The organism is Streptomyces sp. NPDC059248, assembly GCF_042753905.1.
Lineage (GTDB): Bacteria > Actinomycetota > Actinomycetes > Streptomycetales > Streptomycetaceae > Streptomyces.
In genome coordinates this window covers 1-91,650 of sequence record NZ_JBHYZV010000027.1, presented here as the reverse complement: position 1 = coordinate 91,650, position 91,650 = coordinate 1, and the positions used below count along the sequence as shown (strand labels likewise).

The following is a 91,650-nucleotide window of genomic DNA, read 5'->3' as shown; positions in this document are numbered from 1 at the left end:
GCACGCACTCCGAGGAGTGCGTGCCCGGCCTTCGCCCGTCCATCGCTTCCGAACCGCAGCTCAGAAGGGTCAGAAGAGGCGGAGCTTGTCGTCCTCGACACCGCGCATCGCGTTGTAGTCCAGCACCACACAGCCGATGCCGCGGTCCGTCGCCAGCACCCGCGCCTGCGGCTTGATCTCCTGGGCCGCGAACACCCCGCGCACCGGCGCCAGATGCGGATCGCGGTTCAGCAGCTCCAGATAGCGGGTCAGCTGCTCCACACCGTCGATCTCGCCCCGGCGCTTGATCTCCACCGCGACCGTGGCGCCCCCGCCGTCCCGGCAGAGGATGTCCACCGGGCCGATCGCCGTCGGGTACTCACGGCGGATCAGGCTGTAGCCCTCGCCCAGTGTCTCGATCCGGTCGGCGAGGAGTTCCTGCAGATGGGCCTCGACGCCGTCCTTGATGAGACCGGGGTCCACGCCCAGCTCGTGGGAGGAGTCGTGGAGGACCTCCTCCATCGTGATGATCAGTTTTTCGCCCGCTTTGTTGATGACCGTCCAGACGCTGTCGTCGCCCTCCTTGAGTGTGCAGGGCGGGGACATCCAGTTCAGCGGTTTGTACGCCCGGTCGTCTGCGTGGACGGAGACGCTGCCGTCGGCCTTCACAAGGATCAGACGGGGAGCGGAGGGGAGGTGGGCGGTGAGCCTGCCCACGTAGTCCACGGAGCAACGGGCGATGACGAGGCGCATGGTCGGCAACGCTACTCGACGCACGCGGCGCCGCGCGATTCCCCCTGCGTCCGGCCGTCCGCACCTGCTACTGAGCTTGGCTGAGCGCCTTCGGGTCGCCCCACTTGTCCCTGTTCGTTTCTGGCTGGTTGTAGGCCCAATCTTCTGGTGCGGGCGGGACGGCGCACTTACCGTGGATGCAGGAGGTTGCCGGACGTGCACTCTGCGTCGTCATGCGTCATGCCCATGTCGATGTGATCGGGGTCGCCCGGTGCCTTCTTCCCTGCCCGTATGGCCCCCTGGGGATGGGGGGTCACGAGAGGAGAACCCATGTCGCTCGACGTCTCACCGGCGCTGTTGGAACAGGCCGAGCGAGGCGAGGTCGACGAAGCCGCCTTCGTCGACTGCGTCCGGACCTCCCTGCCCTTCGCATGGGAGATGATCAGTTCCCTGGTGGCCCAGCTGAAGGTCGACGGCGGAGAGTTCGCCGACAACCAGACGCCTCCGCCGGACGAGCAGGCACGTGGTCAACTGCTGCGCGCGCTCGCGAGTGACGCGATTCGCGGCGCGCTCCAAAGGCACTTCGGCGTACGTCTCGCGTTCCAGAACTGCCACCGCATCGCGGTGTTCCCGCTGGACCCGTCGGTGGACGAGCGGCTCGCCCGCTTCACCTCGCCGCGGGGACAGCTGCTCAACCAGTCGCCGGAGCTCCGCGACTGCTAGCACTGTGATCGTGGGGCGGCCTCGCATCGCGGGAGATGCGGGGCGTCCGGCCGGGTGGAGAGGGCGGCTCCATGAGCCTCCCGCCGGGGAGTTCCCGGGCGGGAGGCTCGGCGTACCGCGGCGCCGGACCGGGCCGGCGCGCTCAGACCAGCAGGGGGACGACCTCCTCGCCCAGGCGGCGCAGCGTCGCCTCCGTACCGGCGAGATCGCCGGAGCCCTCGGCGAGCAGCGCGAAGCGGGTGATGCCCGTACGCTCCGCGGTCGCGGCCAGCCGGTCGGCGGCCAGCCGGGGCGGGCCCACCGGATGGAGCGAGCACAGCAACTCGGTGTACGCGACCGGATCGCGCATCGTCCGGACCCGGGCGTCGACCGTCCGATGGGCGGCGAGCCCCTGCCGCAGCCAGCCCGGCATGGCCTTCACCAATTGCTCGCGCGCGTCGCGCACCCGGTCGTCGAGCTGGACGACCCCGGCCGACACATGTCCGGCGGCGGCCACCGCGTCGGGGGAGTGCCCGGCCTCCAGGGCGTGCCGCCGCCACAGGGCGACCATCGCGGCCTTCTCCTCGTCGCCGCAGTGCATCCCGAGGAGCATCGGCAGGCCCCGCTCCCCGGCCGTCCGCACCCCGCCGGGGGAGGTGCAGGCGACGACGACCTCCGGGTGCGGCGCCGGGCCGCCGGGCCGCGCGGGGGCCTCCAGCAGCAGCGGGCTCTCCAGCAGATCGGCCGGGCGCGGTACGACGTCGACCGGGCGGAAGCGGTAGCGCTCGCCGTCCGCGCCGACCTCGGGCTCCCGCAGCCAGCGCAGCAGCAGATCGAGCGACTCGGGGAAACCGGACTCGTACGCCCCGATCCCCGATCCGAAGACCTCCAGATCGATCCAGGGCCCGCCCCGGCCGACCCCGAGGGAGAACCGTCCTCCGCTGGTTATGTGCAGCAGGGCGGCCTGCTCGCCGAGCGCGACCGGATGGGCGTTCGGCAGCACGCTCACCGCCGTACCGACACCGATCCGGCGGGTCCGGCCGAGCAGCAGCGCCGCCAGGGTGATCGCCGACGGGCAGACCCCGTACGGCACGAAATGGTGCTCCGCCAGCCAGACGGAGTCCAGCCCCGCCTCCTCGGCGACCTCGGCGGTCCGCACCGCCCGGTGCAGCGCCTCCCCCCGCCCCTGACCCGGGAACTGGGCGGCCAGGACGAACGTACCCACGCGCATGCCTTCTGCCTCCTTGCGGCCGAACCGGCGCTCCCCCTGCCCGCACTAACGCCTGACACGTGCCAAAGGCACGGGCGATGGCGAGAATTATCGGATTGTCCGGCCACCGGTCCGTGCGGAAGCCCGATCCGTCACCCTCCCGGGTGCGCCTACCCGGGGCGTCGGCCCGTAGGCTGGACTCGACGGGAAACCGTCCGCAATCCCCCCGCAATCCCCAGGAACCGTCCCCACTCGCCCTGTGAGGTGCTCTGTGTCCCCCCGCCACAACCGCCCCAAGGGCGGCGACAAGTCCTCCGCCCCGGCCGGTGATCCCGGCGACCGGTACGGCGGATTCGGCCGTACGGAGTCATGGCAGGGGGAGGAGTGGTCGGTCCGGCACGTCGCCGGGGCCTCGTCGGAGGGCAAGCGGTACCGCTGCCCCGGATGCGACCAGGAGATCCCCTCCGCCGTCCCGCATGTGGTGGCCTGGCCCGAGCACGGCGGGGTGGAGGACCGGCGGCACTGGCACAAGGCGTGCTGGAACGCCAAGGACCGCCGCACCAGCAGGGTGCAGCGGTCCCGTAACGCGCCCCGTCATTAGGGCCGGTTCGACGGATCGGACCCGGGGGCCCGTCCCGCAGGTCAGACGTCGCGTGCCGCCAGTGCGGCGTACGCGCCGCCCAGCGCGGCGGCCGTCAGTCCGACGATGATCAGCAGCGGCTCCCAGCCCGCGACGCCGCTCGTCATCAGCCCTTCGTCGTAGACCACCCCGAGCTGACTCGGCACCGAGTACTCGATCAGCCAGGTGCCGAAGCTCTGCAGACTCCCGGCGGTCGCCATGAAGACCGCCATCACCAGCGGCAGCAGTACGACCCCGAACATGACGGTGATCGCGCCCGCCGAGTGCCGGATCAGCACCCCCACGGCCATCGACAGCAGTCCGAGGCAGGCGAGATAGAAGCTGACGCCCAGGGTGGCGCGCAGCCACTGCTCGCCGTTCGGCTCCCCGCCGGCGATCCCCACCTGGACCGCGCCGAGCAGCAGGGTCGTGACGGTCATGGCGGTGAAGACCAGGACGAAGTAGACGATCGCCTTGGCGGTGAGCACCCGGGCCCGGGACGGGCAGGCGGTCATCGTGGTCCGGATCATCCCGGTGTTGTACTCGGAGGTCACCGTCAGCACCCCCAGCGTGATCACACAGATGGTGCTGAGGATGGCGCCGAAGAAGCCGAGCGACAGGACGTCGTTCCGGACGAATTCCGCGTTGTCGTCGGTCGCGTCCACGATCCAGGTGGTGAGGGCGCCGATGCCGAACAGCAGGGCGACCATCACCCCGAGCGTCCACATCGTGGACCGCAGGGTACGGATCTTGGTCCACTCGGAGGCGATGGCGTCCCCGAGCCGGGCCGGGCGGACCGGGATGGGCGAGGTGTACGTGGCGGTGGCGCCCGGCGGCTGGTAGGGCGTGGTCATCGGGCGTCCTCGGGCGTCGTGGTCGGGGGAGCGGGAGGCGCCACCGGCGGGGTCGGCGGAGCCGGTGCTGCCGTCGGGGCCGTCGGGGCGGTGGCGGGGGGCGCGGCGTAGGGATTGGTCCCGGCCGGCGGGGCGTACCACCCGCCCACCGGCATATCGGGGATCTCCGGGGCCGCCCCGAAGGGCAGCTGCTCCCGCAGGCCCGACTTCTCGTCCTGGGTGGAGCGGAAGTCGACGGAGCCCTGCGTCATCCGCATATACGCCTCCTCCAGCGACGCCTGATGCGGCGACAGCTCCCACAGCCGGACGTCGGCACCGTGCGCCAGCTCGCTGATCCGCGGCAGTGGAAGGCCCATCACCCGCAGCGCGCCGTCCGGTTCCGGCATCACCTGCGCCCCGGCCTCCGCGAGCACCCCGGAGAGCTTCTCGCGCTGCGCGGGCTCGTCCTGGGGGGTGCGGACCCGGGCGAACCCCGCCGAGCTGGCCGCGATGAAGTCCCGTACGCCCATATCGGCGAGCAGCCGGCCCCGGCCGATGACGATGAGATGGTCGGCGGTGAGCGCCATCTCGCTCATCAGGTGCGAGGAGACGAAGACGGTACGGCCCTCGGCGGCGAGCGCCTTCATCAGATTGCGGACCCAGAGGATGCCCTCGGGGTCGAGTCCGTTCACCGGCTCGTCGAACAGCAGCACCTTCGGGTCGCCCAGCAGCGCCGCCGCGATACCCAGCCGCTGGCCCATGCCGAGGGAGAAGCCCTTCGACCGGCGCCGGGCCACGTCCTGGAGGCCGACGACCCCGAGGACCTCGTCCACCCGGCGGGCCGGGATCCCGGCGAGCTGGGCCAGGGACAGCAGATGGTTGCGGGCGGTCCGGCCGCCGTGTACGGCCTTGGCGTCGAGCAGTGCGCCGACCTCGCGGGGCGCGTTCACCGCGTCCCGGAAGGGACGGCCCCCGACGGTGACCGTGCCGGACGTCGGGTTGTCCAGGCCCAGGATCATCCTCATCGTGGTGGACTTCCCGGCGCCGTTGGGGCCGAGGAATCCGGTCACGGCGCCGGGCCTGACCTGGAAGGTGAGGTTCTCCACCGCCGTCGTGGTGCCATAGCGTTTGGTCAGGCCGACTGCCTCGATCATGCTCCCGCCCTATCGGCGTCAGAGGTTCCGGGCCGCCGGCTTCTTCGCCGCGTGCCCCCCGTAAGGCTTACGAGGATATCCGCCGAACGGTGGTTCCCCCGAAGGGTTACCGCCGGTGCGCCCGCGGTATACGGATCGTCCCGGCCCCGTCGCCCCCGCGGCGACCGCTACGCGTCCCGCTTCTTGATCACCGCATAGGCGCCGATCAGGGCCGCGATGATCCACAGGACCATGATCCCGAGCCCCTCCCAGGGGCCGTACGGCGCCTTGTCGCTGCCCATGGCGCCCGGCACCACCTGCATGATCTTGGCGCCCGCCTGGTCGGGGAAGAAGCGCGCGACGTCCTTCGCCTTGGGGACCGCGGTGAGGATCTGGGAGACCAGGAAGAAGAACGGCATCAGGATGCCGAGGGAGAGCATCGAACTGCGCAGTATGGCCGCGACGGCCATCGAGAAGAGGGAGATCAGACCCATGTAGAGGCCCGCGCCGAAGACCGCGCGCAGGACGTTCTCCTGGCCCAGGTCCGTGCCGTGCTCGCCGAGCAGGGCCTGGCCCACGAAGAAGGTGACAAAGCTGGTGACCATGCCGACCAGCAGCGCCAGCGCGGCGGCCACCGCGATCTTGCTGAAGAGGAACGTCCCCCGCTGCGGTACCGCGGCCAGTGATGTGCGGATCATGCCGGAGCTGTACTCCGTGCCCACCACCAGGACCCCGAAGACCACCATCGCCAGCTGGCCCAGGACGATCCCGGAGAACCCGGCGAAGACCGGGTCGAAGGTCAGCCGCTGGGCGTCGGGCATGTCGTCGAAGGTGGCGTTGTAGACGGCGCAGAGCGCGGCGCTGACCGCCACCGTGGCGAGGAAGGCCGAGGCGAGCGTCCAGACCGTGGACGACACCGTACGGATCTTGGTCCACTCCGACTGGAGGACCGCGGGTACCGAGGCCATGCGTCAGGCTCCCTTGCCGCGACCGGCGCCGCGATCGTCGCTCCCGCCGGGCGCGGACCACCCGGCGCCCCACGCCCGCTGTCCCGGGCCCGGCTCCCGCGGGTAGCCCTCCGGCTCGGGACCCGGCACCGCCGGGCCCCCGGACGGTGTCCCGTGGGCGTGGTACTCCACGGCGCTCGCCGTCATCTGCATAAACGCTTCCTCCAGCGACGCCTGCTGCTGGCTCAGTTCGTGCAGCGCCACCCCGTGGGCGGCGGCCAGCTCGCCCAGCGCCTCGGTGGTGGCCCCGTCGACCTCCAGCGTCCCGGCCGACTCCACCGCCGTGTACCCGGCGCCGTGGAGGACGTCCCGCAGCCGCTCCTGCTCGGGCGAGCGGAGCCGTACAAAACTGCGCGAGTTCTGCCGGATGAAGTCCGCCATGGAGGTGTCCGCGAGCAGTTTTCCCTGCCCGATCACGATCAAATGATCGGCGGTCAGGGCCATTTCACTCATCAGATGCGAGGAGACGAAGATCGTTCGCCCCTCGGCGGCGAGCGCCTTCATCAGATTGCGGATCCAGTGAATACCCTCGGGGTCGAGTCCGTTCACCGGCTCGTCGAACATGAGGATCTCGGGATCGCCGAGCAGCGCCGAGGCGATACCGAGCCGCTGCCCCATCCCGAGGGAAAACCCTTTCGATTTCTTTCGGGCGACCGGGGTCAGACCCACCACGTCCAGTACCTCGGCGACCCGGGACTCGGGGATCCGGTTGGCCTGGGCGAGACAGAGCAGATTGTTGTACGCGCTCCGCCCGCCGTGCATCGCCTTGGCGTCCAGCAGCGCGCCGATGTACTTCAGCGGCTCCGCGAGATCGCGGTAGTGCCGCCCGTCGATCAGGACCGAGCCCGCCGTCGGATTGTCCAGATCCAGCATCATCCGCATGGTCGTGGACTTGCCCGCCCCGTTGGGCCCCAGAAAGCCGGTGATCATGCCCGGCCGGACCCGGAACGAGAGATGGTCGACGGCGACCTTCGTCCCGAACCGCTTGGTGAGACCCTCTAGCTCGATCATGCAGACACGCTAAGGGCGCGCGAAGCCCCCCGCCACTGGAGTGGCGGGGGGCTTGACGTTTATTTGACCGAACACCTCCACCGAGCACCCGGAGGCGGCGGGGGGCCGCCATGACGGGTGTTACGGAAGGGGCCGCCGGGTCAGCGGGACTGCTGGGCCGGGACGCCCCGGGAGATCGGCTCGTCGTCGACGGGCGCGCCCGCCGCGGCCACCGCGGCACCCGTCAGCGTCGCCAGCATCTCGCGGACGTTCGTCAGCTGGGCGTTGATCGAGTCGCGGCGGTTGGTGAGCGCCGCCAGCTCGCGCTCCGATTCGCTGCGGATCCGGTCGGCCTTGGCATTGGCGTCGGCGACGATGTCCTCGGCCTGGCGCTGCGCGGTCTCCACCGTCTGACGGGCCCGGCGCTCGGCGTCCGTACGCAGCTTCTCGGCCTCCAGGCGCAGCTGCTCCGCCCGGTGCTCGATCTCCGCGAGCCGCTTCTCCGCCTTCGCCTGACGGGACGCCAGATCCCGCTCGGACTGCTCGCGGCGCTTGGCCAGGTTCGTCTCGAAGTCCGCGGCGGCCTGGGCGGCCTTGGCGCGGGTCTCCTCGAAGAGCGCGTCGGCCTCCTCCCGCTTCGACTGCGCGTCCTTCTGCGCGTCCGAACGGAGCTGGCTGGCGTCACCCTTCGCCTTCTCGACGATCCGGACGCCCTCGTCCTCGGCCTTCGACTTGCGGTCGGCGGCGAACGCCTCCGCGTCGTTGCGCACCTGCTGGGCGGCGGACTCGGCCAGCTCACGGTGCTGCTCGGAGGCGCGGCGGGCCTCCTCACGCAGGTCCTTCGCCTCCTCCTCGGCGAGCCGAAGGATCTTCTCGACGCGCGCGCCGAGACCGGCGTACGACGGCTCGGCGTCGCTGACCTGCGCCTGGGCGTTCTGCGTCTCGAGGTGCAACTCCTCGATGCGCTTTTCCAAAGACGTGATCCGCGTCAGCGCGCTATCACGATCGGCGACGAGCTTGGTAATGCGGTCGTCCACCTGACCGCGGTCGTAACCACGCCGCACGAGCTCGAAGCCGAAGGGGGAGGATGTGTCGCTCATGGGGTTCCTGTCGAAAGAGACCGGTGAGGTGATAGGGGGAATCCTAGGGGCCGAAGCGGTGTGTCATCGAGCGGATACGGGTTTGATCTGGAGAATATGCAGTCTTTTGAGTGCCCAGGGCGTGTCTTGTGGACCTTGCCGGGCTCGCGTGCCCTGGTACCGCGCCTCGCCGCGTTGTCGTCAGTCGTCGACGCTCCGCGTGGACTCCTTCCTCCGCCTTGCGATCCACGGCACCAGACCCCGCTCCCTGATCCGGCCTGATCCACAAGACACGCCCTAGGACCGTGAAGACTTGCCGCCGGATCGGGTAACTCCCGCCGAGGCGCCCGCTCTGACGCCCCCTGGGGAACCGCCGTTCTTGGCGTCGCCCGAACCGGCGCCGGGTTTCGGCACCTTGTCGCCGCCGGGCGCCTCGAAGGACTCCAGCGCCTCCAGCACGTCCTGGACCCGGGAGATCTCCGCCTGGATGTCCTCGCGCCGCCGCACCAGGACGTCCAGATCGCGTTTGCCGTCGCCGACCAGCCGGCGGGCCTCCGACTCGGCCTCGGACCTGATCTGCTCCCCCTCGCGGATGAGCCCGGCCTTCTTCGCCTCGGCCTCCTTCAGGAGACCCTCCGCCTTCTTCACGGCCGCGATCCGGACCCGGCTCGCCTCGGACGTCGCCTCCGACAGCAGCTCCTTCGCCTTCTCCGCCGACTCGTTGCGCTGCTCCGTCGCCGCCTTCACCAGATGGTCCACCCGCTCGCCGGCGACCTTCATCTGCTCGGACGTCTCCCGGCGGGCCCGCTCGTGCAACTCCTCGACCTCGGACTCGGCCCTGACCCGCAGCTCGTCCGACCGGTCCCTTATCGCGGTGGCGTCCCGGCGCGCGCCGACGAGCAGCTCGTCCGCGTCCGCCCTGGCCCGCTCCACCAACGAGTTGCCCTCCACGGTCGCGTCGGAGACCAGCCGCTCCGCCTCCTTGCGAGCCGCCCCGACCATCGCGTCGGCCTGCTTCTCGGCCTCCAGCGCCGAACGCAGCGCCTCGTCCTGGGCCTTGTCGACCAGCTGGTCCGCCTGCTCGGCCGCGTCCCTGCGGCGCTTCGCCGCGGCGTCCCTGGCCTCGTCGACGGTACGGTCCGCCACCGTCCGCGCCTCGGAGCGCATCCGCTCCGCCGCCGCGTCCGCGTCCGACTTCGTCTTCTGCGCCTCGGTACGGATCCGCTCCGCGGCCTGCTGCGCCGCGCCCACGGTCTCCGCCGCCTCGGCCCGCATCCGCTCCGCGTCCCCCCGGGCCTCCACCAGCAACTGGTCGGCCTGCGACGCCGCGTCCGCCCGCCGCTTGTCGGCCGTCGCCCGCGCCTCGTCGAGCACCGTCTGCGCCTCGGCGCGGATCCGGTCGCCCTCCGACGCCGCCTCGCCGATCAGCCGGTCCGCCTGCGCCGCCGCCTCCGAACGGATCCGGTTGGCGTCGTCCCGGGCGTCCGCCCGGGTCCGCGCCGCGTCCTGCTCGGCCGTCGCGACCGCGTCGGACGCTTCCGTCCGCATCCGCTGCGCGTACTCCGCGGAGTCCGTGCGCAGCCGCTCCGACTCGGCGATCGCGTCGTTGACCGTCCGCTCCGCCAGCGCGTTCGCCGCGTCCGTCTCCGTCTGGGCGCGCTCCCGCAGCCGGGCCGCGTCCTCGGTGGCGCGCTCCACCGCGGCGTGCGCGTCCGCCCGCAGCCGGTCGGCCTCGTCCTGCGCCTCGGTACGGGTCCGCTCCGCCGCGTGCTCGGCCGCCGACCGCAGCCCCGCGATCTCCTCGTCGGCCTGCTCGTGCAGCCCCGCGACCGCGTCCCTGACCTGCTTGGCGTTCTGCTCGGCCGCCGAGACCGTCTCCGTGGCCCGCCGGTCGGCGTCCTCCGTCAGCGCCTGCGCCTCGGACTGCGCCTCCTCGACCCGCTTGCGCGCCGACGCCAGCAGCTCCTCGCTCTGCTCCCGCGCCCGCTCCCGCTCCCGCTCGGCCTCGTCCCGCGCGGTCCCCAGGGTGTCCTCGGCCTCGCGGCGACGCCGTACGGCCTCCTCCTGGGCCGCGGCGAGGGCCTCCTGCGCCTCGGCGCCCACCCGGTCGGCGGCGGCCGCCGCCTCGGACCGCAGCCGGTCCGAGGTCTCCCGCGCCTCCGTCTTCAGCCGCTCCGCCTCGGCCGCCGCGTCCCCGCGGAGCCGTACCGCGATGTTCTCGCCCTCCGCGCGGGCCGTCGCCGCGTCCGCCGCGGCCTCGTTGCGCAGCCGGTCCGCCTCCCCGTCCGCCTGCTCCTGCAGGTTCCGGATCCGCTCCGCCGTCTCCGCCCGCAGCCGGTCGGTCTCCTCCACGGCCTCACGCCGCAGCCGCTCGCCCTCGGCCCTGGCGTCCGTCAGCGCCGTCTCCGCGGCCCCGATCCGGGCCTCCGCCTCGGCATGCAGCCGGGCCAGCGCCGCGGACGCCTCCTCCTGGCGGGCCGCCGTGGTCCGCTCGGCCTCCTCGCGCAGCGCGTCGGCGGCCTGTTCGGCGGCGGCGCGCATGGCGTCCGCCTGCTCCTCGGTCTCCACCCGCAGCCGCTCGGCCTCCGCGCGGGTGCGCTCCAGCGTCTCCTCGGCCTGGCGGCGCAGGGTCGTCGCCCGCTCGATCGCCTCGGTACGGATCCGCTCGCTCTCGCCGCTCGCGCCCGACCGCAGCTCGTCGGCGTCCGACCGGGCCTTCGTCAGCAGCTCCTCGGCGGTCGACGCCGCCTCCTCGATCTGCTGTACCGCCTCCCGGCGGGCCTCGGTACGGAGCCGCTCGCCCTCGGCGACCGCCTCGGACCGCAGCTGCTCGGCCTCGCCGCGCAGCCGCCGGGCCTCCTCCTGGAGTTCGACCGTCCGGGCGCGGTACTCCTTGGTGTCGTCCTTGGCCGCGCCCTTGATGTCGTCGGCCTGCTCCGCCGCCTCACCGCGCAGCCGCTCGCCCTCGGCCGCCGCCTCCCGGCGGATCCGCTCCGCCTCTTCGGCGGCCTTGCGGGTGGTCTCCCGGGCGTCGTCGGACGCCTTGGTGAGCACCTCCTCGGCATCCCGGGCGGCCTTCGCGATCGCCGCGGCCGCGTCCTCGGCCGCGATCGTCTTCGCCTTCTCCGCGGCCTCCGCCAGCCGCTTCTCGGACTCCGAACGGGCATCGGCCAGTACCTGCTCGGCCTCGGCCTTCGCCGCCTCCGCCTCGGTGGTCGCCTCGGCCACCAGACGGGCGATCTCCGCCTTCGCGGTACGGGTCCGCTGCTCGTTGACCGACTCCGCGGTCGTCTGCTCCCGGGCCGCCGACTCCTTGGCCTCGGCGACCAGTCGCTCCGCGTCGGCACGCGACGCCCGCAGCCGCTCATCGGCCTCCGCGAGCCGCTGCTCGGCGGCCCGGGTCAGCTCAGCCGCCTGCTGCCGCGCCAGCTCCGACTCGGCCGACGTCGACGAACGCAGCCGCTCGGCGTGGCCGGTGGCCTCCTGCGCCTGGGCGGACGCCGTACTCAGCATCCGCTCGGCGTCCCGGCGGGCCCGGTGCAGCAGCGCCTCGGCCTCCGTACGGGTCGCGTCGGCCTCCGCGCCGAGCCGTGAACGGGCCTCGTCCGTCAGCCGCTTGGCCTCCGCCCTGGCCTGCGCCAGGGACTGCTCGGACGCCGCGCGGGACTCGTCCATCAGCCGCCGCGCCTGGGACTCCGTACGGGCTCGCAACTGCTCGGCCCAGGCCACGTTCTCGTTGACGTGCGCCTCGACGGTCTGGCGGCGCTCGGCCAGCTCCTGGTCGAGCCGCTGGCGCCGCTGATTGGCCTCCGTGTGCAGCTCCGCCTGGAGCCTGGCCTGCTGCTCGGCGTGCTCCTGAAGGAGCCGCTGCGCCTGGGCCCTGACGTCCCGCAGTTCGCGCTCGGCGTCCGACCGCATCTGGTCGACCTGGGCCTGGGCGTTCCGCAGCATCTGCTCGGCCTGATAGCCGAGGTCGGGGTTGTCGTAGGCGGGACGGGCCGCCAGACCGCGGCGTGCCTCGTGGAGCTTGGCGCGCAACACCTCGACCTGGTAGCCGAGGTCCTCGGCGTGCTGGACGGCCTTCTCCCGCTCGGTCTTCAGCCGGTCCATCTCGGCTTCGAACCGCGAGAGGACGTCGTCGTCAGCTCGGTGGCTCTCCTGGCGTTCGTAGCCCCGCACTACGCGGTCCCATCCGTCCCCTGGTCGCAACATCTCCCGCACAAACACCGCTCGCCCGGCGAACGGCCCCCGGGGAATGGTGACAGAACAATATGAGAGGACGCGTCGCGGCCCCGACCCGGCCCCGGCCCGGAACAGCCCACTCTACCGGGCCGGGAATCCTTCGGGTCAGTGCTCCGTTGCGGAGGTGACGAGTTCGGTCAGTACGCCGTGGCAGTCCTTGGGGTGCAGGAACGTGATCCGGGAACCCATCGAGCCGCGGCGCGGCTCCTCGTACAGCACCCGGACCCCCTTGCCGCGGATCGCCTCGGCGTCGCCGTCCACGTCGGCCGTGCCGAAGGCGATGTGATGGACTCCCTCGCCGTTCTTGGCCAGCCACTTCCCGACCGGGGAGTCGTCGCGGATGGGCTGGAGGAGCTGGATGTAGGAGGCGCCTCCGTCGGAGGTCTCGTTGATCCTCAGCATGGCCTCCCGTACCCCCTGCTCCTCGTTGACCTCCGAGTGGAAGACCTCGAAGCCGTACGTGGACCGGTAGAACTCGACGGTCGCGTCGAGGTCCGAGCAGGCGATCCCGATGTGATCGATACGCGTCAGCATGGGACCAGTGGAGCGGTTGGCTCCCGGTTGCGCAAGGTGCGCGCCGTCACACGGGGCGCGTCGTGACCCGGGGGCGAACCGGTCAGTACATTTGAAGTAAACCCTCGTTCACTCCTCGGCGTCCGAGCCGGAAGGGATCGTTGCCCATGTCAGGAACGACCGGTAACACCACGGTGATCGTCGCGGGCGCGCGCACGCCCATGGGACGGCTGCTCGGCTCGCTCAAGTCCTTCTCCGGAGCCGACCTCGGAGGCTTCGCGATCAAGGCGGCCCTCGACCGGGCCGGGATCGGCCCCGACCAGGTGCAGTACGTGATCATGGGGCAGGTGCTCCAGGCCGGCGCCGGACAGATCCCGGCCCGCCAGGCCGCGGTCAAGGCCGGCATCCCCATGAGCGTTCCGGCGCTCACGATCAACAAGGTCTGTCTCTCCGGGCTCGACGCGATCGCCCTCGCGGACCAGCTGATCCGCGCGGGCGAGTTCGACATCGTCGTCGCGGGCGGCCAGGAATCCATGACCAACGCGCCCCATCTGCTGCCCAAGTCCCGCCAGGGCTTCAAGTACGGCGCGGTCGAGATGCTCGACGCGATGGCGCACGACGGCCTGACCGACGCCTTCGAGCAGATCGCGATGGGGGAGTCCACCGAGAAGCACAACACCCGCCTCGGGATCGGCCGCCCCGAGCAGGACGCCTTCGCCGCCGCCTCGCACCAGCGGGCCGCCGCCGCGCAGAAGAACGGCCTCTTCGACGCCGAGATCGCCCCGGTGGAGATCCCGCAGCGCAAGGGCGACCCGGTGATCTTCGAGAAGGACGAGGGCATCCGGGCCGAGACCACGGTGGAGAACCTGGCCCGGCTGCGGCCCGCCTTCGCCGCCGACGGCACCATCACCGCGGGCACGGCCTCGCAGATCTCCGACGGCGCGGCCGCCGTGGTCGTGATGAGCCGGGCCAAGGCGGAGGAGCTTGGCCTGTCGTGGCTCGCGGAGATCGGCGCGCACGGCAATGTCGCCGGGCCCGACAACTCCCTCCAGTCCCAGCCCTCCAACGCCATCGAACACGCCGTGGGCAAGGAGGGCATCACCGTCGGCGACCTCGATCTGATCGAGATCAACGAGGCGTTCGCGGCGGTCGCCGTGCAGTCCATGAAGGACCTCGGTGTATCCCCGGAAAAGGTGAACGTCAACGGCGGGGCGATCGCGCTGGGGCATCCGATCGGGATGTCCGGCGCGCGGATCGTCCTCCACCTCGCGCTGGAACTCCGCCGCCGCGGCGGCGGCACGGGGGCGGCGGCGCTGTGCGGCGGCGGCGGCCAGGGCGACGCGCTGATCCTCCGGGTGCCGGGGATCGACGCCGGCGAGTAGTCGCACGGTGCGTGCCAGGGGCGTACGGACCCGGGCGCGCGCCCCCGGTGGCGGTGGTGGAAGTGGCGGACGCGGCGCGGGCCGCGCGGGTGCGGAGGAGCTGGGCCATGGTGGACGTCCCCGATCTGGTCGAACGGGCGCGGGCGGGGCAGCCGCGCGCCGTCGCCCGGCTGATCTCCCTCGTGGAGGGGGCGTCACCCCAGCTGCGGGAGGTGATGGCCGCGCTCGCGCCGCTCACCGGCAACGCGTATGTCGTGGGGCTGACCGGTTCGCCCGGGGTCGGCAAGTCCACCACGACGTCCGCGCTGGTGAGCGCGTACCGCCGAACCGGGCGGCGGGTCGGGGTGCTGGCCGTCGACCCGTCGTCGCCGTTCTCCGGCGGCGCGCTCCTCGGGGATCGGGTCCGGATGTCGGACCACGCCTCCGACCCCGGGGTCTACATCCGCTCCATGGCCACCCGCGGCCATCTCGGGGGGCTCGCCTGGGCCGCGCCGCAGGCCGTACGGGTCCTGGACGCGGCGGGCTGCGACGTGATCCTCGTGGAGACCGTCGGCGTCGGCCAGTCCGAGGTGGAGATCGCCGCGCAGGCCGATACGTCGGTGGTGCTGCTGGCGCCCGGGATGGGCGACGGCATCCAGGCCGCGAAGGCGGGAATCCTGGAGATCGGCGACGTGTACGTGGTCAACAAGGCCGACCGGGACGGGGCGGACGCGACCGCGCGCGAGCTGAACCACATGCTCGGCCTCGGCGAGGCCCGCGCGCCGGGGGACTGGCGCCCGCCGATCGTGAAGACCGTGGCGGCGCGCGGCGAGGGCATCGACGAGGTCGTCGCCGCGCTCGACAAGCACCGGGCGTGGCTGGAGGAGCACGGCGTCCTCGCGGAGCGGCGGCTGCGGCGGGCGGCGGGCGAGGTGGAGACCATCGCGGTCACGGCCCTGCGGGCGCGCATCGCGGACCTGCACGGCGACCGCAGGCTGGGCGCGCTCGCGGAGCGCGTGGTCGCCGGCGCCCTCGACCCCTACCGCGCGGCCGACGCCCTCCTGGAGACCCTCACGGAGTGACCCCGCGGGCGGGAAGCCCGGCCCCGTCCGCGGCCGTGACCCGTCCGTGGCTCGCCGTGCCGCAATTCCCCGCGCCCCTGGAGCTTCCTGTTCCCGGCCTTGCGGGGTGACCCAGGAAGTCTCCGGGAGCGACGAGCTTGGTATCCAGGGGCGCGAGGAACTGCGCGAGCAACTCACCACCGTGGGAAGTCGCCTACGGGCCTCACCCGGCTGGATGGAATGCGGATTTCGAGGCGGTGCCTGTACCTGGTTCGCCGGGTGCGACCGCGTCGTGGCTTGTCGCGCAGTACCCCGCGCCCCTGGATGCCCGGATCATCCGGTCATCAGAGGGGCGCGGGCACCCCGGGGAGACCCTTAGCGGAGCCCGAGGCTCGCGGCCTTGGCGGTCGTCGCGTCGACCGCGACCTCGTAGGACTTGCCGTCGGCGCCGCGGACCTCGACCTCCCAGCGGTCGTCGTCGAACTCGACGTCCGTCACCTTGCCGGGGTGGAGCTTCAGCGCCGCGTCCGTGGCCTGCCCCGCGGTGGTCTTCGCGGCCGCGGCAGCCGCCGCGTCGTCCGAGCGGTCGTCGGAACGGTCGTCGTCGCGGCCGTCACGGTCGTCCGCGTCGTCGGAGCGGTCGTCGCGGTCGTCCCGGTCGTCGTCCTTGTCGTCCGTGGAGTCGTCGGCGTCGGCGGCGTCGATCCTGGCCTCGCCCGACTGCGCGTCCACCGTGACCTCGCGCTCCGTACCGTCGGACGTACGGATCTCGATCTCCCAGTCGCCCTTGCCGTCGTCGTCGCGGTCGGCGGACTTCACCGTGCCGGGCACCTTCGCGAGGGCGGCGTCGGACGCCTCGGCCACCGAGATCTTCGCGGCGGGCGGGGTGCCGTCGTCGGAGGAGCCGGACGCGGCGAAGGCCGTGAACGTGCCGCCCGCCATCAGGGCGGCCACGGCGGTGGCGATGACGATCTTGCGCTTCATGGGGTTCCCGTCGGTCGTCTCTGGCTTGACGTCCACCAATGTGGCCGGGTGACCCTGAAGGCTTGCTGAAGCCACCTGAAGCCTTCTTCAGCTCGGGTTTGCGACCCTGTGTCCATGCGTTTGCTGATCGTGGAGGACGAGAGGCGCCTCGCGCTCTCCCTCGCCAGGGGACTGACCGCCGAGGGCTATGCCGTCGATGTCGTGCACGACGGTCTGGAGGGACTCCACCGGGCCTCCGACGGCGGCTACGACCTGCTGATCCTCGACATCATGCTGCCGGGGATGAACGGCTACCGGGTCTGCGGCGCCCTGCGCGCCGCCGGGAACGACGTACCGATCCTGATGCTGACCGCCAAGGACGGCGAGTACGACGAGGCCGAGGGGCTCGACACCGGCGCCGACGACTATCTGACCAAGCCGTTCTCCTATGTCGTCCTGACCGCCAGGATCAAGGCCCTGCTGCGCCGCCGGGGCCGCGGCGGCGGGGCGTCCCCGCGGCTCACCGTCGGCGATCTGGTGGTGGAGACCGCGGCCCGCCGCGTCTTCAGCGCCGAGCGGGAGATCGCCCTCACGGCGAAGGAGTTCGCCGTGCTCGAACAGCTCGCGATCCGCGCCGGCGACGTCGTCAGCAAGGCGCAGATCCTCGAACACGTCTGGGACTTCGCCTACGACGGCGACCCGAACATCATCGAGGTCTACATCAGCGCGCTCCGCCGCAAACTGGGCGCCCACTACATCGAGACCGTACGCGGCGCGGGCTACCGGCTGGTGGCGCCGCGATGAGATCCGTACGCGCCAAGACGACCATCGGCGCCACGGCCGTCGTCGCCGTCGCCCTGGTGGCGGCCGGGTTCGCCGTGCTGATGGTCCTCCGGGCCTATCTGACGGACCAGGCCGAACTCCAGGCCGAGGTCACCGCCCGGGAGGTCGCGTCGCGGATCGCGGCCGGCGCCGACGGCGGGCCGATCACCGTCCCCTCGACGGAGGACCGGCCGGTGCAGGTCGTCGACGAGGACGGCAGGACGGTCGCCGTCAGCAAGGACCTGGAGCGGATCTCCGGGACCGGCAGCGCCGATGTGACGCCCGAACCGCGGCCCACCGGCGACGGGACCGGTGACGACAGCGACGAGAACGACCCCGACGACCCCGAACGCGGCCATGTGGCGGGCGGTGAGCCCCGGTTCAGCCGCGGCGACGCGACCGTGGACGGCGACACCGCCGCGTACCGCTTCGCCGCCGTGGAGGCGACCACCGGCGACGGCCGGAGCGTGACCGTGTACGCGGGCGCGCCGCTGACCGTCGAACGGGACGCCGTGGAGTCGGTACGCGAGGCCATGCTGGTCGGCCTCCCGGTGCTCCTGGTCGTGGTCGGCTCCGTGACCTGGCTGGTGACCCGGCGGGCGCTGCGGCCCGTGGAGGACATCAGGACCGAGATGGCGGCGATCACCGCGTCCGAGGATCTGTCCCGGCGGGTGCCGGAGCCCGGCACCCGGGACGAGGTCGCCCGGCTGGCGCGGACCACCAACGAGACCCTCGCGGCGCTGGAGGCGTCCGTGGAGCGGCAGCGGCGGTTCGTCGCCGACGCCTCGCACGAACTCCGCAGTCCCATCGCGTCCCTGCGGACCCAGCTGGAGGTGGGCGAGGCCCACCCCGGGCTGCTGGACGTGCCGGGCGCGGTGGCCGACACCGTACGGCTGCAACAGCTCGCGGCCGATCTGCTGCTGCTCGCCCGGCTCGACGCGGGGGAGCGGCCGGGGCGGTCCCGGCTGGATCTGGCGGCCCTGACGCGGGAGCAGCTGTCGCAGCGCGGCACGGCCGACCGGGTGCCGGTCACGGTGGCCGCCGAGGAGGGTGTGGAGGTGCTGGGCTCGCCCGGCCAGCTCGCCCGGGTGCTGGGCAATCTGCTGGACAACGCGCAGCGGCACGCGGCCGGGGCGGTGACGGTGTCGGTGCGCCGGGAGGGCGCGGACGCGGTGCTCGCCGTCGGGGACGACGGGTCGGGGGTGCCGGCGGACGAGCGGGAGCGGATCTTCGAGCGGTTCGTCCGGCTCGACGACGCGCGGAGCCGGGACGAGGGCGGCGCCGGTCTCGGGCTCGCCATCGCGCGGGACGTGGCCCGGCGGCACGACGGGACGCTGACGGTGGGCGGCTCGCCCGAGGGCGGCGCGCTGTTCGTGCTGCGGCTCCCCGCGGCGTGACGCGCGCGGCGCGGGCAGTCGTACGGAAGACGGCGCGCCCCGGTTCCGTACCACCGGTGGTGTGCGGGGGTACGGAACCGGGGCGCGCCGTCGTCGTCGCTCCGGCCGGTCAGGCCTTGCCGCGGTGGCCGCGCAGATGCTCGGCCACGGGCGTCAGGGACTCCCGCAGATCGGCCAGCGCCTCCGGGGTCATCAGATCGATGAAGTGCCGGCGGACGGACGCCACGTGGTACGGGGCGACCTTCCGCATGGTCTCCATGCCGTGGTCGGTGAGGACCGCGTACAGTCCGCGCCGGTCCGACTCGCAGTTCTCCCGGCGGACCAGTCCCGAGGTCTCCATCCGGGTGATCTGATGGGAGAGCCGGCTCTTGGACTGGAGGGTGGCGGCGGCGAGATCGCTCATCCGCATCCGCAGTTCGGGCGATTCGGAGAGGTTGACCAGGATCTCGTAGTCGTTGTTCGTCAGGCCGAACGGCTGGAGGTCCTTTTCGAGCTGGTGCATCAGCAGTCGGCTGACGTCGAGGTGCGCACGCCAGGTGAGCTGTTCGTCGTCGGTGAGCCAGCGGGTGGCCGTCTCGGTCTCCATAGATGGATTCTACCTAAAAAAGTTGAAAGGCGGACTAGTTTGGGGGGTTCCTGAGGTCCGCGGGGGTGTGACGCGCGACACGCGGGACGCCGGGCGCCCCGTACGTCGTCGGCCGTACCGTGACCAGTCGTGTGACCACCCGTACGACCACCCGTGGGACTGCGCAGTGTACGCAGGGCGCGAGGGGCGCGGACCGCCCCTCGTCACCCGCCGGGGGTCCCCGGTCACAGGCCGAAACGGCGCTGGAGGTCCCCCAGCTGGCCGGGCAGGCGCGGTGTCTGGCCGTGCTGCCCCTGACCCCCACCGTGTCCGCCCGGTACCCCGGCCTGTGCCGGAGGCGCCCCCGTCGCCGTCTCCGGCAGCAGGGTCTCGGTCGACTGGAGCAGTACGGTCCCGGCCCCCACGAACTCGAACTGGTGCTCCTCGCCCGAGGTCCCGCCGATCCCGGTCAGCGCCCGTACGCCGCCCATGACCCCGGTCATATAGCCGTGGTCGTAGTGGTGGCAGGGCGAGGGGCAGTCGGCCCAGCCGACCAGGGCCTGCGGATCCACCCGAAGCGGTGGCTCCATGAAGACCACGGGCCCGTTGGAGGCCGCCACGAACTTCCCCGTCCCGATCAGGGTGAGGAACCCCGGCACGATGGACTGCTTCAGCGCCAGCGACGGCTGGTAGGCCAGCAGATTCCCGGCGCGGATCGTCAGATTGCCCTCGTCGAGGTCGTAGGAGTTGACGTCGAACGCCCGGTCCGCGAGCAGCATCTTCCCGCTGCCCTCGGCCACCACCCAGTCCGCCGCGTGCAGCGGCGAGTGGAAGGAGGTCCGCAGCAGCCGGTCGAGCCGGCCGTGGCCGATGCCGTTGAAGTCGATCCGCCCGTAATAGGCGATCATCTTCCCCTTCTGGAGGAACCACTGGCTCCCCTTCAACTCCACACAGAAGGTGTACGGGTTGACGTTGTCGTCGCCCGGCAGGGTCGTCGGATCATGGACCAGCAGTCCTTCGGGTCCGGTCACAGCTTCTCCTCCGATGCCTGTACGTAGACCGCGCCGCTGCCGCTCAGCTCCAGCTGGAACGCCTCGCCCGAACCGCGGCCGACCATGTCCCGCCAGCCGAGGGCCGTGGAGAGCTGGTTGCGTACGTCGCCGTGGTGGGCCACGTACGCCTGGGGGTCCACATGGACCGGGCGGCCCGGGACGATCGGCAGCTCGATCACCCCGCCGTGCGCCATCACCGCGACCGAGCCCTGGCCGCGCAGGGTCGTGGTGAACAGGCCCTGCCCGGTGACCTGGCCGCGGACCACGCCCATCACACCGCCCTGGGAGCCGAGGAACATCGTCCCCTGCTCCAGCGTGCCGTCGAAGGCGAGCAGCCGGTCCGCCTCCACATAGAGCGTGTCGCCGGTCAGCCCGATCACCTGGATGTGGTGGCCGCCGTGCCCGAAGAGCACCGTGCCGCCGCCCTCGACGGTCATCAGCGGCGTGGCCTCGCCCGCCACCCGGCGGCCGATCATCGAGCCGATACCGCCGGAACCGCCGGTGGTGCTGGGGGTGAAGGAAACGTCACCGCGGTACGCGATCATCGCGCCGCGCTGGCTGAAGAGGCGCTGTCCGGGGACGACGGTCGCCTCGACCATCCTGGAGTTGATCTCGCGGAACGTCATCAGACCTCCCCGCCTATCGTGTTCCGCTCGCTCGGCTGGACGTAGACGAGGCCGTCGCCCTCGAAGCGGATCTGGAACGCCTCACCGCCGCCCTCGCCCATCAGGGTGCGGAAGGTGACCCCGGACTGGAAGTTCTGGCGCAGATCGCCCTGGTGGGCCACGTAGGCGCCCGGGTCGACCGAGAGGGGGTACTGCGGGGTGACCCGGAGCACCACCGCCTGGCCGTCCGACATGATCGCGGCCCGGCCGGTGCCCTCGACGGTGGTGGTGAAGAGGCCGTTGCCGGAGGCGCCGCCGCGCATCCCGGTGAAGCTGGTGCCCGTCCGCAGCCCGCCGTCCACGGCCAGCAGATTGCTGGACTCGACATAGAGCTTGTCCCCGGTGAGGGAGACCAGGTTGATCTCCGACGCGCGGTCGGCGAAGAAGCAGGTGCCCTGCCCCTTCACCTCCATCAGCGTCATCTGCTCGCCGGTGAGGCGGCGGGTCACCATGCCCCGGATGCCCTCGCCGCCGCCGGACAGCTTCTTGAAGGCCATCCGGCCGTCGTACGCGACCATCGACCCGTTCTTCGCCTTGACGGTGTCGTCGGTCAGGTCGACCGCGAGCACCTTGCTCCCCTGGAGCCGGAAGGTTGCCACCAGCCGAAGGTAACCGGGACCGGCGGGGCGGGAACAGGTCCGTGGGCAGGATCACGACGGCCCGAAGGGCACCCCGGACAAAGCTTCGGCAAAACGGCTGTCAGAATGGGGGCTGCGCTTGTGAGCGCGTTCACAAGATCGTCTAACGTCAAAGGTGCACCAGCCGTGGACATCAAGACCGCCTCGTCCCTCCACCGCCTCCGGCTCGTCTCGGCACCGGAGGCCGTCTCCTTCGTCCTGCTGATCATCGCGTCGGTGCTCAAGCGCACGACGGACTTCAACGCGGTGCCCGCCCTCGGCATGATCCACGGCATCCTCTTCATCATCTACGTCCTCTTCTGGGCGGATGCCTGGAACCGGACGAAGTGGGACTTCAAGACCGCCGCCCTGTACTTCGTCCTCTCCGTGCTGCCGCTCGGCGGCTTCGTCGCGGAGCGCAAGCTGAAGCGGGCCGCCGACGACGAGGTGATCGCCTCCCGCGCCCGCCGCGAGGGCACCGTCAACACGGCCTGAGCCGTCCGGACACGGGCCGTCCACCGCGTTCCCGACGCGGCGGGCGGCCCGTTCTCCGTCCCCGGGGGTTCGAAGGGCGAGACGGGCCTCACGCCGCGGCGGTCACTCGATAGGGTCGGGCCGTGTCCAAGCCGCTCAGCCTCTCCTTCGACCCCATCGCCCGCGCCGACGAGCTGTGGCGGCAGCGCTGGGGGCCGGTGCCGTCGATGGCCGCGATCACCTCCATCATGCGGGCCCAGCAGATCCTGCTCGCCGAGGTCGACGCCGTGGTGAAGCCGTACGGACTCACCTTCGCCCGCTACGAGGCGCTGGTGCTGCTCACCTTCTCCAAGGCCGGTGAGCTGCCGATGTCCAAGATCGGGGAGCGGCTGATGGTCCACCCCACCTCCGTCACCAACACGGTCGACCGCCTGGTCAGGTCCGGTCTGGTGGCCAAGCGCCCCAACCCCAACGACGGCCGCGGCACCCTGGCGTCGATCACCGGCAAGGGGCGGGAGGTCGTCGAGGCCGCCACCCGCGATCTGATGGCCATGGACTTCGGTCTCGGCGCCTACGACGCCGAGGAGTGCGCGGAGATCTTCGCCATGCTGAGGCCGCTGCGCGTCGCGGCCGAGGACTTCGACGAGGCGTGATGCCCCGGGCGCTCCCGGGGCCCGGTCCCGCGCCTCCACGCCCCCGGCGCACGCCCGGGGCTGGACACCCCCGGCCGCGAGGTGGTATCCGCGCCCCGTTAGGCTCGGCGCCATGAAACAAACCGTGCTGACCCGCTACCGGGTGATGGCGTACATCACCGCCGTCTGGCTTCTGGTCTTCACCGGCGCCATCGTGCTGAAGTACGGCTTCGAGACCGGCGACACCATGGTGATCTCGCAGATCCACGGTGTCCTCTTCATCGTCTATGTGATCTTCGCCTTCGATCTGGGCTCCAAGGCGAAGTGGCCCTTCGGCAAGCTCCTGTGGGTGCTGGCCGCCGGATGCATCCCCGTGGCCTCCTTCTTCGTCGAGCCGAAGATCAGCCGGGAGACCCAGGCCCTCATCGACGGCACCGCCCCCGAGCCGGCCAGGGCGTAGGGCTCGCCCCCGGAGGTCCGGGGGCCGGATTCACCCGAACGCCGTGCGGATCCCTCGTACGGCGTTCGTCCATCGACATTTACTTGGACGTCCTAGTAAATTGGTGTCATGGACGCTGACGCCATTGACGAGGGCCGCCGGCGCTGGCAGGCCCGCTACGACGCGGCCCGCAAGCGCGACGCGGACTTCACGACGCTCTCGGGCGACCCGGTCGAGCCGGTCTACGGGCCGCGCCCCGGCGACACGTACGAGGGATTCGAGCGCATCGGCTGGCCGGGGGAGTACCCGTACACCCGGGGGCTCCATCCGACCGGTTACCGCGGCCGGACCTGGACCATCCGCCAGTTCGCGGGGTTCGGGAACGCCGAGCAGACGAACGAGCGCTACCGGATGATCCTGGCCGCGGGCGGCGGCGGGCTCTCCGTCGCGTTCGACATGCCGACCCTGATGGGCCGCGACTCCGACGACCCCCGCTCCCTCGGCGAGGTCGGCCACTGCGGTGTCGCCATCGACTCCGCCGCCGATATGGAGGTCCTGTTCCGGGACATCCCCCTCGGCGACGTCACCACCTCGATGACGATCAGCGGCCCCGCCGTCCCCGTCTTCTGTATGTACCTCGTCGCCGCGGAGCGCCAGGGCGTCGACCCGGCCGTCCTGAACGGCACGCTCCAGACGGACATCTTCAAGGAGTACATCGCCCAGAAGGAGTGGCTCTTCGAGCCCGAGCCGCATCTGCGTCTCATCGGGGACCTGATGGAGCACTGCGCGGCCGGCATCCCCGCCTACAAGCCGCTCTCCGTCTCCGGCTACCACATCCGCGAGGCCGGGTCGACGGCCGCGCAGGAGCTGGCGTACACGCTCGCCGACGGCTTCGGCTATGTCGAGCTGGGGCTGAGCCGCGGCCTCGACGTGGACGTCTTCGCGCCCGGACTCTCCTTCTTCTTCGACGCCCATCTCGACTTCTTCGAGGAGATCGCCAAGTTCCGGGCCGCCCGCCGGATCTGGGCCCGCTGGATGCGGGAGGTGTACGGCGCGCGGACCGACAAGGCCCAGTGGCTCCGCTTCCACACCCAGACCGCGGGTGTCTCGCTCACCGCGCAGCAGCCGTACAACAACGTCGTACGGACCGCGGTCGAGGCCCTCTCGGCGGTCCTCGGCGGCACCCAGTCCCTGCACACCAACGCCCTCGACGAGACCCTCGCGCTGCCGAGCGAGCGGGCCGCCGAGATCGCCCTGCGCACCCAGCAGGTGCTGATGGAGGAGACCGGCGTCGCCAATGTCGCCGACCCGCTCGGCGGCTCCTGGTACGTGGAGCAGCTCACCGACCGGATCGAGGCCGACGCGGAGCGGATCTTCGAGCAGATCCGGGAGCGGGGCCGCCGGGCGCACCCGGACGGGGTCCATCCGATCGGACCGATGACCTCGGGGATCCTGCGCGGGATCGAGGACGGCTGGTTCACCGGGGAGATCGCGGAGTCCGCCTTCCGCTACCAGCGGTCGCTGGAGAAGGGGGACAAACGGGTCGTCGGCGTCAATGTCCACGAGGGCTCCGTCACCGGCGATCTGGAGATCCTGCGGGTCAGCCACGAGGTGGAGCGCGAGCAGGTCAGGGTGCTGGCCGAGCGGCGCGGCCGGCGGGACGACGCCCGGGTGCGGTCGTCGCTTGCGGCGATGCTGACGGCGGCCCGGGACGGCTCCAACATGATCGTCCCGATGCTGGACGCGGTCCGCGCGGAGGCGACGCTCGGCGAGATCTGCGGGGTGCTGCGGGACGAGTGGGGGACCTATACGGAGCCGCCGGGCTTCTGAGCCGTACGGCCTCCCTCCGGGCCCGGTCGTCCGGGCCCGGTCGTCCGGGCGTGCTCGTCCGGGCCCGCTCGTTCGCGCCGTTCCGGACCGGCTCCGCGGGGATTTCGCACCGTGCTTTTCACTTGCGCGCGCGAAGGGGGGAGGATGTACCCATGCAGCCTAGGAACATGTCCATGAGCGGCGTCGTCGACCTCGCAGCGGTGAAGGCGGCCAACGAGGCCAAGGCCAAGGCGGAGCAGGCCCGTGCCGAGGCCGCACGCCAGGGCGGCGTCGCGGCCGCCTCCCCCTCCGATCTGGTGATCGACGTCGACGAGGCGGGCTTCGAGCGCGAGATCGTGCAGCGGTCCGCCGAGGTACCGGTCGTCCTCGACTTCTGGGCCGAGTGGTGCCAGCCCTGCAAGCAGCTCGGTCCGCTGCTGGAGCGGCTGGCCGTGGAGTACAACGGCCGTTTCGTCCTCGCCAAGATCGATGTCGACGCCAACCAGACGCTGATGCAGCAGTTCGGCATCCAGGGCATCCCGGCGGTCTTCGCCGTGGTCGCGGGCCAGGCCCTGCCGCTGTTCCAGGGCGCGGCGCCCGAGGAGCAGATCCGGGCCACGCTGGACCAGCTGATCGAGGTCGCCGAGCAGCGGTTCGGGCTGACCGGGATCACCGTGGACCCGGACGCCGACGGCGCGGCCCCGGAGGAGCGGGTCGCGCCGCCGGGACCGTACGACTCCCTGCTGGCGGCGGCCGTCGAGGCGCTGGACGCGGGCGACTTCGCGGGCGCGGTGCGGGCGTACCGGAACGTCCTCTCGGACGATCCGGGCAATACGGAGGCCAAGCTGGGTCTGGCCCAGGCGGATCTGCTGGGCCGGGTCAAGGACCTCGACCCGCAGCGGGTGCGGCAGGACGCGGCGGCCCGCCCCGGCGATGTCGCCGCCCAGGTCGCGGCGGCCGATCTCGATCTGGTCGGGGGGCATGTCGAGGACGCCTTCGGACGGCTGATCGAGACGGTCCGGCGGACCGCGGGTGAGGAGCGGGACACCGCGCGCGTCCGTCTGCTGGAGCTCTTCGAGGTGATCGGGGCGGACGATCCCCGGGTCACCGCGGCCCGTTCCGCGCTGGCGCGCGTCCTGTTCTGAGGTGGTGTCACGACCGGCCGCCGGGCTCTGTCCGGCGGTCGGCGGCCGGTCGGCGGCGGCCGGACGTGACGGTTCGCGGCACGGGTTCGGCGGTGTGATCACGAGGTGTTCGGAAGCGATCAGGCGCGGCGGCGTTTTGCCAAATCTTGGTAAAGCGGGGCCCTGTTACTCGCAGTAAATCAACCACCTCGACCCGGCCCTGTTCGGTGGGCTTTCGGGGAGTATCGCCCCTTCTGGCGTCCGGGGTCGCCGCACCCTGGGTGGTCGTCCGCGGCGCTGTGGCGCGGCGGTGACCGGTACTACATTACTGACCAGTAACCAAGCCCCTTGTGTCCGGGCCTGGAATGCACCACGATCGGCCACGCTCGGTCCACTATCGCACCGGCCCGGTTGCCGCCGTGCCCCCGCGGTTTCTGGGTCCCCACCGGGCCGGCCGGTGACAACGCCGGACGCGGACAGGGGGGTTCCTGTCGTACGACAGGGCCTGTCCGAACCGAGGTCGCACCTGACGTGTCAGGTGCGATCAGTGGTTGTCGCTCGGGGGTGATCGCCGGTGTTCCGGACGCGGTACGCGCCCGGGGCCGCGGGCGCTCTCCTCCCCGAGGACGTAGCACTTCTCCCATCTCCGGGCGGGCGTACGCCGTTCTTGTCCGGGGTGGTACGTCCGAGAAGGAGGAACAGTCATGGAGTCTGTGGCTCGTGGCGGAACCAGATGGAAGCGGTTCGCCATAGTCATGGTGCCGAGTGTGGCCGCGACGGCCGCGATCGGTGTCGGCCTGGCGCAGGGGGCGCTCGCGGCGTCCTTCGCGGTGTCGGGCCAGGAGTTCAAGGTCAGGGCCGGGTATCTCGACGGCAAGGGATTCTCTCAGTACGGGGGCACGGTCGACGCTTACGCGGAGGCCGACGGGGACGAGACGATCAGGCGGCCGGTCATGATCTCGACCTTCAAGTCCGCGACGATCGAGGACATGTGTCAGTCGGTCGTCACCAAGGTGCCGTTCCTGGGGACGTTCACGCTGGAGCTGAAGGCGGGATACGGCGACAAGTCCGTCCGGGCCGAGAACCTCTATCTGGACGTCTCGGAGCTGAAGGGCGACGCCAAGTTCACCAATATCGACATCGGTATCGCCGCCAAGCACACCGATGACGGCGGAGACGTGGGCAAGGGCCCTCAGATCAAGGACGAGATCCAGCCCAACGGGTTCGCCCAGCAGGCGGACGGTGCCGTTCTCACGGGTGTGGAGCAGCGGGCGTGGGCCACCACGGCCGGGACCTTCACGCTCGGCGGTCTGGAGATGAGGATCAAGAAGGGCTCCGGTCCCGGAGTCGAGTGCTTCTAGGCGGACACTCTCCCGGGCGGGCGGTGACACCGGTGCGGCTGTGACCGCCCGCCCGACTCACCACCGGCAACACCAGTTCCAGGGAGCTGTTTTTCCATGAGCGCCGACTCCATGGCCACCGGGCAGAACGAGCACGTCCTTCGCGTCCTCCGGCGGCGGTTCCGTGAGTGGCGATGGCAACGTCCGTTCTGGGCGGGGCTGTTCACCATGCTCGGCGGCGTACCGATCGCCTATATCCCCTATGCGACCTTCAAGCTCGGTCATGTCACCCTCTCCCTGTCGACCACGGCGGGGGCGGCGTCGCTGATCATCGGCGTGCTGCTGGTCACCCTCGGGTTCACGATGTGGTTCCACCACATCGTCCGGGTGTTCGCCGGGATCGCCGCGATCCTGCTGGCGCTGGTCTCCCTCCCGGTCGCCAATATGGGCGGCTTCCTGATGGGCTTCGTCCTCGCCCTGGTGGGTGGCGCGCTCTCGGTCTCCTGGGCGCCGGGTGAACCCGTTCCGCCCCGGGACGCGTCGGCCGAACCCGAGGTCAGAGGCGCCGCGACGGCGCCCGCCCCCGCTGTCCCCGCCGCCCCGGCCGTGTCGGCCGAACCGGCGCTGCCGCCCGTCTCCATGGAGAAGACGGAGGTGCCCCGGGAGACCACCACCACCGAATCCGATGGCGGGAGGAACAGTGCAGGGTGACGACACGCCGCCGGGTACGGCCGGGTCCGACGGCCCCCGCGGCCGCAAGGGTCCCCGGCACGCCGCCCCCCGCAAGTCACTCCTGAGCAAGCTCCAGACGCCGACGGGGAAGGTCATCGCTCTCGCGGCCATGCCGACCGCGGTCCTGATGGGCATGGGTCTCACACCGCGGCTCGCGATAGCCGACGACAAGGCCCCGCCGTTCGCCCCCGGGCCCTGTGTGACCCGCTCCGACGAGCCCCCGGCCGAGCTGAAGGCGTCTCCCGGCCCCTCCGGGACCCCGAAGCCCACGGACACCACGTCGCCCTCGCGCTCCCCGGACCCGGGGCCCGGCGAGTCCGACGAGCCCGCGGGAGCCGGCGAGGGCGACTCCGGCGACGTACAGCGCCCCGATACCGACGCCCCCTCCGACGCCTCCTCCGGTGAGACGACGTCCGCGGCGGAACCGGCCGTCCGGGGCGAGTCCGCGCCGCCGTCCGCGAAGCCGGGCTCCGGGAAGACGTACAACCCGCTGGATCCGCTGGGTCTCGGCGACGCGCTGGAGGATCTGCTCGGTCTCGACCCCGACGACGACGTCCCCGATTCCGACGACGACCGTGACCCCGACTCCGACGACGACGCCGAGAAGACCCCGGTCCCCGCCCCCAAACCGACGGCCACGGAGACCGCGAGGCCGCCCCAGCGGCAGAAGCCCGCGACGGATACCGGGAAGCGGACCGCGAAGAAGCCCGCCGAGGGTACGGAGGACGGCGGCGCGGCGGACCGTACGAAGAAGTCCATCGAGGAGGCCGCCCGCCGGGTCGGCGCCGAGGTGGCGGAGCTGGACGAGGACGCCAAGGGGCTCGGCCCCGGGAAGGACGAGAGCATCCCCGCCGGTGCCGTGCCCCGCTTCCCGTGCCCCGAGGCCGACCCGGAGGCGCTCGCGGCGGCACAGGAGGAGCAGGGCATCCCGGGCCTGCCGGACGACCCGTGGACCCTGCGGAGCACCAAGCTCACCCTCAGAGGGCTCGACTACCACGGCATCGTGCGGGTCCGTACCGGCGGCGGCGAACTCAAGCCCGTCCTGAAGTTCACGGCGTCGAGCCTCGACATCAAGGATCTGCACCAGTCGACGGTGTCGACGATGGGCCGCACGATGCATGTCGCCGCGCGCGCGGACTCCGTCTCGACGATCCGCGACGGCACGGTGACCATGTACACGGAGGAGCTGACGGGCGATCTGTTCGGCATCATCCCGGTCACCTTCAGCCCCGAGACCCCGCCGCCGCTGAACATCCCGTACGCCGTCTTCACGGATGTGACGGTCAGGCAGGCGGGTCAGTTCGGCGGCACACTGACCATTCCCGGTCTGCACAACTACCTCACGGACGGCGAGCCGCCCTCGTAGACTCCTCCCGGTTCCCGGCCAGGAGTCCGGGCGGGGCCGGTACACACCACGGGCGGGCCGTGGGCCACTTCAGGTGTGGTCCACGGTCCGACCCGTCTCGCCGGGGAGTCTCCGTACGAGCACCACATCGCGCACCCAATGGGTGTCGAGCCGGGCGAGTGAGGCGGTGAGCGCGTCGAGGAAGACGGCCCGCCCCCGGAGGTTCTGCACATAGATCAGATGGCCCGATATCTCGTGACCGCCCATCGCGCGCCGCACCCAGACCAGCCCGCGGGTGTCGGGCCCCGGCTCCTCGACGGCCCGGACGACGTCGTGCCAGCCGTCCACCGCCAGCTGCTCGAAGCCGGGGAAGTGCCGGCGGCGCAGCCTGGTCCACCAGCCGGGCGCCTCGTGCCCCGGCTGCCACTGCACGGGGCGCGACGGGAACCCGTCGATCACGGTGTGGACGGCGGCGACGCACCCGCGGGCGTTGATCCTCCGGCTCTGGCCCGTGATCCGCTCGGCCGCCGCCGGCGGCGGCACCGGCTGGAGATCCGCGAACGGGTCGTTCGGGGCCGGATGGAAGGGATGGCCGCCGATCTTGGGGACGACGACGGAGGACGCGAGCATGGGGGTGCGCGGAAAGCCCGGCTGGGCCAGGGTGCGGCAGGCCATCAGCCACGCCGTGTCCGTCTCGCAGACGGGGCGCGGCGCGGCGAGTTCGACGAGTCCGCCGTACGTCCCTTCCAGCCAGGCGGTGGCGCGCCGGGCGGGGTCCGCCGGGTCCGGAACCGACATCATTCTTTCTCTCTCCGACCAGGTCAGTCGACGGCGTCCCAGACCGCGGCGACGGCGCTGATGCGGTCCTTGTACTCGATGGCCTCGCGCCACTCCGGGGGCCAGGACGTGCCGCCGCGCTTGGCTCCGGCGAAGGCGCCGGCCAGGGCGGCGATGGAGTCCGAGTCGCCGGACGAGTGCGAGGCCCGCATGACCACCGAGCGGGGATGGCCGTCGTACTTGTCGACGAGCAGGCAGTACAGGGCCGTGGCCAGCGCTTCCTCGGCAATCCATCCGGCGCCCACGGCCTCGGACGGGTCGCGCTCGATGTCCTTGACCCGCAGCGCGTCGGCCGCCCTGTCGAGGGCGCGCAGAGTCTCGTCCCAGCCGAAGGCGATGAACGCCGCGGGGTCCGCCGCGTCCGCCTTGGCGGCGAGGTCGCCCAGCCAGTCGCCGTGATACGTGGTGCGGTACCGCTGGGCGTACGCGCGAAGCTCGGGGAGCAGATCACCGAGCGGGCACCGGTGGGCGAGGAGCCAGGTGGCGTGCGACGTCAGATCGCTCGCCGCGAGCGCCGTGGGATGGCCGTGGGTGAGCGCGGCCTGCAACTGGGCGATACCCGCGCGCTGCTCGACACCGAGGGCGGGGATCAGCCCGACGGGGGTGACCCGCATATTGGCGCCGCAGCCCTTGGAGCCGATGACGGTGGCGTCCTGCCAGCGCATCCCGCGTTCGAGGTCGGCGCAGGCCCTGAGACACGTCCCCCCGGGGGCGCGGTTGTTGTCGGGGCTGTGCAGCCAGGCGCCGAAGTGCTTCCGGAGGGCCACTTCGACGCTGTACGGGGTGAGGGCGGCGGCGGCCTCGCGCGGACCGTGCCCCTCGCGGGGGGCGCCCGCGGCCTCCACCAGGGCCTCGCCGACCGCCAGCGCCATCTGGGTGTCGTCGGTCACCCGGGCCACATCGCCCGCGGAGAGCGGCAGGCCCATCTCGGTCCAGGGGCCGAACGTGGCCGTGATCTGCTCCATATTGAGGAACTCGGTCGGATAGCCCATGGCGTCGCCGATGGCGAGACCGAAGAGGGAGCTGGCGGCCGCCTTCCTCGTACGATCGGTGTTGAAGTGGCCGGCGAGTTCGCGCATGTCACGGAGGCTCTTCGCCTGGGCGAGGGAGCCCTGCACGAGATGCGTATGCCTCCCGGCAGGCCACCGCTGAATCAGCTCGGTCACGGCTTGTGACGGCGTGAGGCCGCGCTCCTTGCCCGCCCTGAGCCGTTCCCTCCAGTCGGTGCCGAGACTGCTGGCGCGCGAACCCACGGACCTGAAAGGGGTCCACCCGGCGGCGTCGTCCTCGTCGTTGAACCAGACGTAGCCGACGGGCGCGTTCGAGTTGTCGGCCACGGTCACATAGCCCACCGGACCGTTGGTCGAGAACTGGTAACGCGGCGGTCCACCGGTAATGCGTGCGCCCGACCCGTCGTCCTCGAAGATGCGAAGGTTGGTGGTTATCGGGACGAAGCGGGGGCGTCCGGTGTTGTGGTGGCCGGAATTCATGCGCTCTTCCTCTGCTAGTTATTCGGCAGAACAGTGCCGTAGATATGCCACTGCCCGCCGTCCTCGAAGGCGCGCGTCACTTCGTACGAGGTGCCGCGCCCGAGGAGCAGCTCCCGCTCGCTCCCCTTGAAGTAACTCACATTCTCCATCCACATGGCCGGATGCCCTTCGGGTACCCGGAGATGCAGGACGCCCTCCTTTCCGCTGAAAGACGACACCGTGCCGTTGTCGCCGAGCGATGTCGACAGATAACCGGGCTCCGTGATCTTCTCCCCGATGAGATCTTCAACATTCTCGAACTGGAGATAGCGCACATCCTGCCCTCGGACCACCATGACGTCCTCCGGAACCGGTCGGCCCGCCAGCGCCTTGTCGGCGTTCTCAATATTACGGAGGACCTCGGGCCTGCCCATATCGGCATCGCCGCGGAGGTAGCCGTTCATATCCGCGTACATGGAGCCGGAGTAGTCCTTGAGTGCCTGCCGGGCATCGTCCGGCAGTGAGTCGGCGTAATCGTTCCAGTGCTGCCCGCCGAATTGGGCCGCTTCGGTGTCGTTTCCGAGATCGCGTACGCCCCCGCGCAGTTCGGCGGAGGCGATCGCGTGCTTCTGCTCGGTACTGAGTTCGTCGAATGCCTCGTTGGAGAGCTTCTGCGCGTCGGGCGCCAGGTCGTCCGCCCGCCCCGCCACGCCCCCGCCCGTGTCGTCGAGCGATGGGAACTGGTCGTCGAGGAACCGCTCCAGCAGACCGGGGCTCGCGGCGTCCCCGTGCACGCCGGGCGGGCCGAAGCCGTCCCCGTACGACGGGGCGTCGGGCGAGGCGTTCGGGGCGTCCCGGCCCGCCAGCCGTGCGCCGCCCTTGGCGAGCCCCGCCCCCTTCGTGCCGAGGAGTTCGGGCAGCAGGCGCCCGACGAACTCGGTGGGGTTGTCCCTGAACCCGTCGACGGCGGCCTGGACGACCCGGTCGGGGTGGGAGACCGTGGAGACCAGCCCGGCGAGCGTCAGATTGACGTTCTGGTAGTACGCGGCCGGGTTCTTGAGGTTGTAGGGGTCCATCGGATTGAGGCCGCGGGCGAAGTTGAGCAGGCCGGCGGTGCCCTTGACGATGCCGCCGGCCAGCTGGCCGGCCTCGATGGTGAGCGCCTGGTTCACGTCGAGGAAGTTGTTGCCCAGACGGCTCAGCGGCGGTGGCTCGGCCGGGGCGTGGGCCAGGGTCGCGTTGATGGCGGACGCGGTACGGGACGCGGCCTCGTTCCGGATCAGCCGGGCGTCCTCCAGGATGGTCTCGGCCTTCTTGCGGTCGGCCACCCCCGGGTCCACCCACTCGTCCGGCCGAGGGCCGGGGTCCTGGCCCGAGAAGATCTTGGCGTTGTAGGCGTTGACCTTCTCGTTGTGCGCCTTGGCCGACGCCTCGCTCGCCCGGCTGCCCCGGCGGTAGGTGTCGATGGCCTCCTGGGCCTTGTCCTGCGAGCTCTTGACGGTCTCGGCGTAGGAGTCCAGGGCCTTCGCGGCCCGCTCGCAGGCGTCCGCCGCCCGGGCCCACTTCGCCGGGTGGACGTCTGCCTTCTGGTGGAAGGCGTCCGCGGCCTCGCCCCGCCAGCCGGACGAGTCGACCTTCCGCATGCCCTGGCCGACCCGGTCGAACGCGCTGGAGAAGTCCTTGAGGTGCCCGGTGGACTCACGGATCTCGCCCACCTTGCCGTGGACGAGCTGCTTCGGGTCGTCCGTATGGCCGAGACCCTGCTCGCTCGGGGTGGCGCCGAGGCCGGCCGCGACATGGTCGCCCGCGTTGTGGACGAAGTCACCGGCCTCGTCCAACCCGACGTGGTCGAGGGCGTTGCCCAGCTTGTCGCTGCCGTAGTCGACGGCCTCGCCGAGCTTCTCCTTGCCCGAGTCGAGCAGATCCTCCCCGACGCTCAGACCCTTGTTGACCGCGCCTTCGAGATCGCCGAGAAAACCCATCAGCCCTCGCCCCCGCCGGGCCCGCCCTGCGCTTGCCGGGCGGCCTCGGCGCGATCCTCGGGGGAGGGGCCGAAGGTGTCGTTCAGCCACCAGTCGTAGTCGGCGTCCGAGACCCCGAGATCGTCGTGGAGGTTCTGCGGCGTGAGACCGTACATCAGGAAGCGTGAGGTCATCAGATCGCGCCCGGCGTCCTTGTACCCCTGCTCCACGTTGGCCCGGGCCTCCTCCCACGACTCCTTGCTGTAGTCGGCCTCGCCGAACGCACCGGACTTCGCGATATCGCCCCAGCCCTGCCGGACCACCTCGTCCTCGGTGGCGTAGGGGTTGCCGATCATCGCGTTGGTGCCGATCTTCAGAAAGCCCTCCACGTGCTTCTCGGTCTCGTAGTACGTGCCGGCCGACAGTCCGGCCCCCCGGGCGAAGTCGTTGGCCTCGTTGATCAGTGAGCGGACACCCCACTCCCACCGCTCGCAGAACGTGGAGAACTTGTCCGCGACCTCCTCGTGCCCCAGCTCCAGACCGGAGAGCGCGATATCACCGAAGCCGCGCCCGGTCCCGGCCGTGCCGACCATGCCGAGCTCCCTCAACTCGGCCAGAGCGTCGGTGAGCCCCTTCGATATCAGGTCGAGTCCTTGGGCCCGCAGGTCCTCTCCCCCCGGGCCGGAACCCCCGTCGTTGCTCAACCGAGCTCCCCCTCATGGTGATCGGAATCGATCGCCGCCTCGTCCGGCACGATCCCCCGCACGGGCGGGAACACCATGCCGCGCGCACCGTCGGCGCAGTTCAGCGCGATACCGCAGGGCATCCCGGCCGCGGGCACCGCCACATCGAGCAACCGCGCCCCGAGGACGGTCTGGTACGTCCACTCCTCGTGGGAGCGGCCGAGCAGCTCCGCGTACCGTGCGAGCGCGTCCTCGTCGGTGAAGGCCAGGACGAAGCGGATGCCGTTGTGGTCGGCGGTCAACCAGCCCTGCCGGGTCTCCGGGCCCGCACCCTCACCGAGCGGCACCAGCACCGCCGTTCCCCGGAAAGCGGTCAACAACGCCGCGAATTCCCGGCGATGACGGTCCTCCGGCGATTCCCCGGCGGCGGGACTCCCGACCGGCGGGGAGGCGCTCCACTCCCGGGCCGCGCCCTGCCGTTGACCGACGGACGGTTGCCCGCCGGCCGGTTGACCGTGGGCCGGTGCCATGTCCGCATAGGCCGACAGCCGTGACGCCCGCCGGGCCGTGGCGGCCCGCTCGGGGCCCGGCGCTTCGTGCTCCGTCCCGGGCGGCTCGTGCGTCATCGGACCCCCGTTGCTGCTGGCGAACTGAAATCGCCGGTGCGCGGCGCCGGACGAGGCGCCGGTCGGCTCAGGTCCGTCCGGGGCGCGGCGTGTTCACGGCGGCGGCGATTATCCGCGCATCATACTGACGGTCGATCATCACGGGCCAAGCGTGTGGCGGCGTGTCAGGGTCCGGAGAACGGGACGGGGCCCGGTCCACGAGTGGACCGGGCCCCGTCGGGCGTTGCTCGTCAGGCGGTTACGACTTGGAGCCCAGGTGGTGCACCCGGACCATGTTCGTCGTGCCCGGGACACCGGGCGGGGATCCCGCGGTGATGATCATGGTGTCGTTCTCGTTGTAGCGCTGGAGCTTCAGCAGCTCGGCGTCGACGAGGTCGACCATGGCGTCGGTGTTGTCGACGTGGGGGACCACGAAGGACTCGATGCCCCAGCTCAGGGTGAGCTGGTTGCGGGTGGACTCCTCGGTGGTGAAGGCCAGGATCGGCTGGCAGACCCGGTAGCGGGAGAGCCGGCGGGCCGTGTCGCCGGACTGGGTGAAGGCGATCAGGGCCTGGCCGTCGAGGAAGTCCGCGATCTCGCAGGCCGCGCGGGCCACCGAGCCGCCCTGGGTGCGCGGCTTCTTGCCGGGGACCAGGGGCTGGAGGCCCTTGGAGAGCAGCTCCTCCTCGGCGGCGATGACGATGCGGGACATCGTCTTGACCGTCTCCAGGGGGTACGCGCCGACCGAGGACTCCGCGGAGAGCATGACCGCGTCCGCGCCGTCGAGGATGGCGTTGGCGACATCGGACGCCTCGGCGCGGGTCGGCCGGGAGTTGGTGATCATCGACTCCATCATCTGGGTCGCCACGATCACCGGCTTGGCGTTACGGCGGCAGAGCTCGACCAGCCGCTTCTGGACCATCGGGACCTTTTCGAGCGGATACTCGACGGCCAGGTCGCCGCGGGCCACCATGACACCGTCGAACGCCATCACGACATCGAGCATGTTCTCGACGGCCTGCGGCTTCTCCACCTTGGCGATGACGGGGACGCGCCGGCCCACCTCGTCCATCACCTTGTGGACGTCCTTGACGTCGCTCGCGTCCCGGACGAAGGAGAGCGCGACCAGGTCGCAGCCCATCCGCAGGGCGAACTTCAGGTCCTCGACGTCCTTCTCGGAGAGCGCCGGGACGTTCACCGCGGCGCCGGGCAGGTTGATGCCCTTGTGGTCCGAGATGACGCCGCCCTCGACGACGATCGTCTTCACCCGCGAGCCGTCGACCTCGACGACCCGCAGTTCGACATTGCCGTCGTTGATCAGGACCTGGTCGCCCTTGGTGACATCGCCCGGCAGACCCTTGTACGTGGTGCCGCAGATGGTCTTGTCGCCGGGCACGTCCTCGGTGGTGATGGTGAACTCGTCACCCCGCACCAGCTCGACGGGTCCCTCGGCGAAGGTCTCCAGCCGGATCTTCGGGCCCTGGAGGTCGGCCAGTACGCCGATCGCCCGGCCCGTGTCCTCCTGCGCCCGGCGCAGCCGGTCGTACCGGCCCTCGTGGTCGGCGTGGGTCCCGTGGCTCATGTTGAAGCGGGCCACGTTCATACCGGCCTCGATGAGAGCTTTCAGCTGCTCGTACGAGTCGACGGCGGGGCCCAGTGTGCAGACGATTTTGGAACGGCGCATAAGGCGGATCCTATCGGTTTGTTTCGACTCGGAATATTCCGTCTGGCGGAAGATACAAATGGGCGGGTATTCGCTCAGTCGAGTGATTCCGCGGAGACCAGTGCGAACGTCTGCCGGGCGATCTCCAGTTCCTCGTCCGTGGGGACGACCGCCACCGCGACCCGTGCGTACGGCGGCGAGACGATCCGCGCGTGCGGGGAACGCTCCTCGTTGAGACCCGAGTCCAGCGTCAGGCCCAGCTCCTCCAGTCCCGCGATCGCGGCGGCCCGTACGGGTGCCGCGTTCTCGCCGACGCCCGCCGTGAACACCACGGCGTCCACCCGGCCGAGTACCGCGTAATACGCTCCGATGTACTTCTTCAGGCGATGGATGTAGACGTCGAACGCGAGCCGCGCCCGCTCGTCGCCCTCGTCGATCCGGCGGCGGATCTCCCGCATGTCGTTGTCGCCGCAGAGCCCCACCAGGCCGCTCTTCTTGTTGAGCAGGACGTCGATCTCGTCCGTCGACATCCCCGCGACCCGCCGCAGATGGAAGGTGACCGCCGGGTCGACGTCCCCGGACCGGGTACCCATCACCAGACCCTCCAAGGGCGTCAGGCCCATCGAGGTGTCCACACACCGGCCGCCGGCCACCGCGGAGGCCGAAGCGCCGTTGCCCAGGTGCAGCACGATCACATTGACGTCCTCGGGCGCCTTGCCCAGCAGCCGGGCCGTCTCGCGCGAGACATAGGCGTGGGACGTGCCGTGGAAGCCGTACCGCCGGATCCGGTGGGCGTCCGCCGTCTCCACGTCGATGGCGTACCGCGCCGCGGACTCCGGCATCGTGGTGTGGAACGCCGTGTCGAAGACCGCGACCTGCGGGAGATCGGGACGGAGCGCCCGCGCGGTCCTGATCCCGGTGATGTTCGCCGGGTTGTGCAGCGGTGCCACCGGCACCAGCCGCTCGATCTCCGCCAGCACCTCGTCGTCGATCACCGTCGGCTCCGAGAACCGCAGTCCGCCGTGGACCACCCGGTGGCCGATCGCCGCCAGCTCCGGCGAGTCGAGGCCGAGGCCGTCCGCCGCCAGCTCCTCCGCGACCGCCTCCAGCGCCGCCGCGTGGTCCGGGATCGCCCCGGTCCGCTCCCGCAGCCCGGCCCCGCCCCCGGCCAGCGGGGTGTGCACCAGCCGGGACGCCTCCTCGCCGATCCGCTCGACCAGGCCGACCGCGAGCCGGGACGCGTCCCGCATGTCGAGCAGCTGGTACTTCAGCGACGACGAGCCGGAGTTGAGGACGAGGATCCGGGCCGGGCCCGCCGGGTCCGGTGCGGTGGGGGAGGAGGGGGAGGTGGTCACGGGTGGGATGCCTTCTGTCGCCGGGAGGGGTGCTGGACGGGGGACGGGCGGGGTGGTTCTTCAGACGGGAGCGGGGGCGGGGGCGGGCGCCGGTACGGTCCGGTCCTGCGCGGGCTGCGCCTGGATCGCGGTGATCGCCACCGTATTCACGATGTCGCCGACCAGGGCGCCGCGGGACAGGTCGTTCACCGGCTTGCGCAGCCCCTGGAGCACCGGTCCCACGGCGACCGCGCCCGCGGACCGCTGGACGGCCTTGTAGGTGTTGTTGCCGGTGTTCAGGTCCGGGAAGATCAGGACGGTCGCCCGGCCCGCGACCTCGGACTCGGGCAGCTTGGTCGCGGCCACCGACGGCTCGACGGCCGCGTCGTACTGGATGGGACCCTCGATCCGCAGCTCCGGGCTGGTCCTGCGGACCAGCTCGGTCGCCTCCCGCACCTTGTCCACGTCCGCGCCGGAGCCGGATGTGCCGGTGGAGTACGAGAGCATCGCGATCCGCGGCTCGACACCGAACCGGGCGGCGGTCGCGGCGGACTGGACGGCGATGTCCGCGAGCTGCTCGGCGTTCGGGTCCGGGTTGACCGCGCAGTCGCCGTACACCAGCACCTTGTCCGCGAGGAGCATGAAGAAGACCGAGGAGACGATGGCGGCCCCGCCCCCGGGGTCGGTCGGCTTACGGGTCTTGATGATCTCGAAGGCGGGCCGGATGGTGGCCGCCGTGGAGTGCACCGAGCCGGAGACCATGCCGTCGGCGAGCCCCTCCTCGACCATCAGGGTGCCGAAGTAGTTGACGTCGGCCACGACGTCGTACGCCAGCTCCACCGAGACGCCCTTGTGGGCGCGCAGCTCCGCGTACCGCTCGGCGAACGGCTGCCGCAGCTCGGAGGTGTTCGGGTCGATCAGCTGGACCGAGGTCAGGTCGATGCCCAGATCGGCGGCTTTCTTGCGGATCACGTCGGGGTCGCCGAGCAGGGTCAGATCGCAGACGTCCCGGCGGACCAGGACATCGGCGGCGCGCAGGACCCGCTCCTCGGTGCCCTCGGGGAGGACGACCCGGCGGCGGTCGGCCCGCGCCTGCTCCAGCAGCTCGTGCTCGAACATCATCGGGGTCACCCGGCCGCTGCGGGCCACCGCGAGCCGCTCCAGCAGCGTGCCGCTGTCGACATGGCGCTCGAAGAGGCCGAGGGCCGTCTCCGCCTTGCGCGGGGTGGCGCCGCTGAGCTTGCCCTCAAGACGGAACAGCTCGGCCGCGGTGGGGAAGCTGGTGGCGGCGACGGAGATCACCGGGGTGCCCGGGGCCAGCCGGGACGCCAGGGTGAGGACCTCGGCGGTGGGCCGCTCGTCGAGGGTGAGCAGGACGCCCGCGATGGGCGGGGTGCCCGCGGAGTGCGCGGCCAGCGCGCCGACCACCAGATCGGCCCGGTCGCCGGGGGTGACGACCATGCAGCCGGGGGTCAGGGCCGTGAGGAAGTTCGGCAGGGTGGCGCCGCCGAAGACGAAGTCGAGCGCGTCGCGGGCGAGACCGGAGTCGTCGCCCAGCAGGACCGTTCCGCCGAGGGCGTGGGTGATCTGGGCGACCGTCGGCGCGGCGAGGGCGGGCTCGTCGGGGAGGACGTAGCAGGGGACGGGGAGGCGGGCCGCGAGCCGCTCGGCTATGGACTCCCGGTCGGCGGGGGCCACCCGGTTGACCGTGAGGGCGAGGATGTCGCAGCCCAGCGCCTCGTACGCGCGAAAGGCGTTGCGCGCCTCGGCCCGTACCGACTCCGCGGTCTGGCCCCGCCCGCCGACCACCGGGATCACGGAGGCGCCGAACTCGTTGGCCAGCCGCGCGTTGAGCGCCAGCTCGTCGGGGAGCTGGGTGGCGGCGAAGTCGGTACCGAGGACGAGGACGACCTCGTACTCCCTGGCGACCCGGTGGAAGCGGTCCACCAGCCGCGAGACCAGCTCGTCGGTGCCCTGCTCGGCCTGGAGGGCGGACGCCTCGTGGTAGTCGAGGCCGTAGACGGTCGCGGGGTCCTGGGTCAGCCGGTAGCGGGCCCGGAGCAGCTCGAACAGCCGGTCGGGGCCGTCGTGCACCAGGGGCCGGAAGACGCCCACCCGGTCCACCTGGCGGGTCAGCAGCTCCATGACTCCCAGCTCGACGACCTGCCGGCCGTCCCCGCGGTCGATTCCGGTCACGTACACGCTGCGCGTCACGTGTGTTCTCCTGTCCGCCCGTCCGCCAGCTCACGCCACCGTGATGCTCGTGCGACTCGTCAGTTGTGGTGTTCTATGTGTTTTGTACGTTTATGCCCTGGTGGGGGCCGTAAAAGAACCCGCCGGTGAGCGGATTTCCCCCTTGACGATACCTCTGTCGGTGCGCTAAGCGCCTGGCGGGCTCAGGCCCGGAGGGGACAGGCTCGGGCTCGGAGGGACGGGCGCGGGAGCCGAGGGCGGCCGCGGAGGGAAGCGGCAGCGGCGGCCCCCGCGGCGTGGAACAATTGTTTTCCGGCTCAAACGTCCCATTGACGAGCAGGAGACACAGCGCGATGCGAATCGGAGTGCTCACCGCCGGAGGCGACTGCCCCGGACTGAACGCGGTCATCCGGTCGGTCGTGCACCGGGCCATCACCGGGCACGGCGACGAGGTCATCGGTTTCGAGGACGGCTTCAAGGGCCTTCTCGACGGGCACTACCGCCCCCTCGACCTCAACGCGGTCAGCGGCATCCTCGCCCGGGGCGGCACCATCCTCGGCTCGGCCCGGCTGGAGCGCGCGCGGCTGCGCGAGGCGGCCGAGAACTGCGGGGAGATACAGCGGCGGTACGGGATCGACGTCCTCATCCCGATCGGCGGCGAGGGCACCCTCACCGCGTCCCGGATGCTCGCGGAGGCGGGGATGCCGGTCGTCGGCGTACCGAAGACCATCGACAACGACATCTCCGCCACCGACCGCACCTTCGGCTTCGACACGGCCGTGACGGTCGCCACCGAGGCCATCGACCGGCTCAAGACCACCGCGGAGTCGCACCAGCGGGTCATGGTCGTCGAGGTGATGGGGCGGCACGCGGGCTGGATCGCCCTGGAGTCCGGGATGGCGGGCGGCGCCCACGGCATCTGCCTCCCGGAGCGCGCCTTCGAGGTCCAGGACCTGGTCAAGATGGTCGAGGAGCGGTTCGCCCGGGGCAAGAAGTTCGCCGTCGTCTGTGTCGCCGAGGGCGCGCACCCGGCGGAGGGCTCCATGGACTACCGCAAGGGCGAGATCGACCAGTTCGGCCACGAGCGTTTCCTGGGCATCGGCAACCGGCTGGCGGCCGAGCTGGAGCACCGGCTCGGCAAGGAGGCCAAGCCGGTCATCCTCGGGCATGTGCAGCGCGGCGGCGTTCCGACGGCGTACGACCGGGTCCTCGCCACCCGCTTCGGCTGGCACGCGGTCGAGGCCGCGCACCGGGGCGACTTCGGACGGATGACGTCCCTGCGCGGCACGGAGATCGTGATGGCGCCGCTCGCGGACGCGGTGCGGGAGCTGAAGAAGGTGCCCGAGGAGCGTATGAACGAGGCGGAGTCCGTCTTCTAGTCCGGTAGTCCGGATTCTCGTTCGTCTTCCGGTTCATCGTTTTGTTTATGGGCCCGTATGCGTACGGGTGGCACGGGCGCCGGGGGCGCGGTGTCCGCCTGACGAATGGCCTCGGTCGATCCCCGTGTCGTCGGCCGAGGCCATTCGTGTGTTCCCCCGTGTTTCCCCCGTGGCCGTCCGCACCCGCGATCAGTGCCCCTGTCTGCGGTGCGCGGCGGCACTCCCCACTCTCCGCTCGAACGGGCCGCGAGAGCAAGGGAATCGGCTGTCCCGGACATGTCCCGGCCGGACCCGGACAGGGTCCGGGCAGGTCAGCTCCGTACCGGCGGCGTATCGGCCGGTGATGGCCGGGCCCGGCGGCTGTCCTTTGGTAGCGTCCGGCGCGGACCGTGAACCGAGGTCCGGAGGCCGGGGGCGTGGGGGACGGATGCGGGGAACGGGCGGGTTACGTACGGACGAAGGCGGCGCGGGCGGCTGGGGCGGCTCGGGCGGGGAAGCGCCGATACCGCCCGCCGGCCGGGCCCGGCCCCGTACTCGTACCTGGGCCGTTCCGGCACTGGCGCTGATCGCGCTGGTCGCCGCGGGCACCTCCGTCGCCGACGAGCTGACCCGACGGGACCGCGCCGCCGACAACCGCGCCCAGCTAGACCGCGCCTGCCGGGGGCTGCTGCCCGCCGAGCGGCTGCGCCCGTACCTCCCCGACACCTCCCGGGGGCGGCTGACCGAGTACGGCACCCTCGTCGGTACCGACCCCGCGCGGGGGACCCGCGCGCTGTACGAGTGCCGGCTGTCCTGGGGCGGCGGCGGGCCGCGCGGCGCGTACGGAGCGCAGGCCGTGGTGCGCGCGGTCGCCCTCGGGCGGCCGGGGGACGACGGCGGCCCGACCCTGCCGCGCCCGGAGGGGCAGGCGTTCCCGCTGGCGCTGCCGCCCTCCGCGCTCGGCGAGTCCTCCCTCTCCCGGGGCCTGGCCGCCGCCGACCTCGTCGTCACCTGTCCCGCCGGGGTCGTCCGGCACGGCGGCGAACGGACGACCGATCTGCGGATCCGGGTCGACCTGCCGCGCGACCGGTCGACACCCGATCCCGATCCCGATCCCGGCGCCGACGCCGCCCGGGATCTGGCGGACCGCCGGGCGGCGGCCCGTACCGCCGTCGCGGTCGCCGACTGGGTCACCGCGCGCGCCGGCTGCGGCGCTGCGCCGGTCGCCCCCGTCGCGGCCGGGGAACCCACCGCCGGGACGGCCCTCTGCCGCTGGCTCGGCCGGGGCGTACCGGGGCTCGGCGGCGGCCGGCCGGCCGACCCGGTGGCGCCGTACACGACCCGCGTCGGGGCCTGCGGGGCCGGGCGCCCCGGCGGGGACCGGATCGAGGCGGTGAGCGGCTCCGGCGCATGGGGGACCAACGTGTACGAAGACAGCGGCACCGCGTCGCCCGTGCGGCGCGACGACGGCTCCTGGGAGTGGACCGGAGGTTCGCCGTGGGCCGTGGCGCGGGCCTCGTCCCGGTGCGGGGGCGCGCGGGTCTACCACCGGGTCGCCGTCGTCCCGCCGTACGTCGCCCCCGGCGAGGACGGCCGCAGCCGGCTGGCGCGCGCGGACGTCGACCGGCTGGAGGAGACGGCACGGCGCGTACTGGCCCGCTATCTGGCCGCGCCCGACGCCTGGCCGGCGCGGTCCGGGTGCCGGGACACCACGACGCTCCCGGGGGAGTCCGGATGAGCCGCCCCGGTGACGGTGCCGACGTCCGGCCGAGGGGGGAGATCGTCTTCGACGAACCCGTCGACACGCACGCGGCAGCGGCCGGGGCGCCCCGCCGACGTGTGCCCCGTACCGCCGCGGCGGGGGCGCTCGCCCTGTCGCTGGCCGCCGCCGCGTGGTTCGTCTTCGGCGACGGGTCCGAAGGCGACGCCCTCGACCGGGCGTCGGCGTCCGCCTGCGACGGTCTGGCGCCGGTACCGGAGGTCCGGGCCGTCCTCGGCTCAGGACCGCTCGCCGACGACCCCGACCGGGCCGTGTCGGAAGGCACGGACGCCGCGGTCGCCGACGGCGTGCGGTCGGCCCGGCCCCTCACGGTGCGCTGCGTCATCACCCGTACCGGCGGCGGGGACGGCGAGCACCCGGACCGGGAGAGCACGGTGGACATCGGCGTACGGTCCGTACCCGCGTACGGGACCGGGGGAGCGGGCCGGGACGGCCTCCCGTACCCGGGGACCTCCGCCAGGAAACCCGTACCCGTCGGCCACGGCTGGTACGGCTTCCTCGACCACGGCGAAGGCGGCTCGGACGACGCGTCAGCCGCCGTCCTCCTCGACTGCTCACGAGAGCGGCCGGAGGCCGCGCCGGACCTGCTGGTCACCGCCGAGACCACGATCGACGGCAGTGCCACGGACGACCCGGAGGACCGGGTCGGGCTGGCCCGTCTCATCACCGCCGTCGCGGCGGCGGCGACGGAGCGGTACGGCTGCGGCGCGCGGACCGGGGACGTACCGACGACGGCCCCGCTCGCGCCCGTCGACGACGAGGCCGTCCCGCCCGCCGCCGCGCGCGGCGCCTGCGCCGGGATACGGCCGGACTTCCCCGGCGCCCGGCTGCTGGAGAGCGCACCCGGGCTCGCGCCGCGCGCGTACTGCCGGGTGGTCGGGACCCCGGGCGCGGAGGAGTTCGGCGGCTCACCGCCGGACCGGCGCGGCTACCCGCTGGAGGCGTACTACGGGCCGTACGCCCGGGAGGCCCGGCAGGACCTGGAGGACCGGACGGACCCGGAGGACCGGGACGAGCCGGACACCGGGTCCGTGACGGTGAGCGCGTCCTGCGGGCTCGGCGATGAGCCCGCGTTGTACGTACTCCCGCACGGCGCGCGGGACCCGTCCGCCCGCCGCGCGCTCACCACCTTCGCCACCGCTTCGGCCCGCGCCCACGGCTGCGCGGCGCCGGGGCCCCTCCGGGAGGCCGGCGGGAACGGCTGACGGCCCCGGAACGCCGCCCGTGTCCCCCTGACCGGCCGTACCGGCTCCCCGCGCCGGGGCACCCGGTGTCCGCCTACTTCACCTGGTCGTACCGTCCCAGACAGCGGAACGACCCCCGGTCGGCCCGGTACAGGAACGAGGACGCCTCGAACTGGAGCAGTTGGAGGCCGCCCGGCTGGAAGCGGAGTGGTTTCGCCACGCCTTCGTACGAGGAGCGGAAGATCCGCTCGGCCACCTCGCCCGGCGCGACGGACTCCCGTGACCCGAAGGAGTCCAGGGCGGCGGCGACGAGCCCCACCGCGTCGTGGGCCTCGGCGGACCAGCGGGGCGGCGCGGTGCCGTACCGCTCGCGGTAGGCGGCGGTGAACGCCTTCGCGGCCCCGGTGGTGGCCGACCGCGGCTCGGCGTAGGGCGCCTCGAAGACCCAGCCGTCGGCCGCCCTCCCCGCCGCCCGCAGGAACTCCGGCCGCATCGCCGGTTCGACACCGGCGCGGGTGCCGGTGAAACCGGCCGCGGCGAGCGCGCGGGCGCAGGCCGCCGCGCGGGTGGCCGAGGTTCCGGCGAAGACCACGGCCTGCGGCCGGGTGTCCAGCACCCGGTCGACCACGGGCCCGAAGTCGTCCCGGTCGGCTGCCATCACCTCCACGGACACCGTGCCGTCGGGCTGGTTCGGCGGCGACTCGCGCAGATCCCGGCTGAGGACCCTGGCCGCGGCGCCCGACGCGGCGTCCTCGATGACGGCCGTACGACGGCTGTCGGCCACCCGGGTCAGATAGGAGATCACCGGGAAGGAGCGGTACGAGGAGGGCGCCCGGACCGCGCAGAGGGTACGGGGGCCGACGACACCGGTTCCGACCTGGTCCGGGTCCGGCGACACCAGCAGGAACGGCATCGAGCCCTCGGTGTACACCGGCGCGGCGGCGCCCGCGGCGGCGACCGTGCCGGGACCGATGACCGCGCACACCGCCGCGTCCGCGACGAGGCGCCGGGCCGTCGCCGCCGCCCGGCCGGCCTCGCCGCGATCGTCCCGGACCGTCAGCGCCAGCCGGAAGGGCGCGTCGTCGCGGGCGTTGTGCCGGGCGATCGCGATCCGGGCCCCGCGCTCCTGCGCCGTACCGGTACCGCCGCCGGACAGATCCGCCTGTAGCGCGATCGTCCGGGTCGGCACCGGGCGGCCGGTGCCCCGGCCGGGGTCGCGTCGCGACAACAGCGCCGCCGCGGTGGCGCCCGACGCGGCCACGGCCGCCGAACCGCCGATGATCAGCGCCCTCCGCCGGGTGGGGCGCCGCTTCGTGGGCTTCGTGGGCTTCGTGGGCTTCGTGGGCGGCTCCGGCTCCCGCTCCTGGCGCACGGTGGGGAAATCCGCGGGCAGCCGGGGCGGCGGGTCCAGGGCCCGGGCCGAGCGGTCCGCCACCAGACGCACCACCTCCGGAGGCAGCCATCCTTCGCCGTCGCCCGACCCCCCGGCGGCCTCGCAGACCGCCCGGAGTCCGGCCGCGGTGGGCCGCCGCCCGGGTGGCTTCGCCAGGCACCCCGCGATCGCCGCGGCCAGCTCCGGCGGTACCGCTCCGGCCAGCCCGTCGAGGTCCGGCTCCTCGTGGACCGTGCGGTACAGCACCGCGCCGGGGTCGCCCGTTCCGAACGGCCGCCGCCCGGTCGCGGCGTACGCCAGCACGCAGCCGAGCGCGAAGACGTCACCGGGCGCCGCCGTCCCGCCGTCGCGGGCCCGGACCTGTTCGGGCGCGAGAAAGCCGGGCGTACCGATCAGCGCGTCCGGCGCGGTGAGCACCGTCGCCCCCGCGCCCTGGGCGATACCGAAGTCGATCAGCCGGGGGCCGTCCAGGGCGAGCAGGATATTGCCCGGCTTGACGTCCCGGTGGACCAGACCCGCCGTGTGCACCTCCGTGAGCGCCCGCGCCAGCCGGGCGCCGAGCGCGGCGACAGTTCCCCCCGGCAGCGGCCCCAGCGCCGCCACCGCGTCGGCGAGTGAGGGGCCCGGTACGAAAGCGGTGGCAAGCCAGGGCGCGGCGGCCTCGGTGTCGGCCGCCGTCACCGGGACCACCCACGGTCCGCCGAGCCCGCCCGCGAGCCGCGCCTCGCGGCGGAACCGGGCCCGGAACGCCGGATCGGCGGCGTGTTCGGGGCGGATCACCTTCAGGGCGACGGGTGTGCCGTCGGCCGCGCGGGCCAGATAGACTGTGCCCATCCCGCCCGAACCGAGCCGGGCGAGCAGCCGGTGACCGCCGAGCGACTCGGGGTCCCCGGGCCGTAGTCCGCGCATACGTTCTTCCTCGCCTCGCCCGGTCTACTGTTCTCGCCGTTCTCGCCGGCCCGGCTGTTCCCGCCGGTCTTGCCGCTCTTGCCGTTCTCGCCGGTCCTGCCGTTCCGTCGGCCCGCAGTCCCCGCAGTCCCCGCAGTCCCCGCGGTTTCCGCCGTTCCCGCCGGACCGTCAGTTGGGCACCTTCAACGGGCCCACATAGCCGAAACCGCCCCGCTCGACCCGGTAGTGGTGGACGTGCTCGGCCTTCAGAAGGCGGCTTTCGTCATAGGCGAAGGTCTGCGTAAGACCCTTGTACCTGACCCCCGCCAGGGCCCCGCCCAGCTCCCGGCGGCCGGCGCCGTCCTTGAGGGCGGCGATCCGGTCGGCCAGCATCCGGATCGCGTCGTACGTCTCCGCCGCTCCGGTCGCCGGGGCGGAGCCGTAACGCTCGCGGTACGCGGTCGCGAAGCTCCGTACCCGCGCGGCGCCGGGACCGATGTGCGAGGTGATCGCCTGCCAGCCGTCGCCGCGCGCGCCCGCGGCGCGGACGAAGGCCGCCGTCGCCGATGACGCGTCGAGGAACCGGGGCCGGGTGAAACCGCGTTCACCGAGGGCGCGGGCCACCACGGCGGCCCGTTCGGGTGTGCCGGTGTAGTAGAGGGCGTCGATACCCCGGGAGAGCATGTCGCCCAGGACGGCGGCCGGCTCGGCCCGTTCCGGAACCACCCGCACCTTCAGGTCGAGACCGAGATTGCCCGCCGCCCCCTTCGCCAGGAAGGTCAGTTCCCAGCGGGGGAAGCCGCCGGCGCGGTCGATCAGCATGCCGGGGCGGCGGGCGCCCTGCGCGGCGATCGCCATCATCGTCACGTAGGCCGTGTAGGGGCGGATCGGAGCGGCCCGGTAGTACCACTTCGGAACCGCGAGCAGCGATGTGTGGGCCGCGGCGAGCGACAGCTCGGACACCGACACCAGGGGGAGCCGGGCCCGCTCGTACACCTCCACGGCGGCCACGGCCGAGGTGTAGCCGGTCGGTCCGAGTACGGCCAGGACGGCCGGATCGCCCGTCAGCCGCCGGGCGGCGCCCACGGCGCGGGCCGCCTCGCCCTTGTCGTCGACCACGTCGAGGGAGAGCGTGAACGGCTTGTCCGCACGGGCGTTGAACTCGGCCGCGGCCAGCCGGGCGGCGCGTTCCTGCGCGATGCCCTCCGCCTTCTGCGGGCCGCTGAGGTCCGCGTGGACGCCGATGACCCGCCGCGGTTCCGCGCCCGCCCCCGGGCCCTCGTCCCGATCACGGAGCGCCCACCACAGGGCGCCCCCGCCGCCCGCCGCCAGCAGCGCCGTACCCCCGGCGGCCAGGGCGAGGACGCGGCGCCGCCCCGGCGGGTCCCGGCGCTCGGTGTCCCCGCCCACGGCGAGCGTCGAATCGATGCCCGGCAGCGCCAGTACGGCGTCCGCGCGCCGGGCGATCACCGACACCACCCGGTCCGGCAGCCAGTCGATCGTGCCCTCCGGCGCGTCGCCCGTCAGTGCCCCGTCCACCTCGGCGGCCCCGGGCCGGCCCGCCGGGTCCTTGGCGAGACAGCGGCCGAGCAGATCCCGCAGGCCCTCGTCCCGGACGTCCGCCAGATCGGGCGCGTCGTGCACGGTGCGGTACAGCAGCGCGTCCACCGCGCCGGAACCGAACGGGGGGCGCCCGGTGGCCGCGTAGGCGAGCACACAGGCCAACGAGAAGATGTCGGCCGCCGGGCCCACCGTGTCGGCCCGTGCCTGTTCCGGGGCGAGGAACCCCGGTGTGCCCACCACGACCCCGGCCGAGGTCAGTTCGGTCGCTTCGGCGGACGTGGAGCGCGCGATACCGAAGTCGATCAGCCGGGGCCCGTTCATCGCCAGCAGGACATTGCCCGGCTTGACGTCCCGGTGCACCAGCCCCGCCGCGTGCACCTCGGTCAACGCGCGGGCCAGCACCTTGCCCAGCACCCGGACGGCCTCCGGAGGCAGCGGGCCGCATTCCACGACCGCCTCGGCCAGCGACGGGCCCGGGACGAACGCCGTGGCGAGCCACGGCGCCCCGGCTTCCGTATCCGCGTCCAGGACCGGTACCACCCAGGGGCTCCGCACCCGGCGGGCCGTGGCCACCTCACGCCGGAACCGGGCCCGGAAGGAGGGCTCCGCCGCGAAATCGGGCTGGATCACCTTGATCGCGGCCAGGTCGCCGTCGGCGGCGCGCGCGAGATAGACCACGCCCATGCCGCCCGCGCCCAGCCGGCCCAGCAGCCGGTACGCGTCCAGCCGCGAGGGGTCCTCCGGAAGCAGCCGCTCCATCACCTGCCGCCCTTCGACGCCGTCGGCGCGGGCGCGGACGGCGTCGGCGCGGACGCGCCGGGTCCGGACCCGGGGACGCCGTCCTTGGTCCCGGTATCGCGTCCGATCTCCTCACGCGCCCGGAGCTGCATCGTCGGCACGGCCTTGACCATGATCTTCATCAACTCCTCCATGCCGTAACCCCGCCCCCCGCACACCGAAGCCGACGCCACCATCGAGCCGTACGTCACCTGCTGCCACGAATACGGGTACGGCCCGCCGTGCTGGTCGCTGACGCACGTCCCCGTCTCCCCCAACGAGTCCTCGCTGTACAGGTTGGCGCCCTCACCGAGCCTGGCCGGCTGGGACACAAGACCGGTCAGCCGCTCGCCGCCGCGGAGCACCTGCTCGTCGCAGTGGAGGGACTCCTCCACCATCCGGGCCTGCTCCCAGGCGGCGTCAGCGGCCGCACGATGGACGGTGACGGTCGCCGAGAGCCGCACCCGGCCCCGGCCCGCCGCCGGAGGGATCTCGAAATGCCGGGTGAGGGTGGCCAGGACGTCGCCGGGCAGCGGCTCGCGGTTCCAGACACAGTCGCCGCGCAACACCGACCAGGTGCGCGGATCGCTCTCGTACGGTGCGGCCTCGCGCACCTCGGCGGGGAACTCCCCGGGCCCGGCGATCACCCTCGCGATCAGCTTCCGGGCCTCCTCCGGTGTTCCGGGCTGCGCCTCCGGGTCGGCCGGCTTGGGAGCGGGAACGGGCGATACGGCCGGATCCGGCGCGGCGACGACCACATCGCCGCGTGACGGCCGCCCCTCCCGCGCGTCGTCCCCGCCCCCGCCGCCGGTACAGCCCGCGAGCAGCAGTCCGCACAGGGCCAGGGGTCCCCACCCCGGCCGGGCCTTCGCATACGCCACGATCCCCGCCCTTCGTACCGTGTCCGTTCGGCACGCGCCGGTACGTGTCATCCCCTCGACCGCCCCCGTGCGCACCTCTTCGCGCCCATAGCGATGCTCGCGGGACGGCGGCCGGTTCCCGCGTTCCGGCCGGGACCTTCCTGCCCGGAACGCGGTCTACGCGGTTTGGGCGGGGTTCTCGGTGTTCTTGGTGTTCTCGCGGGTCTCGGGGTTCTCGGGGTCTTCGGGGTCTTCGGGGGGCGCGGGTTTCGCGCACTCCGCGATCCGGGCGCGCATCGGGCGGCCGCGCAGGGCCGCGATCGCCTCGTCGACCAGGGCGCTCAGCGGATACGACAGCTCCGCTTCGAGGCGGGCGGCGGCCTCGGCGGTCGCGGCCGACTCACGGGCCAGGACGGGAAGCAGCTCCTCGGCCGCCGGGGTCGGCCGGACGATCCGGCTGCGGGCGTCGGCGCCGGGGGAGAGGGTCGCGAGGCCGTCCTCCGCCATCCGCGCCACCGTCTGGCTCATGGCGGAGTGGGTGACCCCGGTGGCCAGCGCCAGATCCCGGATGGAGCGGGGTCCTTCGGCGGCCAGGACACGGACGACCGGGGTGTAGCGGGGGCGGAACCCCGGCAGACCGAGGTCCGCGTAGACGGCCGCGACATCGCCGTCGAGCAGCTCCAGCAGATGGCGCAGCCGGGTGCCGAGGAGTTCGGGTCCGCGCCGGGGAACGGAAGGAGGGGTGGACACGGGAAGTAATGTAACAGCGCTGTTGTATCTCTGCGAGGGGAGTCACCGCCGTGATCACCGCCCGTGAGCTGTATCCGCCCGTCGAGCCGTACGCGTCCGGCATGCTCGACGTCGGCGACGGCCAGCGCCTCTACTGGGAGGTCTGCGGCAATCCGGACGGCAAACCCGCCGTCGTCGTCCACGGCGGCCCCGGCAGCGGCTGCACCGAACGGATGCGCCGCTACTGCGACCCGGAGCGGTACCGCATCGTCCTCTTCGACCAGCGCGGCTGCGGACGCAGCACCCCGCACGCCGCCGACCCCGGCACCGATCTGCGCCACCACTCCACCGACCGGCTCGTCACCGACATGGAACGGCTCCGGCGGCACCTGGGCATCGACCGCTGGCTGCTGTTCGGCGGCTCCTGGGGCTCGACCCTGATCCTGGCCTACGCCGAGGAGCACCCGGAGCGGGTGTCGGAGATCGTCCTGTCCAGTGTCACCACCACCCGCCGCTCCGAGACCGACTGGCTGTACCGGGGCGTCGGCCGGTTCTTCCCCGAGGAGTGGGACCGCTTCCTCGCGGGCGCCCCCGGCACGCCCCGCGACGGCGATGTGGTCGGCGCCTACGCCCGGCTGATGAACCACCCCGAAGCGGCGGTCCGCGAGAAGGCGGCGAACGACTGGTGCGCCTGGGAGGACGCGGTGGTCTCCGCCGAGCCCGGCCCCCGCCGCAACCCGTACGCCGACCGGCCCGACCGGGCCCGGCTCGGGTTCGTCCGGATCTGCTCCCACTACTTCGCCCACGGCGCCTGGCTTGAGGAGGGCGCCCTGCTGCGCGACGCGCACCGCCTGACCGGGATCCCCGGGGCGCTGACCCATGGACGGCTCGACTTGAGCAGCCCCCTCGACACCGCCTGGGAACTCGTCCGGGCCTGGCCGGACGCCGAACTGACCGTGATCGAGAACGCCGGCCACCTGGGCTCCGCCGCCACCAGAACCCGCCTGCTCGATGCCCTCGACACCTTCGCGGCGCCCTGACGCGCGGGGGGTGCACGACGATCGGCACGCGCGCCACGACCCCAGGGGGCACCGGCGCCAGTCCCGTGGCACGTCGGGGTTCTGGTGACAGCCCGGATTTCGAGGCAGATTGCTGCTTCGCGGGAGTTGTCGAGTCCCGAGAACCCGTGTGGCCGCGCGTCAGTCACGGGTACCGTCCCCAGTGGATGCTGAGAACCAGGAGACCGGTATGGCGCGTTGGAGCGAGTACACAACAGGTCAACGAATCAAGATCCTTCGAGGGAAGACACTTCGTCAGTCCGACCTTGCCGAGCTGACAGGGCTGTCCCTGCCGACGATCCAGCAGGCCGAACAGGACAAGCGCCTCACGTTGCAGACGCTTCTGCGGATCGCCTCGGCCCTGGGGACCGATACAGCAGTAATCCTCGGCCAGCAGGGGCCTCGCCGGGGCATGGAGCAGGACGACCGGGCCACGGTCAGAAGCCTGTCGCAAGCCGTACACGACACATCGGCCGGCCTACTCCCCGACACCGTCACGGCGCCGACGCTCCCCGCCTTGACCAAGACCGCCCGGCACTGCTGGGCGCTGTACTGGGAAGGCAAGTACGTGGCTGTCGGGGCGCTGGCGGGCCCGCTCATCACGGAGGCCGCGGCCTGTGTGCGGGAGCAGTCCGACGGGCAGCAGGCGAAGGCGTGGACAGTCCTGTCGGACGCGTACCGCCTCGCCGCCTATGTGGCGAATCTGATGGGTGCCCGCGATCTTGCCTATGCCGCCATCGGACACGCACAGGCGGCCGCATCCCGCTCCGATGACGGGCTGAGCAGCGCGTTGGTGATGTCGGGGCGGGCGTGGATCTACCTGCGGGATGCCCGGCTCAAGGAGTCGTTGATCCTTGCGGAGAAGGCGGCCACGGACATCGAGCCGCGGTTCTCCCGGGCGACGACTGAGGAGTTGGTCGCGTACGGGTCGCACATCAACTTCGCCGCCGTCGTCGCATCGCGGATCGGGAACGGTGGCTTGGCGGGCGACTACCTCAGCCAGTCCCACGCCGCCGGGGCCCGAATGGGGCGTGAGGCCCAGGCTTACGGCACAGTCTTCGGGCCGGTCACGGCGAGCACTCAAGCGGTGGGGATCAAGGTCGCGCTGGGGCAGGCCGGCGAGGCACTGGGACTGATCGCCGACATCAAGCCGCAGCACGAGGCGTCGCTGTCCGGGGCGGCGCGCAGCCGGTACGCCATGGACAAGGCGATGGCGCAGGCCGACGCGAAGATGTGGGACGCGTCGCTGGACACCCTGGAGCGAGTCCTGCTCGATCACCCGGTCTGGGCTCGTCACCAGGCTCTGCCGTCCGTCATCGTGGAGAAGGTCGGCCGTGCCTCGACGGCTCGGCTACGTCGCGTATCCAAGCTGCTCGCGACCGGTTCGGACGGAAGTGGATTCTCCCCCGCGACGGTGAGGACAGCCCTCTGACCCTACGACGCATACGAGTCCGCGCGGTTTCATCGGCCGGGCTCATACGCCCCGTACGACTGCTGACTTGACGGATCGTCGGCCTCGTACGGGGCTCTTCTTCCGCCCGTGCTGCTATCACGGGACAGTCGCACTATGACCCGAACCGGACAACAGCGGGCCCTCCGAGCCTGCCTTGCCGACGCAGCAGCGGGCATCACGCCGCCCTACGGACGCGACAGGGTCGGCGTCGTCCTCCACTCCGGTACGGAAGGGCGCATAGCCATATCCCGACTGCGTGTCTATGCGCGCGTACGAGACTGGACCGTCACGGCCGAAGCGACGTCGTGGGCCGAGGCGGAACGGCTTGTGGCGTCCAGTGGAGCGCAGGGGATTGTGACCGATCGGCCCTGTACCACGTCCAGTGCCCTGCTGAAGCACTGCTTCGTCGTGGTCGTCGAGCAGGAACCGCACGAGAAAAACGGCAGCTGAGCTGCCCTCGCGCCCTATGGCGCAACGATCGGACGGTCCCCCCGAGTCCGCTTGCCCCTGTCGGGCCGGGACACGAATAGGGACGCCCCGGAGGGCCGCCGTTAACGGCTCGCCGGGGCTCGTCAGAGCAGCTTTCCGAAGGAGCTGATCCGCCGTATGCGTGATGCTATCGCCCACGCGTTCGCCCGAGTAGGGCGCTTACTGCCTCACCGCCGGCCGGGACGGCACACGGCCGCGTACTTCGCGGCCCTGCCCGCCCCCACCGCGCCGCCGTATCCGAGTCCGTGGGCGGGGCCGATGAAGGAGCTGGCGCGGGAGTTCTTCCGTACGCAGCCGGAAGTGCTGGACTGCCTGCTTGCCGAACGTCCGCCCGCTCCTGAACTGGTGCTGCGCCGGGTGTGTGAGCGGGAGACCGCCGTTCCGGTGGAGGTCCAACCCGGGGTCATTACGTGTCCCGAGCACATTCTCAACGTCTATGCGAACCGGGTGGTGGCCCGGTGACCGATATCGGACTCCCCACGTTCCGGGGGCGGGTGGTGCCGTGGATCACGCCGTGGTCCGACGCCCCCAACCTCCCCGAGCCGGTCGTGCTCGCGCCTGGCGGGCGGGGGATCGCCTACGCCGACGAGAGCGTCCACGACCGTACCGACGACGGGGTGCTCCGCGCGCGTGGACGTGGACCGCGCAGTCCCGGCGCCGGGAGCCGGCCGCTGTACGACGTGGTCGACACGCGCCGTCAGCGGCGGGCCGCGGACCGGCTCGTGTGCCAGATCTGCGGACACCGGCCGCCGCCGCACCCGGACGGGCAGGTGTGGCTCCTCGGCGGCGCGGATGAGGTTGCCGACGGGATCCTGACGGTCACCCCGCCCGTCTGCGTGACACCCTGCGCGGTGTTCGCCCTCCGGCAGTGCCCGGCCCTCGCCCGGGGACACCGGATGGTACGGGTCCGCTACCCGAGGCTGTGGGGATACCACGGCGTCCTCTACCAGCCCGACCCCGGGCGTCCCGGCGGGCCGCCGGTCCAGACGACGACCGGCGTACGGCTCCCCTACGACAACCCGTTGCTGCCGTGGCTGCTCGCGGACCTCACAGTCACCCGCCTCACCGGCACCACGCCCGTCGACCTCACCACCGGACTCGAAGCGTCGAGCGGGGGCGCGTCATGCTGATGACCGCCGCATTTCAGCCGGTGAGCAGTGCCCGGTTCCACCTCGCGGCCCTCGGGGACGCTCCGGAGGCGCGTGACGGCTACCCCGGGGACGAGGCCCTCGTGGCGAAGCTGACGGCGAGTGGTGTTCCGGTGAGAGAGATGGCGCGCGCCGACCGGGCCTTCCAGATCCGGGCCGTCACCCACCTCGCAGGCACCACGGGTATCGCGCAGTTCGTGGAGATCGGGCCCGGGCTGCCGCCGCGGTCGACCCCGGCGACCCACGACATCGCCTTCCGCTACCACCGGCGCCGTGCCCGAGTCCTCTACGTCGACCGCGACCCCGAGGTCGTCGCCCACCTCAACACCGCCACGTACTACGGCGACGTGTGGGAATGTGCCAGGACGGTACTCGGCGACCTGGGGCGGCCGGACGAGATCCTCACCGAAGCCGCTGTCCACCTCGACCTTGACCGGCCCGTGGCCCTGGTCATGACAGGCATCGTCGACCAGGTCGCCGATAACGAGCAGCCGCACGCAGCCGTCCAGCGCCTGCTCGGCGCCTTGGCGCCCGGGAGCGCGCTCGTGCTGTCGCACCTCGCCCACGAGCACGACCCGGAGCTGATCCACCGCACCGCGCGCCTCCTGGGCGACGCCGGGATCCCCTCCATCCCGCGTTCCTTCGAGGAGATCGCCGCGTTCTTCACCGGCCTCACCGCGATCGGCCCCGGGCTGGTCCCGGTGAGCCAGTGGGAGCCCGACGGGACCGACGACGGCGCCCCGCACACCACCCACACCTACGGCGGCGTCGGCCACCTCTGACCCGCACCCACCCCACCCACAGCTACCGAAGGAGAGCAGCCGTGCACTCGACCCGCGTCACCGGCGGCTACGCCATCACCCCGCCCCTGCCCCCCGACCTCACCTCCGGTACGCCCTTCCATCCGGACACCCCCGAAGCCCCGCCCTACGGATGCGACCTGATCCTCCGCCTCGATGAGACACACGGCCCGCGCGCCCACGCCACCGCCTCCCGCCTGGAGGCACGCCGCGGCAGCACCTACGCCCTCGACCACCAGGTACAAGAGGTCCTCAACACTTACCCCGGGCGCACCTTCACCGGCCTTCTGATCTGCGAAGGCGACGCCCCCGGAGCCTTGTGGCGGATCACCGTCCGCGACAGCCGGGCGATCGTCCACCACGCCCAGGTCCAGTGGCCGCCCGACGACGCCCCCGCCTACGAGGTGCCGTAACGCGGGGCAACATCCCAGCAGAACCGTCCGCCGAACAGCCGGGGCCGGACATCTCCCCCGCATTCCTGCGGCCCCGGCCCCCTTCACCGACACCGTGACGACAAGACGGCCGCGCCGGGCGGTTCGGCTCCCGGTTACGGGCCGGTTCGGGGCGGTCTCCTGGGGGAGCCGCGTTGATTCCGGCAATGGGGTATGACCACGAAACACGATCGGTAGGGTGACGAAGTGACTACGGTACGAGACGAGAATATTGATGAGGAAGCCGCCTCATTGCGGGCGGTCATGGTGCGTGAGCTGCGTGATCTGGGGGCGATCACCTCTGACTCCGTTGCCGGCGCGGTGGCTGCCGTGCCCCGGCATCTGTTTGCCGTCGGACAGCCGCTGAAGGCCGCGTACGCCGCCAATCAGGCGCTGGTGATCAAGCGGGATGAGGACGGAACGGCTCTCAGCTCGCTGTCGGCCGCGCACATTCAGGCGGTGATGCTGGAGCAGGCCGGGATCGAGCCCGGCATGCGGGTCCTCGAAGTCGGCTCGGGTGGCTACAACGCCGCGCTGATCGCCGAGCTGGTCGGCAAGGAGGGCGCGTCGATCTCGGTGGACATCGACCCGGAGATCGTCGAGCGTGCCCGGAGGTGTCTGGACGCGGCTGGGTACGAGCAGGTCGAGGTGGTGCAGGCGGACGCCGTCGCGGGGGTCCCCGGTCTTGCTCCGTTCGACCGCATCATCGTCACCGCCGGGGCCTGGGACATCCCGTCTGCGTGGCTCGACCAGCTCTCCGAGCGCGGCCGGATCGTTGTCCCGCTCCGGATGCGCGGGCTCACCCGGTCGATCGCGTTCGACCGGGCCGACGGTCCGGAAGCGGAGCTGGTCAGCGACAGCTACCGCCTGTGCGGCTTTGTGCCCATGCAGGGGGCCGGCGCGTACACCGAGCGGCTCATCCACGTCACCGAGGGCCTTGCGCTGCGGGTCGACGATCAGAAGCAGGACTTCGACATCGACGCCCTGGCCGCCGCCGTGCGCTCGCCCCGGCTGGAGGTGTGGTCCGGCGCGGCCTTCGATCTGCCGGACGAGTTGGAGCTGTTCCTGGCGACGAACACGCCGGAGATGGTGATGCTCCACGGCAGCAAGGACCTGGTCGATCAGGGCCTCCTCGCGCTGTCGGTGACGCGCGGCGTCCCGGCGCTGGTCAGCGGAGGGAGCTTCGCCTACCGCACGAAGCGGTCGAACGAGGCGACCGGCGGTTTCGAGAGCGGCGTCCTCGCCCACGGTCCCGATGCCGAACAGGTCGCCGCGCGCTACGCCGAGCTGCTGCGCCGGTGGGCGTCGGACCATCAGCGGCGTGGCGCTGCGCGGATCGCATACCGGCCGATGCCCGTCGGCACGGCTGAACCGTCCCAGGGGGTCGTGGCGAAGCGGCTCGGAGCCCTCGCCTTCTCCTGGTCGTAGGCTCCCCGGCCTCTGTGGCATCCCCTCTTCAAGGCCCTCGTCACCGAAGGACAGCAAAGGGACTGCGGAGAGATCCTGGACGTGTGCGCCCTCGGGGCTGGAAAGCTACCCGACGAGTTACGCGAACTGCTTACGGCGGCGGTGGGCACGAGCGACCGTACGATCCGAAGGACTCCCCCTGCACTCCGCGCTCCGAACAGCCTTCCTGTCCGGCTACGGCCGCCCCTGCTGGAACCCGAAGAGCAGGCTCTGCGCCACTTCATCGTCGTTGCCGCCGTTTCCTGCCTCCACGTTGGTCTCACACATCAAGGCGCGTCGCCCGGACGGGTTCGCGGTGCCCCCGGGGCGCCGTCGCCGACTCCAGGCCACGCACCGGGCCGCGGGCCGAAGGAAACCTGGGGGCGCCCGGCGCGTCCGGCGCCCCCGGCTCCCGGGGTGCCACGCCTCGTTCAGTGGCGGGGGCGGCCCGTGAGCCAGCGGTACTGGAGTTCGGGGCGGCCGATCTGGCCGTACTGGGGGCTGCGGTCCGCCCGGCCCTGGGTGACCAGGTGTTCCAGATAGCGGCGGGCCGTGATGCGGGAGATGCCGACCGCCGCGCCCGCCTCGGCCGCCGTCAGGCCCTCCGGGGTGTCCCGGAGGGTCCGCGTCACCGATTCCAGGGTCGGGCCGCTGAGGCCCTTCGGCAGGGCGCTGCCCTCAGGGGCGCGCAGGGTCGCCAGGGCGCGGTCGACCTCCTCCTGGCCGCTCGCCTCGCCCGCGGCGGCGCGGAACTCCGCGTACCGCCCGAGCCGGTCCCGCAGCGTCGCGAAGGTGAACGGTTTCAGGACGTACTGCACGACCCCGAGGGACACGCCCTCCCGCACGATCGCCAGATCCCGCGCCGACGTCACCGCGATCACATCCGCGGCGTGCCCGGCGGCCCGCAGCGACCGGACGAGCCCGAGGCCGTGCCCGTCGGGCAGATAGAGGTCGAGCAGGAGCAGATCGACCGGGGCGCGCTCCAGGATCCGTACCGCCTGGGAACGGGAGTGGGCCACGCCCGCGACGGAGAAGCCGGCGACCCGGCCCACGTACAGCGCGTGCGCGTCGGCGGCGACCGGATCGTCCTCGACGACCAGGACGCTGATGGTCCGAGCGGGTCCGTTCGCGCTCATCGCTGCTGCACCTCCCCGGCGCCGGTGGGCAGCGGCGATCGTACGTCACGCCCCCGGGACCCGCGGTGGCCGCCGTCACGTACCGGCGCGGCCGGACCGCGCGGCCTCACGCGGGCACCCCGTCCGCCAGCGGCAGCCGTACGGTGAACTCCGCACCGCCGTCGGGACCTGCGCCCACCTCGATCGTGCCGTGCGCGCGGTGGACGGCCTGGCGGACCAGGGCAAGACCGAGGCCGCGCCCGGAGCCGTTCGTGGACCAGCCGCGGCGGAAGATCTCGTCGGCGCACTCCCGGGCGACGCCTGGACCCGTGTCCCGCACCCGCAGCAGCAGCTCGCCCCCGGAGCCCCCGGAGCCGCCTGAGCCGCCTGGACTCCCGGAGCCCCCAGCCCCGGCCTCGGTCGCGGCGGTGTCGCCGTCGGCGCGGACGGTGACCGTGACCCGGGCCCGGCCGGGCCGCCGCCCGGAGACCGCCGCCTCCGACGCCGCGTCCACCGCGTTGTCGACGAGATTGCCCAGCACGGTGACGAGGTCGCGGGCCGGGAGCGACGGCGGCAGCAGCCCGTCGTCGATCCGGCTGTCGTCGGACAGCACCAGCTCCACACCCCGCTCATTGGCCTGGGCCGCCTTGCCGAGCAGCAGGGCGGCCAGTACGGGCTCGCCCACCGCGGCGACGACCCGGTCGGTGAGCGTCTGGGCCAGCTCCAGCTCGGCCGTGGCGAACTCCACCGCCTCCGCCACCCGGCCCAGCTCGATCAGGGAGACCACGGTGTGCAGCCGGTTGGCCGCCTCATGGGCCTGGGAGCGCAGGGCGTGGCTGAAGCCGCGCTCCGAGTCCAGTTCGCCCGAGAGCGCCTGAAGCTCGGTGTGGTCGCGCAGGGTCACCACCGTGCCCCGGTGCTCCCCGCCGACGACGGGGCTGGTATTGACCACGACGACCCGGTCGGCGGTCAGATGCACCTCGTCGACGCGGGGCTCGGAGGCCAGCAGCGCGCCGGTGAGCCCCGGCGGCAGCCCCAGCTCGGTGACCGGCCTGCCGACGGAATCGTCGCCCAGCCCGAGGAGCTCCCGGGCGCCGTCGTTGACCAGGGCGATCCTGCGCCGCCCGTCCAGCATCAGCAGTCCCTCGCGCACCGCGTGCAGGGTCGCCTCGTGGTAGTCGTGCATCCGGCTCAGCTCGGCCGCGTTCATCCCGTGGGTGTGCCGGCGCAGCCTGACGTTGATGACGTACGTGCCCGCCCCGCCCAGGGCCAGCGCGCCGCCCGCCACCACCAGCAGCCCCATGACCTGCTCGCGTACCTGCTCACTGATCCGTTCGATGGTGATCCCGGCGCTGACCAGGGCGACCACTTCGCGCGGTCCGGACCCCGCCGGTTCGCCGGGGGCGGGCGGGGCGAAGACCGGGACGACGGTACGGATGGAGGAGCCCAGCACCCCCACGGTGGTCTCGCTGTAGACCTCGCCCCGCAGCGCCTGCTTCCGGTCGCCGAGATAGGGACGGCCTATCTCCTCCGGCTGGGGGTGGGTCCAGCGGGTGCCGTCCGGCGCCATGATCGTGACGAAGGCGACCCCGGCGTCCCGGCGGACCCGCTCCGCGTACGGCTGGAGGATCGCGCTCGGATCGGCGGACCGGACGGCGGCGGCCACCGAGGGGGAGTCGGCGACGGCCGCGGCGGTCGCCGTCGACTGCCGGCGGGCGGTGTCCTCGGCCTGGGAGCGGTCGACGGCGTAGGCGAAGAGGGCACCGCTCGCGACGATCACCGCGACCAGGAAGACCTGCATCGCGAAGAGCTGTCCCGCCAGGCTGCGGGGGCGGGGTATGCGCATGGCACCAGTGTGCCTTCCGTTTCGTGCGGTTTGACGGCCGGTAAACGATTCGGTCGTGAACGAAATGCACGTAAGGGTGACCCGGGTCACAGGGTGATGGATATTCGCCGAAATCCATACGGGACATGGACCTGGCAATAATTTTTCGAGGAGGACCCCGTGGCTGCGACAGCAGGCCGAAGGGACCGTACGCATTACCTGTACATCGCCGTGATCATCGCGGTGGCGGCGGGTATCGCCGTGGGCTTCGCAGCCCCCGGGGTCGCGGTCGAACTCAAGCCCATCGGTACGGGCTTCGTGAATCTGATCAAGATGATGATCGCGCCGGTCATCTTCTGCACCATCGTGCTGGGCATCGGCTCGGTCCGGCAGGCCGCGAAGGTCGGAGCGGTCGGCGGGCTCGCCCTCGGCTACTTCGTGATCATGTCGACGGTCGCCCTGGCGATCGGTCTGATCGTCGGCAACTTCCTGTCGCCGGGCTCCGGGCTCTCGATCACCGAGGAGGCCAAGGCCGCCGGCGGCAAGGCGGCGGAGGGCGCGGGCGGCGAGTCCACCGCGGAGTTCCTGCTCGGGATCATCCCGAAGACCATGGTCTCCGCCTTCACCGAGGGCGAGGTCCTCCAGGCCCTGCTGATCGCGCTGCTGGCCGGGTTCGCCCTCCAGGCGATGGGCAAGGCGGGCGAGCCGGTGCTCCGCGGTATCGGGCACATCCAGCGGCTGGTCTTCCGCATCCTGGCGATGATCATGTGGGTGGCCCCGATCGGCGCCTTCGGCGCGATCGCCGCCGTGGTCGGCGAGACCGGGATGGACGCCCTGAAGTCCCTCGCGGTCATCATGATCGGTTTCTATGTCACCTGTGCCCTCTTCGTCTTCGTCGTCCTGGGCGCGCTGCTGAAGCTGGTCGCCGGGATGAACCTGTGGTCGCTGATGAAGTACCTGGGCCGGGAGTTCCTGCTCATCGTCTCCACCTCCTCCTCCGAGTCGGCGCTGCCGCGTCTGATCGCGAAGCTGGAGCACATGGGCGTCAGCAAGCCCGTGGTCGGCATCACCGTGCCCACCGGCTACTCCTTCAACCTCGACGGCACCGCCATCTATCTGACGATGGCGTCGCTGTTCATCGCCAACGCCATGGGCGATCCGCTGAGCGCGTCCGAGCAGATCTCCCTGCTGCTCTTCATGATCATCGCCTCGAAGGGCGCGGCCGGTGTCACCGGCGCCGGGCTCGCCACCCTCGCGGGCGGCCTCCAGTCCCACCGCCCCGAACTGGTCGACGGCGTCGGTCTGATCGTCGGTATCGACCGCTTCATGAGTGAGGCGCGGGCGCTGACCAACTTCGCGGGCAACGCGGTGGCGACGATCCTCGTCGGCACCTGGACGAAGGAGATCGACAAGGAACGGGCGGCCGAGGTGCTCGCCGGGCGGATCCCGTTCGACGAGAAGACCCTCCTCGACGACGGCCACGGCGGTCCCGTGGACGAGCCGGAGGCCGCGCTGCCCGAGGCGCGCCTGGAGAAGGGCGTCCCCGAGAAGGTGTGACACCCGAACGGAGGGCCGACGGCCCCGGGCGGTCCGCGCGTACTTCCCCGACGCGCGGGCCGCCCTTCGCCGTGTCCGGAGCGAGTCGCCGTGGGACGTGCGCCGCGGGCCGTGGCGCCGTGGGCCGCGTGCCGTGCGCCATGGCGCCGTGGTCCGCGCGCCCGCCCGTGACGTACCCGCGCCGCCGGCCAGCGCGCCGCCCTCCGGTGATCCTCGACGGGTGCGTACGGGATGAGAGGGTACGAAGGCCAGTCACCCGCAGCAGAACCTGGGGAAAGAGGTCCCGGCATGGCCGTCGTCCACCACACCACCCTCAAGCCGACCAAGGCGGAGCTGCTCACCTCCTGGCTCCCCGGCCGGCCCTGGTATCGCGGCACGGGGACCCCGGAACCGGTCGCGGTCGGCGGCTTCCGGCTGGACGACCCGGCGGGCGAGGTCGGTATCGAGTTCATCGTGCTCACCGACGGCTCCGGCCCCGACCCCGAGGTGTACCTGGTGCCGCTGACCTATCGCGGCGCCCCGCTCGACGGTGCGGAGCACGCGCTCGTGGGCACCCTGGAGCACGGTGTCCTCGGGCGGCGCTGGGTCTACGACGGCTGTCACGACCCGGTCCTGGTGGCCCAGCTGCTGGCGCTGGTCGAGGGCCGGGCCGCGGCCCAGGACCGGAACACCACCGCCACCCCCGACCGGGACGTCACCCGCTCGTACTCCGGCAATGGGACGCTCGCCGAGGCCGCCGCCGTCGCCGTGACCGACGACCAGGAGGGCACCGTACTGACCCTCGGGCGCGAGGCGGCCCTCCGGCTGCACCGGAACCCGCCGCCGGTACCCGGCGATCCCGCGTCCCTCCCCGAGGGCGCGATCGGCGAGGTCTCCGGCTCCTGGGCCCTGCCGGACGGCGTCCGCGCCCGGGGGCTGTTCGCCGTCCTGTACCGGGGATCCACCGCCTGAGCCGACCCGCCGCCCGGACGCCCCCCCCCGGCCCCGGCCCCGGCTCTTGCCCTGACGCGGACGTCAACGTCTACGGTCCCCGTATGCGGATCGGAGAACTCGCGGAACGGGCCGGGACCACTACCCGCGCCCTCCGCTACTACGAGTCGCGGGGACTGCTGCCCGCGCGGCGTACGGAGAACGGCTACCGAAGCTACGACGAGAGCGATCTGCGGCTCATCGACGAGATCAGGACTCTCCAGGACATCGGCTTCGGGCTGGAGGAGACCCGGCCGTTCGTGGAGTGTCTGCGCGCCGGGCACCCGGCGGGCGACGCCTGTCCCGCCTCGATCGCGGTCTACCGGGCCAAGCTCGGCGAACTCGACGCGCTCATCGGCCGGCTGACGGCCGTACGGGCACAGGTGAGCGCCCAGCTGGCGGACGCCGAGGCCGAGGCCGGCGTATCGGCTGAACAGGGGCAGGGGCAGGGGCAGGGGCAGGGGCAGGAGCCCGGGCCGCGGTGCGGCTTCGGATACGGGGAGTGGTGACAGTGACGACGCACACGACGACGGGCACGACGACGGCGACGGTATCCGCGGTGACGGACGCGGACTTCGGCACCGAGGTACTCGGCGCCGACCGGCCCGTCCTGGTGAAGTTCACCGCGGACTGGTGTCCGCCGTGCCGGATGATGGTCCCCGTCCTGGCCGATATCGCCGAGTCCGAGGCGCACCGGCTCAAGGTCGTCGAGCTGGACGTCGACCACAACCCCGGGACCGCGCGGCGCTACGGCGTCCTGTCGGCCCCGACCCTGATGGTCTTCCGGGACGGCGAAGCGGTCCACTCCACCGTGGGCGCCAAGCCCAAGCGGCTGCTGCTGCGCGCCATCTCGGAGGCGCTGGGCTGGGAGAACGACTAGATTCCGCACGGTGGACAACACGGTGGACTATCGGGCGGTCATTCTCAACGGCGGTTCCAGCTCCGGGAAGACGGACATCTCCCACCGCCTCCGGACGATCCTGCCGGACCCGTGGCTCGGTATCGGCACCGACACCTTCGTCGACGCCCTGCCGCCCGCCTTCGACGACGGCGGCGCGGCGGGCGGGCTGGTGGTCGGGCCGGGCGGCGAGGTGACGGTGGGGGAGGAGTTCCGCAGGCTGGAGGCCGCGTGGACCACCGGAGTAGCGGCGATGGTACGGGCCGGGGCCCGGGTCGTCGTCGACGAGGTGTTCCTCGGCGGCGCGGCCTCGCAGCGCCGGTGGTGCGACGCGCTCACCGCGGCGGGCGTCCCCGACGTCCTGTGGGTCGGGGTCCGCTGCGACCCCGAGGTGGCGGCGGGCCGGGAGGCGGCCCGGGGCGACCGGGCCGCCGGAATGGCCGCGTCCCAGGCCGAGTCGGTGCACCGGGGGATCGCGTACGACCTGGTGGTGGACACCACCAGGGCCGAGGCGCTCGACTGCGCGCGGATCATCGCCCGCCGCCTCGGCTGACCCCGCCGCCTCGGCTGAACCGCCGGTCGCCCGGCGGCGGTTCGGCTCGTACGGAGCCTTGCCGCCGGTCCGCCGGTTCGCCGGTTCGCCGGCTCGGGCCGTCGGCACGACGGCGCCCCGGGGCGCCTCCGGTACACCGCCCCCGGAGCCGTACCCCCCCCGTCGCCCCGCGCGCGGCGGTCGTCAGCTGATCAGGACCGCGCAGCCCCGGGCCTCGAGATCGGCGACCAGCCCGTCCTGCGGTATCAGGTCGTTCCAGCGCAGATCGAGCTTCTCCAGCGACGGGAGCCCGGCCACCCATTCCGGCAGCTCCCGCAGCCGGTTGGAGCGCAGATCCAGCTCCCGCAGCTGGGGCAGCCCCGCCAGACACCCGGGCAGCCGGGCCAGTTCGTTCTCCCGCAGCTCGACGCGGCGCAGCCCGGTGAGGCCGGTGAAGGAGTCCGGCAGGGCGGTCAGGGCGTTGCCGCGCAGCCACAGCTCCCGCAGCCGGGGGAGCCGGCCGAGCGCGTCGGGGAGCGCCGCGAGACCGCAGTGCTGGGCCCGCAGCTCCACCAGGGACGTGAGTCCGCCCAGGGTGTCGGGCAGGGCGCCCAGCGGATTCTCGCCGACGTTGAGGTAGCGCAGCGCCGAGAGCCGTCCGATCCCCGGTGGCAGACCGGTCAGCCGGTTGTCGTGGAGATAGAGGAAGCGGCTGAGACCGGTCAGACCGCCGATCTCGTCCGGCACCGACACCAGGGCGTTGTGGCCCAGGTCCAGGGTGCGCAGCCGGGTGAGTCCGCCGACGCGCGGGGACAGCTCGGTCAGCCCGTTGTCGGCCAGGACGAGTACCTCGACTCCGGTCTCGTCCCAGACCGATTCGGGTACCCGGCCGAGCCCCGCACGCCACAGGTTGATCACATGGGTCGTCACGCCCCCGTTGTAGCCGACGCGGTCCGCAGCGCGGCCACCGCCCGGTCCGTATCGGCCGTGATCAGGTCGTGGTTGATGTCCATCGCCGCCACCGATGCCGCCCCGGCCGCGACCACGACCTGGGCCCGCGCGTCGGTGACATTGCCGACCGCCCACACCCCGGGGACGGACGTCCGGCCCGCCGGGTCCGTCGCCACCGCGCCCGTCGCCTCGTCCCGGGCACAGCCGAGCCCGGCCAGCGGACCGTCGGCGGGCACCATCAGCGGGGGGACGAAGACGGCGGTACGTTCCACCACGCGCCCGTCGGCGAGTTCGACACCGGTCAGCCGGTCGTCCGCCACGGCCAGCCGGCGTACCGCGCCCTCCTCGATCTGGATCCCGCGCGCCGTGAGCCGCTCGCGCTCGTCGGCGGTCAGCACCAGGTCATGGGCGAACAGCACCACGTCGGGGGACCACTGGCGGACCATCAGGGCCTGGTGGACGGCCATCGGCCGGGTGCCGAGGACGCCGAGCGGGGCGTCCCGTACCTCGTAGCCGTGGCAGTACGGGCAGTGCAGCACATCCCGGCCCCAGCGCTCCCGGACCCCGGGCAGGGCGGGCAGTTCGTCCCGCAGCCCGGTGGCCACCAGGACCCGGCGGGCGGTCAGCGCCGCGCCGCCCGCGAGCCGGACGACGAAGCCGCCGGAGCCCTCGCCCCAGGTGCCGCCCGAACCCTCGCCCCGGGCGCCGTCGCCCGAGGTCCCGGAACCGCCGTCGCGGGCCGTGATCTCGTCGACCAGGCCGTCGAAGAGTGCCACGCCGTACGCGGCGGCCTCGGCCCGGCCCGTGGCCAGCAGCGCCGCCGGGGGCATCCCGTCCCGGGACAGAAAGCCGTGCATACGGGCGGCCGGGGCGTTGCGCGGCGCACCGGCGTCCACCACCGCGACCCGGCGCCGGGCCCGGCCCAGGACCAGGGCCGCGCTCAGTCCGGCGGCCCCGCCGCCCACCACGACCACCTCGTAGTCGCCGTCGTACCCGCCGGTCGCGGCCCGTTCGTTCGTCGCGCTCATCGCGATCACCTCCGGCCCCAGCGTCACCGGAGCCCGGTCGGAGCGGCAAACCTTCTTGCCGGTTCCGCGAAAACATCGGAGGTATCGGCACCCGCCGGCGCGGTCCCGGCCATGTGGCGCCCGCCGGCGCCCGGTCGCGGGACAGCCGCGCCGTACGGCCCCGTAAAAGAAAAGAAACCCTCCACCGAATGGACAGGCGAGGGCTTTGGCGCGGTATATTGAGGGATTGTCTTCCTGATAAAAAACATCAGGGAAATTCAAGTAACCTCACCATATCGCTCCGGGAGTGGAATTGTCAAGCACGGGGACCGGGAAAGCCACGGCGGGCCGGGAGGAAATCCAGCGCGCGGAAATGCGCCGCGAACAGCGGGTCGTCGACCGGCTCCAGCAGCGCCTGACCGAACTGCGGCGGGAGGCGGTCGACACCCTCGGTGCCACCCTCGGACAGCTCGGCTCCACCTTCCAGGCACGGCTCGAACGCGATGTCGCCGTCGCCGAACAGTCCGGCAGGCTCGCCGCGCTCGACGCCGTCGACTCCGGGCTCTGCTTCGGCCGGATCGACCTCCGCGACGGCGCCGTCCACCACATCGGCCGGATCGGGATCCGCGACGGCGACCACGACCGCACCCCCCTCCTCGTCGACTGGCGCGCCCCCGTCGCCCGCCCCTTCTATCTCGCCACCGGACACACCCCCATGGGCCTGACCCGCCGCCGCCACATCACCACCCGGGGCGCCAGGGTCACCGCCCTCCACGACGAACTCCTCGATCTCACCGACCCCACCCGTACCGGCCATGAGGACCCCGACGCCGACGCCGTGCTGCTCGCCGCGCTCGGCGCCGCCCGCACCGGCCGGATGGCGGACATCGTGCGGACCATCCAGGCCGACCAGGACCGGATCATCCGCGCCCCGCGCCGGGGCGTCCTGGTGGTCGAGGGCGGCCCGGGGACCGGGAAGACCGCCGTCGCCCTGCACCGCGCCGCGTATCTCCTCTACGCGGAGCGCGAGCTGCTGGCCCGCCGGGCCGTTCTGGTCGTCGGCCCCAACCCGGCCTTCCTCGGCTATATCGGCGACGTCCTGCCGTCGCTCGGCGAGACCGGGGTCCTGCTCGCCACCGTGGGTGAGCTGTTCCCCGGTGTCATCGCCACCGGGACGGAATCCGTCCGGGCCGCCGCCGTCAAGGGCCGGACCGCGATGGCGGACGCGTTGGCCCGGGCGGTACGGGACCGGCAGCGGCTGCCGGAGAGCGTGCCCGCGGTCCCCGGCTTCGACCACGAGGCCGAGAACACCGTCCCCGAGCCCGCCCTGCTGATCGACCACGAGCAGTACGGCACGCTGCGGCTGCACCGCGAGATGGCGTACGCGGCCCGGGACCGTGCCCGTGCCACCGGACTCCCGCACAACCCGGCCCGCCCCTACTTCGCCCTCGCGATCGCCGACGCCCTCGCGGGCGAGGTCGCCGACCGGCTCGGCGCCGACCCCTTCGGCGGGCCGAACCTCCTCGGCCCCGACGATCTCGCGCAGATCGGCAAGGACATCGCCACCAGCGACGACGTCCGGGCCGCGGTCGACGAGTTGTGGCCGTCGCTGACCCCCGAGGAGCTGGTCACCGGCTTCCTGGCCGAGCCCGGTGCCTATCTCCCGGCCAAGGACGCGGCGCTGATCCGCAGGACCGGGCCCGCCGAGTGGACCCCGGCCGACGTCCCGCTCCTCGACGAGGCCGCCGAACTGCTCGGCACGGACGACAGCGCCCTGCGGGCGGCGCGGGAGGCCGAGCACCGGGAGCGGATCGCCTACGCCCAGGGCGTCCTCGACGTCCTGGCGGGCTCCGAGAGCTACGAGTTCGAGGACGAGGACTCAGAGGTCCTCGCCGCGCACGACATCGTCGACGCCGAACGGATGGCCGAACGCGCCGAGGAGGCCGACCACCGCAGCGCCGCCGAACGGGCCGCCGCCGACCGCACCTGGGCCTTCGGGCACATCATCGTGGACGAGGCGCAGGAGCTGTCGCCGATGGCGTGGCGGCTGCTGATGCGCCGCTGCCCGGCCCGTTCGATGACCCTCGTCGGCGATCCGGCGCAGACCGCCGACGACTCGGGCGCCGGCTCGTGGCGGGAGATCCTCGCCCCGTACGTCGGTGACCGCTGGACCCACACCCGGCTCGGCGTCAACTACCGCACCCCGGCCGAGATCATGGAGACGGCCGCCGCCGTCCGCAGGGCCGCCTTCCCCGCGGACACCGGCTTCGCGCCGCCGCGTTCGGTCCGCGCCACGGGCGCCCGGCCGTGGTTCGAGCGGGTATCCGACCGGACCGCGGCCGGGCTCGCCGACGCCGTGCGGGCGGCCGTCCGCCGGGAGACCCCGGCGGAGGGGCGGCTCGCCGTCATCGCCCCGCCCGGCCTCGCCGAACGGCTGCGCAACCGCTTCGGGACGACGGACGGGCCGGTGGAGGGGACGACGGACGTGACGGCGGACGGAACCGGACCCGATCTCACCGACCGGGTGGTGTTCCTGGCGCCCCACGAGGCCAAGGGCCTCGAATTCGACACGGTGATCGTGGTGGAGCCGGACCGCTTCGGCGGCAGCGATCTGTACGTGGCCCTGACCCGCGCCACCCAGCGCCTGGGGATCGTCCACACGGGCACCCTCCCGGCCGGCCTCGCACCCGGCGCGGGGGAGGAGACGGTCTGAGCCGTACGGGTACGGGCCCGCCGCGACCGAGGCCGTGTCCTCGCGCGGCGGGCCCGTACCCCGGCCGGACCGTCCGGCGGGTTCAGACCGTACGGACCGGGCGCAGCCACACCGTCGCCAGCGGCGGCAGCGTCAGCACCAGGCTCGACCCCCGGCCGTGCGAGGGCGTCGGATCGGGCCGGACCGGGGTCCGCTCGCCGTCGCCGTTGCCGATGCCCCCGCCGCCGAACCGCTCCGCGTCCGTGTTGAGGACCTCCGCCCAGGCGGGCACCCACTCCGGTACCCCGACCCGGTACTCCTCCCGGACCACCGGTGAGAAGTTGCTGATCGACACCAGCGGTTCCCGGGCCGCGTCGAAGCGGACGAAGGCGAGGACGTTGTCCTCGGCGGCCTCGCAGTCGATCCAGGCGAAGCCCTCCGGCACGCCGTCCCGCTCCCACAGCGCCGGGGTCCGCCCGTACACCGTGTTCAGCTCACGGACCAGCAGCCGGACACCGCGATGGTCCGGCTCCGCCGCGTACGACGGGTCCAGCAGCCACCAGTCGGGGCCGTGCGACTCGGACCACTCCGCCCCCTGGGCGAACTCCTGCCCCATGAAGAGCAGCTGTTTGCCCGGATGGGCCCACATGAAGCCGAGATACGCCCGGTGGTTGGCCCGCCGCTGCCACCAGTCGCCGGGCATCTTGCTCACCAGCGCGCCCTTGCCGTGCACCACCTCGTCGTGGGAGATCGGCAGAACGTAGTTCTCGGTGTACGCGTACACCATCGAGAACGTCATCTCGTGGTGGTGGAACTTCCGGTGCACCGGCTCGCGGACCATGTACTCCAGCGAGTCGTGCATCCACCCCATGTTCCACTTCAGACCGAAGCCGAGGCCGCCGTGGTCGGTGGCGCGGGTCACCCCGTCCCAGGCCGTGGACTCCTCGGCGATCGTCACCACTCCCGGGCAGCGCCGGTAGACGGTGGCGTTCATCTCCTTGAGGAAGGCGACCGCGTCTAGGTCCTCCCGCCCGCCGTGCGCGTTGGGCGACCACTGGCCCTCCTCGCGCGAGTAGTCCAGGTAGAGCATCGAGGCGACCGCGTCCACCCGCAGCCCGTCGATATGGAACTCCTCGCACCAGTAGACCGCGTTGGCGACCAGGAAGTTGCGGACCTCCTTGCGGCCGTAGTCGAATTCGAGGGTGCCCCAGTCCGGGTGCGCGGCCCTGAGCGGGTCCGTGTGCTCGTACAACGGCCGTCCGTCGAACTCCGCCAGCGCCCAGTCGTCCCGCGGGAAGTGCGCCGGCACCCAGTCCATGATCACCCCGATCCCGGCCCGGTGCAGCGCGTCGATCAGGAACTTGAAGTCGTCGGGGGTGCCGAGCCGGGACGTCGGCGCGTAGAAGCCGGTCACCTGATAGCCCCATGAGCCGCCGAAGGGGTGCTCGGCCAGCGGCATCAGCTCGACATGGGTGAAGCCGAGGTCCTTGACGTACGACGGGAGCTGCTCGGCGAGCTGCCGGTAGCTCAGTCCCGGGCGCCAGGAGGGGAGATGGACCTCGTAGACCGAGAACGGCGACTCGTGGGCCGGGCGGTCGGCGCGCCGGGCCAGCCACTCGCCGTCGGTCCACTCGTGCCGGGAGACCGTGACCTTCGACGCGTTGGCGGGCGGCACCTCGGCGTGCCGGGCCATCGGGTCGGCGCGCAGGGTGTGCGTACCGTCCGGGCGCATGATCTCGAACTTGTAGAGCGCGCCCTCGCCGACGCCGGGGACGAACAGCTCCCACACCCCCGAAGCGCCCAGCGACCGCATCGGGAAGCCGCCGCCGTCCCAGTGGTTGAAGCTGCCCGCGATCCGTACCCCGCGCGCGTTCGGCGCCCACAGAGTGAACCGGGTCCCGGTCACCCCCTGGTGGTCCATCGGATGGGCGCCGAGCGCCCGCCACAGCTCCTCGTGCCGGCCCTCGCCGATCAGATGGAGGTCCAGCTCCCCGAGGGACGGCAGCAGCCGGTACGGATCGTCGGTCTCGACCTCGTGGACGCCCCGACCGTCGGGGGTGTCGTAGGTGATCAGCAGCCGGTAGTCGGGGACGGTCCGCATCGGGAGCACCCCGGAGAACAGTCCGTCGCCGTGGTCGGCCAGCTCGGCCCGCAGGCCCTTGGCGACGACGGTGACGGTCCGGGCGTAGGGGCGCAGGACCCGGATCTCGACCCCCTGGCGGCCCAGATGGGCGCCGAGCAGGGCATGCGGGTCGTGGTGGCCGCCGGAGAGCAGCCGGACCCGGTCGTCCTCGGACGGCCCGGGCGCGGCGAGCACTCCGCGCCCACGGTCCGCGCCGCCGCCGGGGCGGGCGGGCGGTGTGCGCGGGGCGCGGCCGGTGTCGTCGTCGGCCGCCGCGGTCCTGGGGCGGGGCGCCGGGCGTCCCGCGGGGCGGGCGGCGGTCCGTGACGGGGGTGCGGCCCCGGCCGGGCGGGCGGCGGCCCGCGACGGGGGTGCGGGCGTCCGGGGCGCGCCGGTGCCGGGGGTCTCCTCGTACGGGGGGCGGGCGGCGGTCACGGGAGGGGCTCTCCTTCGGCGGAAGCGGTCGGTCGGGAGGGGGAGTGCACCGGAGTGCGGCCGCCGGCGGCGGCCAGGCGGTCGATCGCCGCCATGGGGACCGGGAGCCAGTCGGGCCGGTGCCGGGCCTCGTACACCACCTCGTACACGGCCTTGTCGGTCTCGTAGGCGCGCAGCGACGCGGGATCCGCGCGCGGGTCGTGGCCCGACGCCTCGGCGTAGCCCTCGCAGTAGGCGGTCCGGCACCGTTCGGCCCATGCCGGGTTCCACGGGCGGTGGGTCCGGGCCGCGTAGTCGAAGGAGCGGAGTATCCCGGCGATGTCGCGGACCGGGGGCTGCGGGGTGCGGCGCTCGTCGAGGGGGCGGGCGGGCTCGCCCTCGAAGTCGATGACCGACCAGTAGGCGCCCGAGCGGAGGACCTGGCCGAGGTGGAGATCGCCGTGGACCCGCTGGGCCCGCCGCCCGGGGCCGGCCCCGCCGACGGCGGCGAACGCGTCGAAAGCGGTTCTGAGCCGGGGGACGTACGGCAGCAGCCGGGGCACCGCCCGCGCGGCCTCGTCCAGCCTGCGGCTCATCCCGGCCGCCAGCCGCCGGGTCTCGGCCGGGCCCAGGCAGGCCGTGGGCAGTTCCGCGGCGAGCGCCGTGTGCACCTCGGCGGTGACCCGGCCCAGCGCGCGGGCCTCGTCGGTGAAGGGGCGCCCGGCGGCCAGGGCGTCCAGCGCGAGCCGCCAGCCGTCCCGGGAGCCCGGCAGGAACGGCTGGAGCACGCCGAGGGTGGCGGGGACGGGCGCGGCCGACTCGTACCAGGCGACCGGTACCGGGACCCGGTCGCACCCGGCGCGGGCGATCGCCAGCGGCAGCTCCAGATCGGGATGGGGGCCCGGCTCCACCCGGCGCAGCACCTTGAGGATGTAGGCGTCGCCGTAGACCAGGGACGTATTGGACTGCTCGGTGTCGAGGGGGCGGGCCGTCAGACCGCGGGGCAGGGGCGGGGCGCCGTCGGCGCGGGCGAACCGCAGCGGACCGAGGGCCCCGGGGGTGTGCAGGCGTTCGACGACGAGGGCGGCGAGCCGGGGATCGTACAGCGCCTCGTAGACGGTCAGTCCGGCCAGGGGGCCGGCCGACGGGCGGCCGATCAGGGCGGGCGCGAGCTGCGCCGGGAGGGTGTGCCGCACGCCGAGCAGCAGTTGATAGCAGTCCGGTACGGGGTCGGCCGGGCCGTCCGGCTCGTCCTGGTGGACCGTCACCAGCAGATGGAGCAGTCCCGGCCCGCCGCTCCCGGCGCCCGCTCCGGCCACCGGCAGCAGTTCGACCGCCGACACCAGGGAGAAACCGGTGACCGGGCGGCCCTTCCCGGCGAACCAGCGTTGTCGCGGCAGCCAGGAGCGGAGCAGCGGGGCGAGGGAGGGGAGCAGGGGGAGACGGCTGACGGGGGTCCGGATGGCAGCAGCCTCCGACATGGCATCGCGCCCTTTCCCTCTGACTCAAATGTCTCGTATGTCGCGAATATACGAATGTCCAGAGTGTTCCGGATCCTGCCTTCGACTGTCCGGCGGCGCGCGGATATCCGGTTCGTTCGGACGTACGTACCCCTTCGTGCCCCTCCATGGCCTCTGCGGCTTCGGGGGGGTCGGCACACCCTCCCCGCGCGCCGGGGCGCGCGGGGAGGCGGGCGCCGGGCCGGTCAGACGGCCGTCATCGGCACGGGCGCGGGGCTGGTCTCCGGAACGGACCCCGTGCGGAGCCGGAACCAGTAGAAGCCGTGGCCCGACAGCGTCAGCAGATACGGCCACTCGCCGATCGCCGGGAAGCGGACCTGGCCGATCAGCTCCACCGGCCGCCGTCCCGCGAACTCCCGCAGATCCAGCTCCGTGGGCTGGGCGAACCGCGAGAAGTTGTGGACGCAGAGCACCAGGTCGTCCCGGTACTCCCGGGTGAAGGCGAGCACCGCCGGGTTGGACGAGGCCAGTTCGGTGTACGTACCGAGCCCGAACGCCGGGTTCTGCTTACGGATCTCGATCATCCGCCGGGTCCAGTGCAGCAGCGACGAGGGGCTGCTCATCGCCGCCTCGACATTGGTGACCTGGTAGCCGTAGACGGGGTCCATGATGGTCGGCAGATAGAGCCGCCCCGGGTCGCTGGAGGAGAATCCGGCGTTCCGGTCGGGGGTCCACTGCATCGGCGTACGGACCGCGTCCCGGTCGCCGAGCCAGATGTTGTCGCCCATGCCGATCTCGTCGCCGTAGTAGAGGATCGGCGAGCCCGGCAGGGAGAGCAGCAACGCGGTGAACAGCTCGATCTGGTTGCGGTCGTTGTCCAGCAGCGGCGCCAGCCGCCGCCGGATGCCGATGTTCGCCCGCATCCGCGGGTCCTTGGCGTACTCCGCGTACATGTAGTCGCGCTCTTCGTCCGTCACCATTTCGAGGGTCAGCTCGTCGTGGTTGCGCAGGAAGACGCCCCACTGGCAGTTCGCCGGGATCGCCGGGGTCTTGGCGAGGATTTCGGAGACCGGGTAGCGGGACTCGCGGCGGACCGCCATGAAGATCCGCGGCATCACCGGGAAGTGGAACGCCATATGGCATTCGTCGCCGTCGGCCGCGTAGTCGCCGAAGTAGTCGACGACGTCCTCCGGCCACTGGTTGGCCTCGGCGAGGAGCACGGTGTCCGGGTAGTGCGCGTCGATCTCCTTGCGGACCTGCTTGAGGAACTCGTGGGTGCGCGGCAGGTTCTCGCAGTTGGTGCCGTCCTCCTGGTAGAGGTACGGCACCGCGTCCAGCCGGAAGCCGTCGATGCCCAGGTCCAGCCAGAAGCGGAGGGCCGAGACGATCTCCTCCCGCACCGCCGGGTTCTCGTAGTTGAGATCGGGCTGGTGGGAGAAGAACCGGTGCCAGTAGTACTGCTTGCGGACCGGGTCGAAGGTCCAGTTCGAGGACTCGGTGTCGACGAAGATGATTCGCGCGTCGGGGTAGCGCTTGTCGTCGTCGGCCCAGACGTAGTAGTCGCCGTAGGGGCCGTCCGGGTCGGAACGGGACTGCTGGAACCACTCGTGCTGGTCGCTGGTGTGGTTCATGACGAAATCGATGATGACCCGCATGCCCCGCTGGTGCGCGGCGTCCACGAACTCGACGAAGTCCGCCAGATCGCCGAACTCGGGCAGTACGGAGGTGTAGTCGGCGACGTCGTATCCGCCGTCCCGCAGGGGGGACTTGAAGAACGGCGGCAGCCAGAGGCAGTCGACGCCCAGCCACTGGAGGTAGTCGAGCCGCTGTGTCAGGCCCTTCAGGTCGCCGACGCCGTCCCCGTCGCTGTCCTGGAAGGACCGGACGAGGACTTCGTAGAAGACGGCCCGTTTGAACCAGTCGGGGTCGCGGTCCTTCGCGGGGGTGTCCTCGAAGAGGTCGAGGACGGGTTCGTTGACGGTCATGGTGTGGGTGACCCTCCGATCGGCGGGGACGGTCGCAGAGCCACCACGTGCGCGGGTGTGACACCCGGCTCTAGGCGTACGAAGGCGGCTCTGCCCCAGTGATAGGTCTCACCGGTGAGCAGATCGCGCACCGGGGCGGTCTCGTGCCATGCGAGCCCGAGTCGCGGCATGTCCAACGAGACCGTCCCCTCCTGGGTGTGGTGGGGGTCGAGGTTGGCGACGACGAGTACGATGTCCCGCCCCGCCCGTTTCGAGTACGCGATCAGCGCGTCGTTGTCGGTCTCGTGGAAGTGCAGGTCCCGCAGCTGCTGGAGCGCCGGATGACGGCGTCTGATCCGGTTGAGCGCGGTGATCAGGGGGGCGATCGTCCGTCCATCGCGGGCGGCGGACTCCCAGTCCCGGGGGCGGAGTTCGTACTTCTCCGAACGCAGATACTCCTCACTGCCCTCCCGCAGGGCCGTGTTCTCGCACAGCTCGTACCCCGCGTACATCCCCCAGGACGGGGCGAGGGTGGCCGCCAGCACCGCCCGCACCTCGAAGGCGGGCCGGCCGCCGCGCTGAAGGGTCTCGTGGAGGATGTCCGGGGTGTTGACGAAGAGATTCGGCCGCAGATAGGCGGAGGTCTCCCCGGCCAGCTCGGTCAGATACTCCGTCAGCTCGGCTTTGCTGTTCCGCCAGGTGAAGTAGGTGTACGACTGCTGGAAGCCGACCGCCGCCAGGGCCCGCATCATCGCCGGGCGGGTGAACGCCTCGGCCAGGAAGATCACATCCGGGTCGACCCCGCCGACCTCCGCGATGACCTGCTCCCAGAAGTCCACCGGCTTGGTGTGCGGATTGTCCACCCGGAAGATCCGCACCCCCCGCTCCGCCCAGAACCGCAGGATCCGCACGGTCTCCCGGACCAGACCCCGGGGGTCGGCGTCGAAGGCGACCGGATAGATGTCCTGGTACTTCTTGGGCGGATTCTCGGCATGGGCGACGGTGCCGTCGGCGCGGTGCCGGAACCACTCGGGGTGCTCCGTCACCCAGGGATGGTCCGGTGAGCACTGGAGCGCGAAGTCGAGGGCGACCTCCAGCCTCAGGGCCCGCGCGGTCCTGACGAAGTGGTCGAAGTCGGCGAAGGTGCCGAGGCCGGGGTGGAGCGCGTCGTGCCCGCCGTCCGCCGAGCCGATCGCCCACGGCACGCCGACGTCGTACGGTCCGGCCGTCAGGGCGTTGTCCGGGCCCTTGCGGTGGGTGGTGCCGATCGGATGGACCGGCGGCAGATACACCACGTCGAAGCCCATCGCGGCGATCGCGGGCAGCCGCTTCGCCGCGGTGCGGAAGGTGCCGGAGACCGGCGGCTCCCCGGGCTCGACCACGGCGCCCTCGGAGCGGGGGAACAGCTCGTACCAGGAGCCGAAGAGCGCCCGGCGGCGCTCCACCAGCAGCGGCAGCGGACGGGAGAGCGTGACCAGTTCGCGCAGCGGATGGCGGGTGAGCGCCGCCACGGCCTCCGGCGCCCGCGCGGCCGCCAGCCGGGCCCCGGGCTCCCGGGCGGTGTCCCGCAGCGCGTCGGCCACCGCCAGGACGGCCTCCCGGCCGTCGCTCTTCGGTACGCCGCCGGCCGCGCGCTCGTACAGCAGCGCGCCCTCCTCCAGGACCAGCCCGGTGTCGATCCCCGCCGGGACCTTGATCCCGGCCTCCCGCAGCCAGCTCGCCACCGGATCGCCCCACGCCTCCACGGCGTAGCTCCACATCCCCGGTGAGTCCGGGGTCACCGGCGCGCCCCACCGGTCGCTGCCGGGCGCCAGCTCCCGCATCGGGGTCCAGGGCCCCGGATGCCCGCTCGGGTCGCGCAGGACGACATTCGCGGCGACGGCGTCATGGCCCTCCCGGAAGACCGTGGCGGTGACCTCGAAGGTCTCTCCCACCACGGCCTTGGCGGGCCGGTGCCCGCAGTCGACGAGGGGGCGGACGTCCGTGACGGGGATACGACCGATCATGGGCTCACCTGGGTGGCTGGTGGTGCGGGCGGTACGGGACGACGGCAGGGGATATGCCGGAAATACTGCATTTTGTGAAAGGCGTCCGATATTTGTAACCGGTCGGCACCCCCGGGGCGCGGACGGCCCGTACGGATGCCCGGCCGCGTTCACCCGGGGGGCGCAACGCCCGGGGTGGCCGGGGTGGCGGGGGTGGCCGTGGTGGCCGGGGCGCCGGAGGACCGGCGTACGCACGGGAAAGCCCCCCGGGGGTTCCGGGGGGCTCGGGTCGGGCGCGGTCGGGCACGGGTCGTACGGGTACGGGTCGGGCCCGGTCGGGCCGGGGTCGTACGGGATCGGCCCGGGGCGGGGCGAGGCGGTCAGCCGGGGAGGCACTCCCAGCTCGGTTCCTTGGGGAGCGCGTCGGCGTCGCCGGGAACGGGATGGGTGTTACGCGTCATGGGAGTGCTCCGTCTTCGTACTGGTACACGTGGTGCTTGTGGTGCTTGTAGGGGTGGGGGTGGTCTCCACCCAGGTGTGCCAGGGCTGCCGGGCCACCCACTCGTCGGCCCGCGCGGGCTTCAGCGACAGCGCCGCCGACGACACCCCGCCGTCGCCCGCCAGCAGACCGGGCTCCGGGCCCGCCGCCATGTAGTGGTAGACCCCGGAGACTCCCGCCGCCGCCTCCGGGCCGAGCAGATGGGAGAGGCCCTGCTCGAAGACCGTCGGATCCAGGGGCACGTACCGCACCTCGCGGCCGAGCCCGCGGCCGAACGCGGCGGCCAGCTCGGCCCCGGTCAGACCCACCGGGCCGCCGATATCGAAGCGGCGCCCCGCGATCCCGTCCACCGTGAGCGCCGCGAACACGGCCTCCGCCAGATCGCGGTGGGAGAGCCAGGAGATCTCCACGTCCGCGGGCAGCGGATAGGCCAGCACACCCTCGGTCAGCAGCGCCGGGCCGTTCCACGGACTGAAGAGGTTGTCCAGATAGACCGGCGGGCGGACCACGACCAGCTCGACGCCGCTCTGCGCCAGACCCTCGCGGAACACCGTCTCCGCCAGCCGCCGGGTCTCGAAGCCCGCCACATTGGTCGTCCGGTCCGGCACCCGGATGTTCGCGTTGTAGACCAGCCGCCGAACCCCCGACTCACGGGCCGCCCTGGCGATGTTCTGCGCGTACCGCAGCACCTTCTCGGCCTGGTACACCAGCGGCATGACGACCGCCGCGTGCGTCGCGCCCTCGAAGAGCTGCCGGACGTCCTCGAAGCGCCCCAGGTCGCCGCCGCCGAAGGAGACCCCGGGCAGATCCGGGCGGTCCCCCTCCGGTCTGCGGCTCAGGGTCCGCACCCGATGACCGCGCTCGACGAGCAGCCTGGCCGCCGCTCCCCCCTGGAAACCGGTCGCCCCCACGACCGCGACCCGCATCGGAATGTGATCGGACATGTGTCTGAAGAGCCCTTCGATAAGGTTGAGGTCGCTGCCGGGTACGGCTCTTCCAGGCTCGCGGCGGCGGCTTCGGCCGATCAATTAACAAACCGGGTCGGAGGTTGAAGGATCGTCCAATGGACTCTGTTGAGACTGCCCAGACCGAAGGCGACGACCTCCTGAGCGAGCTCATGAGGCCGTTGCGCCTCACCGGGGTGTTCGACAGCCGGTGGAATCTCCGCGGTCCCTGGGCCATCGAGGGCGACGACGAGGAGAGCTGCGCCGTTCTCCACTTCATGGTCGAGGGCGAGTGCTGGATCACCGGCGACGGCCACAGCGCCTTCCGGCTGCACGAGGGCGATCTCGCGGTCTTCCCGACCGGTACCGAGCACCGGCTCTCCGACCACCCCGACCGGCGCGGCGGGGTCGCGCTCGGCAGCATGCTGCCGGAGCGGGAGCCCGGGACGTCCGGCGAGATCAGGATCGAGGGGGAGGGGCCTGCCACCCGGCTGCTCTGCGCCGGACTCCACTACGACGCCTCCGCCGCCAGCGGGCTCTACCAGGCGCTGCCCTGGGCGCTGGTCCTGGACCGCTCGCAGGTCGAGCAGGAGCCGCTGCTGCGGGACACCCTGCGGCTGCTCGCCACCACCGACCGGCCCGTCGGCCCCGGGGACCGGCTGGTCACCCTGCGGACCTTCGAGATGGCGCTGGTCCTGGCGCTCCGCCCACTGCTGCGCGAACTCGCCGACAACCCGGCGACCATGCCCCTGCTGCGGCACCCCGGGATCAGCAAGGCCATGGTGATCATCTCGACCCGGTTCGCCGAGCCGTGGACCATCGAGTCGCTCGCCCGCGAGGTGGGGATGTCCCGGTCCGCCTTCACCGCCGCTTTCCGGGAGCTGGTCGGCGAGGCCCCGGCCCGCCATCTGACCGGGCGGCGGATGCAGGAGGCGGCCCGGCTGCTGGGCGAGACGTCGCTGCCCCAGTCCGCCGTCCCGCACCGGGTCGGCTACCAGAGCGCCGTCGGCTTCCATCTGGCCTTCCGGAAGTGGTACGGGGTCACCCCCGGCGAGTACCGGGCGGGGGCCCGGCCACCGACCCCCGTACGGCTGGCTGGTTCTTAATCACCGCTGGACGGTCTTTCATTGCCCACCCGCCGGAGACAGGGCGAGGCTCGATGCCGGCGGGGGGTGTGTTCCTTTGAGGAGAAACGTTGATCAGGTCTGGTCGGCAGTATCTGGACGCGCTGAACGACGGGCGGGAGATCTGGCTGGACGGCGAGCGCGTGAAGGACGTGACCACGCATCCCGCCTTCCGCGGGACCGCCGCGTCGCTGGCGGGCCTCTACGACCTGGCCCGTGACCCCGCCCACCGCCCGGTGCTCACCAGCGACGGCGTCCACCGCGCCTTCGTCGTCCCGCGCACCCACGCGGACCTGGTCGCCCGCCGCCGGGCGTACAAACTGTGGGCGGAGGCCAGCTACGGCTTCCTGGGACGTACCCCCGACTACATGGCGAGCGGCGCGGCCGGGTTCGCGGCGCTGCCCCGGCTCTTCACCACCGACACCTTCGACGGTGCCGACAACGTTCTCGCCTACCACCGGCGGCTCGCCGACGAGGACCTGTACTGCGCGTTCACCATCACCAACCCCCGCTCCGGGCAGGGCGCCGACGACCTCCTGGTCAAGGCGGTCGAGGAGCGCGACGGGGGCATAGTCGTCCGTGGTGCCAAGACCATCGGATCGGGCGCGGTCTTCGCCGACGAGGTCCTCGTCGGCACGATCGAGCCACTGGCACCGGACGACGTGGAGCACGCGCTCTGCTTCTCCCTCCCCGTCGACACCCCGGGCGTGCGGCTGGTGTCGCGCACCTCGTACGAGGGCCGGGCGCGCGGCGTCTTCGACAATCCGCTCTCCTCCCGCTTCGACGAGAACGACGCGATGCTGATCTGCGACGACGTCTTCGTGCCGTGGGAGCGGGTGCTGACGTACCGCCATGTGGACGCGACCGCCGCGATGTGGTGGCGCACCCCCGCGTATCTGAACTTCGTCCACCAGGCCGCCACCCGCTTCTGGACCAAGCTGGAGTTCCTCACCGGTCTCGCGATCCTGCTGACCCGCTCCAACGGCACCCATGAACTGCCCGCCGTCACCCAGTCGGTCGGCCGGCTGCTCGGCATGGTCGCCCAGGCCAAGGCGTTCGTGCTGGCCGCCGAGGCGTCGTACGAGCAGGTCGACGGCGGCCGGGGCGGGGTCGCGCCGGGCACCGAGATCTCCTGGGCGCAACGGATCATGGCCGGAGAGATCTACCCCCGGGCCGTCCAGGAGATCAAGGGCCTCGCGGGCGGCGCGGTCATCCAGCTCCCGGCTTCGGGGGACGACCTGCTCCATCCCGAGCTGGGGCCGCTGGTGGCGAAGTATCTGAAGGCCCCCGGGAGTACGGCGGAGAACCGGGTGAAGCTGCTGAAGCTGGCGTGGGACGCGCTCGGCTCCGAGTTCGCCTCCCGGCACGAGCAGTACGAACGCTTCTACCACGGGGCGCCGCACGTCTATCTGACGATGCAGACGTTCGCCGGGGGCGCCGACGCGTGCGAACGGCTGGCCCGGTCCTGCTTCGAGGGATACGACCTGACGGACCCGGCCGAGGCGATATCCGGCGACGGGGACGCTTCGGCGGGCGACGGGGCGCGCCCGTGACGGCGCTGCCCGCGAGACCCGCCGACGACACGACGCGCACCGACGACACGACGCGCCCGGAACGGCGGAAGCACCCGGAACGGCGAACACGGCCGCACCTTCCCGGCGTGCCCGGCATTCCCGGTATTCCCGGCGTCTCCGCGGCGCCGGACCGGCCGGATCGGCGGGGCCGGCCGGTCCGACGGCCGCCGACAGAGTGTCGGATGCTCCCGGGGGGTACGGACCACCCCGGGACCCGGAGAGACCCCCGGGGCCCGGGGTGGACGAGGTGACGGAGATACCAGGTTCGGCCGGGCCCGACGGCGGGCCCGACGATGGGCCCGATACGTCGAAGGCCCCGCCGCCCGGGGCCGGGACCCGCGGCGCCGGGGCCGCGCTCGCGCTGCTCGCCTCCACCCAGCTGCTGCTCATCATGGACACCGCCATCATCAATGTGGCGCTGCCGTCCGTCGGCACGGAGCTGGGCTCGGGTTCGGCCGGGCTCTCCTGGGTCGCCAACGCGTTTCTGATCACCTTCGGCGGGCTGCTGCTCCTCGGCGGCCGCGCCGCCGACCTCCTCGGCCACCGGCGGCTCTACCTCGCCGGGCTCGCGGTCCTCGTCGCCGCGTCCGCCGCCGGTGCCGTCGCCGGCGGTACGGGCACCCTCGTCGCCGCGCGCGCCGCCCAGGGCGCCGGGGCCGCGTTCGCCGCCGCCGCGGCCTTCGCCCAACTGCTGACCCTCTTCCCGGCCGGACCCGCCCGCCATCGCGCCCTCGGCATCTTCGCCGCGATGGGCGGGCTCGGCGGGGTCAGCGGAACCGTGCTCGGCGGCGTCCTCACCGACCTGCTGAGCTGGCGCGCCACCTTCTGGCTCAATGTGGCCGTCGGCCTGCTGCTCGCCGCCGGCGCGCTGCGCTGGCTGACGCCCGGCGCCCGCAGACCCGCCCGCGGCTTCGACCCCGGCGGGGCGCTCACCGCCACCGCGGGCCTCGGACTGCTGGCGTACGCCCTGGTCGGCGCCGGTGAGGCGGGCTGGACCGACCCCCGTACGCTCGCCGCAGCCACGGCCGGGCTCGCCCTGCTCGCCGCGTTCGCCGTGATCGAGTCGCGGATCGCGCACCCGCTGGTGCCGCCCGCCGTACTGCGCCGGCCCGTCCTGCGCGGGGCGAACATCCTCTCGGGCCTCGCCCAGATGGCGCTCTTCCCGATGTTCTTCCTCGTCAGCCTCTACCTCCAGGACGTACTCGACCAGTCGCCGCTGGCCGGCGGGCTCGGACTGCTGCCGCTCTCCCTGGTCGTCGTCGCCGTCGCGCCCCGTACCGGCGCGCTGATCGCCCGGATCGGGCTGCACGCCACGATGACCCTCGGCTTCGTCCTGCTGTGCGCGGGACTCGGCTGGCTGGCCCTGGCCCTGCGCTCCGAAGGCACGTTCTTCTCCACGGTGCTGGCCCCCAGCCTCGTCCTCGGAGCGGCCCTGCCGCTGGTCATGGTCACCACCAATGTGGCCGCCACGGCGGACGCGGCCCCCGAGGAGACCGGGCTCGCCTCCGGACTGGTCAACACCGCCCAGCAGTTCGGCTCGGTACTCGGTCTCGCGGTCCTGGTCGCGATCGCCGCGGCGGGCCTCGACGGCGGCTCCGGCGCGTCCGCGCAGACCGAAGGCTTCCGGAATGCGCTCCTCGCGGGCGCGGGGATCGCGGCGCTCGCCGCGCTCCTGTCCGTACGACTGCGCACGGCGGCCGCGGGTACCCAAACCCCTGGGCCCGGAACGCCGTCCGGACCCCCGCCCGCGACCAACGGCCCGGCGCGCGAGGAGCCGCCGACGTCCGCCCTCTCCGCCCCCACCACCGCCGGGACGCGTGCCGGCGGCGACGCGACGGCCGGGAGCGCCGACGCCCCCGCCCCCGCCACCGGTTCGGGCACCGGCACCGGCACCGGCGCTGTCAACACCGGCACCACCGGCACCGCCACCACCGGCACCGCCACCACCGGCACCGCCACCACCGGCACCGCCAGTACCGACACCGCCACCACCGGTGCCGTCACCGGCCCGGAAACCGCACCCGGGGGCCCGACCACCCCCCGGCACGGGTCCTTACCCGGACCCGGAACCGGCCCCGCGGCCGCCCGTCAGGAGCACCGCGGCGCCACGGAGTGAGGGCGCGGGCGCGCGGCGGTAGGCGTGCGGCGCGCCCGGCGCCGTGGGCGGCGGGGGGCCGCCCGAGGCACGACCGTCCCATCCGAACCCGCACCCTTTCTTCTCATCGATGTGTCCGAGGGGGGCCTCCGATGACCTTGCACGACCTCGTCGCACCCGGTCTGGTGCCACGTACCGAGCCGTACTTCCGGATCGCCGAGATCCGGGCGGCCGATCCGCTCGACGCCGACGGGCCGCTCGCCCGCGTTCCCGCGATGAACGCGGCCGCCGACGTCCCCGCGCTCACCGCCACCCTGCGGTCGCTGACGCCGGAGCCCGAAGACGTCGCCCGATACGGCGTCACCGACGCCCTCGCCGCCATGCGCGACCTGGGCATCCTGCTCGGCTCCCTCAAACGGCACGGCGTCCAGCCGGTCGCCGCGGTGCCGCCCGTACTCCCCGTACTCGAACGGCTCGGCCGGATGACCGCCATGGTCCCCCGCGACACGGTGCACCACTACGCGACCTGGAACCCGCCGGGTGAACGGGTCCGCAGCTATACCGGCTCCACCGCCGAACTCGCCCTCCAGGAAGCCGTCCGGATGGTGATACCCGGTCTCGTCTCCGCCCTGGGCCACTGCGCCGACCTGGCCCGGATCGAGCCGTACGACCCCGCGTTCGCCACCGTCCTCGACCGGATAGCCGACGACGTGTCGGCGATGGTGGACTCCATCGACTTCACCGTCGCCCACGTCCCGCCGGTCGTGTTCGCCACCGACATCCGCCCCTACTTCGAGGAGATCGACGTCGACGGCGCCGACTACCTCGGCCCCGCCGCCGCCCAGGTCCCCCTCTGGCTCGTCGATATGTCGCTCTGGCAGTGCGACCGCGGCGACCGCTCCTACGGGACGTTCCTCGCCGAGTCCGTCCGCTACACGCTCCCCGGCTGGCGCGCCCACTACGCGGACCACCGCGGCGGGGTCTCCGCGGTCTCCAAGTTCTCCGCCGCCGTCTGCTGGGAGGCGGCCGACGGCCGGGGCCCCGCCGACCACCTGATGAACTCCGGTTACTCACTCGTACGGGTGCTGCGTATCCTCAAGGCGTTCCGGGCCCGCCACATCACCGTGGCGCGCAAGGCGTACGCGGAGGAAGTGCGGCTGTACGACACGGGCAGCGGCGGCGCCCCCATCGAACTGCTGCGCGCGGTGCTCGATCTCACCCGTGGCAACGAGACCTTCGTCCGCCGTGCCGTCGAACCGGCGCGCGCCGACGGCCGTGCTGAGCACGACACCTGCGGGACGGGCTACGGGTGTGGCGGGAGCGCCGAGCGCGCGGACGGCGGAGAGGCCGGGGAGACGGTGAGGGACCAATGACCCATTTCATGATCGCCGGAGGGGGGATAGCCGGGCTGACGACGGCTCTCGCGCTCCATCGCGCCGGATTCACCGAGGTCACGGTCGTCGAGGCGGCCCGGGAGATCCGCCCGGTCGGCGCCGGGCTCAACATCCTGCCGAACGCTGTACGGGAACTCGACGAACTCGGCCTCCTCGCCGAGCTGTCGCGCCGTGGACTGCCCACCCGCGAACTGCGGTACTACCACGCGCGGGGCGGGCTGATCTCCCGCGACCCGCGCGGAATCGCCGCCGGATACCACTGGCCGCAGCTCTCCATCGCCCGTGGCGCCCTCCAGACCGTTCTCGCGGACGCCGTACGCGAACGGCTCGGCCCGGACGCCGTCGTCCCCGGAGTCCGGGTCGCCGGGATCGAACAGCAGCCGCACGGGCGCCCCCGGGTGCGGGTCCGGCACCGGGACGGGGTCCACCGGGGCAGCGGCTCCCTCGAACCCGACGTCCTCATCGGCGCCGACGGCATCCGCTCCGCGGTCCGCGCCGGGCTCAACCCCGGTGAGGGGGAGCCGCCGTGGAACGGCCTCGTCATCTGGCGCGGGGTGTCGCGGGTGCCCGCTAAGCACGCCAGCACGTTCATGTTCATCGCCGGTGACGACCGGCAGAAGGCCGTGGTCTACCCGATCGCCGAGCCCGACCCCGAGGACGGCACGACCCTGATGAACTGGGCGCTCGCCGTGCCCGGCGACGCGGCGGCCGGACCGGACGCGGGGTCCCCGGGCGCGTACCGCGGCGACTGGGACCGACGGGTCCCGGTCGAGCGGTGCGCCCGGCAGTTCGCGGGCTGGGAGTTCGACGGGGTCGCCGTCGAACGGGTGGTGGGGGCGGCCGAAGAGGCGTACGCGTACCCGATGGTGGACCGGGAGCCGCTGGAGCGCTGGTCCCACGGCCGAACGACCCTCGTCGGGGACGCGGCCCACGCGATGTACCCCGCGGGCTCCAACGGCGCCACCCAGTCGATCGTCGACGCCCGCGCCCTGGCCCGAGCCCTCTCGGTCCACCGCGACCCGACGGAGGCCCTCGCCGCCTACGAGGCCGAACGCCGCCCCGCCATGACGGAGTTGCAGCACGCCAACCGCCACATGGGCCCCGAGATCGTCATCAACCTCGCCCACGAGCGCGCCCCCGACGGCTTCACGGACATCGACGAGGTCATCCCCCCGACGGAACGCGCCGCCATAGCGGCCCGCTACGCGGCCCAGGGCGCCTTCGACCCGACAACGGTGAACCTGGGCTCCCCGTACACCCCGGGCAGACCCCCGGCACTGGGCTGACCCGAGGGCCCCCGGGACCGGGGCGGCGTTCTCCGGACGGGACGGCAGAGCGTCTGCCGGTTCCCGAACGGCGCGTCGATCCGGTCCCGGCCCGACCCTTCGATTACCGGGGGCCTGGAAGGGATGGGCGTGCCTTCGGCCCGCGCCTTCCGGGTCACCCGGTGCGGCGGCCTTCAGTTGCGACGGCGATCGGGTCGTCAAATGGAAGGCATGGGAAACCATCCGGGTCCATGTCCGCGCTACGGACTCCTCGACCGCCCTGGGGCAGATCAACCGTGACAGCACCAGGCGAGGATGTGAGCGCGGAGCGGCGAGGCGTTGGTGGGGCGGAGGAGGAGATTCCACCGAACCAGGCAGACGCCGGGCCGCCTCCGCGCGGCATACCGGCGCAGGGGAGGGCGTCCTGTCAAGGTGGGGGCGTGAAGGCCATCCGTCGGTTCACCGTGCGTCCCGTCCTGCCCGAAAACCTCCGTCCACTCAGCGATCTCGCGCGCAATCTGCGCTGGTCGTGGCATACCGAGACCCGGGAACTCTTCCAGGCCGTCGATCCCGACGGCTGGCGTGCCGCCGGTGGGGATCCCGTACGGCTGCTCGGGTCCGTGTCCGCGGGACGGCTCGCGGAGCTCGCCGGTGACCGGCGCTTTCTGCGTCGGCTGACCGCCGCGGCCGACGATCTCGACGACTATCTGCACGGGCGCCGCTGGTACCAGACCAGCGCCCGCGCCGCCGAGTTCCCGGCCGCCGTCGCCTACTTCTCGCCCGAGTTCGGTGTCACCGCGGCCCTTCCGCAGTACTCCGGCGGGCTCGGGATCCTCGCGGGCGACCATCTCAAGGCCGCCAGCGACCTCGGCGCGCCCCTGATCGGGGTCGGGCTCCTCTACCGGCACGGGTACTTCCGGCAGTCGCTGTCCCGCGAGGGCTGGCAGCAGGAGCACTACCCCGTGCTCGACCCCAACGAGCTGCCCGTCGCCCTGCTGCGGGAGCACGACGGGAGCCCCACGCAGATCGCCGTCGCCCTCCCCGCTGGCCGGTCCCTGCGCGCCCATGTGTGGGTCGCCCGGGTCGGCCGGGTACCGCTGCTGATGCTCGACTCCGACGTAGAGGAGAACGGCCCCGGCGAACGCGACGTCACCGACCGTCTCTACGGCGGCGGCAGCGAGCACCGGCTGCTGCAGGAGATGCTGCTCGGCATCGGCGGCGTCCGCGCCGTCCGGACGTACTGCCGGCTCGGCGGCCACCCCGCGCCCGAGGTCTTCCACACCAACGAGGGCCATGCCGGGTTCCTCGGTCTGGAACGGATCCGCGAACTGGGCGAGGAAGGACTCGGCTTCGACGCGGCGCTGGAAGCCGTCCGCGCGGGCACCGTCTTCACCACCCACACCCCCGTCCCCGCCGGGATCGACCGCTTCGACCGCGAGCTGGTCGCCCGGCACCTCGGCGACCGGGGCGCCCTGCCCGGCGTCCCCGTCGACCGGATCCTGCGGCTGGGCACCGAGACCTACCCCGGCGGCGACCCCCAGGTCTTCAATATGGCCGTCATGGGACTGCGGCTCGCCCAGCGCGCCAACGGCGTCTCCACCCTCCACGGCGCCGTCAGCCGCGGGATGTTCGCCGGTCTCTGGCCCGGCTTCGACGCCGACGAGGTGCCGATCACCTCCGTCACCAACGGCGTCCACGCCCCCACCTGGGTGGCCCCCGAGGTCTTCCGGCTCGGCGCCCGCCGGATCGGCGCCGGACGAGCCGAGGACGCCCTCGCCGCGGGCGGCTCCGATCCGTGGACCGCGATCGGCGACATCCCCGACACCGATATCTGGGAACTCCGCCGCGAACTCCGCGACCAGCTGGTGACGGAGGTACGGCACCGGCTGCGGGCCTCCTGGCGGCAGCGCGGCGCCGGGGCTGCCGAGCTGGGCTGGATCGACGGCGTCCTCGACCCCGACGTCCTCACCATCGGGTTCGCCCGCCGGGTGCCCTCGTACAAACGACTCACCCTGATGCTGCGCGACCGCGAACGGCTGCGGGCCCTCCTGCTGCACCCCGAACGCCCCGTCCAGATCGTCGTCGCGGGCAAGGCCCACCCCGCGGACGACGGCGGGAAACGGCTGGTGCAGGAGCTGGTCAGGTTCGCCGACGACCCGCGGGTACGGCACCGGATCGTCTTCCTCCCCGACTACGGCATGGCGATGGCGCAGAAGCTGTACCCCGGCTGCGACGTCTGGCTCAACAACCCCCTCCGCCCGCTGGAGGCCTGCGGCACCAGCGGGATGAAGTCCGCCCTCAACGGCGGCCTCAACCTCTCCGTGCTCGACGGCTGGTGGGACGAGTGGTACGAGCCCGACTTCGGCTGGGCCATCCCGACCGCCGACGGACCCGCCATGGACGAGGACCGGCGGGACGACCTGGAGGCCACGGCGCTCTACGAGCTGATCGAGAACCGCGTCGCGCCCCGCTTCTACGACCGGGCGCCCGACGGACTGCCCCGCCGCTGGATCGAGATGGTCCGCCGCACCCTGGCCACGCTCGGCCCCAAGGTGCTGGCCGGACGGATGGTCCGGGAGTACGTGGAGCGGCTCTACGCCCCCGCGGCCCACGCCCACCGGGCACTGGACGCCGGTACCGCGGGCGAGCTGGCCGACTGGAAGGCCCGGGTCAGGGGCGGCTGGCCGAAGGTCGCCGTCGACCATGTGGAGGCCGTCGAGCACGCCCCCGCCGGGACCGCCGAACTGGGCGCCGCCCTCGCCCTGCGGGCCCGGGTGGCGCTGGGCGAACTGACCCCGGACGATGTGGAGGTCCAGGCCGTCGCGGGCCGGGTCGACCCGGACGACGCCATCGCCGACGCCCGTCTGTTCCCGCTGAAACCGGCGGGCGGCCCGGACCTGGAGGGCCGGGTCGTCTACGAGGGCGAGCTGCCGCTCGACCGTACGGGCCCCTTCGGCTACACGGTCCGCGTCCTCCCGGCGCACCCCCTGCTCGCGGCATCGGCGGACCTGGGCCTGGTCTGTCTCCCCGGGGGCGTGCCCTCGACGACTTAGTTCGCGTCGGTGTGCCGGAACTCCTCGTTCGGCACATCGGTGACGACGGCTTTGGAGGAGAGCCGGTCCGCCGTGAAGCAGAAGCGGTACGCGGGGGTGTCGCTCAGGATGTCCGCGCGGTGGTACACACAGCCGTCCGTGCCCGGCGGCTCCGGTTCGACCCCCGCGGGTCTGCCGGGCAGCCGGTGGCCGGGGAGGCGGTCCAGCACGTCGGAGCGGGCGTCGCCGACCCGGATCGCGTCGTAGTCGGCGCGGTGCACCGTCGACTGGATCCGGGTGTACTGCTCGAAGCCGAGCATCAGGAGCGCCAGTACGGTGCCGATCGCCGCCGGGACCACGATCGCCTGACGCAGGCCCCGCCGGACCCGCCGCCGGGCGAGATCCAGCTCCCGGGCGGACGTCGGCGCGGGCGCCGCCTCCGGTGCGGGGGCCGGCGCCCCGGCCGTCACGGGCAGCCGGGCGCCGACCGTGAAGCCGCCGCCGTCCGCCGGGCCGTGTGCGAGGGTGCCGCCCGCGAGCCGGACGCGTTCATGGAGGCCGACGAGGCCCGTGCCGCCGCCGGGAGCCGCGGTGGTGGTGGGGTCGGGCGCGGGGCCGTTGGTGACGGTCACCGCCACGGTGTCGCGGTCCCGGACCACCCGTACGGTGATCTCCGCCCCCGGCGCGTGCTTCGCCGCGTTGGTGAGCGCCTCCTGGACGACCCGGTGCACCGCCCGGTCCGTCATCTCCGGCAGCGGCTCCGAGCCCGGGGCGCCGGCCTCGTGGAGGCGTACCGCGAGACCCGAACCACGGGCCCGCTCCACCAGGGCCCGCACCGTCTCGTCGCGGGGCGCCGTCGGCGCGGCCTCCGCGTCCTCCCGCAGCACCCCGACGACCTCCCGCAGCCGCTCCGTGGCGCCGGCCGCCGCGAGCCGCAGCTCCCGGGCCGCCGCGCGCTGGGAGTCGCCGAGCCCCCGGTCGACCTCCAGCGCCGCCGCGCGCAGGGCGATCAGCGACAGATCGTGGCCCAGGGAGTCGTGCATGTCCCCGGCGATCCGGGACCGTTCCCGCAGCCGCGCCCGGTCGGCCGCGGCCCGCTGCTCCCGCTCCAGCCGGTCCGCTAGCCGCCAGCCCGCGCGGATCAGCTCCGCGTACTGCCGTACGTACCGGCCCACCAGCCAGGGCACCACGACAGCCAGCAGCAGCGCCGCGACCAGGACGAACCAGGTCCACAACTCCTCGCCGAGCGCCAGGGTCGCCACCAGGCCCAGCGCCGCGACGGCGGCGACGACGTCGAGCGCGGGGCGCGCCCGGGGCGAGCGGCGGCCCGTCAGATAGGCGAAGACGGCGAGCGCGACGCTGTACTGGGGGGTGATCAGCTGGGTGCTGTGGAGGGCGCTGAGGGCCAGCGCCGTACCGAGGGGGACGAGGGGCAGCCGCCGCCCGACGGCGACCGCGGCGCCCAGCACGGCGACCCCGGCGGCGGTGGCCCACCCCGTGCCCGCCCAGCTCTCCGTCCACGGCCGGACCCAGCCCGCGGTGCCGCCGACGCGCTCTCCGTTGACCAGGAGCGGTGCGGCGACGAGCGCCCAGAGGGCGAGATCGGTGACGGTACGACGACGGGGGCGCATGCCGCCACTCTGCCGTAGCGCGTCCCCGGGGTCCCCGGGGTCCCCGGGGTCCCCGGGGGAAGCGCCCGCGGCTCAGGGCCCTGTCAGGGCCCTGGAACCCCGGGGCCGTCGGCGGGCGGCGCCGCGTCGTGGGACAGGATCGCGAGCTCTACCCGGTTCCGCAGGCCCAGCCGGGCCAGCACGGCGCTGACGTGCGTCTTCACCGTGCCCTCCACGACATGGAGGCGTGCCGCGATCTCGCCGTTGGACATTCCGGCGCCGACCAGGGCGACCACCTGGCTCTCCCGCGGCGTCAGCGGCGCCAGACGGCGGCGGGCCTCGGCGGCGCGGGACATCCTGTCGCCGCCGAGCCGGTCGATGACGCGCCGGGCGACGGCGGGGGAGAGGAACGCCGCGCCGTCGGCGACCGCCCGTACCCCGGTGAGCAGCTCCCGGGGGTCACCCGACTTCAGCAGGAAGCCGCCGGCCCCCGCCGCGAGGGCGCGGGCGATGTACTCGTCCTCGGAGAAGGTGGTCAGGACGATGAGCGCCACGTCCGGCGCGGCCCGGCGCAGCTCCTCCGCCGCGCGGAGGCCGTCGATCCCGGGCATCCGGATGTCGAGGAGCGCCACGTCGGGCCGGTGGCGCAGGGCCGGTTCGACGGCGGTCCTGCCGTCCGCGGCCTCGGCCACGACCTCGATCCCGGGGTCGGCCGCGAGTACGGCCCGTACCCCCGCGCGGATCATCGCCTCGTCGTCGGCGACGAGGACCCGGACGGGCGGAAGGGCGCCCTCCGGGGGCGGGGGGACGGCGGCGGCTTCGGCGTGCGTGCTCACCGTCCCACCCTAGGACGTGCTCACCGTCCCACCCTGGGATGAGGGAAGACGGGCGCGCCCGGGGGTGGGTGGGGGTTCCCCCGCCCGGGGCGCGGCCCGCGGCCCGGGGGGGGGGGGGGGGGCCCGGCCGGCCCCCCGGGCCGGGGGGGGCGGGCACCGGCGGGGGTCGGGGGGGCGGGGGGGGGGGGGGGGGGGCCCGGGGCCCCCCACCGCAGGGGAATCAGCCGACCCCGGCTGGGACCTCGCC

General features: G+C 72.7%; 74 protein-coding genes. 37 read left to right on the top strand and 37 right to left on the bottom strand.

Translation table 11 applies throughout. The annotated features are described in order from the left end of the window. Positions 1 to 69 precede the first annotated feature (69 nt). Complete coding sequence (nucS, locus tag ACFXG1_RS14395; protein ID WP_384723978.1) at positions 70 to 732, bottom strand: endonuclease NucS; 663 nt, start codon at positions 730 to 732, stop codon at positions 70 to 72. A 309-nt stretch (positions 733 to 1,041) separates the two neighbouring features. Here nucS and ACFXG1_RS14390 point away from each other — a divergent pair, with 309 nt between their 5' ends. Beyond that, the gene (locus ACFXG1_RS14390; RefSeq protein WP_384723980.1) at positions 1,042 to 1,434 is read left to right on the top strand and encodes an SCO5389 family protein; all 393 of its coding nucleotides are present in this window, start codon (positions 1,042 to 1,044) and stop codon (positions 1,432 to 1,434) included. Between the two features lie 142 nt (positions 1,435 to 1,576). Here the strand turns inward: ACFXG1_RS14390 and ACFXG1_RS14385 are convergent, their stop codons facing one another. Further along, positions 1,577 to 2,644: an LLM class flavin-dependent oxidoreductase gene (locus ACFXG1_RS14385; protein WP_384724167.1), complete on the bottom strand. Its 1,068-nt coding sequence runs from the start codon at positions 2,642 to 2,644 to the stop codon at positions 1,577 to 1,579. 250 nt (positions 2,645 to 2,894) lie between these two features. Between ACFXG1_RS14385 and ACFXG1_RS14380 the strand changes: the two genes are divergently transcribed. Continuing rightward, complete coding sequence (locus ACFXG1_RS14380) at positions 2,895 to 3,224, top strand: ATP/GTP-binding protein (RefSeq protein ID WP_384742542.1); 330 nt, start codon at positions 2,895 to 2,897, stop codon at positions 3,222 to 3,224. Between the two features lie 41 nt (positions 3,225 to 3,265). Here ACFXG1_RS14380 and ACFXG1_RS14375 read toward each other — a convergent pair whose 3' ends face one another. From ACFXG1_RS14375 to mce, 7 genes are all read right to left on the bottom strand, one after another. Further along, entirely contained in the window at positions 3,266 to 4,096 is an 831-nt protein-coding gene (locus ACFXG1_RS14375; RefSeq protein WP_384719851.1) for an ABC transporter permease, read from the bottom strand. Continuing rightward, positions 4,093 to 5,229 carry an ABC transporter ATP-binding protein gene (locus ACFXG1_RS14370; protein ID WP_384719849.1) on the bottom strand — a complete coding sequence of 379 codons (1,137 nt, stop codon included), beginning with the start codon at positions 5,227 to 5,229 and terminating at the stop codon, positions 4,093 to 4,095. Before ACFXG1_RS14370 ends, ACFXG1_RS14375 begins: the two co-directional genes overlap by 4 nt. Positions 5,230 to 5,396: 167 nt before the next feature. Then, positions 5,397 to 6,176, bottom strand: coding sequence for an ABC transporter permease (locus ACFXG1_RS14365; RefSeq protein WP_384719847.1), 780 nt, complete (start codon positions 6,174 to 6,176; stop codon positions 5,397 to 5,399). A 3-nt stretch (positions 6,177 to 6,179) separates the two neighbouring features. Further along, the gene (locus ACFXG1_RS14360; protein ID WP_384742538.1) at positions 6,180 to 7,226 is read right to left on the bottom strand and encodes an ABC transporter ATP-binding protein; all 1,047 of its coding nucleotides are present in this window, start codon (positions 7,224 to 7,226) and stop codon (positions 6,180 to 6,182) included. Between the two features lie 140 nt (positions 7,227 to 7,366). Continuing rightward, positions 7,367 to 8,305, bottom strand: coding sequence for a cellulose-binding protein (locus tag ACFXG1_RS14355; RefSeq protein WP_384724096.1), 939 nt, complete (start codon positions 8,303 to 8,305; stop codon positions 7,367 to 7,369). Between the two features lie 276 nt (positions 8,306 to 8,581). After that, complete coding sequence (gene scy / locus ACFXG1_RS14350) at positions 8,582 to 12,463, bottom strand: polarized growth protein Scy (protein ID WP_384742535.1); 3,882 nt, start codon at positions 12,461 to 12,463, stop codon at positions 8,582 to 8,584. Positions 12,464 to 12,631: 168 nt separating this feature from the next. Next, entirely contained in the window at positions 12,632 to 13,060 is a 429-nt protein-coding gene (mce, locus tag ACFXG1_RS14345) for a methylmalonyl-CoA epimerase (protein ID WP_384713404.1), read from the bottom strand. A 146-nt stretch (positions 13,061 to 13,206) separates the two neighbouring features. On the opposite strand from mce, the gene ACFXG1_RS14340 reads away from it, so the two are divergent. Both ACFXG1_RS14340 and meaB read left to right on the top strand, forming a co-directional pair. After that, positions 13,207 to 14,421, top strand: a complete 1,215-nt coding sequence (locus ACFXG1_RS14340; RefSeq protein WP_384742530.1) for an acetyl-CoA C-acetyltransferase — start codon at positions 13,207 to 13,209, stop codon at positions 14,419 to 14,421. Positions 14,422 to 14,528: 107 nt separating this feature from the next. Continuing rightward, positions 14,529 to 15,482 (top strand): methylmalonyl Co-A mutase-associated GTPase MeaB, encoded by a 954-nt coding sequence (gene meaB / locus ACFXG1_RS14335; RefSeq protein WP_384713410.1) that lies wholly within the window; start codon positions 14,529 to 14,531, stop codon positions 15,480 to 15,482. Between the two features lie 354 nt (positions 15,483 to 15,836). Here the strand turns inward: meaB and ACFXG1_RS14330 are convergent, their stop codons facing one another. Next, positions 15,837 to 16,445: a PepSY domain-containing protein gene (locus ACFXG1_RS14330; RefSeq protein ID WP_384713412.1), complete on the bottom strand. Its 609-nt coding sequence runs from the start codon at positions 16,443 to 16,445 to the stop codon at positions 15,837 to 15,839. Between the two features lie 114 nt (positions 16,446 to 16,559). Here ACFXG1_RS14330 and ACFXG1_RS14325 point away from each other — a divergent pair, with 114 nt between their 5' ends. Together ACFXG1_RS14325 and ACFXG1_RS14320 are read left to right on the top strand one after the other, a co-directional pair. Then, positions 16,560 to 17,228, top strand: a complete 669-nt coding sequence (locus tag ACFXG1_RS14325) for a response regulator transcription factor (protein WP_384742527.1) — start codon at positions 16,560 to 16,562, stop codon at positions 17,226 to 17,228. Beyond that, the gene (locus tag ACFXG1_RS14320) at positions 17,225 to 18,643 is read left to right on the top strand and encodes a sensor histidine kinase (protein WP_384742524.1); all 1,419 of its coding nucleotides are present in this window, start codon (positions 17,225 to 17,227) and stop codon (positions 18,641 to 18,643) included. Before ACFXG1_RS14325 ends, ACFXG1_RS14320 begins: the two co-directional genes overlap by 4 nt. 109 nt (positions 18,644 to 18,752) lie before the next feature. Here the strand turns inward: ACFXG1_RS14320 and ACFXG1_RS14315 are convergent, their stop codons facing one another. From ACFXG1_RS14315 to ACFXG1_RS14300, 4 genes are all read right to left on the bottom strand, one after another. Beyond that, complete coding sequence (locus ACFXG1_RS14315; RefSeq protein ID WP_384713422.1) at positions 18,753 to 19,229, bottom strand: MarR family winged helix-turn-helix transcriptional regulator; 477 nt, start codon at positions 19,227 to 19,229, stop codon at positions 18,753 to 18,755. Positions 19,230 to 19,453: 224 nt separating this feature from the next. Beyond that, positions 19,454 to 20,239: an AIM24 family protein gene (locus tag ACFXG1_RS14310; protein ID WP_384713425.1), complete on the bottom strand. Its 786-nt coding sequence runs from the start codon at positions 20,237 to 20,239 to the stop codon at positions 19,454 to 19,456. Then, positions 20,236 to 20,886, bottom strand: coding sequence for an AIM24 family protein (locus ACFXG1_RS14305; RefSeq protein WP_384713428.1), 651 nt, complete (start codon positions 20,884 to 20,886; stop codon positions 20,236 to 20,238). The genes ACFXG1_RS14310 and ACFXG1_RS14305 overlap by 4 nt, the downstream gene beginning before the upstream one ends. After that, the gene (locus tag ACFXG1_RS14300; protein WP_384713431.1) at positions 20,886 to 21,524 is read right to left on the bottom strand and encodes an AIM24 family protein; all 639 of its coding nucleotides are present in this window, start codon (positions 21,522 to 21,524) and stop codon (positions 20,886 to 20,888) included. The genes ACFXG1_RS14305 and ACFXG1_RS14300 overlap by 1 nt, the downstream gene beginning before the upstream one ends. Positions 21,525 to 21,689: 165 nt before the next feature. Between ACFXG1_RS14300 and ACFXG1_RS14295 the strand changes: the two genes are divergently transcribed. The 8 genes from ACFXG1_RS14295 to ACFXG1_RS14260 all read left to right on the top strand — a co-directional run bounded on the left by ACFXG1_RS14295 (position 21,690) and on the right by ACFXG1_RS14260 (position 29,458). After that, positions 21,690 to 22,037: a DUF3817 domain-containing protein gene (locus tag ACFXG1_RS14295; protein WP_384713434.1), complete on the top strand. Its 348-nt coding sequence runs from the start codon at positions 21,690 to 21,692 to the stop codon at positions 22,035 to 22,037. Positions 22,038 to 22,159: 122 nt separating this feature from the next. Continuing rightward, on the top strand, positions 22,160 to 22,669 hold the full coding sequence (locus tag ACFXG1_RS14290; protein WP_384742520.1) for a MarR family winged helix-turn-helix transcriptional regulator: 510 nt from the start codon (positions 22,160 to 22,162) through the stop codon (positions 22,667 to 22,669). Between the two features lie 112 nt (positions 22,670 to 22,781). After that, complete coding sequence (locus ACFXG1_RS14285; RefSeq protein ID WP_384718162.1) at positions 22,782 to 23,108, top strand: DUF3817 domain-containing protein; 327 nt, start codon at positions 22,782 to 22,784, stop codon at positions 23,106 to 23,108. Positions 23,109 to 23,216: 108 nt separating this feature from the next. Beyond that, positions 23,217 to 24,917: a methylmalonyl-CoA mutase gene (locus tag ACFXG1_RS14280; protein ID WP_384718160.1), complete on the top strand. Its 1,701-nt coding sequence runs from the start codon at positions 23,217 to 23,219 to the stop codon at positions 24,915 to 24,917. A 152-nt stretch (positions 24,918 to 25,069) separates the two neighbouring features. After that, positions 25,070 to 26,041, top strand: coding sequence for a tetratricopeptide repeat protein (locus ACFXG1_RS14275; RefSeq protein ID WP_384718158.1), 972 nt, complete (start codon positions 25,070 to 25,072; stop codon positions 26,039 to 26,041). A gap of 683 nt (positions 26,042 to 26,724) precedes the next feature. Beyond that, positions 26,725 to 27,381, top strand: a complete 657-nt coding sequence (locus ACFXG1_RS14270) for a DUF6230 family protein (RefSeq protein WP_384718156.1) — start codon at positions 26,725 to 26,727, stop codon at positions 27,379 to 27,381. A gap of 96 nt (positions 27,382 to 27,477) precedes the next feature. Continuing rightward, a complete protein-coding gene (locus ACFXG1_RS14265) occupies positions 27,478 to 28,071 on the top strand; it encodes a DUF6114 domain-containing protein (protein ID WP_384718154.1) in 594 nt (197 codons plus the stop codon). Then, a complete protein-coding gene (locus ACFXG1_RS14260; RefSeq protein WP_384742514.1) occupies positions 28,061 to 29,458 on the top strand; it encodes a hypothetical protein in 1,398 nt (465 codons plus the stop codon). Before ACFXG1_RS14265 ends, ACFXG1_RS14260 begins: the two co-directional genes overlap by 11 nt. 69 nt (positions 29,459 to 29,527) lie before the next feature. Here the strand turns inward: ACFXG1_RS14260 and ACFXG1_RS14255 are convergent, their stop codons facing one another. From ACFXG1_RS14255 to pta, 8 genes are all read right to left on the bottom strand, one after another. Continuing rightward, entirely contained in the window at positions 29,528 to 30,238 is a 711-nt protein-coding gene (locus ACFXG1_RS14255) for a toxin glutamine deamidase domain-containing protein (RefSeq protein ID WP_384742512.1), read from the bottom strand. A gap of 20 nt (positions 30,239 to 30,258) precedes the next feature. After that, positions 30,259 to 31,353, bottom strand: a complete 1,095-nt coding sequence (locus tag ACFXG1_RS14250) for an ADP-ribosylglycohydrolase family protein (RefSeq protein ID WP_384717137.1) — start codon at positions 31,351 to 31,353, stop codon at positions 30,259 to 30,261. Positions 31,354 to 31,778: 425 nt separating this feature from the next. Next, positions 31,779 to 33,725, bottom strand: coding sequence for a putative T7SS-secreted protein (locus ACFXG1_RS14245; protein WP_384717128.1), 1,947 nt, complete (start codon positions 33,723 to 33,725; stop codon positions 31,779 to 31,781). Beyond that, complete coding sequence (locus ACFXG1_RS14240; protein ID WP_384717125.1) at positions 33,725 to 34,408, bottom strand: hypothetical protein; 684 nt, start codon at positions 34,406 to 34,408, stop codon at positions 33,725 to 33,727. The genes ACFXG1_RS14245 and ACFXG1_RS14240 overlap by 1 nt, the downstream gene beginning before the upstream one ends. Then, positions 34,405 to 34,740, bottom strand: coding sequence for an SseB family protein (locus tag ACFXG1_RS14235; protein ID WP_384742509.1), 336 nt, complete (start codon positions 34,738 to 34,740; stop codon positions 34,405 to 34,407). Before ACFXG1_RS14235 ends, ACFXG1_RS14240 begins: the two co-directional genes overlap by 4 nt. Positions 34,741 to 35,251: 511 nt before the next feature. Continuing rightward, positions 35,252 to 36,676, bottom strand: a complete 1,425-nt coding sequence (gene pyk / locus ACFXG1_RS14230; RefSeq protein ID WP_384742506.1) for a pyruvate kinase — start codon at positions 36,674 to 36,676, stop codon at positions 35,252 to 35,254. Positions 36,677 to 36,750: 74 nt separating this feature from the next. Beyond that, positions 36,751 to 38,010, bottom strand: coding sequence for an acetate kinase (locus ACFXG1_RS14225; RefSeq protein ID WP_384715017.1), 1,260 nt, complete (start codon positions 38,008 to 38,010; stop codon positions 36,751 to 36,753). Positions 38,011 to 38,070: 60 nt separating this feature from the next. Continuing rightward, on the bottom strand, positions 38,071 to 40,203 hold the full coding sequence (gene pta, locus ACFXG1_RS14220; protein ID WP_384742503.1) for a phosphate acetyltransferase: 2,133 nt from the start codon (positions 40,201 to 40,203) through the stop codon (positions 38,071 to 38,073). 332 nt (positions 40,204 to 40,535) lie between these two features. On the opposite strand from pta, the gene ACFXG1_RS14215 reads away from it, so the two are divergent. The 3 genes from ACFXG1_RS14215 to ACFXG1_RS14205 all read left to right on the top strand — a co-directional run bounded on the left by ACFXG1_RS14215 (position 40,536) and on the right by ACFXG1_RS14205 (position 44,525). Next, complete coding sequence (locus ACFXG1_RS14215) at positions 40,536 to 41,561, top strand: ATP-dependent 6-phosphofructokinase (RefSeq protein WP_384715012.1); 1,026 nt, start codon at positions 40,536 to 40,538, stop codon at positions 41,559 to 41,561. A gap of 427 nt (positions 41,562 to 41,988) precedes the next feature. Beyond that, entirely contained in the window at positions 41,989 to 43,278 is a 1,290-nt protein-coding gene (locus ACFXG1_RS14210; RefSeq protein ID WP_384742500.1) for a hypothetical protein, read from the top strand. Next, complete coding sequence (locus tag ACFXG1_RS14205) at positions 43,275 to 44,525, top strand: hypothetical protein (RefSeq protein WP_384742497.1); 1,251 nt, start codon at positions 43,275 to 43,277, stop codon at positions 44,523 to 44,525. Before ACFXG1_RS14210 ends, ACFXG1_RS14205 begins: the two co-directional genes overlap by 4 nt. 73 nt (positions 44,526 to 44,598) lie before the next feature. Here ACFXG1_RS14205 and ACFXG1_RS14200 read toward each other — a convergent pair whose 3' ends face one another. From ACFXG1_RS14200 to ACFXG1_RS14185, 4 genes are all read right to left on the bottom strand, one after another. Then, on the bottom strand, positions 44,599 to 46,806 hold the full coding sequence (locus ACFXG1_RS14200; protein WP_384742494.1) for a bifunctional serine/threonine-protein kinase/ABC transporter substrate-binding protein: 2,208 nt from the start codon (positions 46,804 to 46,806) through the stop codon (positions 44,599 to 44,601). Positions 46,807 to 46,974: 168 nt separating this feature from the next. Next, positions 46,975 to 49,107, bottom strand: a complete 2,133-nt coding sequence (locus ACFXG1_RS14195) for a bifunctional serine/threonine-protein kinase/ABC transporter substrate-binding protein (RefSeq protein WP_384742493.1) — start codon at positions 49,105 to 49,107, stop codon at positions 46,975 to 46,977. Beyond that, positions 49,107 to 50,006, bottom strand: a complete 900-nt coding sequence (locus tag ACFXG1_RS14190) for a hypothetical protein (protein ID WP_384710365.1) — start codon at positions 50,004 to 50,006, stop codon at positions 49,107 to 49,109. The genes ACFXG1_RS14195 and ACFXG1_RS14190 overlap by 1 nt, the downstream gene beginning before the upstream one ends. A 156-nt stretch (positions 50,007 to 50,162) precedes the next feature. Continuing rightward, positions 50,163 to 50,735 (bottom strand): MarR family winged helix-turn-helix transcriptional regulator, encoded by a 573-nt coding sequence (locus ACFXG1_RS14185; protein WP_384710362.1) that lies wholly within the window; start codon positions 50,733 to 50,735, stop codon positions 50,163 to 50,165. A 50-nt stretch (positions 50,736 to 50,785) separates the two neighbouring features. Between ACFXG1_RS14185 and pip the strand changes: the two genes are divergently transcribed. From pip to fxlM, 8 genes are all read left to right on the top strand, one after another. Then, a complete protein-coding gene (pip, locus tag ACFXG1_RS14180) occupies positions 50,786 to 51,754 on the top strand; it encodes a prolyl aminopeptidase (protein ID WP_384710359.1) in 969 nt (322 codons plus the stop codon). A gap of 208 nt (positions 51,755 to 51,962) precedes the next feature. Beyond that, on the top strand, positions 51,963 to 53,204 hold the full coding sequence (locus ACFXG1_RS14175; RefSeq protein WP_384710356.1) for a helix-turn-helix domain-containing protein: 1,242 nt from the start codon (positions 51,963 to 51,965) through the stop codon (positions 53,202 to 53,204). A gap of 135 nt (positions 53,205 to 53,339) precedes the next feature. Next, a complete protein-coding gene (locus ACFXG1_RS14170) occupies positions 53,340 to 53,675 on the top strand; it encodes a hypothetical protein (protein ID WP_384710352.1) in 336 nt (111 codons plus the stop codon). A 156-nt stretch (positions 53,676 to 53,831) separates the two neighbouring features. After that, complete coding sequence (locus ACFXG1_RS14165) at positions 53,832 to 54,176, top strand: hypothetical protein (protein ID WP_384710349.1); 345 nt, start codon at positions 53,832 to 53,834, stop codon at positions 54,174 to 54,176. Beyond that, positions 54,173 to 54,844 (top strand): hypothetical protein, encoded by a 672-nt coding sequence (locus tag ACFXG1_RS14160; RefSeq protein WP_384710346.1) that lies wholly within the window; start codon positions 54,173 to 54,175, stop codon positions 54,842 to 54,844. Before ACFXG1_RS14165 ends, ACFXG1_RS14160 begins: the two co-directional genes overlap by 4 nt. Beyond that, positions 54,844 to 55,644, top strand: a complete 801-nt coding sequence (locus ACFXG1_RS14155; protein ID WP_384710343.1) for an SAM-dependent methyltransferase — start codon at positions 54,844 to 54,846, stop codon at positions 55,642 to 55,644. Before ACFXG1_RS14160 ends, ACFXG1_RS14155 begins: the two co-directional genes overlap by 1 nt. A 41-nt stretch (positions 55,645 to 55,685) precedes the next feature. Next, positions 55,686 to 56,075, top strand: a complete 390-nt coding sequence (locus ACFXG1_RS14150) for a DUF6205 family protein (RefSeq protein ID WP_384710340.1) — start codon at positions 55,686 to 55,688, stop codon at positions 56,073 to 56,075. Positions 56,076 to 56,300: 225 nt separating this feature from the next. Continuing rightward, a complete protein-coding gene (gene fxlM, locus ACFXG1_RS14145) occupies positions 56,301 to 57,521 on the top strand; it encodes a methyltransferase, FxLD system (protein WP_384742488.1) in 1,221 nt (406 codons plus the stop codon). A gap of 449 nt (positions 57,522 to 57,970) precedes the next feature. Here fxlM and ACFXG1_RS14140 read toward each other — a convergent pair whose 3' ends face one another. Both ACFXG1_RS14140 and ACFXG1_RS14135 read right to left on the bottom strand, forming a co-directional pair. Then, positions 57,971 to 58,675, bottom strand: a complete 705-nt coding sequence (locus tag ACFXG1_RS14140) for a response regulator (RefSeq protein ID WP_384710334.1) — start codon at positions 58,673 to 58,675, stop codon at positions 57,971 to 57,973. Positions 58,676 to 58,781: 106 nt separating this feature from the next. Then, a complete protein-coding gene (locus tag ACFXG1_RS14135; RefSeq protein ID WP_384742486.1) occupies positions 58,782 to 60,500 on the bottom strand; it encodes an ATP-binding protein in 1,719 nt (572 codons plus the stop codon). A 159-nt stretch (positions 60,501 to 60,659) separates the two neighbouring features. Between ACFXG1_RS14135 and ACFXG1_RS14130 the strand changes: the two genes are divergently transcribed. The 5 genes from ACFXG1_RS14130 to cpt all read left to right on the top strand — a co-directional run bounded on the left by ACFXG1_RS14130 (position 60,660) and on the right by cpt (position 64,456). Then, positions 60,660 to 62,036: a cation:dicarboxylate symporter family transporter gene (locus ACFXG1_RS14130; RefSeq protein WP_384710328.1), complete on the top strand. Its 1,377-nt coding sequence runs from the start codon at positions 60,660 to 60,662 to the stop codon at positions 62,034 to 62,036. A 288-nt stretch (positions 62,037 to 62,324) separates the two neighbouring features. Then, positions 62,325 to 62,987, top strand: coding sequence for a 1,4-alpha-glucan branching protein (locus tag ACFXG1_RS14125; protein ID WP_384710325.1), 663 nt, complete (start codon positions 62,325 to 62,327; stop codon positions 62,985 to 62,987). 83 nt (positions 62,988 to 63,070) lie between these two features. After that, positions 63,071 to 63,514, top strand: a complete 444-nt coding sequence (locus ACFXG1_RS14120; RefSeq protein WP_384710322.1) for a MerR family transcriptional regulator — start codon at positions 63,071 to 63,073, stop codon at positions 63,512 to 63,514. Positions 63,515 to 63,516: 2 nt separating this feature from the next. Beyond that, on the top strand, positions 63,517 to 63,885 hold the full coding sequence (gene trxA, locus ACFXG1_RS14115) for a thioredoxin (RefSeq protein ID WP_384710319.1): 369 nt from the start codon (positions 63,517 to 63,519) through the stop codon (positions 63,883 to 63,885). A gap of 10 nt (positions 63,886 to 63,895) precedes the next feature. Continuing rightward, a complete protein-coding gene (gene cpt / locus ACFXG1_RS14110; RefSeq protein ID WP_384710316.1) occupies positions 63,896 to 64,456 on the top strand; it encodes a chloramphenicol phosphotransferase CPT in 561 nt (186 codons plus the stop codon). A gap of 183 nt (positions 64,457 to 64,639) precedes the next feature. Here the strand turns inward: cpt and ACFXG1_RS14105 are convergent, their stop codons facing one another. Next, the gene (locus ACFXG1_RS14105) at positions 64,640 to 65,350 is read right to left on the bottom strand and encodes a leucine-rich repeat domain-containing protein (protein ID WP_384719444.1); all 711 of its coding nucleotides are present in this window, start codon (positions 65,348 to 65,350) and stop codon (positions 64,640 to 64,642) included. A gap of 11 nt (positions 65,351 to 65,361) precedes the next feature. Continuing rightward, positions 65,362 to 66,414, bottom strand: a complete 1,053-nt coding sequence (locus ACFXG1_RS14100) for an NAD(P)/FAD-dependent oxidoreductase (protein WP_384719440.1) — start codon at positions 66,412 to 66,414, stop codon at positions 65,362 to 65,364. A gap of 352 nt (positions 66,415 to 66,766) precedes the next feature. On the opposite strand from ACFXG1_RS14100, the gene ACFXG1_RS14095 reads away from it, so the two are divergent. Then, complete coding sequence (locus ACFXG1_RS14095; protein WP_384719442.1) at positions 66,767 to 69,106, top strand: HelD family protein; 2,340 nt, start codon at positions 66,767 to 66,769, stop codon at positions 69,104 to 69,106. 82 nt (positions 69,107 to 69,188) lie between these two features. Here ACFXG1_RS14095 and glgB read toward each other — a convergent pair whose 3' ends face one another. The 5 genes from glgB to ACFXG1_RS14070 all read right to left on the bottom strand — a co-directional run bounded on the left by glgB (position 69,189) and on the right by ACFXG1_RS14070 (position 78,473). Continuing rightward, the gene (glgB, locus tag ACFXG1_RS14090) at positions 69,189 to 71,642 is read right to left on the bottom strand and encodes a 1,4-alpha-glucan branching enzyme (protein ID WP_384712208.1); all 2,454 of its coding nucleotides are present in this window, start codon (positions 71,640 to 71,642) and stop codon (positions 69,189 to 69,191) included. Next, the gene (locus tag ACFXG1_RS14085) at positions 71,639 to 73,102 is read right to left on the bottom strand and encodes a maltokinase (protein WP_384712205.1); all 1,464 of its coding nucleotides are present in this window, start codon (positions 73,100 to 73,102) and stop codon (positions 71,639 to 71,641) included. Before ACFXG1_RS14085 ends, glgB begins: the two co-directional genes overlap by 4 nt. A 224-nt stretch (positions 73,103 to 73,326) precedes the next feature. Further along, positions 73,327 to 75,066 (bottom strand): maltose alpha-D-glucosyltransferase, encoded by a 1,740-nt coding sequence (gene treS / locus ACFXG1_RS14080; protein WP_384712202.1) that lies wholly within the window; start codon positions 75,064 to 75,066, stop codon positions 73,327 to 73,329. Further along, positions 75,063 to 77,051 (bottom strand): alpha-1,4-glucan--maltose-1-phosphate maltosyltransferase, encoded by a 1,989-nt coding sequence (locus tag ACFXG1_RS14075; RefSeq protein ID WP_384712199.1) that lies wholly within the window; start codon positions 77,049 to 77,051, stop codon positions 75,063 to 75,065. Before ACFXG1_RS14075 ends, treS begins: the two co-directional genes overlap by 4 nt. A 429-nt stretch (positions 77,052 to 77,480) precedes the next feature. Then, positions 77,481 to 78,473, bottom strand: a complete 993-nt coding sequence (locus ACFXG1_RS14070) for an SDR family oxidoreductase (protein ID WP_384712196.1) — start codon at positions 78,471 to 78,473, stop codon at positions 77,481 to 77,483. A gap of 119 nt (positions 78,474 to 78,592) precedes the next feature. Here ACFXG1_RS14070 and ACFXG1_RS14065 point away from each other — a divergent pair, with 119 nt between their 5' ends. The 6 genes from ACFXG1_RS14065 to glgP all read left to right on the top strand — a co-directional run bounded on the left by ACFXG1_RS14065 (position 78,593) and on the right by glgP (position 88,978). After that, entirely contained in the window at positions 78,593 to 79,579 is a 987-nt protein-coding gene (locus ACFXG1_RS14065; protein ID WP_384712194.1) for an AraC family transcriptional regulator, read from the top strand. Positions 79,580 to 79,668: 89 nt separating this feature from the next. After that, on the top strand, positions 79,669 to 81,150 hold the full coding sequence (locus ACFXG1_RS14060; protein ID WP_384712191.1) for a 4-hydroxyphenylacetate 3-hydroxylase family protein: 1,482 nt from the start codon (positions 79,669 to 79,671) through the stop codon (positions 81,148 to 81,150). 268 nt (positions 81,151 to 81,418) lie between these two features. Continuing rightward, on the top strand, positions 81,419 to 83,287 hold the full coding sequence (locus ACFXG1_RS14055) for an MFS transporter (protein WP_384742480.1): 1,869 nt from the start codon (positions 81,419 to 81,421) through the stop codon (positions 83,285 to 83,287). Positions 83,288 to 83,418: 131 nt separating this feature from the next. Beyond that, positions 83,419 to 84,639, top strand: a complete 1,221-nt coding sequence (locus tag ACFXG1_RS14050; protein ID WP_384718184.1) for a monodechloroaminopyrrolnitrin synthase PrnB family protein — start codon at positions 83,419 to 83,421, stop codon at positions 84,637 to 84,639. Further along, positions 84,636 to 85,946 (top strand): FAD-dependent monooxygenase, encoded by a 1,311-nt coding sequence (locus ACFXG1_RS14045; RefSeq protein WP_384718182.1) that lies wholly within the window; start codon positions 84,636 to 84,638, stop codon positions 85,944 to 85,946. Before ACFXG1_RS14050 ends, ACFXG1_RS14045 begins: the two co-directional genes overlap by 4 nt. Before the next feature lie 419 nt (positions 85,947 to 86,365). Beyond that, positions 86,366 to 88,978: an alpha-glucan family phosphorylase gene (gene glgP, locus ACFXG1_RS14040; protein ID WP_384718180.1), complete on the top strand. Its 2,613-nt coding sequence runs from the start codon at positions 86,366 to 86,368 to the stop codon at positions 88,976 to 88,978. Here the strand turns inward: glgP and ACFXG1_RS14035 are convergent. Further along, positions 88,975 to 90,588, bottom strand: coding sequence for a sensor histidine kinase (locus tag ACFXG1_RS14035; protein WP_384742477.1), 1,614 nt, complete (start codon positions 90,586 to 90,588; stop codon positions 88,975 to 88,977). The genes glgP and ACFXG1_RS14035 overlap by 4 nt on opposite strands. An 83-nt stretch (positions 90,589 to 90,671) precedes the next feature. Further along, a complete protein-coding gene (locus ACFXG1_RS14030) occupies positions 90,672 to 91,403 on the bottom strand; it encodes a response regulator (RefSeq protein ID WP_384722919.1) in 732 nt (243 codons plus the stop codon). Positions 91,404 to 91,650: the final 247 nt, after the last annotated feature.

Coding starts and splice junctions, on each gene's coding strand:
- nucS (WP_384723978.1), bottom strand. CDS start 732: ATGCGCCTCGTCATCGCCCGTTGCTCCGTGGACTACGTGGGCAGGCTC.
- ACFXG1_RS14390 (WP_384723980.1), top strand. CDS start 1,042: ATGTCGCTCGACGTCTCACCGGCGCTGTTGGAACAGGCCGAGCGAGGC.
- ACFXG1_RS14385 (WP_384724167.1), bottom strand. CDS start 2,644: ATGCGCGTGGGTACGTTCGTCCTGGCCGCCCAGTTCCCGGGTCAGGGG.
- ACFXG1_RS14375 (WP_384719851.1), bottom strand. CDS start 4,096: ATGACCACGCCCTACCAGCCGCCGGGCGCCACCGCCACGTACACCTCG.
- ACFXG1_RS14370 (WP_384719849.1), bottom strand. CDS start 5,229: ATGATCGAGGCAGTCGGCCTGACCAAACGCTATGGCACCACGACGGCG.
- ACFXG1_RS14365 (WP_384719847.1), bottom strand. CDS start 6,176: ATGGCCTCGGTACCCGCGGTCCTCCAGTCGGAGTGGACCAAGATCCGT.
- ACFXG1_RS14360 (WP_384742538.1), bottom strand. CDS start 7,226: ATGATCGAGCTAGAGGGTCTCACCAAGCGGTTCGGGACGAAGGTCGCC.
- ACFXG1_RS14355 (WP_384724096.1), bottom strand. CDS start 8,305: ATGAGCGACACATCCTCCCCCTTCGGCTTCGAGCTCGTGCGGCGTGGT.
- mce (WP_384713404.1), bottom strand. CDS start 13,060: ATGCTGACGCGTATCGATCACATCGGGATCGCCTGCTCGGACCTCGAC.
- ACFXG1_RS14340 (WP_384742530.1), top strand. CDS start 13,207: ATGTCAGGAACGACCGGTAACACCACGGTGATCGTCGCGGGCGCGCGC.
- meaB (WP_384713410.1), top strand. CDS start 14,529: ATGGTGGACGTCCCCGATCTGGTCGAACGGGCGCGGGCGGGGCAGCCG.
- ACFXG1_RS14330 (WP_384713412.1), bottom strand. CDS start 16,445: ATGAAGCGCAAGATCGTCATCGCCACCGCCGTGGCCGCCCTGATGGCG.
- ACFXG1_RS14325 (WP_384742527.1), top strand. CDS start 16,560: ATGCGTTTGCTGATCGTGGAGGACGAGAGGCGCCTCGCGCTCTCCCTC.
- ACFXG1_RS14320 (WP_384742524.1), top strand. CDS start 17,225: ATGAGATCCGTACGCGCCAAGACGACCATCGGCGCCACGGCCGTCGTC.
- ACFXG1_RS14315 (WP_384713422.1), bottom strand. CDS start 19,229: ATGGAGACCGAGACGGCCACCCGCTGGCTCACCGACGACGAACAGCTC.
- ACFXG1_RS14305 (WP_384713428.1), bottom strand. CDS start 20,886: ATGACGTTCCGCGAGATCAACTCCAGGATGGTCGAGGCGACCGTCGTC.
- ACFXG1_RS14285 (WP_384718162.1), top strand. CDS start 22,782: ATGAAACAAACCGTGCTGACCCGCTACCGGGTGATGGCGTACATCACC.
- ACFXG1_RS14280 (WP_384718160.1), top strand. CDS start 23,217: ATGGACGCTGACGCCATTGACGAGGGCCGCCGGCGCTGGCAGGCCCGC.
- ACFXG1_RS14275 (WP_384718158.1), top strand. CDS start 25,070: ATGCAGCCTAGGAACATGTCCATGAGCGGCGTCGTCGACCTCGCAGCG.
- ACFXG1_RS14270 (WP_384718156.1), top strand. CDS start 26,725: ATGGAGTCTGTGGCTCGTGGCGGAACCAGATGGAAGCGGTTCGCCATA.
- ACFXG1_RS14265 (WP_384718154.1), top strand. CDS start 27,478: ATGAGCGCCGACTCCATGGCCACCGGGCAGAACGAGCACGTCCTTCGC.
- ACFXG1_RS14255 (WP_384742512.1), bottom strand. CDS start 30,238: ATGATGTCGGTTCCGGACCCGGCGGACCCCGCCCGGCGCGCCACCGCC.
- ACFXG1_RS14250 (WP_384717137.1), bottom strand. CDS start 31,353: ATGCGCGAACTCGCCGGCCACTTCAACACCGATCGTACGAGGAAGGCG.
- ACFXG1_RS14245 (WP_384717128.1), bottom strand. CDS start 33,725: ATGGGTTTTCTCGGCGATCTCGAAGGCGCGGTCAACAAGGGTCTGAGC.
- pyk (WP_384742506.1), bottom strand. CDS start 36,676: ATGCGCCGTTCCAAAATCGTCTGCACACTGGGCCCCGCCGTCGACTCG.
- ACFXG1_RS14215 (WP_384715012.1), top strand. CDS start 40,536: ATGCGAATCGGAGTGCTCACCGCCGGAGGCGACTGCCCCGGACTGAAC.
- ACFXG1_RS14210 (WP_384742500.1), top strand. CDS start 41,989: ATGCGGGGAACGGGCGGGTTACGTACGGACGAAGGCGGCGCGGGCGGC.
- ACFXG1_RS14205 (WP_384742497.1), top strand. CDS start 43,275: ATGAGCCGCCCCGGTGACGGTGCCGACGTCCGGCCGAGGGGGGAGATC.
- ACFXG1_RS14200 (WP_384742494.1), bottom strand. CDS start 46,806: ATGCGCGGACTACGGCCCGGGGACCCCGAGTCGCTCGGCGGTCACCGG.
- ACFXG1_RS14195 (WP_384742493.1), bottom strand. CDS start 49,107: ATGGAGCGGCTGCTTCCGGAGGACCCCTCGCGGCTGGACGCGTACCGG.
- ACFXG1_RS14175 (WP_384710356.1), top strand. CDS start 51,963: ATGGCGCGTTGGAGCGAGTACACAACAGGTCAACGAATCAAGATCCTT.
- ACFXG1_RS14170 (WP_384710352.1), top strand. CDS start 53,340: ATGACCCGAACCGGACAACAGCGGGCCCTCCGAGCCTGCCTTGCCGAC.
- ACFXG1_RS14165 (WP_384710349.1), top strand. CDS start 53,832: ATGCGTGATGCTATCGCCCACGCGTTCGCCCGAGTAGGGCGCTTACTG.
- ACFXG1_RS14155 (WP_384710343.1), top strand. CDS start 54,844: ATGACCGCCGCATTTCAGCCGGTGAGCAGTGCCCGGTTCCACCTCGCG.
- ACFXG1_RS14140 (WP_384710334.1), bottom strand. CDS start 58,675: ATGAGCGCGAACGGACCCGCTCGGACCATCAGCGTCCTGGTCGTCGAG.
- ACFXG1_RS14135 (WP_384742486.1), bottom strand. CDS start 60,500: ATGCGCATACCCCGCCCCCGCAGCCTGGCGGGACAGCTCTTCGCGATG.
- ACFXG1_RS14125 (WP_384710325.1), top strand. CDS start 62,325: ATGGCCGTCGTCCACCACACCACCCTCAAGCCGACCAAGGCGGAGCTG.
- ACFXG1_RS14120 (WP_384710322.1), top strand. CDS start 63,071: ATGCGGATCGGAGAACTCGCGGAACGGGCCGGGACCACTACCCGCGCC.
- ACFXG1_RS14100 (WP_384719440.1), bottom strand. CDS start 66,414: ATGAGCGCGACGAACGAACGGGCCGCGACCGGCGGGTACGACGGCGAC.
- ACFXG1_RS14095 (WP_384719442.1), top strand. CDS start 66,767: ATGCGCCGCGAACAGCGGGTCGTCGACCGGCTCCAGCAGCGCCTGACC.
- ACFXG1_RS14085 (WP_384712205.1), bottom strand. CDS start 73,102: ATGTCGGAGGCTGCTGCCATCCGGACCCCCGTCAGCCGTCTCCCCCTG.
- treS (WP_384712202.1), bottom strand. CDS start 75,066: ATGACCGTCAACGAACCCGTCCTCGACCTCTTCGAGGACACCCCCGCG.
- ACFXG1_RS14075 (WP_384712199.1), bottom strand. CDS start 77,051: ATGATCGGTCGTATCCCCGTCACGGACGTCCGCCCCCTCGTCGACTGC.
- ACFXG1_RS14070 (WP_384712196.1), bottom strand. CDS start 78,473: ATGTCCGATCACATTCCGATGCGGGTCGCGGTCGTGGGGGCGACCGGT.
- ACFXG1_RS14065 (WP_384712194.1), top strand. CDS start 78,593: ATGGACTCTGTTGAGACTGCCCAGACCGAAGGCGACGACCTCCTGAGC.
- ACFXG1_RS14050 (WP_384718184.1), top strand. CDS start 83,419: ATGACCTTGCACGACCTCGTCGCACCCGGTCTGGTGCCACGTACCGAG.
- ACFXG1_RS14045 (WP_384718182.1), top strand. CDS start 84,636: ATGACCCATTTCATGATCGCCGGAGGGGGGATAGCCGGGCTGACGACG.
- ACFXG1_RS14035 (WP_384742477.1), bottom strand. CDS start 90,588: ATGCGCCCCCGTCGTCGTACCGTCACCGATCTCGCCCTCTGGGCGCTC.